Source organism: Pseudomonas sp. NPDC090592 (assembly GCF_044769185.1).
Lineage (GTDB): Bacteria > Pseudomonadota > Gammaproteobacteria > Pseudomonadales > Pseudomonadaceae > Aquipseudomonas.
The window spans coordinates 240,556-346,982 of the sequence record NZ_JBIVXJ010000001.1 but is presented as its reverse complement, the minus strand read 5'-3'; the positions used below and the strand labels follow the sequence as shown (position 1 = coordinate 346,982).

Sequence of the window (106,427 nt, the reverse complement as noted above, 5' to 3'; positions counted from 1 at the left end):
TAAGAAACCCTAAACTTGGCTCAGCAATCTCAAATGACTATGTGATTTCTCGCATGGCCACTTGTGATGCTGATAGTCTTTTTGACTATCAGTCCGTACTCACAAGCACCCACACGAATTGCTTGATTCAATTTGTTAAAGAGCGTTTGGTTAAGAGCTTTTCGTCTCAACCGAGGCGCGCATTCTACGCTTTCCTCAGAGCCTGTCAAGCGTTTATTTTGAAGTTTTTTGCGAGAAACTCGTTTAGCTTCAAACACTTGGCTCGCTGCGATCTCTCGTAGCGGGAGGCGAATCATACAGCGTTTAGAAGCGCTGTCAACCACCATCTTAACCGCTTGCGATCATTCGATCGTAGCCCTTTCAGCACCTTCCGAATCGGCTAACTCGTTGAATCTCAAGGAGTTTGTCGTTCCGTTGTCGCTGGAAGTGGGGCGCATTATAAGGGGATTCGGAGGGGCGTCAACCTTTAATTTCATTTAGTTGAAATATTCCAGTCGAAAACCGTATCAAGGCCGGCAAGTGCCTGCCACAACACATTCAGCGCCTGTGAGATCGAGCGCCGCCCGCGCGGCGCTTCGCGGGGCAAGCCCGCTCCCACATTTGTTGCAACGTGCCGGAACTGTCAGGCCATAGCCGCCTGCCTTGTTGGACCGACTCGATTTCTCGGCTGGCGCATACGCCGCCTCGCTTGTCTCGAGACATGCGCCAAGGCGGGCAACGCCGCCTCTACAGACATGGCCACGTTGCAGCAAATGTGGGAGCGGGCTTGCCCCGCGAAGCGCCGCGCGGGCGGCGCTCGATCTCACTGGCGCTGCAAAGGTTGTGGCGGACCCCCCTCGAACCCAACACCATCTATAGACACACCCATCGCCAGCCTTCAGACCCACCACAGCAACAACCAAACCCAAAAACAAAGCGGGGAGGCCCACCGGCCTCCCCGCTTCTATATAGCTACACCGTTAGGCGATCACTCGGCCTTCAGGGTCACCCGGCCAAACGACTTCTTACCTGCCTGGCATACATGGGTAGCACCGAGCGCAAACATGAAGTCCTTGTCGACCACCGCACCATCAACCTTCACCGCACCGGCACCCAGCAGGTCCCGCGCCTGCGCCGAGTTCTTCACCAGGCCAGCCCGGTTGAGCACAGCAGCAATCGGCAGGTCTTCCGCCGCACCCACCTCGATCTCCGGCAGGTCTTCCGGCAGTTCGCCTTCCTTCATGCGGTTACCCGCTGCACGGTGAGCGTTGGCCGCAGCCTCTTCACCGTGGAAGCGCGCAACAATCTCCTCCGCCAGCTTGATCTTGATGTCACGAGGGTTGGCACCATTGGCGACATCGGCACGGAACTGCTCGATCTCATCCATCGAACGGAAGCTCAGCAGCTCGAAGTAACGCCACATCAAGGTATCCGGGATCGACACCAGCTTGCTGTACATCACACCGGGCGCTTCCTGGATACCCACATAGTTGCCCAACGACTTGGACATCTTCTTCACGCCATCAAGCCCTTCAAGCAGCGGCATGGTGACGATGTTCTGCGCTTCCTGGCCGTAGGCGCGCTGCAGTTCCCGCCCCATCAGCAGGTTGAACTTCTGGTCGGTGCCACCCAGCTCGACGTCCGCCTTCAGCGCTACCGAGTCATAACCCTGGACCAACGGGTAGAGGAACTCGTGAATGGCGATCGGCTGGTTGGTGGTGTAACGCTTGTCAAAGTCGTCGCGCTCAAGCATGCGAGCCACGGTGTACTGCGACGCCAGACGGATGAAGTCGGCCGGGGTCAGCGTGTCCATCCAGGTGGAGTTGAACGCAACCTCGGTCTTGGCCGGGTCTAGAATTTTGAACACCTGCTGCTTGTAGGTCTCGGCGTTATCCAGCACCTGCTCACGGGTCAGCGGCGGGCGCGTGGCGCTCTTGCCACTCGGGTCACCGATCATGCCGGTAAAGTCACCGATCAGGAAGATGACCTGGTGCCCCAACTCCTGGAACTGGCGCAGCTTGTTGATCAGCACCGTGTGGCCAAGGTGCAGGTCTGGCGCAGTCGGGTCGAAGCCGGCCTTGATGCGCAGAGGCTGGCCGCGCTTGAGCTTCTCCACCAGTTCCGACTCGACCAGTACTTCTTCCGCGCCGCGCTTTATAAGCGCCAGCTGCTCTTCAACCGACTTCATAGACAAACCCGCAAGGCTCAGATTCAGGGGGAGCCAACCATACAAGATCGGCCGTCAAATACAAGTTTCGCAAAGGAATGTGACCCGGACACAGGCTTGCGGCGTCTACGCGCCCTTGCGTGAAAATGGATTTGGTTATATTTTATACAGTTATTTCATCTTCATCATGTCATTCATCTTTTCCATTTCACTTTTTTCAAAGTCACCTTGCCCATGACCAACGAACCGCCTAAAGCGCCCCCGCTTTATCCGAAAAGCCATCTGTTGGCCGCCAGCGGCATCGCCGCCCTGCTCAGCCTTGCTCTGCTGGTATTTCCATCCAGCGAAGTGGAAGCCAAGAAAACCACCCTCAACCTCGAGCTGGAGAGCCCTGCCGAGCAGTTGAAAGACGAATCCCGCGCTGCCCCCCTGGTGCAGGCCGAGGGCGAGCAAGGCTCGCCGTTCGCCCAGATCGAAGAGGCAGCCCCCGAGACCCAGAAAGCCGAACAGCAAGCCCCTGCGGTCGACCCCGTCGCCGAGGCTGCCAAACAGCCTGGCCACCGCGAAGTTACCGTCGCCCGTGGCGATACACTGTCCACGCTGTTCGCCAAGGTTGGCCTGCCGGCCAATGCAGTGCATGACCTGCTGGCGAGTAACAAGCAGGCCAAGCAGTTCAGCCAGCTCAAGCACGGCCAGGTGCTGCAGTTCGAACTCGACAAAGACGGCCAACTGGCCAGCCTGCACAGCAAGGTCAGCAACCTCGAAACCATTCGTCTGACCAAGTCTGCCAAGGGCTACACCTTCAACCGTGAGATCAGCAAGCCGGTGGTACGCGCCGCCTATGCACACGGCGTGATCAAAAGCTCGCTATCTGCCTCGGCCCAGCGCGCCGGCCTGCCCCACAGCTTGACCATGGACATGGCACGTGTGCTGGGCTACGACATCGACTTCGCCCAGGATATTCGCCCAGGCGATGAGTTTGATGTGGTCTACGAGCAGAAGATGATGGACGGCAAGGTGGTCGGCACCGGCAACATCCTGTCTGCCCGCTTCACCAACCGCGGCAAGACCTACACCGCCGTGCGCTACACCAACAAACAGGGCAATACCACCTACTACACCGCCGATGGCAACAGCCTGCGCAAGGCCTTCATCCGCACCCCGGTAGACTTCGCGCGTATCAGTTCGCGTTTCTCCGCAGGCCGCAAGCACCCGATCCTGAACAAGATCCGCGCCCATAAGGGCGTCGACTACGCCGCCCCACGCGGTACGCCAATCAAGGCTGCCGGTGACGGCCGCATCGAGCTGGCCGGGCGCCGTGGCGGCTATGGCAATACCGTGATCATCCAGCATGGCAACCGTTACAAGACGCTGTACGGCCACATGCAGGGCTTTGCCAAGGGCATCAAGACTGGCGGCACCGTGAAGCAGGGCCAGATCATTGGCTACATCGGCACCACGGGCCTGTCCACCGGGCCTCACCTGCATTACGAGTTCCAGGTCAATGGCGTACATGTCGACCCACTGAGCCAGAAGGTTCCAATGGCCGACCCGATCGCCAAGAACGAGCGCCAGCGCTTCCTGCAGCAGAGCCAGCCCTTGATCGCCCGCATGGATCAGGAAAAGGCCACCCTGCTCGCAGCGAACAAGCGCTAAGCCCATGGCGCTTTACCTGGGCGTGATGTCCGGCACCAGCCTCGATGGCCTGGACATTGCCTTGATCGAACAAGGCGAGCAGCTTGAGCTGCTCGCCACCCACTACCTGCCCATGCCCGGTGACCTGCGTCAGGAACTGCTCGCCCTGTGCAGCAGCGGCCCCGACGAGGTGGCGCGTGCGGCGCTGGCGGAAAACCGCTGGGCCAGCCTGGCCGGCGAAGGTATCCGCCAACTGCTGGCCCGTCAGGGCCTGCAGGCCGATGCCATCCGTGCCATCGGTAGCCACGGCCAGACCATCCGCCATGAACCCGCTCGCGGTTTTACCGTGCAGATCGGTAACCCGGCGCTGCTCGCCGAGCTTACCGGCATCAGCGTGGTTGCCGACTTCCGGCGGCGTGATGTGGCCGCCGGTGGCCAAGGCGCGCCGCTGGTGCCGGCTTTCCACGAAACCCTGTTCGGCCACCTCGGCCAGCGCCTGGCAGTCTTGAACGTAGGCGGTTTCAGCAACCTCAGCCTGATCGAGCAGGACGAGCCGGTGCACGGTTTCGACTGCGGCCCCGGTAACGTGTTGCTGGACGCCTGGATCGAGCGCAAGCGCGGCCAGGCCTATGATGCCGACGGCGCCTGGGCCGCGTCTGGCGTGGTGCAGGCCGACTTGCTCAGCGCATTGCTGGCCGACCCGTTCTTCGCCGGCAGCGGCCCCAAGAGCACAGGCCGCGAGGTGTTCAACCTGCCTTGGCTGGATGGCCACCTGGCCCGCCTGCCTGCCTACCGCGACGAGGATGTACAGGCGACACTATTGGAACTGACCGCTCGCAGCATCATCGATTCGCTGGTCAAAGCCCAACAGGGCACGCAAGCACTGCTGGTATGTGGTGGCGGCGCACGCAACGGTGCCCTGATGACCCGTCTCGGCCAGTTGTTGCCCGGAGCCCGCGTCACCGGCACTGGCGCCCATGGCGTTGACCCGGATTGGGTAGAGGCCATGGCGTTCGCCTGGCTGGCCCACTGCTGCCTGGAGGGCATCGCCGCCAACCGGCCCAGTGTCACGGCCGCCAAAGGCCTGCGCGTACTGGGCGCAATCTACCCGGCGTAACCGCTACGCCAGAACGCAAAACGCCGCGCAATTGCGCGGCGTTTTCGTATGGCCAGGCCTCAGATCGAGAACGAAGACCCGCAACCGCAGGTAGTGGCGGCATTCGGGTTCTTGATCACGAAACGCGAGCCTTCCAGGCCTTCCTGGTAGTCCACTTCAGCACCGGCCAGGTACTGGAAGCTCATGGGGTCGACCACCAGCGATACGCCTTCACGCTCGACGATGGTGTCGTCTTCGGCCACATCCTCATCGAAGGTGAAGCCGTACTGGAAGCCCGAGCAACCACCACCGGTCACGAACACCCGCAGTTTCAGACGTTCATTGCCTTCCTCGTTGACCAGGTTTTTCACTTTCTGGGCTGCCCCATGGGTGAATTCCAGGCCGGTAGGGGTGAAGGTTTCGACGCTCATGTTGATTCTCCCGGCGCGGTAGCCGCCTTAAAACTCGATGACGCGCATTATCCGCTTCTCCGAGAAAATTGGTCAACAATACGTAAGCCGCAAGTGACAAGCTACAAGCCTCAAGCTGAACACGACTCGCTCGCTTGCGGCTTGCAGCTTGAAACTTGCGGCGGCTGTCAAGGCAGCAGGCCAGCATGGGACAGCCCCATGCGCTCGTCCAGGCCGAACAGGATGTTCAGGTTCTGTACCGCCTGGCCCGACGCACCCTTGACCAGGTTGTCGATCACCGACAGCACCACCACCAGGTCACCACCCTGCGGGCGATGAACAGCAATGCGGCAGACGTTGGCGCCGCGCACGCTACGGGTTTCGGGGTGGCTGCCCGCTGGCATCACGTCGACGAACGGCTCATCGGCGTAACGCTTCTCGAACAGCGCCTGCAGGTCAACCGAGGTGTCGACGACATTCGCGTACAAGGTGGCATGGATACCGCGGATCATCGGCGTCAGGTGCGGCACGAAGGTCAGGCCGATGTCCTTGCCAGCAGCCAGGCGCAGGCCCTGGCTGATTTCAGGCAGGTGGCGATGGCCCTTGACCGCATAGGCCTTCATGCTTTCACCGGCCTCGCAGAACAGCGAACCCACTGCTGCACCACGGCCAGCGCCGCTGACACCCGACTTGCAGTCGGCAATCAGGCGCGACGGGTCGGCCAGGCCCGCTTCCAGCAGCGGCAAGAAGCCCAACTGGGTTGCGGTCGGGTAGCAACCCGGCACAGCAATCAGGCGGGCCTGGCGGATTTTCTCGCGGTTGACTTCAGGCAGGCCATATACCGCATCCTTGAGCAGTTCTGGCGCACCGTGCGGCTGGCCGTACCACTTGCCCCACTCGGTGGCATCCTGCAAGCGGAAGTCGGCCGACAGGTCGATCACCTTGGTGCCGGCCGCCAGCAGCTCGCCGGCAAGGGCATGGGCAACACCGTGCGGGGTGGCAAAAAACACCACATCACAGGCAGCCAGGGCCTTGCTGTCCGGCACGCTGAACGCCAGCCCGTCATAGTGGCCGCGCAGGTTCGGGTACATGTCCGCCACCGCCACGCCCGCCTCGGAGCGCGAAGTGATGACCGCCACTTCGGCCTGTGGATGCTGTGCCAGCAGACGCAACAGTTCGACGCCGGTGTAACCCGTGCCGCCGACGATACCGACCTTGATCATAACGCTTGCCCCTTATCAACGAGCCGTCTGGAAAGCGCACGATAATAGGGGCGCAAGGCGCCTGTAACAACTCTTCGGGTGACCCTTCGGCCGCTTGGCCACTACTATCTGACGACCGTGAATACCTGAAGGAACTCCCTCAATGCTTTACCTATGGATCAAAGCGCTGCATATCGTCAGCGTGGTCTGCTGGTTCGCCGGCCTTTTCTACCTGCCCCGGCTGTTCGTCTACCACGTCCAGAGCCAGGACAGCATCAGCCAGGACCGCTTCGTGACCATGGAGCGCAAGCTGTACCGCGGCATCATGAACCCGGCGATGATTGCCACCTACGTGTTCGGTGCGTGGATGCTCTACCTCACCCCCGGCTGGCTGAGCCAGGGCTGGCTGCATGCCAAGCTGACACTTGTCATCCTGCTGACCGGCTACCATCACGTGTGCGGCGCCCAGCGCAAACGCTTCGCCAGCGGCACCAACACCCGCAGCCACGTCTACTATCGATGGTTCAACGAAGTGCCCGTGCTGTTCCTGCTGGGTATCGTAATTCTGGTGGTGGTCAAACCGTTCTGACATAGCCACCCGTTCAAGGAGCCTTGCCATGTCGCTACCCGCCTCGCTCGAACAACGCCTGCGTCTGCCCGTGGTTGCCGCACCGATGTTCCTGATTTCCAACCCTCAACTGGTGCTGGCCTGTTGCGCCAGCGGCGTGGTGGGCAGTTTCCCGGCCCTGAACCAGCGCGACAGTGCCGGCTTCAAGGCCTGGCTGGAAGAGATCGAGGCGGGGCTTGCACAACTGCAGGCGCCGGCGCCCTACGCGGTCAACCTGATCGTGCACCCGACCAACCCGCGCCTGCAGGCCGACCTGGCGCTGTGCGTGGAACACCGCGTGCCACTCGTGATCACCAGCCTGGGCGCAGTGAAGGAAGTGGTCGATGCCGTGCACAGTTACGGTGGGCTGGTGTTTCACGATGTCACCACCCGCCGGCATGCCGAGAAGGCCGCCGAAGCGGGTGTCGACGGGCTGATTGCCGTCGCCGCTGGCGCGGGAGGCCATGCCGGTACCTGGAGCCCGTTCGCCCTGGTCGCGGAGATACGCCAGTTCTTCGATAAAACCCTGCTGCTGGCCGGCTGCCTCAACCACGGCCACGAAATCCTGGCCGCGCAAGTGCTAGGTGCGGACCTGGCGTACATGGGCACACGCTTCATTGCCACCGCAGAAAGCCGGGCCCAGGATGCCTACAAGCAGATGCTGCTCGATGCCCATGCTGCCGATATCATCCACACCCCGGCAGTGTCCGGCATCCCCGCCAGCTTCCTGCGCCCGAGCCTGGAACAGGCCGGCTACGACATGAACGCCCTGAGGGGCGGCCACGAACCAGGCAAGCTCAAGCCGATCGACGAAGAAGCCAAAGCCTGGAAGACCGTATGGTCGGCGGGCCAGGGCGTCGGCGAAATCCATGACATGCCCAGCGCCAGTGCATTGATCGAGCGGCTCCAAAAAGAGTACCGAGAAGCCCTGGAGCGCTGCCAGGCCCTGCACGCCCGCACCTTGTAGCAAAAGGCAACACCTTGCCCGGCCAAGCTGTACACTAGGCGCCCTCTTCCGCCCCCAGGAGCCTTGCATGACCCGTTACGCCATGATTACTGGTGCTTCCAGCGGCCTGGGCCTGGCCCTGGCGGAAGCCCTGGCACGGCGCGGGCGCAACCTGATCCTGGTGGCACGCCAGCGTGAAACGCTGGAACCGGTGGCCATCGAACTGACCCAACGCTTTGGTGTAGAGGTGCTGTTCCGCGCCTGCGACCTCAGCCAGCCGTTACGCCTGTCTGGCTTCGTGCTGGAGCTGGAAGAAGGCGAACGGCGGATCGACCTGCTGGTGAACTGTGCCGGCTTGCGTACCTACGGGCCGTTCCTGGCCCATGAGTGGGCCGACGAGCAGGACCTGCTGGAGGTCAACGTTCTGGCCCTGAGCCGCCTGTGCCACGCCATCGGCAACCTGATGGCCGTGCAGGGCGGGGGGCAGATCCTCAACGTCGCAGGCCTGGCCGGGGTCGCACCTGGCCCCTGGATGGCAGCCTATGCTGCCAGCAAGGCGTACGTACTGAGTTTTTCCCAGGCCCTGCGCGAAGAGCTCAAGCGCGCCGGCATCAAGGTTTCGGTGCTGTGCCCCGGCCCGGTCCGCTCATCGCGCCGGCGTATTGCGCGGCTCGATGGCAAGCCCCGCTGCCTCAGCCCCGAGGAAGTGGCACTGTATACCGTGCGCGCCCTGGACAAGAACCGCGCGCTGATCATGCCTGGCCGGCGCAACCGCTGGCTGGCGTTCGCCCCGCGCCTGCTGCCTCGCTGGCTGGTGCGCAAGCTGGCCGGGGCAATCCATCGCCGCTATTGCCCGGCTGGCATGGAATAGCCTCTGGGCGAGCGGCGCCTGGCTGAGTACACTCGGCCCGACCCTCACCATGGAGCAAGTGCTGTGGACGATCTATTCCTCAAAATCATCAACCGGGAAATCCCGGCGGATATCATCTATGAAGACGACCAGATCCTGGCCTTCAAGGACATTGCACCCGCGGCACCGGTACATTTTCTGGTCATCCCGAAAAAGCACATCCGTACGCTCAATGACCTGACCGAAGAAGACAAGGCCCTGGCTGGCCACATCTTGTTCACCGCCCAGCGCCTGGCCGTCGAGCAAGGCTGCGAGGAAGGTTTCCGCGTGGTCATGAACTGCAACCCGAAAGGCGGCCAGACCGTCTACCACATCCATATGCACGTGCTTGGCCAGCGCCAGATGAACTGGCCACCGGGCTGATCCACGGCAAGCGACCCTGCCGCTATTGCGGTAAACTGTCGGGCACATTCTTGCGGAGGTGCCCGATGGCTACCGAACGTCACTACTCGCCGCTCGACCGCTTGTTGCTGCAGGCCGATACCGCCATGCGCACCTTGCTGCCCTTCAGCGGCCAACCCGCCCGGCCATCGCCGGCCATCGTCCAGCCGGACGTCGACCTCGACGAGCAGCAGACCCGCCACATCGCCGGGCTGATGCGCATCAACCACACCGGTGAAGTGTGCGCCCAGGCGCTGTACCAGGGCCAGGCCCTGACCGCCAAGCTGCCCGAAGTGCGCAAGGCCATGGAGCATGCTGCCGAGGAAGAAGTGGACCACCTGGCCTGGTGCGAGCAACGCATCCGCCAGCTGAACAGCCACCCGAGCGTGCTCAACCCCCTGTTCTACGGCATGTCATTCGGCATCGGCGCACTTGCCGGGCTGGTCAGCGACAAGGTCAGCCTGGGCTTCGTCGCCGCCACCGAGCATCAGGTGTGCAAGCACCTTGACGAGCATCTGGAGCAGATCCCGCACGAAGACGAAAAGTCCCGCGCCATTCTCGAGCAGATGCGCATCGACGAAGAGCAGCACGCCGAGTCTGCACTGGAAGCCGGCGGTTATCGCTTCCCGGCCCCGGTCCGCTTTGGCATGAGCTTGCTGGCCAAGGTCATGACCAAGAGCACCTACCGTATCTGAAGGCATCATCATGACGGACCGTTTCGACGCCAAGGACCTGGCGCGCGCCGTGCAAGCCGGTGTTCTCCAGCCGGACCAGGAACAGAGCCTGCTGGTATTCCTGCGCCAGCAACCGGCTACACGTGGCAGCTTCCAGCTGGCCCATGTCGCCTTCTATTTTGGCGCCATGCTGATCATGGCGGCCATGGGCTGGTTACTCACCGAAGCCTGGATGAGCATCGGTGACGGCGCGCTGCTGGTCATCGCCAGCCTCTATATCCTGCTGATCACCTTGTTTGCCCTCAACCTGCAGCGCCGTGCCCAGCCTGTTGCTGCCGGGGTGTTGGCGGCGGTGGCGGTCAGCATTGTGCCGCTGGCGGTGTTCGCCATCGAACGTTTGGCCGGCTGGTGGCCGCTAGACGACGCGCAAGCCAACTATCACCAGTACTACACCTACGTGCAGGGCGGCTGGCTGGCCATTGAAGCCGCCACGGTGCTGGCCGGTTTACTGATGCTGCGGCTGATCCCCTACCCGTTCGTCGTCATGCCGATAGCCGTGGCCCTGTGGTTCATGTCAATGGACCTGAGCGAATGGGTGTTCGGCTCGCCGTTCAGTTGGGAGCAGCGGCGCGAGGTTTCGCTGTGGTTCGGGCTAGGGATGCTGGTGGTGTTCCTGGTGGTGGACGGCCGCACGCGCGAGGACTACGCCCGCTGGGGTTACCTGGCCGGGCTGGCGGCATTCTGGGGCGGGTTGACGTTGGTGGACAGTGGCAGCGAGCTGGGCAAGGCCCTGTACTGCCTGATCAACATTGCGCTGATGGGTATGGCGGTGCTGCTGCGCCGGCCGGTTTTCATGGTGTTTGGTGCGCTGGGGGTGGCAGCTTACCTGGGGTATCTTTCGTACGACGTGTTTGCCGAATCGTTGCTGTTCCCGGTGGTGGTGACCTTGATCGGGCTGGGAGTTATCTGGCTGGGGCTGGTTTACCAGAAGCGGCGGGAGCGGTTGAGCCAGGTGATGCGTAGTTGCTTGCCAGAATGGCTGCGAGCGGCACTGCCGGCGCTTCGCAGCTGATATTGCCGGGGCCGCTTTGCGGCCCATCGCGACGCAAGGCCGGTCCTACAGGACGTACGCGCCCCCTGTAGGAACACCTTGTGTCGCGATGGGCTGCGAAGCAGCCCCAAAAATCGTTGCCTTAACCCAGTTCTACGATTTCATACCCATGGGTAATTTCGACCCCAGCGCGCTCAAGCATGATCGAAGCCGAGCAGTACTTCTCTGCCGACAACTCCACCGCACGCTTGACCTGGGCTTCTTTCAACCCACGCCCCTTCACCACGAAATTCATGTGAATCTTGGTATACACCTTCGGGTCTTCGCTGGCACGTTCGGCTTCCAGAAACGCTTCGCAACTCTCCACTGCCTGGCGCGACTTCTTCAGGATGCTCACCACATCAAAGCTGCTGCAGCCACCCAGGCCCAACAGCAACATTTCCATCGGGCGAACACCCAGGTTGCGGCCGCCGGCCTCGGTCGGGCCGTCCATAACGACGACGTGGCCGCTCCCCGATTCGCCGAGGAACATGGCCTCACCGGCCCACTGGATACGCGCCTTCATCTACCCGCACTCCTGATTTTCGGAAAAGGGTGTCAGCTTAGACCTTGTACGGCTGTGGGAAAAGCGCGAGACGTGTCGGTTTAGTACCTAAACATCCTGTGGTGTCTGATAAGCTGGCGCCAAATGACTGGCGCCTGGCGCCGGCCAGCCTCTATAAAAAGCCTATGCGTCGTATCGAACAGGATTTCGTGATGGTTGCCTCCGCCCTACCTGCCAAGATCAAGAACATCGACAAATTGCTGGTGCATTGCCAGCGCCGCCGCTACACCGCCAAAAGCAACATCATCTGCGCTGGCGACCGGGCCGAAACACTGTCGTTCATCATCAAAGGTTCGGTAACCATCCTCATCGAGGATGACGAGGGCCATGAAATGATCATCGCCTATCTCAACCATGGCGATTTCTTTGGCGAGCTGGGGTTGTTCGAACCGGTTGAAGGCGAACAGCAACGCAGCGCCTGGGTACGAGCCAAGACCGAGTGCGAAGTAGCCGAAATCAGCTACGAGAAATTTCGTGAACTGGCCCGCCAGGACCCGGAAATCCTTTACGCCCTGGGCAGCCAGATGGCCCAGCGCCTGCGCAACACCACCCGCAAGGTCGGAGACCTGGCGTTTTTCGACGTTACCGGGCGGGTTGCCCGTTGCCTGCTGGAACTGTGCAAGCAGCCCGATGCCATGACCCATCCCGACGGCATGCAGATCAAGATCACTCGCCAGGAAATCGGCCGTATCGTCGGATGTTCCCGGGAGATGGTCGGCCGCGTCCTCAAAGACCTTGAAGAACGCAGCCTGGTACAGGTCAAGGGCAAGACCATGGTGGTCTACGGTACCCGCTAGTCCTTGGGCAGGTCCGCCAGCACCTTGGCGTAAGCCTGCGACAGGCGCTCGAACCAGGGCGCCTCGGGCGCCACTTCATGCAAGGCGATGTGCGCGTCGGCGCGGCAGCGTTGCTCAAGCTCGCAGCACTCATTGAAGCGGTTGACAGCCGCCACCATCGACTCACGCTCGTTGTCCAGCAACAACGCGCCGTGTACCAGCACTACCGGGCGCTTGCCGCCCAGCCCCTGGCGCCAGCGCTGGGCTGTGCCTACCAGCTTGCGGCCATTGAGGTTGACGTTGTAGCGGCCATCGCAAAAGGCCCCGTCGATTTCCCCCACCGACGCCACCCCGCCCCACTCGCGCAGCACATCGCACAGGGGCAGGCACAGGCGTTCGTAGGCGTTTTCAATACGGCCGTGATCGCCTTCGCTGCGTGGCGCGGCATAGACCAGTGCAACGTTCACGGTGGCATGCGATTGAGGTACCGGTTCACCGCCGGTTTCGCGCAGCAGCACTGGCCAACCGCTAATGGCCAGCTCCGAGCAGGCGGCTTCGAAGTTGTCCAGGCGGCTCATGCGCCGGGGCATGACCAGGGCATGGTCAGTGGGGCGCCAGAACAGCACGCCACTTTCGCGTTCGCCGCGGCACACGGCGGCGAGCAACTCCTGTTCGGCATGCAGGCCCTGTTCGACGGTCAGGGCCATGGGTTGATCGGTCATTGATCCACCTTTGATGTTATTTTCAAAGGCCTGTTCGCGGGCACGCCCGCTCCCACAGGTGCATCACAGGTCCACAAGGCAGTGACCATCCTGTGGGAGCGGGCGAGCCCGCGAAAGGGCCATGACAGGGATACAAAAAAGCCGGCAAGAACGCGGGCTTCATTTGATCAGTCCAGTTGCTGAACAGTCTTCTTCACCTGCTCGGGGAAGAACAACCGCTGCAACTCCAGCCCCGGCTGCTCGGCACGCATGAACGCCTCACCGACCAGGAACGAATAAACCTCGTTGATCGCCATCAGCTCCACATCGGCCCGGTTGAGAATACCGCTCTCGGTAATCGCCAGGCGATCACGCGGAATCCGTGGCAGCAGGTCGAGGGTGGTTTCCAGGCTGACCTCAAAGGTGTGAAGGTTACGGTTGTTCACCCCCACCAGCGGCGTATCCAGGGTTTTCAACGCGCGCTCCAGCTCATCGCCATCGTGCACTTCCACCAGCACATCCAGGCCGACATCCTTGGCCGTGGCGGCCAGTTCGGCCATCTTCACGTCATCCAGTGCCGACACGATCAACAGCACGCAGTCCGCGCCCAAAGCCCGGGCTTCGACGATCTGGTAGGGGTCGACCATGAAGTCCTTGCGGATCACCGGCAGCGACACCGCCGCGCGGGCCTGTTGCAGGTATTCATCGGCCCCCTGGAAGTAATCGACATCGGTCAGCACCGACAGGCAGGTAGCACCGCCCTTCTCGTAGCTGACAGCGATTTCCGCCGGCACGAAGTGCTCACGGATCACGCCCTTGCTCGGCGAGGCCTTCTTGATTTCGGCAATTACCGCTGGCTGCTTGCGCTTGGCCTGCTCGATCAGCGCGTTGGCGAAGCCACGTGGGGCATCGGCGGCCTTGGCCAGGCTTTCGAGCTCGGCAAGGCTCACGCGCGCGCTGCGCTCGGCCACTTCCTGGAACTTGCGGGCAATGATCCTTTCCAGCACCGTCGGCACACTCATGCTTCGTTCTCCACCTTGAATACTGCAGTAAAGGCACCCAGTTCCTGCAGCTTCTCCCAGGCCAGGCCGGTGTGCAGTACGTCGTGGGCCAATTCCACGCCCTGAGCCAGGGTCATGGCATGATCGGCAGCATAGAGCGCCGCGCCCGCGTTCAGCACGATCATTTCGGCGGCTTTCTGGCCGTTTTCGGTCTTGCGGCGGCCCAGTGCATCACGAATCAGATCCAGCGATGCTTGCGGGTTTTCGACGGCCAGGCCATGCAGGCTCTGGCTCTTCATGCCGAGGTCTTCGGGCTCTACCCAGTACTCGGTGATTTTGTCGTTCTTCAGTTCGGCAACGAAGGTGGGGGCTGCCAGGCTGAACTCATCCAGGCCATCTTTCGAATGCACCACCAGCACATGCTTGCTGCCCAGGCGTTGCAATACCTCGGCCAATGGGCGGCACAGGGCCTGGGCGAACACGCCGACCACCTGGTGCTTCACTCCAGCCGGATTCGTAAGCGGGCCGAGCATGTTGAACAGGGTACGCAAGCCCAGGTCACGACGCGGGCCGGCGGCATGTTTCATGGCGGAATGATGGCTTTGCGCGAACATGAAACCGATGCCCAGGCTATCAATGCAGCGGGCCACCTGAGTTGGCGTCAGGTTCAGGTAGATGCCGGCAGCTTCCAGCAAGTCGGCACTGCCGCTCTTGCCCGACACCGCGCGGTTGCCATGCTTGGCCACGGTGCAACCTGCGGCCGCCAGCACGAACGAAGAGGCAGTGGACACGTTGAAAATATTGGCGCCATCGCCGCCGGTGCCGACGATGTCGACCACACCATCGAGGCTTTCAAGTTCAACCTTGTCCGCCAGCTCACGCATCACGGAAACCGCACCGACAATTTCGTCGATGCTTTCGCTTTTCATGCGCATGCCCATGAGGAAGGCGCCGATCTGCGCCTCGCTGCACTGGCCGGTCATGATCTGGCGCATGACATCGCGCATTTCTTCGGTAGAAAGGTCCAGGTGGCCGACGATACGGCTCAACGCGCTCTTGATATCCATGTTCGATCCTTAGCGGCGGCCGCCGGTCTGCTTGAGGAAATTGGCGAACAGCTCGTGGCCCTGCTCGGTCAGGATCGACTCGGGGTGGAACTGCACCCCTTCGATATTCAGCGTTTTGTGGCGCAGGCCCATGATCTCGTCGACCGAACCGTCAGCATGGGCGGTCCAGGCGGTTACTTCCAGGCACTCGGGCAAGGTTTCGCGCTTGACCACCAGCGAGTGATAGCGGGTAACGGTCAGCGGGTTGTTGAGGCCGGTGAACACGCCCAGGTCGCGGTGGTGTACCGGGCTGGTCTTGCCGTGCATCACTTGGCGGGCACGCACCACGTCACCGCCAAAGGCCTGCCCGATGGACTGATGCCCCAGGCACACACCCAGGATTGGCAGCTTGCCGGCAAAATGCAGGATGGCCTCGATGGACACACCGGCCTCGCTCGGCGTGCACGGGCCCGGGGATACGACGATGCGCTCGGGGTTGAGGGCTTCGATCTGGGCAATGGTCATTTCGTCATTGCGAATGACCTTGACCTCGGCACCCAACTCGCCAAGGTACTGAACGACGTTGTAAGTGAATGAGTCGTAATTGTCGATCATCAGTAACATGGTGTTAAACCTCTTGAATTTACTGACTTCAAAATTCGAACCTTCTTGCAGCCGCCACAGGCACGGCTTCGCCACAAAGGGCTGTAAATGAAGAAGGTAAACGGGGGCGGGCCGGACGGGCCGGCAGGAGAATAAGTCAGGCGCGCCAACGCCAACGGGCGTGAGCCTTGATAACGCGCATCAAGAGTTTGCTGACGATCAACACAGGATAGGTCTCGCTCATACGTCCCGGCACAGTAGCTTACCGGGGCGGCGGGCGCAATATGCCTGTAAACACGGGGAAACGAATGGACTTGGGAGGGATGCACGGCGATTTGCTAAGGTCGATCTGGCAGTCCTTGATAAATACAAAGAAAAGGATGTTCCCTGATGCGAAAAGCACCGTTATTGCGCTTTACCCTCGCTTCATTGGCCCTGGCTTGCAGCCAGGCGTTCGCCGCGCCCTCGCCCTACGCCTCACTGATCGTGTTTGGCGACAGCCTCGCAGATGCAGGGCAGTTTCCCGACCTGACCGGCGGTACCCCAGGTTCACGCTTTACCAACCGCGATGCCAATGGCAATTTTGCACCTGTGTCGCCCATGATCCTGGGGGGAAGGCTGGGTATAAACCCGGATGACTTGAACCCATCCACATCGGTGGGCATTCGACCCGATGGCAACAACTGGGCGGTGGGCGGCTATACCACGCAGCAGATCCTGGATTCGATCACCAGCATCTCCAAGACCGTCGTACCACCCGGTAATCCGGGCGCCGGGCGGATACTGCGCGAAAGGCCGGGGTATCTGGCCAATGGCCAATGGGCCGACCCCAATGCGCTGTACTACCTGACCGGTGGCGGTAACGATTTCCTCCAAGGCCTGGTGAACAGCCCGGCTGACGCCGCAGCCGCCGGCGCCCGCCTGGCTGCCAGCGCCCAGGCCCTGCAACAGGGTGGCGCCCGCTACATCATGGTCTGGTTGCTACCTGACCTCGGCCAGACACCCAACTTCAGCGGCACACCGCAGCAAAACCCGCTGTCGCTGCTCTCCGGAGTGTTCAACCAGTCGCTGATCAACCAGCTCGGGCAGATCGATGCCGAAATCATTCCGCTGAACATCCCCGTACTCCTGAGCGAAGCGCTGGCCAGCCCCAGCCAGTTCGGCCTGGCCAGCGACCAGAACCTGGTCGGCACCTGCTACAGCGGTGACAGCTGTGTGGAAAACCCGGTGTATGGCATCGGCGGCACCACGCCAGACCCGACCAAACTGCTGTTCAACGACTCGGTTCACCCGACCATCGCTGGTCAGCAGTTGATTGCCGACTACGCCTATTCGATTATCTCCGCCCCTTGGGAGCTGACGCTGCTACCGGAAATGGCTCACGCCAGCCTGCGCGCGCACCAGGACGAACTGCGCAATCAGTGGCAAACACCCTGGCAGGCAGTTGGGCAATGGCAGGCCTTCGTCGCCACCGGTGCACAGGACCTGGACTTCGACGGCCAGCACAGCGCAGCCAGCGGCGATGGCCGCGGCTACAACCTGACCGTGGGCGGCAGCTATCGCCTGAACGACGCCTGGCGCCTGGGCCTGGCCGGCGGTGCATACCGGCAGAAGCTGGAAGTGGGCGAACAGGACTCGGACTACAAGCTCAACAGCTATCTGGCCAGTGCCTTTGCCCAATACCGCCAGGACCGCTGGTGGGCCGATGCCGCACTGACCGCCGGGCACCTCGACTTCAGCGACCTCAAGCGCACCTTTGCCCTGGGCGTGAATGATCGCAGCGAAAAGGGTGACACCGATGGCGAAGCCTGGGCGGTATCCGCGCGTCTGGGCTACAACCTGGCGGCCGACAGCAGCAGCTGGCAGTTGGCACCGTTCATCAGTGCCGACTATGCACGGGTGAAGGTGGATGGCTACGACGAGAAGAGCGGGCGTTCCACGGCGCTGGGCTTTGATGACCAGGAGCGCACGTCACGCCGGTTGGGCGTGGGGCTGCTGGGCAGCGTGCAGGTGCTGCCGTCTACCAGGCTGTTTGCCGAAGTGGCGCAGGAGCATGAGTTCGAGGATGACCAGCAGGATGTGACGATGCACCTGACCAGCTTGCCGGCCAATGACTTTACCCTGACCGGTTATACGCCACACAGCGACCTGACCCGGGCGAGCCTGGGGGTGAGTCATGAAGTGGTGGCAGGGGTGCATCTGCGCGGGAACTACAACTGGCGCAAGAGTGATGAGTTGACGCAGCAGGGGGTGAGCCTGGGAGTGAGCGTGGACTTCTAGATTGCCGGGGCCGCTTTGCGGCCCTTCGCGGGCACGCCCGCTCCCACAGATACTGCACTGACCTTGAAGTCTGTGATTTCCCTGTGGGAGCGGGCGCGCCCGCGAAGGGCTGCAAAGCAGCCCCAATCGATTTATCAGGTAGAAGTCTGCTCAGCCAAAGCCACCGCACGGAACATCGCCCGGCGCTTGTTGATGGTTTCTTCCCACTCCAGCGCCGGCACCGAGTCGGCAACGATGCCGCCCCCGGCCTGCACATGCAGCTCACCGTCCTTGATCACTGCGGTACGGATGGCAATCGCAGTGTCCATGTTGCCGTTCCAGGCGAAATACCCCACGGCACCACCGTAAACCCCACGCTTCACCGGCTCCAGCTCGTCGATGATTTCCATCGCACGAATCTTCGGCGCCCCCGACAGGGTACCGGCCGGCAGGATCGCCCGCAGTGCATCCATCGCCGTCAGCCCTTCACGCAGCTGGCCGGTGACGTTGGAGACGATGTGCATCACATTGGAATAACGCTCGATCACCATCTTCTCGGTCAGCCGCACGCTGCCGGTCGACGACACACGGCCCACGTCGTTACGGCCCAGGTCGATCAGCATCAGGTGTTCTGCAATCTCCTTGTCGTCCGACAGCAAGTCATCTTCCAGCGCACGGTCGGCCTCTTCGGTTGCGCCACGCGGGCGGGTACCGGCAATCGGGCGTACGGTAACCAGGTTGTCCTCGACACGCACCAGCACCTCGGGCGAGCTGCCGACCACGTGGAAGTCGCCGAAGTTGAAGAAGTACATGTACGGCGTCGGGTTGAAGCAACGCAGCGCACGGTACAGGTCGATAGGCGCTGCCTTGAAGTCGATCGACATGCGCTGCGACGGCACCACCTGCATGCAGTCGCCGGCCAGGATGTATTCCTTGATGCGGCCGACGGCGTTTTCGTAATCCTCACGGGTGTAGCTGGAGCGGAATTCCGGCTCGGCAGCCTGCGGGCCGCTCAGGTCCAGGCCACGGCGCGGGGTGATTGGCTGACGCAGGGTTTCCAGCAGGCCTTGCAGGCGTGCCTGGCCCTGTTCGAACGCCTGCTGTTCTGCCGGGTCGACCAGCACAATGGCGTGCATCTTGCCCGCCAGGTTGTCGAACACCACTACCGCATCAGACACCATCAGCAGGATATCCGGCACACCCAACGGGTCCGGGTTGGGGCTGGCACCCAGGCGCTTTTCCACATAACGCACGCAGTCGTAGCCGAAGTAGCCGACCAGGCCACCGTTGAAGCGCGGCAGGCCGGGGATGTCGGCAACCTTGTAGCGGTCCTTGAAGGCCTCGACAAATGCCAGCGGGTCTTCGACATCGTGGCTTTCCACCTCGATGCCATCCTGCAGGATGCTGACGTGGTAGCCGTGCACGCGCATCACAGTGCGTGACGGCAGGCCGATCATCGAGTAACGGCCCCACTTCTCCCCGCCCTGTACCGATTCGAGCAGGTACGAGTTGGGCTGATCGGCCAGTTTCAGGTAGATCGACAACGGCGTGTCGAAGTCGGCCAGGGTTTCGCAGGCCAGGGGAATACGGTTATAGCCGGCAGCGGCCAGGCGCAGGAATTCTTCGCGGTTCATGAGTAGCCTCGTGGCAAGCAGCAATAAGTCGGGCAAACGGATGGGCCGGCACGCGCCGGCAGGCAGAAGTCAGGCGCGCCAACGCCAACGGGCCAGGGCCTTGATGACTTTCATCCAGAATTTGCCAGTAACCGCCACGGTGGACTCTCTGTCGTGTAAGGCTTGAACTTCCGCCAACGTTATCCCAGTGGCCGGGTCTTCGCAACCGGGCAGCAGTGCACGCAGGTCATCAATCACAAGGCTCGGGGATTCGTCATGAATCGGCCGGCCATGGTTGTAGCCGTAGGTCAGCCCCACGCACTGAACGCCAGCCGCCCTGGACGCAAGCACATCACTGCGCGAATCCCCCACGAACAGCGACTGTTGTGGGGTAACGCCAGCCATCTGCATGACGAACAGCAAGGCCGCAGGGTCGGGCTTTTTCTCCGGCAGGGTGTCGCCGCCGATGATCCAGCGGAAGTAGTTGCCGAGCTTCATCTGGTCCAGCAACGGGCCGACGAAGCGCTCGGGCTTGTTGGTGATCAGCGCCATTTCCACGCCCTGCTTGCGCAGCCAGCGCAGGGTGTCCTGCACACCGGGGTAGACCACCGTCAGATCATGGCTTTGGGCATAGGCGTCCATGAACAGCGCCAGCGCCTGGTCGGCCAGCGCATCATCCACGCCAGCGTGGTCGATGCCACCCGCCAGCGCCCGGCGCACCAGCACCTGGGCGCCATTGCCGACCCAGTGGCGCACGGCGTCCAGGCCTGCAGGCGGGCGCCCCAGTTCGAGCAGCATGCGGTCCACGGCAGCTGCCAGGTCTGGCACGGAATCGATCAGGGTACCGTCCAGATCGAACATCACCAGCCTGGGCAGCGTCCCCGGGAACAGCTGCTCGAAGCCGCTCATGGGCGGGCCTGGGCCAGTTCGGCGCGCATCTTGGTGATGACTTCCTGGTAGTCCGGGGCGTTGAAGATCGCCGAGCCGGCCACGAAGGTGTCGGCGCCAGCGGCAGCGATTTCGCGGATGTTGTTGACGTTGACGCCGCCGTCGATTTCCAGGCGGATGTCACGGCCACTGGCGTCGATCAACGCACGCGCTTCGCGCAGCTTGTCGAGGGTGCCGGGGATGAACTTCTGGCCGCCGAAGCCCGGGTTGACGCTCATCAGCAGCACCATGTCGATCTTGTCCATCACGTACTTCAGGGCGTCCAGGCTGGTGGCCGGGTTGAACACCAGGCCGGCCTTGCAGCCACCGTCCTTGATCAGCTGCAGCGAGCGGTCGATGTGCTGGGTCGCTTCCGGGTGGAAGGTGATGTAGGTGGCGCCGGCTTCGATGAAGTCACCGATGATGCGGTCGACCGGGCTGACCATCAGGTGCACGTCGATCGGCGCAGTCACGCCGTACTTGCGCAGGGCAGTGCACACCATCGGGCCGATGGTCAGGTTGGGAACGTAGTGGTTGTCCATGACATCGAAGTGGACGATGTCGGCACCCGCAGCCAGTACCTTGTCGACATCTTCACCCAGACGGGCGAAATCGGCAGAGAGAATGGAGGGGGCAATAGCGTAGGGCTGCATGGCGCACCTGTTGGCAGAATCACGGTGGCGCGCATTGTAACCCAGGCAAAGCGATGAGGGCTGATTGGTATCAAAGGGTGTCGATCAACGCCCACAAGCCTTGTGTTGCCTGTAAAGGCCTCATCGCCGGCAAGCCAGCTCCCACAGGGATCTCTACAGGCCTTGGGAGATGCAGAATCCTGTGGAGACCCTTGTGGGAGCTGGCTTGCCGGCGATAGGGCCAGTGCAGGTAACAGGAAATCAGGCCGGCTGCTGGGTCCTCATCTTCTCGCTACGCCCACGCAACCACTCCAGGGTCAGCAGTAATATTACCGAGAAGGCAATCAGCAAGGTCGCTGCCGCTGCAATAGTCGGGCTCAGGTTTTCGCGAATACCACTGAACATCTGCCGCGGCAGCGTCGCCTGCTCGGGGCCGGCCAGGAACAGCGTTACCACCACCTCGTCAAACGACGTGGCAAAGGCAAACAGCGCCCCCGAGATAACCCCAGGCGCAATCAGTGGCAGGGTCACCCGACGGAAGGTCAGCAGTGGCGAAGCGCCCAGGCTGGCCGCCGCACGCACCAGGTTGTAGTTGAAGCCCTGCAAGGTCGCTGACACGGTAATGATGACGAACGGCACACCCAGCACAGCATGCACCAGGATCAACGACGTGAAGCTGTTGCCCATCCCCAACGGGGCAAAGAACAGGTAGCTGGCCACACCGATGATCACCACCGGCACCACCATCGGCGAAATCACCAGCGCCATCACCAGCGACTTGCCGGGGAAATCACCACGGGTCAGGCCGATAGCCGCCAGGGTGCCAAACACCATGGCCAGTACCGTGGCCGCCGGGGCGACGATGATGCTGTTCTTCAGTGCCCGCATCCACTCGGCCGAGCCGAAGAAGTCCTGATACCACTGCAGCGAGAAACCCTGCAGCGGGTACACCAGGAAGCTGCCACTGTTGAACGACAGCGGCACGATCACCAGCACCGGCAAGATCAGGAACAACAGGATCAAGCCGCAAAGAATGCGCAGGCTGTAGAACCAGACCCGCTCCACGGGCGACATATAAGGGCTCAACATGGCAGGGCTCCTCAGCTCAGGCGCAGGCGGCTGGCGCCGACCAGCCAGCTATAGATCAGGTACAACAGCACGGTCGCCAGCAGCAACAGCCCGCCCAGCGCAGTAGCCATGCCCCAGTTGATGCTGGTGTTGGTGTAGAAGGCAACGAAGTAGCTGACCATCTGGTCGTTCGGGCTACCCAGCAACGCCGGGGTGATGTAGTAACCAATGGCCAGGATGAACACCAGCAGGCAGCCGGCACCCACACCCGCGTAAGTCTGCGGGAAGTACACCCGCCAGAAGCTGGCGAACGGGTGGCAGCCCAGCGAGATCGCCGCACGCATGTAGGTGGGCGAGATGCCCTTCATCACGCTGTACAGCGGCAGAATCATGAACGGCAGCAGGATATGCACCATGGAGATGTACACGCCAGTGCGGTTGAACACCAGTTCCAACGGCTGGTCGATGATGCCCATGGCCATCAGCGCGCTATTGATCAGGCCGCCCGACTGCAGCAGCACGATCCACGCCGCCACCCGCACCAGGATCGAAGTCCAGAACGGCAGCAACACCAGGATCATCAGCAGGTTGCTCTGCCGGGTCGGCAGGTTGGCCAGCAAGTAGGCCAACGGGTAGGCCAGCACCAGGCAGATGACGGTGATCACTACACCCATCCACAGGGTACGGGCAAAAATGTCCAGGTAAATGGCCTGGTCCGGGGTGGCCTTGGCCAGTTCGCCAAGGTCGTCGATGCGATGGTCGACAGAGGCCAGCAGGTAGAACGACGTCACCGAACTGGTATTGCGGCGTATCGCCTGCCAGTAGGCCGGATCGCCCCAACGCTCGTCGACGGCCTGCAACGCGTCTTTATAAGAGGCAGGCTCAGCCTTGAATGGCAGTGCCCGGGCTGTCTTGGTCAACAAACTGCGGTAGCCGGCCAATTCCATGTTCAAGCGCTTGGAAAGGTCGCCAAGGGTCTGGTTCTTGCGCGATTCGGCCAGGTCCTGGCTCAGTGCCTTGTACACGTCCTCGCCGGGCAGGCTCTTGCCATCCCACTGGCTGATGACTTCGACCGTGCGCGGCAGGCCGCCGACCACTTCCGGGTTGCCGACGCTCTTGTACAGCAGCGCTGCAATCGGCACCAGGAACACCAACAGAAGAAACAGCGCCAGCGGCGCGATCAACGCCTGCGCCTTCCAGCGGTTGACCCGCTCGGCGTGCTTAAGGCGCTGCTTTAGACTTGGACCTGCGCCTTCATTGAGGGGCACTGCAATGGCCATGGCGAACTCCGCGATACGAACTTGAATTGGGGCCGCTGCGCAGCCCATCGCAGGCAAGCCAGCTCCTACAGGTACTGCATTACCCTCAGGAACGGTGCGGTCCCTGTGGGAGCTGGCTTGCCGGCGATGGGCCGCGAAGCGGCCCCCTGCACCGGTCGTTTACTTCTTCGCCGCCCAGGCGTTGAAGCGTTGCTCCAGCTGCTCGCTGTTGTCAGCCCAGAAGGCCACATCGATCTGCACCTGGTTGGCGATGTTCTCAGGCGTGGTCGGCATGTCCTTCTTCACCTCGTCCGACAGCAGGCTCACAGCCTTGGAGTTGGCCGGGCCATAGGCGATGTTTTCGGAGTAGATCTTCTGCTGCTCGGGCTTGACGCTGTAGGCGATGAACTTCTTCGCCTCATCGGCGTTCTTGGCACCCTTGGGGATCGCCCAGGCATCGAAGTCGTAGATGCCGCCGTTCCACACCACCTTGAGGTTGCTCTCTTTCTGCACAGCGGCAATACGGCCGTTGTACGCAGAACTCATGACCACGTCGCCCGAGGCCAGGAACTGCGGTGGCTGTGCACCCGCTTCCCACCATTGGATGTTGGGCTTGAGCTCATCGAGTTTCTTGAAGGCGCGGTCCTGGCCTTCCTTGGTTGCCAGCACTTTGTAGACGTCCTTGGGCGCAACACCATCGGCCATCAGTGCGAATTCCATGGTGTACTTGGCGCCCTTGCGCAGGCCACGCTTGCCCGGGAACTGCTTGGTGTCCCAGAAATCGGCCCAGCTGGTGGGTGCGGTTTTCAGCTTGTCGGCGTTGTAGGCCATGACCGTGGACCAGACGAAGAAGCCCACGCCGCACGGCTGGATGGCCCCGGGCACATAGTCGGCTTCATCACCGAACAGTGCCGGGTCGAGCTCTTCGAACATGCCCTCGTCGCAACCACGCGCCAGCTCTGGCGACTCCACCTCTACCAGGTTCCACGACACACTCTTGGTGTCGACCATCGCCTTGACCTTGGCCATTTCGCCGTTGTACTCACCGGCGACGATCTTGCCATTACCCGCCTTCTCCCATGGCTCGTAGAACGCTTTTACCTGGGCCGCCTTGTTGGCACCCCCGAACGAGATCACGGTGAGGTCTGCGGCCATGACCTGGCCAGCGGCGAACAGCCCCAAGGCCAGGGCGGTCAGTTTCAACTGCTTGCGCATTCTTATTCTCTCCACAGTACAGGGTTGGTGAAGCAATCCATCAATGGGCTTCGGCAATCGGATCGAGCGCGCGGGCGTGCTCCACCTCCCAGCCCAGCGGTACCACATCGCCCACGGCCAGGGCCGGGTCGAGTTCGGCAATCGGCTGTTTCACAAAGAAGTCGCCCTTGCCGCAAACCTCCAGGCGCACCCGCACGTGGTCGCCCAGGTAAATGAATTCGGCCACCCGGCCAGAAAAGCGGTTCACGCAGCTTTCGCTGTGGCCATTCAGGCGCACGCGCTCCGGGCGGATCGACAGGGTTACCGGCTCGCCGGCCTGGCCCACATTCACCGCCAGCGCCTCCACCCGCTCGCCGCGCGGCAGTTGCACCTGGCAGCGCTTGCCATCACTGGCCAGCAGGGTGCCGTTGATGCGGTTGTTCTCGCCGATGAAGTTGGCGACGAAGGTATTGCAGGGCTCTTCGTACAACGTGCGCGGGTCGGCGATCTGCTGGATTTCACCCTGGTGGAACACCGCCACACGGTCGGACATGGTCAGCGCTTCGCCTTGGTCGTGGGTCACGTACACCACGGTCACGCCCAGGCGCTGGTGGATATGCTTGATCTCCATCTGCATGTGTTCACGCAGCTGTTTGTCCAGCGCGCCCAGCGGTTCGTCCATCAGCACCAGCTGCGGCTCGAACACCAGCGCACGGGCCAACGCTACGCGTTGCTGCTGGCCACCGGACAGCTGGCCGGGGTAGCGTTTGGCGAAGGCATCGAGCTGGACCATGTTCAGCACGCGCTTGACCCGCTCACTGATGTCGGTCTTGCTCAGGTTGCGCACGGTCAGCGGAAAGGCCAGGTTCTCGGCCACGGTCATGTGCGGGAACAGCGCGTAGTTCTGGAACACCATGCCGATGTCGCGCTTGTGCGGCGGCACGTTATTGATCGAGCGCCCGGCCAGCTGGATCTCACCGGCAGTAGGGGTTTCGAAGCCGGCCAGCATCATCAGGCTGGTGGTTTTGCCCGAGCCGGACGGGCCGAGCAGGGTAAGGAATTCGCCTTTGCGGATGTCCAGGTTGAGGTCTTTGACGATCAGCGACTCGCCGTCGTAGCTCTTCTGCACACCACGGAAGCTGACCAGCGTTTCGCTGGTTGCAGCGTTCGACTTCGCCTCGCTCATGCCTGCACCTTTTTGTTGGATGACTGCGTAGGCAAAAGAGTAGAAGAGGCGCAAGCGGCCGGAAATCGGGGGTGCTGAGAGAATGCCATCATCCGGATGGAAGTTTTGTTGTAGGGATTGCCCTACACGGATGACGGGATTGGAATGCCCTCTCGAGCACGCCACCGAACCTGTGGGAGCGGGCATGCCCGCGAAGAGGCCGGCACAGCGATGGAGATCAGCAGGTCAGGCCCTTTCGCGGGCACGCCCGCTCCCACAAGAATTTCGCCAGGCTCACCAACTATGTATGTCGCAATCAGACCAGCTTGTGCTCCATGGCGTACTTCACCAGTTCCGCCAGCGAGTTCACCTTCAGCTTCTGCATCAGGCGCGCCTTGTGGGTGCTGATGGTCTTGCTCGACAGCGCCAGCTGCTGGGCGATGTCGTTGACGTTGGCGCCCTGAGCCAGGCGCTCGAACACCGAGAACTCGCGCTCCGACAGCAACGTGTGCAACGGCCGCGATTCAGTCAGGCCTACTTCGAACACCATGCGGTCGGCCAAGGAGGGGTCGATGTAACGCCCACCACCCGCCACCCGTCGAATCGCAGTCAACAACAACGCAGGGTCACTGTCCTTGGTGGCATAGCCTGCCGCGCCAGCCTTCAGTGCCCGCGCCGCCATCTGCGCCTCATCGTGCATCGACAACATCAGGATTGCCGGCGCATCGTGCAACGCACGAATCCGCGGGATCGCCTCCAGGCCATTCACACCCGGCATCGAGATATCCAGCAATACCACTTCGCACGGCGTATGACGCAGGGTTTCAAGCAACTGTTCGCCGTTACCGGCCTCCCCCACCACCTGCATGTCCTTGGCCAGGCCAATCAGCTGCTTGATGCCTTCACGGACAATGGTGTGGTCTTCGGCCACCAGCACTCGAATCACGATCGCTCTCCTACTCCAACGGTATGGCCACACTCAGGCTGGTGCCCTCGCCTGGCTCACTCTCCAGCGCCATGCTGCCCCCCAGCATCAACACCCGCTCACGCACGCCCACCAGGCCAAACGAGGCGGGCCGGGGCTGCTCGCGACAAAAGCCTTGGCCATCATCACTGACGGTCATGCGCAATTGCCCATCCTCATGCACCAGCTCGATCTCCACGCTGTGTGCCTGGGCATGGCGCATCACGTTGGTCAGCGCCTCCTGCAGCACACGAAACAGCCCAGTGGCCTTGGCATCGCTCAATGCTGGCAGATTATCCGGCACCTGCACCAGACAGGGGATCTGCGTGCGCGCCTCGAAGCGACGTGCCTGCCACTCGATTGCCGAGGCGATCCCCGCATCAAGGATCGGCGGGCGCAAGGCCGTCGCCACGTCGCGCACCAACTGGAACAGCTGGGCAATCAAGCGTTTCATGCTGGCCAGTCGCTCGTTCAGGCCAGGGTCCAGCTCGGCAAAGGCAAGCTCGCACATCGATACTTCCAATTTGAGCACCGTCAGCATCTGCCCCAGTTCATCATGCACCTCCCGGGCGATGCGGGCCTTTTCCTCCTCCCGAACACTTTCCAGGTGGGCAGACAACTCGCGCAGCTGCTCCTGAGACTTGCCCAACGCCATTTCCGCCCGCTTGCCCTGGGTGATGTCCCACACCACACCGTCCCACACCACCTGGCCGTTGGCCAGGCGTCGGGTACTGGCCTTGATGTCGGCCCAGCGCTGTTCACCCTGGCGGGTGAGGATGCGCCCCTGCCACGACCAGTCCTGGTCACTGGCCAGGGCAAGGTCCTGCACCCGGTGATAATCCGCACGATCATCCGGGTGCACCAGGTTGCGCAGGCCCATCTGCGGGTGCTGGATTTCGACAGGCGAATAGCCCACCAGCGCCTCGCTGCCTTCACTGATATAGGGGAATTCCAGGTCACCTTCGGCCGGGTCGCGCTCCAGGCGAAACACCAGCCCTGGCACGTTGCCGGCAATGCCCTTGAGCCGTGCCTCGCTTTCACGCAGTGCAGCCAGGGCACGGTGGCGCTCAGTGACGTCGGCGAGGTACACCACCAGGTATTCGGAGTCACGAAAACGCAGAAAGCTCAGTGACAGCTCGACCGGCAGCAAGCTGTGGTCGGCCCGTCGGCACTGGGTCTCGAACTGGCCTACACCACCTGCCCCCGTACGCGCGCCCTTCCACAGTTCCAGCCAGCGGTCCATGTTCAGGTTGGGTTCGAAGTCGCTCAGCGGCCGCTCCAGCAGCGCGCCCTCGGCGTACCCCAACATGCGCTCGGCGGCATGGTTGGCGTAGCGCACGTGGCTGTCCCAGTTGACCCAGAGGATGCCCACCGTGCTCTGGTCGATGGCGAACTGGCTCAGGCGCAATGCCTCTTCACGAACTTGTCGTTCCATCAGGGTTTCCCGCGTGGCCAGCAGGCTGCGCTCCAACTGGCGCTGCTGCCGGCGCTGCCAAACCAGGGTGGCTAGAGCGCACAGCAGCAACATGCCAAACAGCAAGGCCAGGTTCTGCCAGAAGCCGGGCGACTCACTCAGGCGCGGGTATTTGGGCTGCAACCAGCGCTGGTGCAGTTGCTCCAGCTGCTTGGCCGGCAGCGCCTGCAAGCCCCGCTCAAGTACATCGGCAAGCACCGGCCAATCACGCCGCGAGCCGATACGCAGCAGCTGAGGCAGGCCGATATCACCCACCACCGCCAGCTCGCCAAACTCGCTCTCACGTGACAGGCGGCTGAGCTGGGCTTCATCCAGCACCGCGAAACTGGCCTGGCCACCCACCACCAGTTGCAGCGCTTCGCGCTCGTTGGGTACCCCCTGCAGGTTCAGGTTGCCGTAGTTGCCACGCAGGTAATCCGCCAGCTGGCTGGGCATGCGCACCGCCACGCGCTGCTCGGCCTCGAGTTTCTCCAGCTCCACCGCCATGGCACCGGTTCGCGGCCCCACCACCAGCTGTGGCACGCGCATGTACGGGTCGCTGAACAACCACAGGCGCAGGCTGGCTGGCGTCTGTGTAAGGCCTGGGGCAAAGTCGACTTCCCCGGCTTGCAAGGCATGCTCAAGGCTGGCCTGGTCGGCAAAATTACGCCAGGTAAGGTCAAGCCGCAGCGCCTGCGCCAGGCTGTCCACCAGTTCCACATTGGCCCCGTACAGCTGCTGCAGACGCCGGTCGAACTGGGCGTAAGGAGCTTGCAGCACCAGGCCGACACGCAAGCTGCGGTGCGTGTCCAGCCACTGCTGCTGCGCAGGCTCCAGCACCACGGCGGGCACTGCCTCGGGCCTGGCCAATGCAATCAAGGGCAGCCACAAGCAGCCGATAACCAACAGGCGACGCACTCGCTTCATCTAAACGCTCGCTTGGCAAAGGCGGCCATGCAGCATGGCCGTCACGGGCAAATACTATTAGGCTGCCGGTATCATTCTGGCCCCGGGTTGACTCATGTCCACACTTTATCGCACGACGCTGGCAATGTGCTGCCTGGCCTCGTTCCTTCCGTTCGGCGCCTTGGCCGCCGATGCCGAAAAGCCATCCACTACCACCGAGACGCCGGCCACCGAGGTGCCGCGCCCGCCCCTGCTGGAACGCAGCCAGGAGGATGCCCAGGCGCTGGAGCGCCTGGTGCCCAAGGCCGAACAGCAGACATTGCAGGCCGGTGCCGACAGTTTCCTGGCCTTGTGGAAGCCGGCCAATGACAGTGACCCGCAAGGGGCGGTGATCATCGTCCCGGGTGCGGGCGAAACGGCCGACTGGCCAAATGCCGTAGGCCCCTTGAGGCAGAAATTCCCGGATGTCGGCTGGCACAGCCTGAGCCTGAGCTTGCCAGACCTGCTGGCCGACAGCCCGCAGGCGCGGGTCGAGGCCAAGCCCACGGCCGAGCCGGCGAAGGACCAAGGCGAAAGTGCCCCGGCCAAGGACGCCCCGGCCGACGCCAACGCGAATGTTGCCCAGGCCACGGCGGCGGATGCCGACACGGCGGAAAGTACCGACGCCGAACAGGCCAGCGAGCAAACCGACCCTGCAGATGCCGAACGCATCTTTGCCCGGCTGGATGCCGCCGTGGCATTCGCCCAGCAACACAATGCCCGCAGCATCGTGCTGATCGGGCATGGCAGCGGCGCCTACTGGGCAGCCCGCTACCTGAGCGAAAAGCAGCCGCCGCAGGTGCAAAAACTGGTGATGGTTGCCGCGCAGACACCGGCACGGGTGGAACATGACCTGGAAAGCCTGGCACCCACCTTGAAGGTGCCCACTGCCGATATCTACTACGTCACCCGCAGCAGCGACCGCAACGCGGCCGAGCAGCGCCTGCAGGCCAGCAAGCGGCAGAAAGACAGCCAGTATCGGCAGTTGTCGTTGATTGCCATGCCGGGGAACAAGGCGGCCGAGCAGGAGCAGTTGTTCCGCCGGGTGCGGGGGTGGATGAGCCCACAAGGCTGATCCGAGATCGGCGGGGCTGCCAGGCAGCCCATCGCCGGCAAGCCAGCTCCCACAGGTACTGCGCTGGCTTTGGGTTAACGCGGTACCTGTAGGAGCGGCCTTGTGTCGCGATGGGGCGCAACGCGCCCCCGCTTTTACAGGCCGCGGCGCTTGCGGATGATGGCATAGGCCTGGTGCAACTCACGGGTACGCTCGGTGGCTTCACGCACCTGTGCCTCACTGGCACCGGTGCCCGCCAGCTTGTCCGGGTGGTGCCGGCTGACCAGCCGCCGGTAGGCCTGTTTGACCTTGCCGGCATCGGTGTCCGCCTCTACCGCCAGCAGGCGCAGCGCTGCTGCATAGGTCATGGCCACCCCTTCCGTGCCGGCTGCCTTGCGCGGCTCGTACTCCAGCGACATGGCCTGCACCTGGCGCCGGCTCAGGCCTAGCTTTTGCCCCCAGTCCAACAGCAGCTCGCGCTCCTTGTTACCCATCTTGCCGTCGGCCCACACCATGCGCCAGCAGGCACGCAAGGTGCCTTCCGCCGCATGCGGTTGTTGGCGGATGCGGCGCAAGTGACCACCCAGCTTGTCCTTGCCTGCCTTGCCGCGGTTGAATGCGGCTATCGCACGCAACCGGGCCGCTTCGGCCAGGTCCAGGCGCACCATTTCCTGGCGCGCCCGCTGGATATGCTGCTCACCCACCCGGCCATCGCACTTGGCCAGGCGCCCGAGCATCACGAACAGCAACTCGTCATCGCGCATGGACGGTCGCCCGCCCAGGCGCTCGCGCATATCGTCCCAGCCTTCCAGGCGCAGGCGGCGGTCCAGGGCCTGCCCGAGCAACACGCCAAGCAAGGCGCCCGGGATACTGGCGACGGCAAAGCCGGCTCCGGCGCCAATCAATGTGCCTGGCCACCACATGTCAGGCGCTCTCGCCAATCAAGCGCTCGGCCTCGGCCAGGCGCTCAAGCGTGCCCACGTCCACCCAGTGCCCACGGTAGTGCTCACCGCTGACCTGCCCTGCCGCGATGGCCTGGCGCAGCAGCGGTGCCAGCTTGAAGGCGCCTGGCTGGCAGCCGTCAAACAGTGCCGGGTGCAGCACCGAAAGGCCGCTGAAGGTCAGCGTACCAGGCGCGTCATCGCCGTCGACGACCTGCGCGCCTGCCAGGCGGAAGTCACCGCGGTCGTGATGGCCAGGGTTATCGACCAGCACCAGATGGGCCATCCGATCCAGCGGGGCCTGCAAGCGTGCGAAGTCGTAGTCAGTCCAGACATCGCCGTTCACCAGCAGGAATGGCGCGTCACCGAGCAATGGCAAGGCCTTGAAGATGCCGCCGCCCGTTTCCAGCGGCTCGCCTTCAGGCGAATAGCGGATGCTCAGGCCAAAACGGCTGCCGTCACCCAGGTGGTCTTCAATCATCTGGCCGAGCCAGGCGTGATTGATCACCACTTCACTAATGCCCGCTGCCGCCAGGGCGCGCAGGTGGTACTCGATCAGTGGCTGGCCAGCCACAGGGACCAACGGCTTGGGGGTATGCAGGGTCAACGGGCGCATGCGCTCGCCCTTGCCCGCGGCCAAAATCATTGCCTTCATGCACGCGCTCCGGCCTGCAACTGCGCAATCAGCTCACCCAACTCCGCCAATTCGGGCCGGCGGCTGATCACTTCTTCTATATAGGCGAAGAAACGCGGCACGTCGCCCAGGTAACGGGGTTTGCCGTCGCGGTGGCAGATGCGGGCGAAAATGCCGATCACTTTCAGGTGACGCTGCACGCCCATCAGGTCGCTGGCACGCTGGAACGCCTCGAAATCGGCCTGCACTGGAATACCGGCAGCCTGCGCCTTCTGCCAATAGTCGCGCAGCCAGCCTTCAACCCGTGGCTGCGGCCAGCTGAGGAAGGCGTCCTTGAACAGGCAGGTGATGTCGTAGGTGACCGGGCCGTACACCGCGTCCTGGAAGTCCAGCACGCCGGGGTTAGGCGTGCTCTGCATCAGGTTGCGCGGCATGTAGTCACGGTGCACCAGCACCTTGGGCTGGGCCAGGGCGCTGTCGATCAGCAGCTGGCTGACACGCTGCCAGGTAGCCTTCTGGGCATCGTTGAAGACCAGGCCCAGTTCACGCCCCACATACCACTCAGGGAACAGTTCCACTTCACGGCGCAGCAGCGCATCGTCGTAGCTGGGCAGCGGCGCCTCCATCGGCAGGCGCTGGAAGGCCAGCAACGCCTCGATGGCGTCGGCGAACAGGCCATCAGCGTTGTCAGCATCAATGACATCAAGGTATGTCTGGTGACCCAGGTCGCCCAGCAGCAGGAAGCCGCGCTCCAGGTCCTGGGCGTGGATCACGGGCACATGTACGCCGGCGCTTGCCAGCAGGTGGTCAATGGCGACGAACGGTCGGCAGTTTTCCTGCGGGGGTGGCGCATCCATGATCACGAAACTGTGGCCAGCCCCCTGCCAGCGGAAGTAGCGGCGGAAGCTCGCGTCGCTGCTGGCAGCCGTCAAGCTGCCTGCTGGCACTTCGCCCCAGGCGTTGTTGCGGAAAAGATCATTGAGCTGCTCATCGAGCCAGACCGTCAGTTGTTGCAGGCGTACATCATGTTCAGGCATTACAAGGGTCTCCGACGGCCCTAGCCGTCAAGCGGGTCATGCTTTATTATCCAGCATCTTTTTCAGACCATCGAGAGGCGTGCGGCCCCACACGCGGGCAGATGGCACGCAGGAAGCCCGGACTAATAAGATGGCATTGAAATCCCCCGCGTTTCGTAGAAAGTTTCCGTTGCTGGTAACCGGCGGTCTGCTGGCCCTGCAACCTCTGGCCACCTCATACGTAGTGGCAGCCGAACAATTCGACTGCCAAGTGTCCGCCTCCGGTGGTTGGGACTGCAAGCCCAAGGCACCAGTCAACAACCTGCCGCCGCGCCCGGTGCACGAAGGTGCGGCCGTCAGCTCCGGCACAGAAGCCGCGAGCGAAGGCGAAACCGCGGACCGGCCGATGCTGGTCACCGAGGCCAAGGGCCGTGCCCTGAAGTCGCGCAGTGAAGACTACAGCCACCTGGACTGGGTTCCGCGTGAAAAGCTCACCGCCGCACAGCTGGCCGAAACCGGCCCGTACTGCGGTGGTGCTTACGTTGAGCCAACCCGCCCGGGCATGGCCGACACCACGCCGAAGGACGAGTCGCCGACCTACATCAACGCCAAGGTGTCCAAGTACCAGCAGGAGCAGCAGATCGCTACCCTCGCCGGTGACGTGGTGATGCGCCAGGGCAGCATGCAGGCCGAAGCCGACGAGGCCAACCTCTACCAGACCGAAAACCGTGGCGAGCTCAAGGGCAACGTCAAGATCCGTGACAACGGCTCGCTGGTGGTCGGTGACGAGGCACAGATTCAGCTCGACACGGGCGAAGCCCAGGTCGACAACGCCGAATACGTGATGCACAAGTCGCACATCCGCGGCAGTGCCCTGTACGCCAAGCGTGGCGAAAACGCCATCATCCGTCTGAAAGACGGTACGTACACCACCTGCGAACCGGGCAGCAACGCCTGGCAGTTGAAGGGCAACAACATCACCCTGAACCCGGCCACCGGTTTCGGTACCGCGACCAACGTTACGCTGCGGGTCAAGGATTTCCCGGTGTTCTACACACCGTACATCTACTTCCCGATCGACGACCGTCGCCAGTCCGGTTTCCTGCCACCATCGTTCAGCACCAGCAGCGACACCGGCTTCATGCTGGTCACTCCGTACTACTTCAACCTGGCGCCCAACTACGACGCCACGTTGTACCCGCGTTACATGACCAAACGCGGCCTGTTGATGGAAGGCGAGTTCCGCTACCTGACCCCTTCCAGCGAAGGCCAGTTCGGTGGCGCGTACCTGAACGACAAGAACGACGACCGCAAAGACCAGACTGACTATAAAGAACAGCGCTGGATGGTCAACTGGCAGCACAAGGGCGGGCTGGACGAGCGCCTGATGACCGAGGTGGACTACACCGACATCAGCGATCCGTTCTACTTCCAGGACCTGGAATCCGACCAGATCGGCGTGGAAAGCCGCGACCTGCTGAACCAGCAGGGTGCCCTGACCTACCGTGGCGACAGCTACACCGCGCGCCTGAATGTGCATGCCTACGAGATGGCGACCATCTCGCAGATCACGCCGTATGATCGCCTGCCACAAATCACCCTGAACGGCGTGCTGTCTTACAACCCGGGTGGTCTGGTCATGGGTTACGAGAGTGAAGCGGTACGCTTCGATCGTGACCTGAAGGACGACTTCGTGCGGGACAAGGACGGCAATCCTGACTTCTCAGCGGGCGCAGCTGGCCGCCGTCTGGACCAGAACGTCAGCGGCATTGCCCGTGCCAACGGCAACCGCTTCAATGTCGCACCGTCGATCAGCCTGCCGATGGAAGCCAGTTATGGCTACCTGACCCCTAAGCTGAAGTATGCGTATACCCACTACGACCTCGACCTGGACAGCCAGGGCAAGGCGCAGGCAATCACGCAATCTGCCAATCCGGCGTATGGTAGCTACAACAGCTCGCTGAACCGCGACATCCCGATCTTCAGCGTGGACAGTGGCCTTTACTTCGACCGCAACACGTCGATGTTCGGCACCAACTACAAGCAGACCCTCGAGCCGCGCCTGTTCTATCTCAACGTCCCGTACAAGGACCAGAGAGACATCCCGCTGTTCGACTCGGGTGAAACCCTGTTCAGCTACGACTCGCTGTTCCGCGACAACCGCTTCAGTGGCACAGACCGTATCGGCGACGAGAATAAGCTGTCGCTGGGCGTGACTACCCGCTGGATCGAAGAAAACGGCTTCGAGCGCCAGAACTTCAGCATTGGCCAGGCGTACTACTTCAAAGATCGCAAGGTCCAGTTGCCAGGTATCGACTACCGCACACGTGCAGACTCGCAGTCCGATGTGTCGCCGTACGCCTTGCTGTACAACTACTACTTCAACCGCGACTGGCGCTTCAACTCGGACTTCAACTGGGACCCGGACAGCCGCAGCACCCGCTCGGGCAGCGCGATGTTCCATTACCAGCCTGAAGACAATCCGAACAAGATCGTCAACCTCGGTTACCGCTACCGTAACGACACCATTTCCTACGACTCCACTACAGGTCAGTGGCGGGTGGGCGGTGGCGACTACGGCACCCCGGGCAGCGCGAACTACATCAAGGACTACTACAAGATCCAGCAGCACGATTTCTCGGTCATCTGGCCGATCGTTCCGCAGTGGAACGTCATCGCCCGCTGGCAGCATGACTACAACCGCAACCGCACCCTGGAAGCCATGGGTGGTTTCGAGTACGACAACTGCTGCTGGAAGCTGCGCCTGATCAACCGCTACTGGATCGATTACGACGACTTCAGCCAGGCCCTCCCGGCGAACGAAAAAGGCGACCACGGTGTCTTCCTTCAGATCGTCCTGAAAGGCCTCGGTGGCGTAGTTGGCAACAAGGTCGAATCTTTCCTCGACCAAGGCATTCAAGGTTACCGTGAACGTGAAGACCAAGCTTATTGATCGACTGCGCCCGGCGTTGCTGGGCGTTGCAATGCTGAGTGGCGCGGTGCATGCCGCGGTACAACCTCTTGATCGCGTGGTGGCCATCGTCGATAACGACGTGGTCATGCAAAGCCAGCTGGACCAGCGTGTCCACGAGGTGCAGCAAACCATCGCCAAGCGCGGCGGCGGCGTACCGCCGACCGGCGCGCTTGAACAGCAGGTACTGGAACGCCTGATCGTCGAGAACCTGCAACTGCAGATCGGCGAGCGCTCCGGCATCCGCATCACCGACGAAGAGCTGAACCAGGCCATTGGCACCATTGCCCAGCGCAATGGCATGTCGCTGGACCAGTTCCGCGCCGCGCTGGCCCATGACGGCCTGTCGTTCGACGACGCCCGCGAGCAGGTCAAGCGCGAGATGATCATCAGCCGCGTGCGCCAGCGCCGCGTGGCCGAGCGCATCCAGGTGTCGGAGCAGGAAGTGAAGAACTTCCTCAACTCCGACATGGGCAAGATGCAGATGTCGGAAGAGTACCGTCTGGCCAACATCCTGATTCCTACCCCGGAAGGCGCCAATTCGGAAGCCATCCAGGCGGCAGCCCGCCAGGTGGGCGATGTGTACCAGCAGCTCAAGCAAGGTGCGGACTTCGGCCAGTTGGCCATTGCCCGCTCCGCCAGCGAAAACGCCCTGGAAGGCGGCGAAATGGGCTGGCGTAAAGCTGGCCAGCTGCCACCTGACTTTGCCAAGATGCTCAGCAGCATGCCGGTGGGTGAAATTACCCAGCCGATCCGCATCCCCAACGGCTTCATCATCCTCAAGCTTGAGGAGAAGCGCGGTGGCAGCGAAAACGTGCTGCGCGACGAAGTGCATGTACGCCACATCCTGATCAAGCCAAGCGAAATCCGCAGCGACGCGGCCACCGAGCAATTGGCCGAGCGCCTGTACGATCGCATCAAGAACGGCGAAGACTTTGGCGAGTTGGCGAAAAGCTTCTCGGAAGACCCAGGTTCGGCGCTTAACGGCGGCGACCTCAACTGGGTAGACCCGAACAGCCTGGTACCGGAGTTCCGTGAACAGATGGCCGACGCCCAGCAAGGCGTAGTGACCAAACCGTTCAAGACCCAGTACGGGTGGCACGTTCTGGAAGTGCTGGGCCGCCGCGCCACCGACAGCACCGAGCAGGCTCGCGAACAGCAGGCACTGAGCGTACTGCGTAACCGCAAGTACGACGAAGAGCTGCAAACCTGGCTGCGCCAGATCCGCGACGAAGCCTACGTTGAAATCAAGCTGCCTGGCGCCGACCAGGCCGCCCAGTGAAGCCCCTGCGCTTCGCCGTCACTCCCGGCGAGCCGGCCGGCATAGGCCCCGACCTATGCCTGCTGCTCGCCACAGACGCCCAGCCCCACCCCCTGATCGCCATCACCAGCCGTGACCTGCTCGCCGAGCGGGCCGCGCAGCTGGGGCTGGCTGTCAGCCTGCTGCCGGTAGCGCCGGGCCAATGGCCCGAGCAGCCGGCACCAGCGGGCAGCCTGTACGTTTGGGATACCCCCCTGGCAGCCCCGGTTAAGCCGGGCCAGCTGGACAAAGCTAACGCCGCGTTCGTGCTCCAAACCCTGACCCGCGCCGGTCAAGGCTGCCTGGACGGGCATTTCGCCGGGATGATCACTGCCCCTGTACACAAGGGCGTGATCAACGAAAGCGGTATCGCCTTCTCCGGGCATACCGAGTTCCTTGCCGAGCTGACCCACACCGCTCAAGTGGTGATGATGCTGGCCACCCACGGCCTGCGCGTGGCCCTGGTGACCACGCACCTGCCGCTGCGTGATATTGCCGACGCCATCACTGCCGAACGCCTGGAGCGTGTAACCCGTATCCTGCATGCCGACATGCGCGACAAGTTCGGCATTGCCAACCCGCGCATCCTGGTGTGCGGCCTCAACCCGCATGCGGGTGAGGGCGGCCACCTTGGCCGCGAGGAAATCGACATCATCGAGCCGACCCTGGCCCGCCTGCGCACCGAAGGCATGGACCTGCGCGGGCCGCTGCCGGCCGATACCCTGTTTACCCCCAAATATCTGGAGCACTGCGACGCGGTGCTGGCGATGTACCACGACCAAGGCCTGCCCGTACTCAAGTACAAAGGCTTCGGTGCTGCGGTCAACGTGACCCTGGGCCTGCCGATCATCCGCACGTCGGTTGACCACGGCACCGCCCTGGACCTGGCCGGCACCGGCAAGGTCGACACCGGCAGCCTGCGCGTCGCGCTGGAAACCGCCTACCAGATGGCCGAGAACCGACCATGAACGAGCAATACCAACACCGGGCGCGCAAGCGCTTCGGCCAGAACTTCCTGCACGACGCCGGCATCATCGACCGCATCCTGCGCGCCATCCACGCCAAGGCCGGCGAACACCTGCTGGAAATCGGCCCGGGCCAGGGCGCCCTGACCGAAGGCCTGCTGGGCAGCGGTGCACAACTGGACGTGGTGGAGCTGGACAAGGACCTGGTGCCGATCCTGCAACACAAGTTCGCTGGCCGCAGCAACTTCCGCCTGCACCAGGGCGACGCCCTGAAGTTCGACTTCAACCAGCTGGGCGTACCGCCGCGCAGCCTCAAGGTAGTGGGCAACCTGCCCTACAACATTTCCACCCCGCTGATTTTCCACCTGCTCAGCCATGCCGGGCTGATCCGCGACATGCACTTCATGCTGCAGAAGGAAGTGGTCGAGCGCATGGCTGCCGGCCCGGGTGGCGGTGACTGGGGGCGTTTGTCGATCATGGTGCAGTACCACTGCCGGGTCGAGCACCTGTTCAACGTAGGCCCTGGCGCCTTCAACCCACCACCGAAGGTAGATTCGGCCATCGTCCGCCTGGTGCCGCACGAAGTGCTGCCGCACCCGGCCAAAGACGCCAAGTTGCTGGAGCAGGTGGTGCGCGAGGCGTTCAACCAGCGCCGCAAGACCCTGCGCAACACCATGAAAGGCCTGCTCGACAGCGCGGCCATCGAGGCTGCCGGCGTGGATGGCAGCCTGCGCCCCGAACAGCTGGACCTGGCGGCCTTTGTGCGCCTGGCTGACCAGTTGGCTGATCAGCAGCAAGCCTGATTCAGCCTGTACCGGCCCCTTCGCGGGCTTGCCCGCTCCCACAGTTACACCACTACCTTCAAATGTGGTGAGATCCTGTGGGAGCGGGTTCACCCGCGAAGAGGCCGGTACAGACAACACAAACCCTCAAGCCCCTACACCGCTGGCCCTCCCCCCTCCCAATGGCCTAGACTGCATTATTGCGTCAGCTCGCCCAAGGCCCTTGCATGTCCGACCCCCGCTATCAAATCGACGTCAGCGTCGTGACCCGCTACCTGAAAGAACAATCCGACCCCGAAAACGATCGTTTCGCGTTCGCCTACACCATTACCGTGCAGAACAATGGTTCGATCACGGCCAAGTTGCTGTCGCGCCACTGGCTGATCACCAACGGTAACGGCGAAGTCGAGGAAGTTCGCGGCGCTGGCGTAGTCGGCCAGCAACCCAACATCGACCCGGGGCAGAGCCACACCTACAGCAGTGGCGCAGTCATCAGCACCCGCGTGGGTACCATGCAGGGCAGCTACCAGATGTTTGCCGAAGACGGTAAGCGCTTCGACGCTGAGATCGCCCCGTTCCGCCTGGCGGTACCCGGGGCCTTGCACTAATGGCCACTTATGCCGTGGGCGACCTGCAGGGCTGCCTGCAACCGCTAAAGTGTTTGCTCGAACGCGTCAGCTTCAACCCGGCAGTCGACCGCCTATGGCTGGTCGGCGACCTGGTCAACCGCGGCCCGGAATCACTGGAAACCCTGCGCTTCCTGTATTCGATCCGCCAGTCACTGGTCTGCGTGCTGGGCAACCATGACCTGCACCTGCTGGCCACCTGGCACAACGTCGAGCGGCTGAAAAAAAGCGACACCCTGCGCGAAATCATCGAAGCACCCGACGCCGACCAGCTGTTCGACTGGCTGCGCCAGCAAAAACTGCTGCATTACGACGAGGCACGCGGCATTGCCATGGCGCACGCCGGCATCCCGCCACAGTGGACGCTCGGCCAGGCCCTTGGCCTTGCCGCCGAGGTGGAAGAAGTACTGCGCGACGATGGCCGCCTGAAGCTGTACCTCGACGGCATGTACGGCAACGAGCCGAACAAGTGGAGCAAGAACCTCACCGGCGTCGAGCGCCTGCGGGTCATTACCAACTACTTCACACGCATGCGCTTCTGCACCGCCGAGGGCAAGCTCGACCTCAAGAGCAAAGAAGGGCTGGGCACCGGGCCCAAGGGCTACAAACCCTGGTTTGCCCACAAGGACCGCCGCTCGCGGCATGTGAAGATCATCTTCGGCCACTGGGCGGCCCTTGAAGGCCGTGTCGACGAGCCCGACGTCATCGCCCTGGACACCGGTTGCGTGTGGGGCGGCGCCATGACCTTGTACAACGTCGACAGCGGCGAGTACCACCGCTGCGACTGCGCCGACGACGGCACCGTCCGGCAACCGGCACAACCCACTACACTGAACGATCAACCCTGAAGAGAGCCGTACCCATGAGCGAATTCAAGCGCATCCCTCCCGAACAGGCCCTGGCCCTGCGCGCGCAAGGTGCGGTAGTCGTCGACATTCGCGACCCGCAGGCCTTCGCTGCCGGCCATATCACTGGCGCCCAGCATCTGGATAACCATTCGGTGGCCGAGTTCATCCGCAATGCAGACCTCGACGCCCCCACCTTGGTTGTCTGCTACCACGGCAACTCCAGCCAGAGCGCTGCCGCCTACCTGGTAGGCCAGGGCTTCTCCGACGTCTACAGCGTCGACGGCGGCTTTGAACTGTGGCGTACTACCTACCCGGCCGAGACAGCCCAAGGCGCTGCCGAATAAATATTTTCATTTTTACTGCAGCCCGCGCCCTGTGCGGGCTTGCGGCTTATCTGACGAACGGTCGTTCGTAACTTCTGCCCACCTCGCCCCTTGACCTTGCAGATAACCAACTACGCTTAAGCTCAGGCCATCCAAAAAAGGGGAGAGCCGGTACACCGGCGTGCGGGTCATCGGTAGCGTTACAGGGTGTTCTGGGGGGTATACAGCAATCGGCGAGCCCGGTTGCATGCCAGCATCAGCTGACTGATCCGGCGTCGTCTCCACGTATCGAGCGAGGTGACGTCATGAGTATTTTTAGCCACTTCCAACAACGTTTCGAGTCTACGCGCCAGGAAGAACTCTCGCTGCAGGAGTATCTTGACCTATGCAAGCAAGATAAGAGCGCCTACGCATCTGCGGCCGAACGGCTGTTGCTGGCAATCGGTGAGCCAGAGCTGATCGACACCTCTACCAATTCCAGGCTGTCGCGCATCTTTTCCAACAAGGTTATCCGCCGCTATCCGGCCTTTGCCGACTTCCATGGCATGGAAGAGTGCATCGACCAGATCGTCTCTTACTTCCGCCACGCCGCCCAAGGCCTGGAAGAGAAGAAACAGATCCTCTATTTGCTGGGCCCGGTAGGTGGCGGTAAATCGTCGCTGGCCGAAAAGCTCAAGCAACTGATGGAAAAGGTACCGTTCTACGCCATCAAGGGTTCACCGGTATTCGAATCGCCTTTGGGCTTGTTCAACGCCACCGAAGATGGGGCCATTCTCGAGGAAGAGTATGGGATCTCACGGCGTTACCTGAACACCATCATGTCGCCATGGGCCACCAAGCGCCTGCAAGAGTTTGGTGGTGATATCTCCAAGTTCACGGTGGTGAAGCTCTACCCCTCGATTCTCAACCAGATCGCCATCGCCAAGACCGAACCCGGTGACGAGAACAACCAGGACATCTCTGCCCTGGTCGGTAAAGTCGATATCCGCAAACTCGAAGAATTCCCTCAGAACGACGCCGACGCCTACAGCTACTCGGGCGCACTGTGCCGGGCCAACCAGGGCCTGATGGAATTCGTCGAAATGTTCAAGGCGCCGATCAAGGTCCTGCACCCCTTGCTCACCGCCACCCAGGAAGGTAACTACAACAGTACCGAAGGCCTTGGGGCCATCCCTTACACTGGTATCCTGCTGGCCCACTCCAACGAATCGGAGTGGCACACCTTCCGCAACAACAAGAACAACGAAGCGTTCATCGACCGGATCTACATCGTCAAGGTGCCGTACTGCCTGCGCGTCAGTGACGAAATCAAGATCTACGACAAACTGCTGGTCAACAGTTCGCTGTCCAAGGCCCATTGCGCGCCGGACACGCTCAAGATGCTGGCCCAGTTCACCGTGCTTTCGCGCCTCAAGGAGCCTGAAAACTCCAACATCTATTCGAAGATGCGCGTCTACGACGGGGAAAACCTCAAGGATACCGATCCAAAGGCCAAGTCGATCCAGGAGTACCGCGACTCGGCCGGCGTCGACGAGGGCATGAACGGCCTGTCGACCCGCTTCGCCTTCAAGATCCTGTCCAAGGTATTCAACTTCGACCCACACGAGATTGCCGCCAACCCGGTGCACCTGCTGTATGTGCTGGAACAGCAGATTGAACAGGAACAGTTCCCGGCCGAAGTGCGCGAACGCTACCTGCGCTACCTGAAGGAATACCTGGCACCGCGCTACATCGAGTTCATCGGCAAGGAAATCCAGACAGCCTACCTGGAGTCCTACAGCGAATACGGCCAGAACATCTTCGACCGCTATGTGTTGTACGCCGACTTCTGGATCCAGGACCAGGAGTACCGCGACCCGGAAACCGGCGAAATCCTCAACCGCATCGCCCTCAACGAAGAACTGGAAAAAATCGAGAAACCGGCCGGCATCAGCAACCCGAAAGACTTCCGCAACGAGATCGTCAACTTCGTGTTGCGCGCACGCGCCAACAACAACGGCAAGAACCCAAGCTGGCTGAGCTATGAAAAGTTGCGGGTGGTGATCGAGAAGAAAATGTTCTCCAACACCGAAGACCTGCTGCCCGTCATCAGCTTCAACGCCAAGGCCAGCAAAGAGGACCAGAAGAAACACAACGACTTCGTCACCCGGATGGTGGAACGTGGCTACACCGACAAACAGGTGCGCCTGCTGTCGGAATGGTACCTGCGGGTCAGGAAATCGCAATAAAGCGACAGGCTGCCTAGTGACAAGCTACAAGCTGCAAGCCACACGCTGTCTGGCGCCAGCGCAAGCCAGGCGCCAACATCTGCGGCAGTGATAGCTGCTTTTACTTGCAGCTTGAAGCTTGCCGCTTGGAGCTTATGGCTTGTGGCTTGCAGCTGTTCCCAGCTACCGGAGGGACCATGAGCTACGTTATCGACCGACGCCTGAACGGCAAGAACAAGAGCACGGTCAACCGCCAGCGCTTCTTGCGGCGGTACCGCGAACACATCAAGAAGGCCGTCGAAGAGGCGGTGAGCCGCCGTTCCATCATGGACATGGAACATGGCGAGCAGATCAGCATTCCCGGTCGCGACATCGACGAACCCGTGCTGCACCATGGTCGCGGGGGCAAGCAGACCATCGTGCACCCTGGCAACAAGGAATTCACTGCCGGTGAACACATCCCAAGGCCGCAAGGCGGTGGTGGTGGCGGCGGCGGCCGCGGCAAGGCGGGCAATTCCGGCGAAGGCATGGACGAATTCGTCTTCCAGATCACCCAGGAAGAGTTTCTCGAGTTCATGTTCGAAGACCTCGAGCTACCCAACCTGGTCAAGCGTCACCTGACGGGCGCCGACACCTTCAAGACCGTACGTGCCGGCATCGCCAACGAAGGCAACCCGTCGCGCATCAATATCGTGCGCACCCTGCGCTCGGCACATGCACGGCGCATTGCCCTGACCGGCAGCAGCCGCGCACTGTTGCGTGAGGCACAAAAGGAACTCGACCGCCTGCGGGTCGAGGAACCGGACAATTTCACTGATATCCAGGAAGTCGAACAGGAAATCGACCGTTTGAAGGCACGCATCAATCGCCTGCCCTTCCTCGACACCTTCGACCTCAAGTACAACCTGCTGGTCAAGCAGCCCAACCCCAGCTCCAAGGCGGTCATGTTCTGCCTGATGGACGTGTCCGGCTCGATGACCCAGGCCACCAAGGACATCGCCAAGCGCTTCTTCATCCTGCTGTACCTGTTCCTCAAGCGTAACTACGACCGCATCGAAGTGGTGTTCATCCGCCACCACACCAGCGCCCGCGAAGTCGACGAAGAAGAGTTCTTCTACTCGCGCGAGACCGGCGGCACCATCGTCTCCAGTGCGCTCAAGCTGATGCAGGAGATCATGGCCGAACGTTACCCGGCCAGCGACTGGAACATCTATGCCGCGCAAGCGTCTGACGGCGATAACTGGAACGACGACTCGCCGATCTGCCGCGAGATCCTCTCCAAACAGATCATGCCGCATGTGCAGTACTACACTTACGTAGAGATCACCCCTCGTGAACACCAGGCGCTGTGGTATGAATACGAACGCATCGGTGAAGCCTACCCCGACACGTTCGCCCAGCAGCAGTTGGTATCGGCCGGCGACATCTACCCGGTCTTCCGTGAACTCTTCCAGCGCAGGTTAGCCACATGACCGCCAGAGCACAGAGACGCCAACCCATTTCCACCGGGTCCGAGTGGACGTTCGAGCTGATCCAGACCTACGATCGGGAAATCAGCCGCCTGGCCGAGCGTTACGCCCTGGACACCTACCCCAACCAGATCGAGGTGATCACTGCCGAGCAGATGATGGACGCCTATGCCTCGGTCGGCATGCCACTGGGCTACCACCACTGGTCCTATGGCAAGCAGTTCCTCAGCACGGAAAAGTCGTACAGCCGCGGCCAGATGGGCCTGGCCTACGAGATCGTGATCAACTCCGACCCCTGCATCGCCTACCTGATGGAAGAAAACACCATGTGCATGCAGGCACTGGTGATTGCCCACGCCTGCTACGGCCATAACAGCTTCTTCAAAGGCAACTATCTGTTCCGCACCTGGACCGACGCCAGTTCGATCATCGATTACCTGGTGTTCGCCAAGCAATACATCGCCCAGTGCGAAGAGCGCCATGGCATTGATGCAGTGGAAGACCTGATCGACTCCTGCCATGCCCTGATGAACTACGGTGTAGACCGCTACAAGCGGCCCTACCCCATTTCCGCCGAGGAGGAGCGGCGCCGGCAACAGGAGCGCGAGGAGCACCTGCAGCGGCAGATCAACGACCTTTGGCGCACCATTCCGAAAAGCGCCGAAAAGGGTAACGAGCGTGATGATGGGCGCTTCCCCGCCGAACCGCAGGAAAACATCCTGTATTTCATCGAAAAAAATGCACCGCTACTCGAGCCCTGGCAGCGCGAGGTGGTGCGTATCGTGCGCAAGATCGCCCAGTACTTCTACCCGCAGCGCCAGACCCAGGTGATGAACGAAGGCTGGGCAACCTTCTGGCACTACACGCTGATGAACGACCTGTACGACGAGGGGCTGATCACCGAAGGCTTCATGATGGAGTTCTTGCAGTCGCACACCAGCGTTGTGTTCCAGCCCGGTTTCGACAGCCCGTACTACAGCGGCATCAACCCGTACGCACTGGGCTTTGCCATGTACAGCGACATCCGCCGCATGTGCGAAAACCCGACAGAGGAGGATCGCTACTGGTTCCCCGAAATTGCCGGCAGCGACTGGCTTTCTACCATCAAGTTCGCCATGAGCAGCTTCAAGGACGAGAGCTTCATCCTGCAGTATTTGTCGCCCAAGGTGATGCGCGATCTCAAGCTGTTCAGCATCCTCGATGACGACCAGCGCGACGACCTGCTGGTGCCCGCCATTCACGACGAAGCAGGCTACCGGGTGATTCGTGAGCAATTGGCAGCGCAGTACAACCTGGGCAACCGTGAACCCAACGTGCAGATCTGGAGCGTCGACCGCCGTGGCGACCGCTCGCTGACCCTGCGCCACCAGCAGCACAACCGCAAACCGCTGGGCGAATCGACCGATGAAGTGCTCAAGCACCTGCACCGCCTGTGGGGCTTCGATATCCACCTGGAGACCGTGCAGGGCGATCAGGTGATGAAGACCCACCACATGCCACCGCGCGGCGAGCACGGCGAAAGCGCCGACTACGGTCGCATGGACCTGGCCGTCATCCACCACCTCTAGTGCAACGCAATGACTGCCGGCAGGGTATCCTGTCGGCAGTTATGGAGAGTTGCACATGCACATCTACAAAGTTGGCGGCGCCGTACGCGACCGCCTGCTAGGCCGCCCGGTCAGCGATATCGACTGGCTGGTGGTTGGCGCAACCGTCGACGAAATGCTTGCCAAGGGCTATCGGCCGGTGGGTGCCGATTTCCCGGTATTCCTGCACCCGAAAACCGGCGAGGAATACGCCCTGGCGCGCACCGAGCGCAAGAGCGGACGCGGCTATGGCGGGTTCACCTTCCACGCCAGCCCCGACGTTACCCTGGAAGAAGACCTGATCCGCCGCGACCTGACCATCAATGCGATGGCCGAGGATGAAGCTGGCGCGGTGTACGATCCCTACCACGGCAAAAACGATCTCGATAAACGCCTTTTACGCCACGTTTCCCCGGCGTTCGCCGAAGATCCTCTGCGCGTCCTGCGCGTTGCCCGCTTTGCTGCCCGCTATGCGCCACTGGGTTTCCGGGTTGCCGACGAAACCTTGGAGCTGATGCGCCTGATCAGTGCTTCGGGCGAGTTGCAGGCACTGACCGCTGAACGCAGCTGGAAGGAAATCGAGCGAGCGCTGATGGAGGCGAAACCGCAGGTGTTCTTCCAGGTACTACGTGCTTGTGGGGCCCTGCAACAGCTGCTGCCTGAACTTGATGACGACGCCCAGGCACTGGCAGCACTGGAACAGGCCGCGCTGCACGAACAACCTCTGCACGTGCGCTGGGCCTGCCTGCTGCACGCTCTGCCCTCGGCCTCGATCAAGGCGGTCAATCAGCGCCTCAAGGCGCCACGGGAGTGCCAGGAACTGGCATTGCTGACGGGTGAGTGCCTGGCACAGGCCGACCAGGCGCTGTCGCTACCTGCTACGGCATTGCTGGAGCTGCTGCAAAAGTTTGATGTGTACCGGCGGCCGCAGCGCTTCGAGGATTTCCTCAGTGCTTGCGAAATGACTGCGCTGGGCGTGGGCAAAGCGGGTTATCCACAGGCCGATTATCTGCGTGGCGCAGCGGCGGCGGCGCGGGCAGTGGATGTGAAGCCGCTGGTGCAGGCCGGGCATACCGGCCAGGCTTTGGGCGAAGCGCTCAAAGGTGAGCGGCTGAAAGCGCTTGAGGCTTACCAACCCGGTTAGAGCTACCGGCCCTTTCGCGGCTAAAGCCGCTTGTATGGTGATACTTGAAGGGGTGGTGGGACGAAAAAGCCGATTCTGACTGTTCACAGCAGTACAGACCGTGGGAGACATCGCCCCACCCCTTCCACCAAAGCGCCGATAAAGAATGCATCGTTTGCAAGCGACGATAGAAGCAAGCCAGCGCCTCTTGGTGAAACCCCTTCAAGCTGAAAAACCATAACGTGAGGAGTCACCTATGGCAATGCAGGTGGGCAAGTTGATTGTGGGTGCGGATGTCGCAAAAGCTGAGCTGGTTATCCATCACGATGAGCGCGATGAGATCGTCAGGCTGAAAAACTCCAAGCTCGAAATTAAGAAATGGCTGAAGCAGCAGCCACTCAATACAGCTATCGCTGTTGAGGCGACCAATGTCTATCACCTGGACTTAGTTGAGCTGGCTCATCGTCAGGGCTTCGAGGTTTATATCATCGATGGCTTTCAACTGAGCAACTACCGGAAAAGTGTTGGCGGACGGGTGAAAACCGATCCGTCCGACGCTCGGTTGCTGTCCCGCTTTCTGAAAAACGAAGGTGAGGATCTTCGTCCCTGGAGCCCGCCGCCCGCCGTCTACGGCAAGCTTCAGAGCCTCCTGCGACGCAGAGCTGCCTTGGTGAGTGCCCGCACTGCAATGACCCAGAGCTGGGCTAATGAAGGCCTCCTGAAAACCGCGTTCAATACTTTTGTGAAATCAATAGATCGACTGGATCAGTTGATTCAGAAGAAGATTAAAGACGTGCTGCGAGAGGCTGGCTTGCACGAGCAAGTCGCTCGCTGCCAGGCAGTAGAGGGCATTGGTTTTCTCACCGCCACAGCGCTGGTAATGGCTTTTACGAGGGGTGAGTTCAAGAGCAGTGATTCGTACATCGCCTTCTTGGGGATGGATCTACGTGTCAGCGATTCCGGGCAGAAGAACGGACGGCGCTGCCTTACAAAACGAGGCTGCTCAGAGATCCGTCGTTTGTTACACAACGCAGCGATGGCAGCCAGCAAGTCGCCCGCGTGGAACGGGGACTATAAACGGCACCTGAACAACGGAAAAGCAACGACCCAGGCGTTGGTAATCCTCGCCAGGAAGCTAGCAAGGGTGGCATTCGCCCTGATGAAGAATCAGGACGAATACACTACCAAAGGCGTCAAACCGGCTTGCTGAAAACCATAGAATCTCCCACAGGTACTGTGTTAACTCGAAGCCAGCGCAGTCCCTGTGGGAGCGGGCATGCCCGCGAAACAGGCGACGCAGTGGATGGCACCGGCTTTGCCGGTGTTCGCGGGCTTGCCCGCTCCCACAGGTGTAGCGTTGCCTTCAAGTTGGCGCGGTCCTGTGGGAGCGGCTTTAGCCGCGAAAGGGCCAGTACAGGCTTATGCTGGGGTCAGCTGCAACCCACGCCACTCAAAGGCGACCGGGGCCAGTACCTGATCGATCTGCGCCTCCTGCCATAACTGCGCCATGCGCTTGCCCACCCCCGGGTGCACCAGCTCAGGCGCCAGCAGCGACAGCGGCCACAGCACAAACGCGTTCTTCAGGATCTCGGCCCGGGGCAGTACCAAGCCATCGAAGGTGCCAAGCAAATCGTCATACATCAACACGTCGATATCCAGCGGCAGCCCTTTGCGATCCGGCGCATAGCGACCATTGTCGGCCTCGATGAACTTCAGCCGGCGGTCCAGCTCGATCAGCGGCAGCTCGGTTTGCCCGGTCACCACGAAGTTGATGAACGGTCCACTCTTGATCCCCACCGCCTGGCTTTCGAACGCCGGCGAGCAGCGCATGTCGGTGAGGATGCCGGCCAGCGCATCCAACCCGGCGCACAAGTGCGCCTCGCGGTCGATGTTGCTGCCAAGGCCCAGGTAAACCGTGCTCAGAGACATCCGCGCTCAATCTCCACGCCAACACCACCACGAGCCGCCGGCACCGCCCCCGGCTTGGTAAGTTTCAACCGCACCCAAGGGATCTGGAACTCATCCATCAAGGTGGCCACCAGGCGCTCGGCAAAGGTTTCCACCAACTCGAAACGCGCCTGCTCGGCAAACGCCTGCACACGCGCCGACACGCTGGCATAGTCCAGCGCCAGGCTCAGGTCGTCACCCGCTGCCGCCGGGCGGTTGTCCCAGGCAAAGCTCAGGTCCAGGCGCAAGCACTGGCGAATATCCCGCTCCCAGTCATAGGCACCGATCACGGTATCGACTTCCAGGCCTTCGATGAACACTCTGTCCAAGCACTTCTCTCCACAGCACGACAAGGGCGACTGGCGCCGTTAGAATCAGGGCGTCCTCGCCCGGAATAGTTAGCATGTTTTGGTTACTGGCGTTGCTCGCCTACCTGCTCGGCTCGCTGTCCTTTGCCATCGTCCTCAGCCGCCTTTCGGGCAGCCCAGACCCGCGCTCCAGCGGCTCAGGCAATGCCGGCGCCACCAACATGCTACGCCTGGCGGGCCGCAAACTGGCGATCCTGACCCTGCTTGGCGACCTGTGCAAGGGCCTTTTGCCGGTATTGCTCGCACGCTTTGCCGGGCTGGACCTGCAGGCGCAAGCCTGGGTAGGCGTCTGCGCGGTGCTGGGCCACCTGTTCCCGCTGTACTTCTGTTTCCGGGGCGGCAAGGGCGTGGCCACCGCAGCCGGCATGCTCATGGGCCTGTACTTCCCGGCCGCACTGCTGGCCATCGGCGCCTGGCTGCTGACCTTCTACCTCACCCGTACCAGCTCGCTGGCGGCACTGATAGCCACGCCACTCACCTTGCCACTGCTGGCCTGGCGCGAGCCCGAAGCCCTGCTGCCGATCAGCGTGCTGACTGTAATGATCGTGTGGCGCCACCGCAGCAACCTGCGCGACCTGTTTGCCGGGCGCGAGCGACACTTCTGAACCTTACAGCGCAGGCAACTGCTCCATCGGCCAGCGTGCCTGCACGCTGATCGCCAGGTCCTGCTGCTGCCCGGCCAACAGGCGCTGGCAACCGGCATAGGCAATCATCGCACCGTTGTCGGTGCAGAACTGCGGACGAGCGTAGTACACATTGCCCTTCATGCTGCCGAGCATGTCCTCAAGGGATGCGCGCAAGGCCTTGTTGGCACTCACACCACCCGCGATCACCAGGCGCTTGAGGCCGGTCTGCTTGAGGGCACGCTTGCACTTGATGGTCAACGTCTCCACCACCGCCTGCTGGAATGCCAGCGACACGTCGCAACGCGTTTGCTCGCCGTCGTCACCCGCCTGCTTGCATTGCTGCCAGGTGTTCAGGGCGAAGGTCTTGAGGCCACTGAAGCTGAACTCCAGGCCCGGACGATCGGTCATCGGCCGTGGGAACACGAAGCGCCCAGGCACGCCCTGCTCGGCCAGGCGCGCGATTTCCGGGCCACCTGGATAGTTGAGGCCGATCAGCTTGGCGGTCTTGTCGAAGGCTTCGCCGGCAGCATCATCCAGGCTCTCGCCCAGCAGCTCGTACTGGCCGATGCCATCGACGCGAACCAGCTGGGTATGCCCGCCTGAAACCAACAAAGCGACGAACGGAAACTGCGGTGGGTTTTCTTCCAGCATGGGGGCCAGCAAGTGGCCTTCCATGTGGTGCACGCCAATCGCCGGGATGTCCCAGGCAAAGGCCAGCGCCTGGGCGCAGGAGGCGCCCACCAGCAATGCGCCGACCAGCCCGGGGCCCGCGGTATAGGCAATGGCGTCGATCTCGGTGGCGACGCAGCCAGCCTCGTCCAGCACCTGGCGGATAAGCGGCAGCATGCGCTTTACGTGGTCACGCGAGGCAAGCTCGGGCACCACGCCGCCAAACACACGGTGCAGGTCGATCTGGCTGAACAGCGCGTCGGCCAACAAGCCGCGCTCACTGTCGTATAATGCGACGCCAGTTTCGTCGCAGGATGTTTCCAATCCCAGTACTAGCATGGGTTCGTCCCTTGTGGGGGCTGAATTCGAAGCCGCGCATGATAGTCCCCGTGTCGGATGCCGACCAGCGGTTTTCGATCAGAGGCTTTGCATTCCTGCTTGCTAAGGGTTAACATCCGCAACCCTTGAAAACCGACGTTCTCCAGCACACCTTTGTTTTGCCAGGAGCACGTCTACCCCGGTAATGAATTAAGGTAGCCCTGGATGCCAGCCGTCAAAGTTAAAGAGAACGAACCCTTCGACGTAGCTCTGCGTCGTTTCAAGCGCTCCTGCGAAAAAGCCGGTGTACTGGCTGAAGTTCGTAGCCGCGAGTTTTACGAGAAGCCGACCGCAGAGCGTAAGCGCAAGGCAGCTGCTGCTGTTAAGCGTCACGCCAAGAAAGTTCAGCGCGAACAGCGCCGCGCCGTTCGTCTGTACTAATACAGGCGTTCAACGCAAAGCTTCTGCCCTGCCCGGCTAACCGCCGGGCGATGGCAGTGGTCGATTCAAGCTTGAGCAGCTAGCTCAAGGCCCTGCAACGCGCTTTATGCGAATTGCTCATGGGCAACCTGCCTGAAACGTCAGAGCTGGTCCTTCTTGCTGTATGACCAGACGTGCACGTCCGACTGACGGGCCCCCAGGGGCTGGCGACGAGCACACATTCCCTCGCACATCCCCAAACGACCGGCGCGTGAGCGATTAGACTTGCCAGTTGCCAGATGACGAGACTGCCATGGCCGGGCTGATTCCCCAGAGCTTCATTGACGACCTTATCAACCGCCTCGACATCGTCGACGTGGTGAGTTCGCGCGTCCAGCTGAAAAAAACCGGCAAGAACTACTCCGCCTGCTGCCCGTTCCACAAGGAAAAGACCCCTTCCTTCACGGTCAGCCCCGACAAGCAGTTCTACTACTGCTTCGGCTGCGGTGCCGGCGGCAACGCCCTGGGCTTCGTCATGGACCACGACAACCTGGACTTCCCCCAGGCCGTCGAGGAACTGGCCCGCGCCGCTGGCATGGAAGTACCCCGCGAGCAAGGCCGTCGTGACAACAAGCCACGCCAGCCTACAGATTCGCCGCTGTACCCGCTGCTGGATGCCGCCTCGGAGTTCTACCGCCAGGCCTTGCGCAGCCACCCGACCCGCAAGGCGGCGGTGGACTACCTCAAGGGCCGCGGCCTGTCCGGGGAAATTGCCCGCGACTTCGGCCTGGGCTTTGCCCCGCCGGGCTGGGACAACCTGCTCAAGCACCTGGGTGCAGACACCTTGCAGCAGAAAGTGATGATCGATGCCGGCCTGCTGATCGAGAATGCCGAAAGCGGCAAGCGCTACGACCGCTTCCGCGACCGGGTGATGTTCCCGATCCGTGACAGCCGCGGGCGTATCATTGCCTTCGGCGGCCGGGTGCTCGGCGACGACAAGCCCAAGTACCTGAACTCGCCGGAAACCCCGGTGTTTCACAAGGGCCAGGAACTGTACGGGCTGTACGAGGCGCGCAAGCACAACCGCAACCTCGACGAGATCATCGTCGTCGAGGGCTACATGGACGTCATCGCCCTGGCCCAGCAAGGCCTGCGCAATGCCGTGGCCACCCTGGGCACCGCCACCAGCGAAGAGCACCTCAAACGGCTGTTCCGCGTGGTACCCAGCGTACTGTTCTGCTTCGACGGCGACCAAGCCGGGCGCAAGGCCGCCTGGCGCGCACTGGAGTCGACCCTGTCGAACCTGCAGGACGGCCGCCGCGCGCGGTTCCTGTTCCTGCCCGAGGGCGAAGACCCGGATAGCCTGGTGCGCGCCGAAGGTACCGATGCCTTCATGGCCCGTATCAACCAGCACGCCCAGCCACTGGCCGACTACTTCTTCGAGCAACTGAGTGTCGAAGCCGACCCACGCTCGCTGGAAGGCAAGGCGCACATGGCGACCCTGGCAGCACCGCTGATCGAAAAGATCCCCGGCGCCAACCTGCGTCAATTGATGCGCAACCGCCTGAAAGAAATCACCGGCCTCGACCCACAGCAGGTGGAGCAACTGGCGCAGCAGGCACCAGCACCCAGCAGCGTGCCGGACTACGACCCTGGCTACGACTACGACGCCATGGCCAGCTATACCCCCGACTACGGCGACATGCCGCAGCACGACTACGCGCCCGCTCACCAGGAGCAGGCATGGCAGCCGAACAAGGGCGGCGGCAAGAAGCAATGGAGCGACAAGCCCTGGGACAAGAACCGCAAGGGCGGCAAGGGCGGCAAGCCCTGGCAGCAACGCGACGAAGCACCACCCCGCGTGCCCGCCCCGGTCGAGCCGCCCACCCTCGCCGCCCTGCGCACCCTGCTGCACCACCCACTGCTGGCCGGCAAGGTAGAAGATGCCAGCCACTTTGCCGATGAAGAACACCTGTACAGCCAGCTGCTGGTGGCACTGATCGAAGCCGCGCAGAAAAATCCTGGGCTAAGCTCAATGCAGTTGATCGCACGTTGGCACGGTACCGAACAGGGCCGCCTGCTGCGGGCCCTGGCAGAAAAGGAATGGCTGATCGTGGCCGACAACCTTGAACAACAGTTTTTCGACACTATAACTAGCTTGTCCGCCCGCCAACGCGAGCGCAGCCTGGAACAACTGCTCAGGAAATCACGTCAAAGCGAATTGACCAGCGAGGAAAAAATTCAGCTCCTCGCCCTGCTGAGCCGGAATGTTCCCGCACAAACGCCGACCTCATCTGGCGCGTGAGGCCCATGCTCGGGTATAATCCTCGGCTTGTTTTTTGCCCGCCAAGACCTTCAGTGGATAGGGTGTTATGTCCGGAAAAGCGCAACAGCAGTCTCGTATCAAAGAGTTGATCACCCGCGGTCGTGAGCAGGGCTACCTGACTTACGCGGAGGTCAACGACCACCTGCCTGAGGATATTTCAGATCCGGAACAGGTGGAAGACATCATCCGCATGATCAACGACATGGGGATCAACGTATTCGAGAGTGCTCCGGATGCGGATGCCCTTCTGTTGGCGGAAGCCGACACCGACGAAGCCGCGGCCGAAGAAGCCGCTGCTGCGTTGGCGGCAGTTGAAACCGATATCGGCCGCACGACCGACCCGGTGCGCATGTACATGCGCGAAATGGGTACCGTCGAGCTGCTGACCCGCGAAGGCGAGATCGAAATCGCCAAGCGTATCGAGGAAGGCATCCGTGAAGTCATGGGCGCCATCGCCCACTTCCCGGGCACCGTCGATTACATTCTCGGCGAATATGACCGCGTCACCACCGAAGGTGGCCGCCTGTCCGACGTGCTCAGCGGCTACATCGACCCTGACGACAACATCGCCGCACCGACCGAAGAAGTGCCGATCCCTGGCACCAAGGCCGCTGCTGCGAAGGAAGAGTCCGACGACGAAGATGAAGAGTCCGAAGGCAGTGACGACGAGGAAGAGGCCGAAAGCGGCCCGGACCCGGTAGTCGCAGCCCAGCGCTTCGGTGCGGTATCCGACCAGCTTCAGGCAACCTCCAAGGTGCTGAAGAAAAACGGTCGTGCCCACAAGGAAAGCATCGAGGCCCTGCAGGCCCTGGCCGACCTGTTCATGCCGATCAAACTGGTACCCAAGCAGTTCGAGGTACTGGTCGAGCGTGTACGTGACGCCCTGAACCGTCTGCGTCAGCAGGAACGCGCCATCATGCAGCTGTGCGTGCGTGATGCCCGCATGCCGCGTGCCGACTTCCTGCGCATGTTCCCAAGCAACGAAACCGACCAGACCTGGAGCGGTGACCTGGCCAAGCGCAACACCAAATGGGCAGCTGCCCTGGGTGAAAAGGACGCTGCCATCGTCGCTTGCCAGCAGAAGCTGATCGACCTTGAGACCGAAACCGGCCTGACCGTTGCCGAGATCAAGGACATCAACCGTCGCATGTCGATCGGTGAAGCCAAGGCCCGCCGCGCCAAGAAAGAAATGGTCGAGGCGAACCTGCGTCTGGTGATCTCCATCGCCAAGAAGTACACCAACCGTGGCCTGCAATTCCTCGACCTGATCCAGGAAGGCAACATCGGCTTGATGAAAGCGGTGGACAAGTTCGAATACCGTCGCGGCTACAAGTTCTCGACCTACGCCACCTGGTGGATTCGTCAGGCGATCACTCGCTCGATCGCCGACCAGGCGCGCACCATCCGTATTCCGGTGCACATGATCGAGACGATCAACAAGCTCAACCGTATTTCCCGCCAGATGCTGCAGGAAATGGGTCGCGAACCGACCCCGGAAGAGCTGGGCGAACGCATGGAAATGCCTGAGGACAAGATCCGCAAGGTACTGAAGATCGCCAAAGAGCCGATCTCCATGGAAACCCCGATCGGTGACGACGAAGATTCGCACCTGGGCGACTTCATCGAGGACTCGACCATGCAGTCCCCGATTGACGTAGCCACGGTCGAAAGCCTCAAGGAAGCCACCCGCGACGTGCTCTCGGGCCTGACCGCACGCGAAGCCAAAGTGCTGCGCATGCGTTTCGGTATCGACATGAACACCGACCACACCCTTGAAGAAGTAGGCAAGCAGTTTGACGTAACCCGTGAGCGGATCCGTCAGATCGAAGCGAAGGCGTTGCGCAAACTGCGCCACCCTACCCGCAGCGAGCACTTGCGCTCCTTCCTCGACGAGTGATGACAAAACCCCGGCCCAGGCCGGGGTTTTTCTTTTCTGGTTTCTGCCCAGCATATGCACGGCCCCTGTGGGAGCGGCCTTGTGTCGCGAAAGGGCCGCAAAGCGGCCCCGGTGATCCTGCGTCATGCTCAACCCTGGGGGCTGCTTCGCAGCCCTTTCGCGACACAAGGCCGCTCCCACAGTAACTGAACCGCCCCAAGGTTTGCGCAAGGCCCTGTTGTATCTGACAAAAGACCCCACCTTCCACCGCACATCTGCAGCAATGCCCGTCTACACTCGAGTTCAGACCACCTGAATGCGAGGCTGCCATGTCCTTGAAGCCGGCCATTCTGTTGCTGCTTCTGATTCTGTGGAACACAACGGCCGGCGCCCTGACCCTGACAGACGAGGAGAAAGCCTGGCTGGCTGCCCACCCGCAGCTGAGCCTGGGCATAGACGCCTCTTGGCCACCGTTCGAGTTTCGCGACCAGGAGGGCCGGTACCAGGGATTGGCCGCCGACTACATCGCCATGATCCAGCAACGCCTGGGTGTGACGCTCAAACCGGTCGAACCCAGCAGCTGGACCGAAGTACTGGCGCAGGCGCGGGAAAACCGCATCGACCTGCTGCCCGGCATCATGTCCACGCCCGAGCGCCAAGGCTACTTGGCGTTTACCCGCCCCTACCTCGACTTCCCCATTGTCATTCTTGCCCACAAAGGTGGTGCGCAGCCGCGCAACCTGGACGATCTCTACGGCCTGAAGATCGCCGTGGTCGAGAACTATGCCCCGCATGAACTGCTACGCACCCACCACCCCGACCTCAACCTGGTGGCGCTGCCCAACGTCAGCTCTGCCCTGCAAGCCTTGGCCACCGACCAGGTGGATGCAGTGGTCGGCGACCTTGCATCGAGCATCTGGAGCCTGCGCCAGCTCAAGCTTGATGGCCTGTACGTCAGTGGTGAAACGCCCTACCGCTACCAGTTGGCCATGGCCACACCACGCGACAAGAACATTCTGGTCGGCATACTCGACAAAGTGATTGCCGACATGAGCAGCAGCGAGGTCAACCAGATCCAGCAGCGCTGGGTAGGCAATGTGGTCGACCAGCGGATGTTCTGGTCGGACCTGCTGCTTTATGGCCTGCCAACGGTGCTGCTGCTGATGGGCGTGCTGGCTGTGGTCATCCGCATCAACCGCCGGCTCAGCTCGGAAATCTCCCGGCGCATTGCCCTGGAGCAAGAGCTGCGCAGCAGCGAGTACCACTACCGCGGCCTGGTCGAGAGCCTGTCAGCCATTGCCTGGGAAGCCGATGCCAACGACTTTACCTACAGCTACGTCTCGCCGCATGCCGAAGACCTGCTCGGCTACCCACTGGGCGATTGGCTCAAACCGGGCTTCTGGCGCAGCATCCTGCACCCGGAGGACGCCCTCTGGGCCCAGGCCTACTGCGACAGTGAAACCGCAGCCGGCCGTGACCACAGCCTGGATTACCGGGTAATCCGCGCCGACGGCCAGCCGCTGTGGGTACGCAATATCGTCAGCATGATCGAACACGGCCACCAGCCGGTGATGCGCGGGCTGATGATCGATATCAGCGAAACCAAGCGCACCGAAGATGCCCTGCGCCTTTCCGAGCAAAAGTTCGCTTCGGTGTTCCAGCAATGCCCCGACATTTTGCTGATCGCCCGCCACGGCGACGGCTGCCTGCTGGAGGTCAACGAAGCCTTCGAGGAGCAGATCGGCCTAGCCCCAGGCCAGGTGATCGGGCGCACGGCCACCGAACTCAACCTGTGGGGGGTAGAGGGCACTGGCCCCCTGCTGCTTGAGCGACTGCACCAGGGCGGCATCCGCAACCTGGAAATGAGCTTTCGCCGCAGCAATGGCCAACTGTTCACCGGTCTCACCTCAGCCGAAACCTTCGAGCTCGACGGCACGCCCGCGCTGGTGGTGGCCGTACGCGACATCAGCCAGCTCAAGGAAACCCAGGAGCAATTGCAAACCTCCGAAGAGAAGTTCGCCAAGGCCTTCCACGCCTCCCCCGACGGCCTGCTGCTGTCGCGTCAAAGCGACGGCTTGCTGCTTGAGGTCAACGAAGGCTTCTGCCGCCTCACCGGCTATGACCTCAACCCGACCATCGACCAGACCTCGCTGGACCTGGGAATATGGGTCGACCTCAACGAGCGCAAGCGCCTGGTCGACCAGCTCAACCGCGACGGTTTCGTGCGTGACTTCACCTGCCATATCCGCCGCAGCGACGGGCAGATCCGCCTGTGCGAGCTATCTGCCAGGCCGCTGCCGATTGCCGGCGTCGACTGTATGCTTACCATCGCCCGCGACATCACCGAACGCTACCTGATGCAGGAAAAACTGCAGCTGGCTGCCACCGTCTTCGAGAACACTGCCGAAGGCGTGCTGATCACCGACATCGACCAGCGCATCAGCGCCGTGAACCGCGCCTTCAGCGAAATCACCGGCTACAGCGAACTTGAAGCCCTGGGCCAAACCCCGCGCCTGCTCGCCTCCGGCCAGCATGACAGCGCCTTCTATGCCGCCATGTGGCACCAGCTTACCGCCGAAGGCCACTGGCAAGGCGAGATCTACAACAAGCGCAAGAATGGCGAACTGTACCCCGGCTGGCTGACCATCAGTGCCGTGCGCAACAGCGAGCGTGAAATCACCCATTTCGTCGCGGTATTTGCCGACATTTCCAGCCTCAAGCACGCCCAGGCCAAGCTCGATTACCAGGCCCACCACGACCCGCTGACCGGCCTGCCCAACCGGGCCCTGTTCGAGAACCGCTTGCAGGCTGTACTGACCTGCGCACAAGTGTCCAACCGCCAGGGTGCGGTGCTGTTCCTCGACCTCGACCGTTTCAAGCACATCAACGACAGCCTCGGCCACCCGGTTGGTGACCTGCTGCTCAAGGGTATCGCCCAGCGCCTCAAGGAGCAGGTGCGTGACGTCGACACCGTGGCCCGCCTGGGTGGCGACGAGTTCATCATCCTGCTGCCCGGCCTGCACAAGCCCAGCGACGCCAGTACCATCGCCAACAAGCTGCTGGCCTGCTTCGTCGCGCCGTTCCAGGCCGGTGAGCATGAGTTCTTCACCAGCGCCAGCATCGGAATCAGCCTTTATCCACAGGACGGCACCGACGTTGCCACGCTGATCCGCAACGCCGACGCGGCCATGTATCGCTCCAAGGCCAAAGGCCGCAACCGCGTGGAGGCCTATACCCGCGACCTCACCGCCCAGGCCAGCGAGCGCATTGCCCTGGAGCACGAATTGCGCCGCGCCGTCGAACGCAACGAAATGAGCCTGTGCTTCCAGCCCAAGCTCAGCCTCAAGACGCAGAGCCTGGTAGGCGCCGAAGCGCTGATCCGCTGGAGCCACCCCACGCTGGGTGAAGTGCCACCGGAGCATTTCATCCACCTGGCGGAAGAGAACGGCACCATACTCCAGCTCGGCGACTGGGTACTGGAACAGGCCTGCCGGCAGATGCAGGCCTGGAAGCAGCACTACGAACCCTTCGGCCCATTGTCGATCAACCTGGCCGGCGCCCAGCTACGCCAGCCGCACCTGGCCCGACGCATCGAACAGCTGCTCAAGCATTACCAGCTCAAGGCAGGTGACCTGCAGCTGGAGATCACCGAAAACTTCATCATGAGCCAGGCTGAAGAAGCCTTGGCCGTGCTGTACCAGCTGAAGAAACTGGGCGTGCAACTGGCCATCGACGACTTCGGCACCGGCTATTCGTCCCTGAGCTATCTCAAGCGCCTGCCGCTGGACATCCTCAAGATCGACAAGTCGTTCATCCGCGGCCTGCCCGACGACCCACACGACGCCGCCATCGCCCGCGCAATCATCGCCCTGGGCCGCAGCATGCAGCTGACCATCATTGCAGAAGGCGTGGAAAACCAGGCACAGCAGCGTTTTCTGGCAGCGGAAGGGTGTGAGCAGATCCAGGGCTATATCGTCAGCCTGCCGCTGCCGCCAGAGGAATTTGCGGCAGCGTTTCTTCGCATAGCACTATCGGATCTTTCAGATGGCACTGGTGCGAAACCCTCGTTATAATCCGGCCACTTACTGAGGGCCTATAGCTCAGTCGGTTAGAGCAGAGGACTCATAATCCTTTGGTCCACGGTTCGAGTCCGTGTGGGCCCACCAGATACGACAAAGCCGCGCTATTGCGCGGCTTTTTCATGCCTGGCCCATGCCCAGCGACTACTCCAGCCGCGGCCGCATCTCGACCTGCCGCGGATTGTAGAAGGTCATCCCAGCCGGAATATCCCGCGTAACCAGCGACATAGCGCCAATCACCACATCGTCGCCAATGTCGATACGGTCGGCAACGATGCAACTGTTGGCGCCCATGCTCACGTTGTCGCCGAGACGTAGCGTGTATTCTTCCAGACCGAGGGTCTTGATGCCGATCGAGCAATTCTGGCGGATGAAAAAATTGCGCCCGATGCTCACGTGCCGGGTAATCACTACCCCCGGTAGATGCGCGATGCGCAGGCCGGGGGCGATCTGGGCGCCGATGTCGATGTCCACGGCGTACCTGAGGTTGAGCCGCTGCTGCATGCGCCGGGCGTGGCGCCGGGCCAGGCCGCCGCGGGCGTCGAGGTACTGGGCCAGGCGGTAGGTGAAAAGGAAACGTAGTTTGTTGTCCTTGCGTGCGCGGCGCAGCACGTTGAACAGCAGGCTGATGCGGCGTCCGGGCCTTTTCTTGTTGGAGACTTCCAGTCGCCAGCATTCGAGGAGGTGGTCGAGGTTCACACTGGGGTTCTCGTTGGACTAGCGTTTCATCATGCCGCATTACCACCTGAGACGCAGCCATCGGGGCATACGCGATCCCTTTGTGGGAGCGGGCGTGCCCGCGAAACAGGCAACGCGGTGGATGGCACGGGCTTCGCCCGTGTTCGCGGGCACGCCCGCTCCCACAGTGTGACGTGGTCTTGCCCTGCTTGCCGCTGGCTGGCTAGGCTAGCGGGCCAACCGTAGAGACTCGCCATGTCGGATTCCCGCTCCATCACGCTGGATGAAATCGATCGCCAGCTGATCGCCCTGCTGCAGATCAACGCGCGCGAAAGCGTCGCCACCCTCGCCCGCCAGTTGGGCATCGCCCGCACCACGGTGAACTCGCGCCTGGAGCGGCTGGAGAAGAACAAGGTCATCTCAGGCTACGGCGTGCGCCTGGGCCAGAGTGTGATCGGCGGCGGGCTGCAGGCGTATGTGGGGATCAAGGTGCAGCCGCGCTCCGGCAAGGAGGTGGTGCGGCGTTTGAGTGCCATGGGGCAAGTGCAGCAGTTGTGCGCGGTGAGCGGCGAGTTCGACTATGTGGCCTGGCTGCGCACGGATTCACCCGAACAGCTGGACCAGCTGCTCGACCAGATCGGCAGTGTCGACGGGGTGGAGAAGACCACCACGTCGATAATTCTCAGCAGCAAGGTGGACCGCGGGCAGCCGCTCTGAGCTGGCGGTCAGGCCTCCTGGCCGTCGAGCAGGCCCTCCAGGATTGCCGTTGATGCTAAGCCCACCGCGACCGTTGTGGGAGCGGGCGTGCCCGCGAACACGGGCGCAGCCCGTGCCATACACCGTGTCAACTTCTTCGCGGGCTTGCCCGCTCCCACAAAGTCCGGTGCTGCTCTGGAGGTAATGTTCCTCCTGTTCGTCATAAGATTATCTATTAACTAGATTTCGACGAAACAAACTACATTCAGACACCACTCTGCATCTTATTAACGAACACCCCACTCCCTAAAATGACCCCCAGGCATCTCCTATACTCAGGCTCCGCTCCCCGCGCAGCCCCTCTGGCAAGGTCACTTCATGAACAAGAAAAACCGCCACCCCGCCGACGGCAAGCAGCCGATTACTATCTTCGGCCCGGACTTCCCCTTCGCCTTCGACGACTGGCTGGAACACCCCGCAGGCCTTGGTAGCATCCCAGCTGAGCGCCACGGTGAGGAAGTGGCCATCGTCGGTGCCGGTATCGCCGGCCTGGTCGCGGCCTACGAGTTGATGAAGCTGGGCCTCAAACCAGTGGTATACGAGGCCTCCAAACTGGGTGGCCGGCTGCGTTCGCAAGCCTTCAACGGCACCGACGGGATCATCGCCGAACTCGGTGGCATGCGCTTCCCGGTGTCGTCCACCGCCTTCTACCACTACGTGGACAAGCTCGGCCTGGAGACCAAACCCTTCCCCAACCCGCTGACCCCGGCTTCGGGCAGCACCGTGATCGACCTGGAAGGCCAGACCTACTACGCCGAAAAAGCCACCGACCTGCCCCAGCTGTTCCACGAAGTGGCCGACGCCTGGGCAGATGCGCTGGAAAGCGGCGCCCAGTTTGCAGACATCCAGCAAGCCATCCGCGACCGCGACGTGCCGCGCCTGAAGGAGCTGTGGAACAAGCTGGTGCCGCTGTGGGACGACCGCACTTTCTACGACTTTGTCGCCACCTCGCGCTCGTTCGCCAAGCTCAGTTTCCAGCACCGCGAAGTGTTCGGCCAGGTCGGCTTCGGCACCGGCGGCTGGGACTCGGACTTCCCCAACTCGATGCTGGAAATCTTCCGCGTGGTGATGACCAACTGCGACGACCACCAGCATCTGGTCGTCGGCGGTGTGGAGCAGGTGCCACAAGGGATCTGGCGCCATGTGCCGGAGCGCTGCGCCCACTGGCCGCAGGGCACCAGCCTGAGCGGCCTGCATGGCGGTGCACCGCGTACCGGGGTTAAACGGATCGCCCGCGCCGCCGATGGCCGCCTGGCGGTTACCGACAACTGGGGCGACACCCGCCACTACGCAGCCGTGCTCGCCACCTGCCAGACCTGGCTGCTAACCACCCAGATCGACTGCGAGGAATCGCTGTTCTCGCAAAAGATGTGGATGGCCCTGGACCGCACCCGCTACATGCAGTCGTCGAAAACCTTCGTCATGGTCGACCGGCCATTCTGGAAGGACAAGGACCCGCAAACCGGTCGCGACCTGATGAGCATGACCCTCACCGACCGCCTCACTCGCGGCACCTACCTGTTCGACAACGGCGACGACAAACCGGGGGTGATCTGCCTGTCCTACGCCTGGATGAGCGACGCGCTGAAGATGCTGCCGCACCCGGTGGAAAAGCGCGTGCAGCTGGCCCTGGATGCGCTGAAGAAGATCTACCCGAAGACCGACATCGCCGGGCATATCATCGGCGACCCGATCACCATTTCCTGGGAGGCCGACCCGCACTTCCTTGGTGCCTTCAAGGGCGCGCTGCCGGGCCACTACCGCTATAACCAGCGCATGTACGCGCACTTCATGCAGCAGGACATGCCCGCCGAACAGCGCGGCATGTTCATTGCCGGTGACGATGTGTCGTGGACCCCGGCCTGGGTGGAAGGCGCGGTGCAGACCTCGCTGAATGCGGTGTGGGGTATCATGAACCACTTTGGTGGCCGCACCCACGCGGACAACCCAGGCCCTGGCGACGTGTTCGACGAGATCGGCCCTATCGCCCTGGCGGACTGACACAAGGAGGCAGCATGCGCATTGCTCTGTTCCAGGGCATACCCAAGCCACTGGACGTACCCGGCAACCTGCAACGGCTGCGCCAGCAGGCGCAGCTGGCGGCTGAACGCGGTGCGCAGTTGCTGGTGTGCCCGGAAATGTTCCTGAGCGGCTACAACATCGGCCTGGCCCAGGCCGGGCGCCTGGCGGAGGCCACTGATGGCCCGGCAGCCATGGAGGTGATGGAGATCGCCCAGGCACACCGCATCGCCATCGTTTATGGCTACCCGGAGCGTGGTGATGACGGGGCGATCTATAACAGTGTGCAGTTGATCGATGCGCACGGCCGCAGCCTGAGCAACTACCGCAAGACCCACCTGTTCGGCGAGCTGGACCGCGCTATGTTCAGTGCAGGTCCCGACCACTTCCCGGTGGTGGAGCTGGATGGCTGGAAGGTCGGCCTGCTGATCTGCTACGACATCGAGTTCCCGGAGAACGCCCGGCGCCTGGCACTGGACGGGGCCGAGCTGATCCTGGTGCCGACGGCGAACATGACGCCTTACGACTTCGTCTGCCAGGTGACCGTGAGGGCACGGGCGCAAGAGAACCAGTGCTACCTGGTGTATGCCAACTATTGCGGCGCGGAAGACGAGATCCAGTATTGCGGGCAGAGCAGCATCATTGGCCCGGATGGCAGCCTGCTGGCCATGGCTGGGCGGGATGAATGCCAGTTGCTGGCGGAGCTTGAGCATGAGCGGGTGGTGCAGGGGCGCCTGGCCTTCCCTTATCTGGACGATTTGCGCCAGGAGCTGCATGTGCGTAAAGGCTGAAGGCCCTTTCGCGGGCATGCCCGCTCCCACAGGATTCGCGTCAATCTGAGGATCACGCCGTACCTGTGGGAGCGGGCAAGCCCGCGAAGAGGCCGGGCCTGCCAACAAATGGGTTAGCATGGAAACCAGCCACTGGAGCCCCCATGCCTGACGCCACCCGCCACCTCACCCTCGCCAACGGCTTGCAGCTTACCCTGCGCCACGCCCCGCGCCTGAAGCGTTCGGCAGCCGCCCTGCGGGTGCACGCCGGCAGCCACGACGCGCCCGGCAAATGGCCCGGCCTGGCTCACTTCCTTGAACACCTGTTCTTCCTCGGCACCCCACGCTTCCCCCTGCACGACGGCCTGATGCGTTACGTACAGGCGCTCGGCGGCCAGGTCAACGCCAGCACCCGGGAACGCGTCACCGATTTTTTCTTCGAAGTGCCCCCCCATGCTTTGGCCGGGGGGCTTGAGCGCCTGTGCCAGATGCTGGCCGAACCAGACCTGGGCATCGAGCGCCAACGCCGCGAGCGTGAAGTGATTCACGCAGAGTTCATTGCCTGGTCGCGCAACCCGCAGGCCCAGCAACAGTTCGCCCTGCTGCAAACAGCGGCACCGGGCCATCCGCTGAGCGCCTTTCACGCCGGTAACCGGCACACCCTGGCTTTGCAGGATCCAGCCTTCCAGGACGCCCTTTGCGGCTTTCATCAACGCTTCTACCAGGGCGGCCAGATCGTCTTGAGCCTGTGCGGCCCACAGCCGCTCGAAGCGCTGGAACAACTTGGCCGGCAGCATGCCGAGCTGTTCGCAACGGGCCGACGCATGCCCCAAACCCCGCCACCGCCACTGTCGACGAGGACTACACCGCTGGTTTTCGCTCACGAGAACCTGCCGGCTGGCGCCGAGCCCGCCCTTGAGCTGCTGGTTGCCAGCCTCGGCGACAGCCGCCCGGGAAGCTGGCTGGATGCCCTTCGTCAGCGTGGCTGGCTACACAATTTCAAGGCCGAGAAGCTGTACGCCTTCGCCGGACAGCTACTTTGGCACATCGACCTGCAACTCAGCGCAAGCGCCAGACCGGGCGATGCCCATGACCTGTTGCAAGGTTGGTTCAGCTTCATCCGTCAGGCCGACCTTGAACAGCTGAACAGCGAGTTCGGCCTGCTGCAGCACAGCCATGAATCAAGTGCCAGCGCGCTTGAGCTGGCCCGTCGCGACAGCACAGGCCAGCCGTTCGCCAAGCTGGATACGCAAGCCATGCAAGCCCTGCGCAGCCTGCTGGAAGGCCTGCCGAGCCAGGCACACGGGCAATGGCAACTGCCCCCGGTCGACCCTTTACTGATCACAGCTTTGCCCACTGGTGCAGCGAAACCTCTGCCGCAGGCCCTGAAGCGCTGCGACCAGCTGCCTGGCACTCGCCAGTACGCCGCGCTTTATCTGCGCTGGCATGTGCGGTCAGCCCTGCGCCAACGCATGCAGGGCGTAATTGAACAAGCGCTCGCCCCGCTGCAAGCGCGCTGCGAACGTGCGGCGGTGCAGTTGCAGTTCAGTGCCGCGGGTGAGCACTGGCAGTTGCGCTGCGCCGGGCTACCGGCGGCGGTGCTGCGCACTGTAGAGCAGGCCCTGGCCTTGATGCTCAAGCCAGCAGCCAGTTGTTGGCAGCCGCGCACGGCAACGCTACCGGCGCTGATCCCGATCAGGGGCTTGATCAAGCACTTGCCCGACGCGGTACTGAATACCCAGCCCACGGCGGTAACGGCCTGCACACTGGCACAGCCGCAACTCGATGACCTGTGGCAACACGCAAGCTGGCATGGCATGGCAGCAGGCTTCGATGATGCCGCGCTAGAGGGCTTGGGTAGCGCATTACAGCATTGTCCCGGACGAGGCTCGCGACCTGCCGCCTTGCCCACATGGGCCAACCATCGCTGGGAGCACGTCGACGTAGCGGGCAGCGAACATGCCCTGTTGTTGTTCTGCCCATTGCCAGCGGCCAACGAAGCCAGCGGCCGCCTGCTCGCGCAGCTGCTGCAAGGGCCGGTTTACCAGCGCCTGCGGGTAGAACTGCAACTTGGCTATGCAGTATTCAGCGCCTTTCGTCAGGTCGAGGGCGTCAATGGCTTGCTGTTCGGCGTGCAGTCACCCCATACCAGCCCGGCACAGATTCTCGACCACTTGCTCAGCCTGCTGCGCCAGGGTGTCACCCTTGACCCCGCCGCCCAACGGGCCCTGGCCGGGCAATTCGACGAACCCGCAATGGCCAACGCCGATGTCGCCGAGTGGGCATGGCAGACACACCTGGCTACACAACCCGGCCAGCTGGATGTACTGCGCAAGGCTATCCTGAACACGCGGCAGACGGATCTGGACCAGCTGCTGGGTAGCCTGCTTGATGCAGGTTCATCCTGGCTATGTCTGGCCAACGCTGCCGCGCCAGACCCTGATTGGCGATAAGCCAAACCCGTGATTGTTACGCAAAGTGCAAAGGCACTTTCCGAATAATTAACCTTTCGGTACAAAATTTTCTTGTAAGATAGCGCAATCCCAGTTCCGGGAACCTCCTGTTCATGGTGGTACCCAAGTAGTAGCTGAGTAACCCCAAAACCCATCCCGAAGGAGTAATCCCATGTGGACCAAACCTGCTTACACTGACCTGCGTATCGGCTTCGAAGTCACCATGTACTTCGCTAGCCGCTAAGCCGGCTTGCGGTTCCACGCCTCGGCCCGCCGGGGCGTTTTCGTTTTTTAGCGACGGATTTTCGCACAGCAAAGAGAGTGGCCATGCACATCCAGATTCTCGGCTCCGCCGCCGGTGGCGGGTTCCCGCAGTGGAATTGCAACTGCGTCAACTGCAAGGGCTACCGTGACGGCACCCTGCGGGCCACGGCGCGCACCCAGTCGTCCATCGCCCTGTCCGACGACGGCGTACACTGGGTGCTGTGCAATGCCTCGCCCGATATCCGCGCCCAACTGCAGGCCTTTGCGCCCATGCAACCGGCACGTGCCCTGCGCGACACCGGCATCAACGCCATCGTGCTGCTGGACAGCCAGATCGACCACACCACCGGCCTGCTCAGCCTGCGTGAAGGCTGCCCGCACCAGGTGTGGTGCACCGACATGGTCCACCAGGACCTCACCACCGGCTTTCCGCTGTTCAACATGCTCAGCCACTGGAACGGTGGCCTGCAGTGGAACCGTATCGAGCTGGAAGGCAGCTTCGTGATCGAGGCCTGCCCCAACCTCAAGTTCAGCCCATTCCCGCTGCGCAGCGCCGCACCGCCTTATTCGCCACACCGCTTCGACCCGCACCCCGGTGACAACCTGGGCCTGCTGGTAGAAGACACCCGCACTGGCGGCAAGCTGTTCTACGCCCCGGGCCTGGGCCAGGTAGACGAAAAGCTGCTGGCGATGATGCACGGCGCCGACTGCCTGCTGGTCGACGGCACCCTGTGGGAAGACGACGAAATGCAGCGCCGTGGCGTGGGCACCCGCACCGGCCGCGAAATGGGCCACCTGGCGCAGAACGGCCCCGGCGGCATGCTGGAAGTGCTCGATGGCTTCCCGCGCCAGCGCAAGGTGCTTATCCACATCAACAACACCAACCCGATCCTCGACGAAGACTCGCCCGAGCGCGCCGAAGTGCTGCACCGGGGTGTGGAAGTGGCCTTTGATGGCATGAGTATCGAGTTGTAAAAAGTCAGCGAGGCCACACGAGCCCCTGTGGGAGCGGGCATGCCCGCGAAGAACCCAACACAGTGTATGGCACCGGCTGCGCCGGTGTTCGCGGGCATGCCCGCTCCCACAGGGGAGTCGTGTGCCAGGCCAGAGAATCGTTTACAGGAGCCAGCCGAATGAGCGACGCACTGCCAATGTCCCCTGCCGAATTCGAGCAGGCCCTGCGCGCCAAGGGCGCCTATTACCACATCCATCACCCGTACCATGTGGCGATGTACCAAGGGCGCGCTACCCGCGAACAGATCCAGGGCTGGGTGGCCAACCGCTTCTACTACCAGGTCAACATCCCGATGAAGGATGCCGCGATCCTGGCCAATTGCCCGGACCGCGAAGTGCGCCGCGAGTGGATCCAGCGCCTGCTCGACCACGATGGCGCCCCCGGTGAAGACGGCGGCATCGAAGCCTGGCTGCGCCTGGGCCAGGCTGTCGGCCTCGACCCGGACCAGCTGCGCTCGCAAGAACTGGTACTGCCCGGCGTACGCTTTGCCGTGGACGCCTACGTCAACTTCGCCCGCCGCGCCAGCTGGCAAGAGGCCGCCAGCAGCTCGCTGACCGAGCTGTTTGCCCCGCAAATCCACCAGTCGCGCCTGGACAGCTGGCCACAGCATTACCCGTGGATCGACCCGGCCGGCTACGAGTACTTCCGCACCCGCCTGGGCCAGGCCCGGCGTGACGTGGAGCACGGTCTGGCGATTACCCTGCAGCACTACACCACCCGCGCGGGCCAGGAGCGTATGCTGGAGATCCTGCAGTTCAAGCTGGATATCCTCTGGAGCATGCTCGACGCCATGAGCATGGCCTACGAGCTGAACCGCCCGCCTTATCACTCCGTCACCCAGGACCGGGTGTGGCACAAGGGGATCACCCTATGAGTTTCGACCGCAACCAGGTGCCGAACTGGCGCCCCGGCTACCGCTTCCAGTACGAGCCGGCGCAAAAGGGCCATGTGCTGCTGTACCCTGAGGGCATGATCAAGCTCAACGAAAGTGCCAGCCTGATCGGTGGCCTGATCGACGGCCAGCGTGACGTGGCCGCCATCATCAGCGAACTCGAACAGCAATTCCCCGATGCCCCGGAAGTGGCCGACGACATCGAGCAGTTCATGGAGGTGGCCCGTGCCGAACACTGGATCGTCCTCGCCTGAGGTGCCGCCCACGCCCGCGGTCGGCCTGCCGCTGTGGCTGCTGGCCGAGCTGACCTATCGCTGCCCATTGCAGTGCCCGTACTGTTCCAACCCGCTGGACTTTGCCGCCCAGGGCCAGGAGCTGACCACTGAACAGTGGTTCAAGGTGATGGCCGAGGCGCGGGAAATGGGCGCCGCGCAAATCGGCTTTTCCGGTGGTGAACCGCTGGTGCGCCAGGACCTTGCCGAGCTGATCGGCGAAGCCCGGCGCCTGGGTTACTACACCAACCTGATCACCTCAGGGATAGGCCTGACCGAGGCGCGCATCGCCGCCTTCAAGAAGGCCGGCCTGGACCATATCCAGATCAGCTTCCAGGCCAGCGACGAGCAAGTGAACAACCTGCTGGCCGGCTCGAAGAAGGCCTTTGCGCAAAAACTGGAAATGGCCCGTGCGGTAAAAGCCCACGGTTACCCAATGGTGCTCAACTTCGTCACCCACCGGCACAACATCGACAAGATCGACCGCATCATCGAGCTGTGCATTGCCCTGGACGCCGACTTCGTCGAGCTTGCCACCTGCCAGTTCTACGGCTGGGCGCACCTCAACCGCCTGGGCCTGCTGCCAACCCGTGCGCAACTGGAGCGGGCCGAGCGCATCACCAACGAGTACCGGAGCAAGCTCAAGGCCGAAGGCAACCCGTGCAAGCTGATCTTCGTCACCCCGGACTACTACGAAGAGCGCCCCAAGGCCTGCATGAATGGCTGGGGCAACCTGTTCCTCACCATCACCCCGGACGGCACCGCGCTGCCCTGCCATGGCGCCCGGCAGCTGCCGGTGCAGTTCCCCAATGTACGTGATCATGACCTGCACCATATCTGGTACGAGTCGTTCGGCTTCAACCGCTTTCGTGGCTACGAGTGGATGCGCGAACCGTGCCGCTCCTGTGATGAAAAAGAAAAGGACTTCGGCGGCTGTCGCTGCCAGGCCTTCATGCTCACCGGCGATGCCAGCAACGCCGACCCTGTGTGCGCCAAGTCGGCCGACCACGGCATCATCCTCAAGGCCCGCGAGGAGGCGGAAACCGCCCAGCTCGCCATTGAACAGATGACCTTCCGCAATGATAGAAACTCACGTGTCATCGCCCGCGGCTGAGTTCAGCGCGGCGCAGGCGGTTGCCGCCGGTACCGACTTTGCCGAACTCAAGGTCAGTGCCGACGGGGTGTTCTGGGTCGAATTTCGCCCGGCCGACGGTGCTTGCCGTATCTGGCACTGGCTGTACTGCCAGGCCCGCTGCCTGACCCCGGATGGTTTCAGCGTGCGCAGCCGGGTCTACGAATATGGTGGTGGCAGCTTCTGCCTGGGTGGCGACGGGCTGGTGTTCGTCAACGAAAAGGACCAGCAGGTCTACACTCAGTCGCTGGAAGATTTGCAACCGCGCGCGCTGACCCAGGATGCCAGTTGCCGCTACGGCGATGTGCAGTGGCACGCAGGCCTGGTGCTGGCCGTGGAGGAGCGCCATGCCGGGCAGGTGGAGCATCGCCTGGTCGCTCTGGGTAACAGCAGCCACGAGGTGCTCGCCGAGGGCGCCGATTTCTACGCCTCACCTACCGTGAGTGCCGATGGCATGCGCCTGGCGTGGATTGAATGGGACCGCCCGGCCCAGCCCTGGACTGTCACCCGGTTGATGTGCCGTGCTCGCGCCAGCAATGGCCACTGGGGGCCAGCGCAGTGTGTGGCCAACGACGTCGAGTCCCTGCAACAGCCACGTTTCGATGCCGAAGGCCGACTCTACTGCCTGTCCGACCGCAATGGCTTCTGGCAGCCTTGGGGTGAGGTCGATGGCCACTGGCAGGCGTTGCCTGCAGGGCCTGCGGACCACGCGGCTGCGCCCTGGCAGTTGGGCAGCTGTACCTGGCTGGCGCTGAACCCGCAAAGCTACCTGGCCAGCTGGTTCAAGGATGGCTTCGGGCAACTGGGGCTGCGTCACGACGATGGCCGCATGGAACGCTTCGCCAGTGCCTATACCCGCTTTCGCAGCCTGGCCATGGATGCGCAGCACCTCTATGCCATTGCCGCCTCGCCCATCAGCCCGCCGGCAGTGATTGCCATCGACCGCATCAACCACGAGGTCCGCGTGCTGGCCGGTGGTGCCGAAATGCTGCCGGCAGAGCAGATCAGCCTGCCACAGTCGATCAACTATGGCCGCGACGGCGAACTGGCCCATGGTTTCTTCTATCCGCCAGCGCAATCGCAAGGCGCCGCACCGCTGGTGGTGTTCATCCACGGCGGGCCGACGTCGGCCTGTTATCCCGTGCTCGACCCGCGCATCCAGTACTGGACGCAACGTGGCTTTGCCGTGGCCGACCTGAATTACCGGGGCAGCACCAGCTACGGCCGGGAGTACCGCCAGGCACTGCACCTGCGCTGGGGCGAAAGCGATGTGGCCGATGCCTGCGCGGCGGTTGAGTACCTGGCGGCTCAAGGCTTGGTCGACAGGCGTAAGGCCTTCATCCGTGGGGGCAGTGCCGGTGGCTACACCACACTGTGTGCCTTGGCGTTTCATGACGTGTTCCGCGCCGGCGCCAGCCTGTACGGGGTCAGCGATCCGATTGCGCTTGGCCGTGCCACGCACAAGTTCGAGGGCGATTATCTGGACTGGTTGATCGGCGATCCGCAACAGGATGCGCAGCGCTATCGCCAGCGCACGCCGCTGCTGCATGCGGGGCAGATCAAGGTGCCGGTGATTTTCTTCCAGGGTGAGCTGGATGCAGTGGTGGTGCCGGAGCAGACGCGTTCAATGCTGGCGGCGTTGCAGGCTAACGGGATTGAGGCTGAGGGGCACTTCTATGCGGGCGAGCGGCATGGTTTCCGTAAGGCGGAAAACCTGGCGCATGCGCTGGAAGAGGAGTGGAAGTTCTATTGCCGGGTACTAGAAGGCTGACCCTGGGGTCTGCTTCGCAGCCCAATCGCAGGCAAGCCAGCTCCCACAGGTACTGCACAGGCATTGATTGCTACGCAACACTGTGGGAGCCCGGCTTGCCGGCGATGAGGCCCTGACAGGCTAACGCTTGGCGATGATGTACACCGCGTGCACGATCCCCGGAATATACCCCAGCAAGGTCAGCAGAATATTCAGCCAGAACGCCCCGCCAAACCCCACCTGCAAGAACACGCCGAGCGGCGGCAGAATGATGGCAATGATGATGCGGATAAAGTCCATGCGAGTCTCTCCTGAAGGGGTTACATCACAGACTAGCCGCCCGCCGCAGAGGTTCCACAGGCAAAAAAAAACGCCCCGGGCCGAATGAAACAGGCCAGGGGCGATGCGCAGGAACGCCAGACGGTTCGTAGAATTCTTTAACGTGCCACTAAGCCGGAACTTCGCGGCGGGCCTGCTGCTGGGCATGCAGGCGGGCAAAGGCGCGCGCCAGGCGCAGCAGCATTTCGTCGATGTTGCCTTTGCTCACGGTCAGCGCCGGTGAAAAACGCACCACATCCGCTTGCGGGGCATTCAGCAGCAAGCCTTCGTGCAGGGCCGCGGCCACCAGCTCACAGGCCAGGTTTTCTTTCAGTTGCAGTGCCCACAGCAGGCCTTGACCGCGCACTTCACCCTGGCCATAGCGCCCGGCCAGGCGGCTCAGGCCTTCGCGCAAGTGGCGGCCGTTGTCCTGCACCTGCGCGAAGAAGCCAGGCTCCAGCACCGTGTCCAGCACAGCCAGGCCCGCAGCGCACATCAGCGCGTTACCATGGTGGCTGCCTTCCAGTTCGCCGGGCTCGGCGCAGCATGCTGTGCCCCGGGCCAGCAAGGCGGCCAGTGGCACTCCACCGCCCAAGCCCTTGCCCAGGGTGATGATGTCGGCGCGCACACCGTACGTTTCTTCGGCCAGCAACGCACCGCAACGGCCAATTCCGGTCTGCACCTCATCGAGGATCAGCAGGATGCCCAGTTCGCGACACAGTGTTTCCACGCCCTTGAGGTATTCCTGCGTGGCGGGGATCACACCCGCCTCGCCCTGGATTGGCTCAAGCATGATCGCCACGGTGCGCGAATCCACTGCGGCATGCAGGGCAGCCAGGTCATTGAACGGCACCTTGCTGAAGCCCGGCAGGCCAGGTTCGCAGCGGTTGCACGGCAGCGGGTCGGACGCCGACAGCGCGCCCAGGCTGCGGCCATGGCAAGCCTGGCTGGCGGTGATGATGTGATAGGCGCCGTTGCGGTGCAGCTGGCCCCACTTGCGTGCCAGCTTGATCGCACCTTCGCAGGCCTCGGCACCGCTGTTGAGCAGGTAAGCCTGGTCGCTGCCCGTGCTCTGGCACAGGCGGTTGACCAGCCCCAGCAGGCCACGGCTGTGAAAGCCCGCGCCCGGGTTGATCAGCGCCTGGGCCTGGTTGCCCAACGCCTTCACCAGCGCACTGGGGCTGTGGCCCAGGCTGTTGACCGCACCGCCCTGGGTGAAGTCCAGGTAGGCGTGCCCTTCGCTGTCCCACAACCACGAGCCCTGGCCACGCACGAATACCTGCTCTGCGCGCTCGGCGCTTGGCATCAGGCGCTCACGCGATAGCTCGGCTGGCGGCACCATCACGGGCGCGCGCTTGGGCTCGGCGGCCGCAGCAGGGGCCGAGCGGCGCAGGTTGAACAGGTTCATCAGGGCTCCAGCCTTGCACGGTAAGGGGCAGGCGCGGGGCGGTCTTGGTGCCGCCGCTCGATATTTTGCCTTGCCTATCAAAAGTGTTTTTCATCCGGGGTAACAATCAACCGATTGATCGCTGTAACCCGTTGGAATACGGCGATAGACTAGGCCTCACAGGGGGTTTCGACCATTTCGTTTTTCCAGCATTTTCGATAAGTGTTACTTATGGATTTCCGCCAACTGCGTTATTTCGTCGCGGTGTATGAAGAAGGCCATGTCGGCCGTGCCGCCGAGCGCCTGTCGTTGTCCCAGCCGGCACTCTCCCAGCAGATCCGCCAACTGGAACACAGCCTCGACCTGAGCTTGTTCGAACGCAGCAACAAGCGCCTGCTGCCGACCCTGGCAGCGCACACCCTGTACAACCACGCCTTGCCGTTGCTCGACGGGTTGCAGCGGGCCCACGAGGCCATGCGCAACTTCAAGGGCCAGTCGCTGCGCACCTTGGCCATTGGTGTATTGCAGACCGTGCGGCCAAGCCTGGTGCCGCAGTTGCTCGAACGGCTACGCAAGGCACAGCCACACCTGGTGGTGCAGATCTATGAATTGTCGGGGCTGGAAATCGAACGGCGCCTGCTCAATGGCAGCCTGGACATCGGCATCAGTTACCTGCCGCCACGCCAGCCTGGGCTACATGGCCTGTTGCTGTATGAAGATGAGCTGCAGTTGGTCATCCCGGATACCCATCCCCTGAAGGACTTCAAGAAGGTTTCCATTCGCCAGGCCGCCGAGTTGCCCATGCTGATGCTGGGCGAGGAGTTCCAGATCCGCCAGATCTGGCAGGCGCAGCTGGCCAGCCAGGGGCGACGGCCACACGTGCAGGCGGAGATGAACAACATGGCAGGGATTCTCGACAGCCTGGCGCACACGGCACTGGCGACCATTCTGCCCGGCCGGGCCAAGGAGGCGGCCGAGGACGGCCAGGGGCTGCTGTGGAAGCCGTTGAGCGAACCGCGGGTACCGCTGAAGGTTGGCCTGGTGTTCCGCGATGCCCAGCGCCAGCAGGCCTCGGTGGAGCTGCTGCGCACGCTGCTGGAAGAAGAGACGGACGCCCGGCTGCTGGGTGCATCGCCACTGGATGTGCTGGGCTGAAAAAACGCACACAAAGAAAACCCCGCCGAAGCGGGGTTTCCCAGACTGTTTCCCTGTGACATCCGTATCGCCCCGCCATCCTGGCAGGTGGTCCTTCGTCGCTGTCCCTAGTCTGTCCTTTGCGCTTCCTGCGCAACGTCCATGTGGTAAAGATTAACCGTGGATCCAATCTGAGAACAGTGGTGAAAAGTCACCACGTCGTGTAGGAAAAAGCTTACAAGGGCGAAGCATTCGCAGATACACCCTACATGGGGCCGCTCTGCGGCCCATCGCGACGCAAGGCCGCTCCCACAAGGTCCTGCATACGCCGATCAATGTGGGAGCGGCCTTGCGTCGCGATGGGCTGCAAAGCAGCCCCAAAAATCGTCAGAACTGCTCGGCATCCAGCAGGTAGAGCGATTCACTCCCCGCCTTCACCGAAGCCACCAGCGAATTCACCCGTGGCAGCAACCGCGCAAAGTAGAACCGTGCCGTGCCCAGCTTGCCGGAATAGAACGCCGTATCCCCATCACCCGCCTGCGCCGCCCGGGCCATCAGTGCCCACATGTAGCCATAGGCAACATAGCCAAATGCATGCAGGTACTCGACGGACGCCGCGCCAATTTCGTTCGGGTTGCCCTTGGCCTGTTCCAGCACCCACTCGGTCAGCCCGTCGAGCTGGTCGAGTGCAGCGCCCAGTGGCTTGGCAAACTCATTCAGCTCGCTACCTGCGCTGGCAATGAACTGGCGAATCTCGTCAGAGAACAGCTTGTAGTAAGCCCCACCGCTGGCCACCACCTTGCGACCCATCAGGTCGAGGGCCTGAATGCCATTGGTGCCTTCGTAGATCTGGGTAATGCGCACATCACGCACCAGTTGCTCCTGCCCCCACTCACGGATGTAACCATGCCCGCCGAATACCTGCTGGCCGTGCACCGTGCACTCCAGGCCCAGGTCGGTAAGGAAGGCCTTGGCCACCGGGGTCAACAGCGCCACCAGTTCTTCGCTGCGCTTGCGTACGGCAGGGTCTTCGCTGTATTTGGCACTGTCCAGTTGCATGGCAACGTAAGTGGAGAAAGCCCGACCACCCTCGATCAGCGCCTTCATGGTCAACAGCATGCGGCGCACGTCCGGGTGAACGATGATCGGATCAGCGCCCTTGTCCTTGGCTTGCGGGCCAGTCGGGGCACGGCTTTGTAGTCGGTCGCGTGCGTACTCCACTGCGTTCTGGTAGGAACGCTCGGCCGAGGCCAGGCCCTGAATGCCCACGCCCAGGCGCTCGTAGTTCATCATGGTGAACATGGCGGCCAGGCCCTTGTTCGGCTCACCGACGATGTAGCCCACTGCCTGGTCGAAGTTCATCACGCAGGTGGCCGAGGCCTGGATGCCCATCTTGTGCTCGATCGAACCGCAAGTGGCCGGGTTGCGTGCACCGAGGCTGCCATCTTCGTTGACCAAAAACTTGGGCACCAGGAACAGCGAAATGCCTTTCGGCCCCGCTGGCGCATCAGGCAGCTTGGCCAGCACCAGGTGGATAATGTTCTCGGTCAGGTCGTGCTCACCACCGGTGATGAAGATCTTGGTGCCGCTGACCTTGTAGCTGCCATCTGCCTGGGGCTCGGCCTTGGTGCGGATGATGCCCAGGTCGGTACCGGCATGTGGCTCGGTCAGGCACATGGAGCCGGCCCACACGCCGGCGTACATGTTCGGCAGGTACTTCTCCTTCAGCGCTTCGCTGGCGTGGGCATTGATCGACAGGCAGGCGCCCGCGGTCAGCATCGGGTACAGGCCAAACGCCAGGCTGGAGGCGTTGACCATTTCCTCGACCTGGGCCGAGATGGCCTTGGGCATGCCCATGCCGCCAAACAGCGGGTCGCCGCCCACGCCCACCCAGCCGCCTTCGGCGTAGGTGTTGTAAGCCTCGATGAAACCGGCTGGGGTGCGTACCGCACCGTTTTGCCAGTGGCAACCTTCTTCATCTGCGGCGCGGCTGAGCGGCGCGATGGACTTGGCGGTGACCTTGCCGGCTTCTTCCAGCACGGCCATAGCAGTGTCGGCATCGACAACCTCGGCCAGCCCGGGCAACTGCGCCCACTGCTCGGCCACGTTGAAGACTTCATTCAGTACGAAGCGCATGTCGCGCAGCGGCGCTTTATAGTCAGCCATGACAACCTCTCGCTAGTCGGGTCGGGGCGGTCTCGGGGAACCGCGACACTGGGGTTGCTTGCAGTGTAACCGAACAACTTTTACGAGACATAGGGTCATCAATCGACCGCATGGTCGCCGCCGGTCACACTGTACGCACTGCTCCTCGTTGCGATTGTTGCCCATGCACCATGACACAATTGCGCCCTGCACCTTTGGCGCTGTACAGCGCCTGGTCGGCGGATTTGAGCACCGCTTCGGGGTTGCGGTGATCAGCCTGGCGCTCGGCCACGCCGATACTGATAGTGACCGATACCGTGCCGCCAGCGCTGCCCGCCCGCCGCTGACGGCCGGCCGTATCGTCCTGCGGGCGGTTGCTCTGGTCGCGCAGGTGCATCACATAGTTGGCGATCACCTCGCGCACCGCTTCCACGTGGGGCACGCATTCCTCGGCGGTCTTGCCAGCGAACACCAGGGCAAACTCCTCGCCGCCATAACGGTAGGCCCGGCCGCCTCCGGTCACCTTGGACAAACGGCTGGCCACCAGGCGCAACACCTGGTCACCGACATCATGGCCATGGGTATCGTTGAATTTCTTGAAGTGGTCAACATCGGTCATGGCGATCACATAGTTACGCCCCAGGCGCTGCATGCGCTCGTTCAGCGCACGGCGCCCCGGCAGGCCGGTCAGTTCGTCGCGGAAGGCCATCTGGTAGGCCTCGTGCGCTACCGCTGCGGCGATCATCAGCATCACCTGGCTGCACATGATGTTCAGGGTGAACGGCAGGATGAACGTTTGCGGCAGCATCCAGAAGATGCCCAGCAGCCCCGTTATCAGCGCCGCGTGCAGAGGCCGCGGTGCGCGCAAGTATTGCACCACCAGCAAGATGAACACGCCGAGGAACAAGGGGTAGACCAGCTGGATCAGGCTCATCCACTGGCCATGCAGGGCGGGCCAGCGGATTTCCGCCAGCCAGGTCAGCAGGGCTTCGGGGAAGCTTTGTTCGAGGGCCACTGCCACGCTGCCCACGGCGAACAGCACGGCGCCACGGGCGACCAGGTCCTGCAGCAGGTGAGTACGTTCCTGCCAGGCGCCATACAGCCCGAACACCGCGGGGAGCAGCAGGCATACCAGGTGGAAGATCACCGCGGCGTCCTCGCGCACGCGGCCGTGGTCACGGTAGAAGTCGGTCTGGGTATCGAGCAGGAAGTAGGCGATGTACACGGTGAGCATCATGAACAGCTCACGCTGGCGGCGGTAAACCGCGCAGTAGGCGCCGCCCAGCAACAGAACCAAGGTGGGCAGGACGTTGAACAGCGATGTGAAAAAGACACTGAGGTCTCTCACGTAGGCCGCAGCGAGCCCTGCCAGCAACAAAACGAGCGATGGCAGAAAGTGGCTTGCGCGAACAGCATTAAAACGAAACAAGGGTAATCTCCAACCCGGCAGATCAATAGTGGCATTGTGCCCTTACTTCATCGGCAGTGCACATGAACAGTTGAATCCAAGAAGTAAAGAGCAGCCATCCTCCTGTCTGCACGCGATCCCTGTGGGAGCGGCCTTGCGTCGCGATTGGGGCGCGAAGCGGCCCCGCCTTCTGCGCCACAGTCGAAATTGTCGGGGCTGCTGCGCAGCCCGATCGCGACACAAGGCCGCTCCCACAAGGGATAGTGTTCAGCCTCGTCAGAATGCAAAAACCCGCCTGCCGGTGAGGGCAGGCGGGTTTTCGGTACAACCGATGAATCAGTACGACAGGCCGAAGTTTTCTTCGTCCATTGCCATCAGGTTGTTGGCACCCGACAGCATGGTCGCCACATGAGTACGGGTACGCGGCAGGATACGCTGGAAGTAGAAGCGCGCAGTCTGCAGCTTGGCGGTGTAGAACGCCTCTTCACTGGTACCGGCTGCCAGCTTCTCGGCCGCCAGGCGGGCGATGTCGGCCCAGAAGTAGGCCAGGCAGGCATAACCGGAGTACATCAGGTAATCGACCGAGGCCGCGCCCACTTCTTCGCGGTCCTTCATGGCGGCCATGCCCACTTTCATGGTCAGCTCGCCCCACTCCTTGTTGATTGCCGCCAGCGGTTCGACGAATTCCTTGACCGCTTCGTTACCTTCCTGCGCCTGGCAGAACTTGTGCACGATCTTGGTAAAGCCCTTCAGTGCTTCGCCCTGGGTCATCAGCACTTTACGGCCCAGCAGGTCCAGCGCCTGGATGCCGGTAGTGCCTTCGTACAGCATGGAGATACGGCTGTCGCGCACGTTCTGCTCCATGCCCCACTCGGCGATGAAGCCGTGGCCGCCGTAGATCTGCACGCCATGGTTGGCCGCTTCGAAACCGACTTCGGTCATGAACGCCTTGGCGATCGGGGTCAGGAACGCCAGCAGGGCATCGGCCTTCTTGCGCTCTTCTTCGTCCTGGCTGTACTTGACGATGTCCACCTGCTTGGCGGTGAAGTACACCATTGCCCGGTTGCCTTCGGCGAAGGCCTTCATGGTCAGCAGCATGCGGCGCACGTCCGGGTGGACGATGATCGGGTCGGCAGCCTTGTCCGGTGCTTTCGGGCCAGTCAGCGAGCGCATCTGCAGGCGCTCACGGGCGTACTTCAGGCCACCCTGGAACGCCACCTCGGCGTGGGCCAGGCCTTGCAGCGCGGTACCCAGGCGAGCAGTGTTCATGAAGGTGAACATGCAGTTCAGGCCTTTGTTGGCCGGGCCGATCAGGTAACCGGTGGCCGCATCGAAGTTCATCACGCAGGTAGCGTTGCCGTGGATGCCCATCTTGTGCTCGATAGAGCCGCAGCTCACACCGTTGCGCTCACCCACGCCGCCTTCGGCATTGGGCAGGAACTTCGGCACGATGAACAGCGAGATACCTTTGGTACCGGCTGGCGCATCCGGCAGGCGGGCCAGGACGATATGGACGATATTGCCGGCCATGTCGTGCTCACCGGCCGAAATGAAGATCTTGGTGCCCGACACTTTGTAGCTGCCGTCGGCCTGTGGCTCGGCCTTGGTGCGCAGCATGCCCAGGTCGGTACCGCAGTGTGGCTCGGTCAGGCACATGGTGCCGGTCCACTCGCCGGACACCAGCTTGGTCAGGTAGGTATGCTGCTGCTCTTCGGTGCCGTGCGCAGAAATGGTGTTCATCGCGCCATGCGACAGGCCTGGGTACATGCCCCACGACCAGTTGGAACCGCCGACCATTTCACTCAGGGCCAAGCCCAGCGACTCTGGCAGGCCTTGGCCACCGTGCTCGATGTCATGGGCCAGGCTCGGCCAGCCGCCTTCGACGAACTGCTCGTAGGCCTCTTTGAAGCCAGTCGGGGTTTTCACGCCCGATTCGCTCCAGGTGCAGCCTTCCTGGTCACCCACACGGTTCAGCGGCGACAGCACCTGCTCACAGAACTTCGCACCTTCTTCGAGGATCGCGTCGACCATGTCGGGCGTGGCGTCCTGGCAGCCCGGCAGGCTCTGATAGTGCGCCTCATAGCCGAGCAGCTCGTCGCGAACGAAGCGGATATCACGCAAGGGGGCTTTGTAATCAGGCATTGCGATGAACCTCTGGGTCAGTTCTGTGGGGGTGACCAGCTCTTGGCGGCCGTCTTATCAAACAGTTGTTTGAAACTTACGTTTAGCTCCGCATTCTGTCAAGGAGGGACTATGGCGCCATTTACGCCACGAAAAATGTCGTTTACGCCAAGCCCGAAAAATACCATTCCCCCGGTGGGAGCGGGCATGCCCGCGAAGAGGCCAGACCAGGCAATAGAGGTGCCTGAACTGACGCATTCGCGGGCATGCCCGCTCCCACAGGGGGTATGTGTGTGTAATTCGGGTGGGCGCCCGGTCAGGCGTAGGTGTCGATGATCCGACCGAGCATTTCGTCGGAAGCCTTGACGACTTTTGCGCCAAGCTCGACTTCGGTCTTGCCCACCGCCTGTTGCACCACGCTGGTGGCCAGGTCCATCTGCTGGCTGCGGTCGACCGCGCGCAGGCGTTCAGCCTGAAAATCGCTGGACTGGCTGGTGGCGGTACGTTCGGCGGCGGTGTTGGCGATCTGGCTTGCAGCCTGATCGACGCGGTTCTGGCCGGTGTGTATTGCGCTCAGGCCCGCGTAATAGGCGGAGCTACCGGTGATTTCCATGTCAGGACTCCATTGACGCTGGATAACGAACAGGCTCAATTAAAGCAGGCCTGCGGTGAAAAGGCCCGTTTAAATCCCTAATGGCTTGGTGCCAGCTGATAGGCCTTGGGTATTCCTGCACCGGCCCTATCGCCGGCAAGCCAGCTCCCACAAGTCCTCCACAACCCTTGAGGTTTGTGCAGTACCTGTGGGAGCTGGCTTGCCGGCGATAGGGCCGGGCCTGAAAACCACTAATCCAACAGATCCAGCTGAAGGTGCTCAGCCACCATGTCGGCACTGGCCTGCTTGAGCTTGGGCACCCGCCCCAGGCAAGGCGCCGGCAAGCGCTCGGCAAGGCTGGCAAGGTTCTCTTCCAACCGTGAAGTACGCGGCTCGATGATGTTCGCCACCCACCCGGCCAGTTGCAGCCCGTCACGCTCGATCGCCTCGGCGCTGAGCAAGGCATGGCTGATACAACCCAACCTCACCCCTACTACCAGGATAACCGGCAGCTGCAAGGCAACAGCCAGGTCAGACAAGTTCTCCAGCCCCGACAACGGCACGCGCCAGCCACCGGCCCCCTCTACCAAGGTGAAGTCGGCATTTTGTTGCAGCACATTGCGCATCGCCGCCAGCAACTCCGGCACGCCCAGCGTCACCCCCGCCTCGCGCGCCGCCACGTGCGGAGCAATCGCAGGCTCGAAAGCAAACGGGTTGACCTGCTCGTACGGCAGCTTGATCGTGCTTTCATCAATCAGCGCCTGGGCATCACTGTTGCGCAAGCCTTTGGCCGTCATCGTGCAACCCGAGGCCACCGGCTTGGCACCCAATGTGCTCATGCCCTGCAAACGCGCCGCATGCAAAAGCCCGGCGGCGATGGTGGTCTTGCCGACATCGGTATCGGTACCGGCAATGAAATAGGCCTGGCTCATCTCGCTCCCCTTACCCCAGTGGCTTGCGCAACACACCATAGACCACCTGATAGGTGGCTGGCAGCCCCTCGGGCTGGCGAAATGCTTCATAGGCCTGCAACAGGCCCTGCATCCGCGCCCGGCCAGTCAGGCCGGAAGGGCGGCCCGGGTTCAGGTTGTGCGCACCCAACGCCTTCAGTTCATGGGTCAGGCTGCGCACATCCGGGTAGTGCAGCACATGCGGGCAGCGCTGCAAGCCAAGTTGTTCAAGGCCGCTATCGGCACACAGGCGCTGGTAATCCTCAAACCGGCGGAAGCGGTTCACATGCACCAGGCCATCCACCGCCTGCCAGCTGGCGCGCAGTTCATCGAGGGTGCCCACACACAGGCTACTGAAGGCCAGCACACCACCTGGGCGCAGCACGCGCAGGGCTTCTGCCAACACACTGGCGAACTGGTCGCACCATTGCACGGCCAGGCTGGTGAACACCAGATCGACGCTTGCATCACGTAGCGGCAAGCGTTCGGCGTCGCCAGCCACGTGATACTGAGCCCCGTTCTGCTCATGGCGGGCGTGGCGCAGCATGCCTTCGGCGATATCCACTGCCACGCCGCTGGCGTACGCAAAACGCCCGGCCAGAATACGGCTGAAATGGCCGGTCCCGCTGCCCAGGTCCAGCCAACGCGAAGGCTGCAAGCCTGCCGGCAGCTGCTCCAGCAGGTGCAAACCTACTGCGCGCTGCAACGCTGCCACGCTGTCGTAGCTGGCCGCAGCGCGAGAGAACGAGGCCGCCACCTGGCGTTTGTCGGGCAGCGCGCCAGGGGTCGGACGGGATAGGTCAGTCATCGCCACTCTCATGCAGGAAACTCTTGATGCCCGCCGCCAGCTCCTGCGGGTACTCCAGCAGGAACGCGTGGGAACTGTCTTCAACCAGGCCCACTTCCACATCGGGCAGCAGCTCGCTCAACGCTTTTGCCGCCTCTGCCGGCACCAGTGCATCGCTGCCGGCGAACAGGTGCAACTGCGGGCCGCCATAGGCCTGCAACGCCTCACGGGTATCCAGCTTGGCCAGCACTTCAAGGCCGGTGGCCAAGTACAGCGGGTCGGTATCCGGCACGCCGACGCCCAGCTGACGTAGCAGCGTGCGTGGCTGCTGCGCGCCATCACTGCACAAGGTACGGAAGCGCTTGAGGGTGACCTGGGTATGGCTGCGACAGCCATCGAGGAAGGTGCCGAAAGTGTCTTCGGCCATGCCGTGGAGCCAGCCCGGGCGGGCCACGAAGCTGGGGTTGCTGGCCAGGGTCAGCAGGCCGCAGCAGTGGTCACCACGCTTGTGCGCCAAGGCGCTGGCCAGCATGCCGCCCAGCGACCAGCCACCCAGCCACACATCGCTCGGCAGCTTGCGATCAAGGTGGTCCACCCATGCCTGAACATCGCTGTCGGCCAGCTCGGGCAGGGGCATCAGCTCTACCTGCAAACGTGAATCCTGGGCACGCAGGCTGGCCGCCAGCGGCTCCAGTGAAGCAGTGCCCAGGCCCCAGCCGGGCAGCAGTACAAGGCGATTACGCATCGGCGTTCTCCAACTGTGGATAACACTCGGCCAATGCATTCAACAATAGCTGCACCTGCGCTTCGCTGTGCGCGGCACTCAGGGTCACCCGCAGGCGGGCGCTGCCAGCCGGTACGGTGGGTGGGCGGATGGCCGTCACCAGCAAGCCGCGTTCGCGCAACATGCGCGACAGGCGCAGGGCCTGTGCGCTGTCGCCGATCACGATGGGCTGGATAGGTGTCGGGCTGTCCATCAGTTGCAGGCCGATCTGTCGTGCGCCTTCGCGGAACTGGCGGATCAACGCTGCCAGGTGCTCACGGCGCCAGGTTTCGCGGCGCAGCAACTCCAGGCTCTTGAGCGTGGCGCAGGCCAGCGCCGGTGGCTGGCTGGTGGTGTAGATGTAGGGGCGGGCAAACTGCACCAGCGCCTCGATCAGCTCTTCGCTGCCGGCAACAAAGGCGCCCGCCGTACCGCAGGCCTTGCCCAATGTGCCGATCAGCACCGGTACTTCATCCACGCCAAGCCCGAAGTGCTCGACGATACCACCACCCTGTGCGCCCAACGTCCCCAGGCCATGGGCGTCGTCGACCATCAGCCAGGCACCGCGCGCCCGGGCCACATCGGCCAGCGCCGGCAGGTCGGCCAGGTCGCCGTCCATGCTGAAGACGCCATCGGTCACCACCAGGGTATTGCCGACGGCCTTGTCCAGGCGGCTGGCCAGGCTGGCCGGGTCATTGTGCAGGTAACGGTTGAAACGGGCGCCACTGAGCAGCCCGCCATCCAGCAGCGAGGCGTGGTTCAGGCGGTCTTGCAGCACCGTGTCGCCCTGCCCCACCAGCGCGGTGATGGCGCCGAGGTTGGCCATGTAGCCGGTGGAGAACAACAGCGCACGCGGGCGCCCGGTGAGTTCGGCCAGCGCCTCTTCAACCTGGTGGTGCGGCGTGCTGTGGCCGATCACCAGGTGCGAGGCGCCACCACCGACACCCCAGCGCTCGGCGCCGGCCTGCCAGGCGGCGATTACTTCAGGGTGATTGGCCAGGCCCAGGTAGTCATTGCTGCAAAAGGCCAGCAAACGCTGGCCGTCGACCACCACTTCCGGCCCTTGCGGGCTTTCCAGTAGCGGCCGCTGCCGATACAAGTCTGCGGCGCGCCGTTCGGCCAGGCGCGCCGCCAGGTCAAAGGCCATCTCAGGCCGACGCGGCGTTGTAGAACATCTCGCTGCTACGCTGCTCGACCAGCGCCTGCTCGATGGCGGCCTGGTGCACTTCGTCGGCGTGCTCTTCACGTGCCTCGGGCTTGATGCCCAGGCGGGCGAACAGCTGCATGTCCTTGTCGGCCTGCGGGTTGGCGGTGGTCAGCAGTTTTTCGCCGTAGAAGATCGAGTTGGCGCCCGCCATGAAGGCCAGGGCCTGCATCTGCTCGTTCATTTGCTCGCGGCCGGCGGACAGGCGCACGTGCGACTTGGGCATCAGCAGGCGGGCAACGGCCAGCATGCGGATGAAATCGAACGGGTCGACATCCTCTTCCTCGGCCAGCGGCGTGCCGGCCACCTTGACCAGCATGTTGATCGGCACCGACTCCGGGTGCTCGGGCAGGTTGGCCAGCTGGATCAGCAGGCCGGCGCGGTCGTCCAGCGACTCACCCATGCCCAGGATGCCACCGGAGCAGATCTTCATCCCGGCATCGCGCACGTAGGCCAGGGTTTGCAGGCGCTCGCTGTAGGTACGGGTGGTGATGATGCTGCCGTAGAACTCCGGCGAGGTGTCGAGGTTGTGGTTGTAGTAGTCCAGGCCAGCCTGGGCCAGGGCAGCGGTTTGCTCCTGGTCGAGTTTGCCGAGGGTCATGCAGGTTTCCAGGCCCATGGCCTTCACACCTTTGACCATTTCCAGCACGTAGGGCATGTCTTTGGCCGACGGGTGCTTCCAGGCTGCGCCCATGCAGAAGCGGGTGGAGCCGATGGCTTTGGCGCGGGCAGCCTCTTCCAGCACCTTCTGCACTTCCATCAGCTTCTGTTTTTCCAGCCCGGTGTTGTAGTGGCCGGACTGTGGACAATATTTGCAGTCTTCCGGGCAGGCGCCGGTCTTGATCGACAACAGGGTCGAAACCTGCACGCGGTTAGGGTCGAAATGCGCGCGGTGCACAGTCTGCGCCTGGAATAGCAAGTCATTGAACGGTTGCTGGAACAGCGCCTTGACCTCGGCCAGGGACCAGTCGTGACGTGTTGTTGCAGTTGTGCTGGCGCTCATCGGCGTTTCCTTGTTTAGGCTGAAGCAGGCGCCGGGGCAGGAAAGCCCGCCAGCGCATCACGGATAGCTCGCATAGTCATGGAAGGCCTATGAACTGTCAACCGCATTGGAAAAGACTGGTTTACAAGTGCTCACTTATTAATCAATCGTGTTTATTGTGCGATGAACCCGCCGAACAGGCCTACCCACTGTGCATCGCCTGCGAGCAGGAACTGCCCTGGTTGGGCGATCATTGCCTGCGCTGCGCCCTGCCACTGCCCATGGCTGGCCTGACCTGCGCCCAGTGCTGCCGCCGTGCGCCGGCCTTCGAGCAGGTGATTGCGCTGTGGCAATTCGGCTTTCCGGTCGACACCCTGGTCAGCCGCTTCAAGCACAATCGGCAATGGCCCCTGGGGCGGTTGATGGCTGAACTGCTGGGGCATGGGCTACTGCATCGCTTTGCCGAAGGGCTGCCCCGCCCTGACCTCCTGTTGCCAGTACCCTTGGCCAAACGTCGACTGCGTGAACGAGGGTTCAACCAGGCCGCGATGCTCGGGCGATGGTTATCGTCGCAACTGGGGCTACGCTGCGACGAGCGGTTACTGGTACGCACGCGCGATACACCTGCGCAACAAAAGCTGGATGCCAAGGCAAGGCGACGTAACTTGCAACAGGCGTTTACAGCCACAGGCGATCTGGCGGACCAGCATGTCGCTGTCGTCGATGATGTGTTGACCACCGGCACCACCGCTCAGGCGATTGCACAGGTACTGCGAAAGGCCGGGGCACGGCGGGTGGATGTCTACTGCCTGGCACGCACGCCCAAGCCTGGCTATGTATGACTCGAAATCGGCACTCCATCTGTAGGAGCGGCCTTGTGTCGCGATCGGGCTGCGCAACAGCCCCAGCGATCTCTGCCCGGGCAGAAACCGTGGGGCCGCTACGCGCCCCTTTCGCGACACAAGGCCGCTCCTACACACTATCCATCTTCAGGCCTTACAACGACCGGATGCCCATGTCCCTACCCACCCTCCTCACCCAGCACATCGCCCGCCGCCCTCAGCGCATTGCGCTGTTGCAGCACATCGCCGAACAAGGCTCGATCACTCGCGCCGCGAAGGCGGCGGGCATCAGCTACAAGGCCGCCTGGGATGCCATCGACGAGCTCAACAACCTGGCCAACCAGCCCTTGGTCGAGCGCAGCACGGGTGGCCGTGGTGGTGGCGGTGCGCGTCTGTCACCGGAAGGTGAGCGGGTGCTGCGCCTTTATCAAAGGCTGCAGGCGTTGCAGGCGCAGATACTCGAAGCTGCCGAAGAGTCCAGCGACCTCGATCTGCTCGGGCGGCTGATGCTGCGCACCAGTGCGCGTAACCAGTTGCAGGGCCAGGTCAGCGGTTTGCGTCGTGAGGGCCGGTATGACCGGGTCAGTCTGGCGTTGGGCGGCGGGTTGGAGATCGATGCGCTGATCACGCATGACAGTACCGCGCGGCTGGAATTGACGCTGGGCACGATGGTGGTGGCGCTGCTCAAGGCTGGCTGGGTGCGGTTGCTGGCGGTGGGGGATGAGGCTGAAGTGGGCAGCAATTGCCTGCAGGCGACGGTGGAGGAAGTGCTGACAGATGTTGATGGGCCCAGTGAGGTCCGACTGGCGTTGGGAAATGGGCAGACACTGTGTGCGATTGCCGAGGCGGATTGGTTGGTCGGGCAGCAGGTGGTGGATGGCAGCGCGGTACGGGTGCAGTTTCATCCGTCTTATGTGTTGATCGGGGTACCTGCATAACCTGGCCGCGCTGTGCGCGGTTCGCGGGCTTGCCCGCTCCCACAGGGACCGCGCCGCCCGCAGCATGTGCACCGTACCTGTGGGAGCGGGCATGCCCGCGAAGAGGCCGCCACAGGTGGAACGCGGTAACATGGCCCCACGCCGCTTACCCCCGGAGCCCCCATGTCCCACCCCTTCGACACCCTCACCCCCGACCTGGTCCTGGACGCCGTGGAGAGCATTGGCTTCCTGAGCGACGCCCGGGTGCTGGCACTGAACAGCTATGAAAACCGTGTCTATCAGGTAGGCATCGAAGACGCACAGCCGCTGATCGCCAAGTTCTACCGCCCAGGCCGCTGGAGCGATGCGGCGATCCTCGAAGAACACAGCTTCACCGCCGAACTGGCCGACTGCGAAGTGCCGGTGGTGGCGCCCATGCAGCACGACGGCCGTACCTTGTTCGAACACCAGGGCTTTCGCTTTACCCTGTTCCCCCGCCGTGGCGGCCACGCGCCGGAGCCGGGCAACCTCGACCAGTTGTATCGCCTCGGCCAGTTGCTCGGCCGCCTGCATGCCGTGGGCGCCAGCAAACCGTTCGCACACCGCGAAGCGCTGGCTGTGGACAACTTCGGCCATGCCTCGCTGAAAACCCTGCTGGAAGGCGGTTTTGTCCCGCGCGAGCTGTTGCCTGCGTTCGAATCCGTAGCCCGCGACCTGCTCAAGCGGGTCGAGGACATCTACGCCCGCACCCCGCACAACCTCATCCGCCTGCACGGCGACCTACACCCCGGCAACCTGATGCACCGCGACGAGGTCTACCACGTGGTCGACCTCGACGACTGCCGCATGGGGCCGGCGGTGCAAGACCTGTGGATGATGCTGGCCGGCAACCGCGAAGAGCGCCTGGGGCAACTGGCCGAGCTGATCGACGGCTACAACGAATTCCACGACTTCGACCCGCGCGAGCTGGCCCTGATCGAACCCCTGCGCGCCCTGCGCCAACTGCACTACAGCGCCTGGCTGGCACGGCGCTGGGACGATCCGGCGTTCCCGCCCAGCTTCCCCTGGTTTGGCCAGCCACGTTATTGGGGCGACCAGATCCTCGCCCTGCGTGAACAGATGGCAGCGCTGGATGAAGCACCGCTGAAATTGTTCTAGAAGCACGCCCGCCTCTGTCTACAATAGGCGTCGCTTTATTTAGCTACCTAAGCAAGGATTCTGCATGCACGCCGCAAACCCGCGTCGCGGGTACATACTGGGCCTTAGTGCCTACATCATCTGGGGCCTGTTCCCCCTGTACTTCAAGGCGATCCAGAACGTCCCGGCAGTGGAGATCATTGTCCACCGGGTACTGTGGTCAGCACTGTTCGGCTCATTGCTGCTGCTGGTGTGGAAACACCCTGGCTGGTGGCGCGAACTGCGTGACAACCCTCGCCGCCTGGCCATCCTGGCGCTGAGCGGGGCACTGATCGCGGGCAACTGGCTGACTTATGTGTGGTCGGTGAACAACGGCCGCATGCTTGAGGCCAGCCTGGGCTACTACATCAATCCGCTGATCAATGTGCTCCTGGGCATGCTGATTCTTGGCGAGCGCTTGCGTCGTCTGCAATGGCTGGCGGTGGGCATGGCGGCCGTGGGTGTGGCACAGCAAGTATGGCAAGTGGGCAGCCTGCCCTGGGTGTCGCTGGTACTGGCGCTGAGCTTCGGCTTCTATGGGCTGATTCGCAAGCAGGCACCGGTGGCAGCATTGCCGGGCCTGGTGGTGGAAACCTGGATGCTGGTGCCGCTGGCCGCTGGCTGGCTGCTGCTGCACCCGGCGGCGATGAGTGCCCAGGGTGCGTTCTACACCAGCAGCGAGGCGCTGTGGCTGATGGCCGCTGGGCCGGTGACGCTAATACCGTTGGTGTGCTTCAACGCGGCGGCGCGCCACCTGCCCTATACCACGCTGGGTTTCTTGCAGTACCTGGCGCCGACCCTGGTGTTGTTGCAGGCGGTACTGCTGTTTGATGAGCATCTGTCGTCGAGCACCTTGGTGGCGTTCATGTTCATTTGGGCGGGTTTGGCGATTTACAGCGTCGATGCGTGGCTGAGTTTGCGCAAGCGCAGCTGATCAATAAATGATCAAAACTCTGCAGGCCATGTGGTTCGTGGCTTGCAGAGACATCTCCAAAGGTTATCCACAACCTCGTCCCCGTGCTTTGTGCACAAGGTGCTGATTTTTGAGCGTTTTTTGATCAAAGCCGTGGAAGGCGCGCGCGGCCTGGGCTGGAGAGGTGAACCCCCAGGTTATCCACAGGGCCTTCCCCGTGATATCGGGATAACCGCAGGGGGCTGCTTTGCAGCCCGGCAATCTCGGATCAATCCTCCGGCCGAAGCTTCAACTCCACCATCAAGTCGTCCGCCAGGCTCTCCAGCTTCTGCTGCAAATCCTCCAGCGACAGGGTCAACGGCAATGCCAGCAAGGCATCGGCATGGAACAGTGGCTCGCTGCTCATGGGTGCCGGCCGCACCTCAGTGGTAAACCGCTCAAGGTTCACCCCCAGATCCGCCAGCAGGCGGGTGATATCACGCACGATCCCCGGCCGGTCATTCCCCACCAACTCCATCGCAATCGGCTTCCAGGTACACGAAGGCTCGATGCCGCTTTCGGCAATCAGTACCCGAATGTCATACCTGGCCAGCGCCTGCAACGACGCCACCAGCTCAGCGTAATTCTCGGCCGGCACGGCCACCCGCAGGATGCCGGCGAACTGCCCGGCCATACGCGACATGCGGCTCTCCAGCCAGTTGCCACTGTGGTCGGCGATACATTGGGCAATGCGTTCAACCTGCCCGGCCTTGTCGGGAGCGATTACAGTCAGTACAAGATGATCCACAAGCCCTTCCTCGTGTCGGACCGCGCCGTGCGGCTGAAAATCAGGGGATCGACTCAGTATAGGCAAGGCGCGGCAACCTGCCGCAGGGCAATCAGCATAGCCAATCGTGTACTGTTTCAAGATTTATCTGGAACAATCCACCTGTTTTTTGCGAACATACCAACTCCCAGCGTGACCATACGCGACCAAACGGTCGCATAACGGCGCTTTTAGTCTGATTTTGCCCCGCCTACTGCTTCATGTAGTATCCCGTGGCGCGGACTACAAAACGTCGTTTGGATGTCTGCCAAGGCGCCTGTGAAAATACGCACACTGCCCGCCAGCCTGTCTGGCAGGCTGCACCCAGCCGCGTTCGGGCTCACCCCCGGGGGCAAGTACTGGTACGTGTTTAGAGAAGCGCTACAGGCTTAATACAGAAGAGCGAAATAGCTGAGCAGAGTGAGGCAAGCAATGACTGGATACGTTCAAGTCGGTGGCCTTCAGGTCGCCAAGGTCCTGTACGACTTCGTGAACAACGAAGCCATCCCCGGGACCGGCATCGTCGCCGAGCAGTTCTGGGCGGGTGCAGAGAAGATCATCAATGACCTCGCTCCAAAGAACAAAGCCCTGCTCGCCAAGCGCGACGAGCTGCAAGCCAAGATCGACGCCTGGCACCAGGCACGCAAAGGCCAGGCACACGATGCCGTAGCCTACAAAGCATTCCTCCAGGAAATCGGCTACCTGCTGCCACAAGCCGACGATTTCCAGGCCACCACCCAGAACGTGGACGAAGAAATCGCCCACATGGCCGGCCCGCAGCTGGTTGTTCCAGTGATGAACGCCCGCTTCGCCCTGAACGCCGCTAACGCCCGCTGGGGTTCGCTGTACGATGCCCTGTACGGCACCGATGCCATCAGTGATGAAGGCGGCGCCGAAAAAGGCCAGGGTTACAACAAAGTACGTGGCGACAAAGTCATCGCCTTCGCCCGCGCCTTCCTCGACGAAGCTGCGCCACTGGCCGCCGGCTCGCACGTCGATTCCACCGGCTACCGCATCGAAGGCGGCAAGTTGATTGTTGCCCTCAAAGGCGGCAGCAACAGCGGCCTGCGCAACGATGCCCAACTGGTCGGCTTCCACGGCGATGCCGCTGCACCGACTGCCGTGCTGCTGAAACACAACGGCCTGCACTTCGAAATCCAGGTCGATGCCAGCACCCCGGTTGGCAGCACCGACGCCGCCAGTGTGAAAGACATCCTGATGGAATCGGCACTGACCACCATCATGGACTGCGAAGACTCGGTTGCCGCCGTCGACGCCGACGACAAGGTAATCGTCTACCGCAACTGGCTGGGCCTGATGAAAGGCGACCTGGCCGAAACCGTGAGCAAGGGTGGCAAAACCTTCACCCGCACCATGAACCCGGACCGCGAGTACGCCGCGCCAAACGGTGGCAGCGTGACCCTGCATGGCCGTTCGCTGCTGTTCGTGCGTAACGTTGGCCACCTGATGACCAACCCGGCGATCCTCGATGCCCAGGGCAACGAAATCCCCGAAGGCATCCAGGACGGCCTGTTCACCAACCTGGTCGCCCTGCACAACCTCAACGGCAACACCAGCCGCAAGAACACCCGCAGCGGCAGCGTGTACATCGTCAAGCCGAAGATGCACGGCCCGGAAGAAGTGGCATTCGCCGCCGAAATCTTCAGCCAGGTCGAAGACCTGCTGGGCATGAAGCGCAATACCGTCAAGGTCGGCATCATGGACGAGGAGCGCCGTACCACGGTCAACCTCAAGTCCTGCATCAAGGCAGCCGCCGAGCGTGTGGTGTTCATCAACACCGGCTTCCTCGACCGCACGGGCGATGAAATCCACACCTCGATGGAAGCCGGCGCCGTCGTGCGCAAAGGCGCCATGAAAAACGAGAAGTGGATCGGCGCCTACGAGAACAACAACGTCGACGTCGGCTTGGCCACCGGCCTGCAAGGCCGTGCGCAAATCGGCAAAGGCATGTGGGCCATGCCCGACCTGATGGCCGCCATGCTCGAGCAGAAAATCGCCCACCCGCTGGCCGGCGCCAACACCGCCTGGGTGCCGTCGCCAACCGCCGCCACCCTGCACGCCCTGCACTACCACAAGGTCGACGTACAGGCGCGCCAGCGTGAGCTGGCCTCGCGTACCCCTGCGTCGGTGGACGACATCCTGGCCATCCCGCTGGCTGCCGACACCAACTGGTCGGCTGAAGAGATCCGCAACGAACTGGATAACAACGCCCAGGGCATTCTTGGCTACGTGGTTCGCTGGATCGACCAGGGCGTGGGTTGCTCGAAGGTGCCGGACATCAACAACGTCGGCCTGATGGAAGACCGCGCCACCCTGCGTATTTCGGCCCAGCTGCTGGCCAACTGGCTGCGCCATGGCGTGGTCAGCCAGGAGCAGGTGCTGGAAAGCCTCAAGCGCATGGCGGTGGTGGTTGACCAGCAGAACGCCAGCGACGCCCTGTACCGCCCGATGGCGCCGAACTTCGACGACAACGTCGCGTTCCAGGCGGCTATCGAGCTGGTGGTGGAAGGTGGCAAGCAGCCGAACGGTTACACCGAGCCGGTGCTGCACCGCCGTCGCCGCGAGTTCAAGGCGCGTAACGGGCTGTAAGTTACACCTGCGAACGGGGGCCGCTTTGCGGCCCTATCGCGACACAAGGCCGCTCCCACAGGTTCCGCGCAAGACTCATGTACAGCGCGCCACTTGTGGGAGCGGCCTTGTGTCGCGATTGGGCTGCAGAGCAGCCCCTCTCAGCCTCACTCGATCTTCAATTCTTTCTTCACCAGCTCCAGCAACTTGCCCAGGTCTACCGGCTTGAGCAGGAAATCCACCACCCCCAGGTGCATCACGTCCACCGCCTCTTTCACATCGGTGTCGCCCGACACCACGATGATCGACAACGCCGCCCGCTCCGACTCACGAATGGTCCGTATCAAGTCCAGGCCATCCTCCGGCTGCATGCGCAAATCCGTAATCATCAAACTGATTCGCTGCTGATAATGCAGGTACAACCTGGCCTCCTCGGCCCCGTCCGCACCCACAGCATCAATGCCCCGGCTTTTCAGGTAAAGGATCAGCGCCTCGCGGTTGACCGCGTTGTCGTCCACCACCAGCACCAACGGCTTGGGCGCCACAGGCGCGCTCACCACGGCCAATGCTTCCCGTTCGGCGTCGCTGAGGATGTCGGTTTGCTCGGGCATGGCCATCTCGTCAAAAAAATTCCGCTTCAGCATTAGGACCACATTACTTGCGTTACCCGGTGCGCCTTTCGTCGGGTCTTTGACAGGGGCGCTCATAGACTTACGTCCAATGGGCACCACCCCGCCGCAAGCCGACCATGGAGGCAGAGAACAACAGGGCCGGCACCTATATATAGATATATATAGTTCGGCATAGCGATACGGTCAGTTTCATGAGCAAAAAGGACGCCTACAACCAGGCGGGCAGAACCGCAGTGCTGCAGAACATCCAGGGCACCTTGCAGTTCCTGCAGCGCTTTCCGCCGTTCAACCAGATGGAACACAGCCATCTGGCCTACCTGGTCGAACAGTGCCAGCTGCGCTTTCATGCCAGCGGCGAAAGCATCGTCAAGCCTGCCGACGGGCCGGTCGAGCACTTCTACATCGTCAAGCAGGGCCGGGTAGTTGGCGAACGCCAGCACCTGGTCAAGCCTGGCGTGGAGACCACCTTCGAGATCACCAGCGGCGAGTGTTTCCCGCTGGCGGCACTGCTGGGTGAGCGGGCGACCCGCACCGAGCACCTGGCCGCAGAAGACACCTTCTGCCTGCAACTGAACAAGGCTGCGTTCATCCGCGTGTTCTCGATGTCTGAAGTGTTTCGGGATTTTGCCTTGCGCGGGGTCAGCAGCCTGCTCGACCAGGTCAACCAGCAAGTACGCCAGCGCGCCGTAGAAACCCTCGGCACCCAGTATTCGCTCAACACCCCCCTGGGCGAACTCGCCATGCGCCACCCTGTGGTGTGCGATGCAGATACCCCCCTGCGCGAAGCCGTGCGGCTGATGCACGAACAACAGGTCGGCAGCATCGTGGTGGTCGACCCGCAGCGCTACCCCATCGGTATCTTCACCCTGCGCGACCTGCGCCAAGTGGTGGCCGCGACCGACGCCGACCTGGGCTCGCCGATCGAGCGGCACATGACGGCCAAGCCCTTCTACCTCAGCCCCCAGGCCAGCGCTTTCGACGCAGCCATGGCCATGACCGAGCGGCATATCGCCCACGTGTGCCTGGTGCAGAACCGCCGCCTGTGCGGGGTGGTTTCGGAGCGTGACCTGTTCTCGCTGCAGCGGGTCGACCTGGTGCACCTGGCGCGTACCATCCGTCACGCGCCGCGCCTGGAAACCCTGGTATCGCTGCGTGGAGAAATCAGCCAACTGGTCGAACGCATGCTCGCCCACGGTGCATCATCCACGCAGATCACCCAGATCATCACCTTGCTCAACGACCACACGGTGTGCCGGGTAATCGAACTGGCGCTGGCCGAGCGCGGCGACCCGGGCGTGCCTTTCAGCTGGTTATGCTTTGGCAGCGAAGGGCGCCGCGAGCAGACCCTGCACACCGACCAGGACAACGGCATCCTCTTCGAAGCTGCCGACAGCAACGAAGCTGACACCCTCCGCGCCCGCCTGCTACCGCTGGCGCAGTACATCAATCAGTGCCTGGCCCAGTGCGGGTTCACCCTGTGCAAAGGCAACGTCATGGCCGGCAACCCGCAGCTGTGCCTGTCGCGCAGTGAGTGGGCGCGACGCTTTGCCGGTTTTGTCCGCGAAGCCAGCCCGGAGAACCTGCTGGGGTCGAGCATCTACTTCGACCTGCGCGTGGTATGGGGCGACGAGCAAGGTTGCGAGCAACTGCGCCAGGGTTTGCTGGAGGAGGTGGCAGACAACCGCATATTCCAGCGCATGCTGGCCGACAATGCCCTGCGCCAGCGCCCACCCGTGGGCCGCCTGCGCGAGTTCGTGCTGACCCGACAAGGCAACGACAAGGCCGCCACCCTAGACCTCAAGGTCCAGGGCCTTACACCCTTCGTCGACGGTGCCCGGCTGCTGGCCCTGGCTAATGGCATCGGCGCCTGCAATACCCTGGAGCGGCTGCGCCTGCTGGTGGCCAAGGGCGTGATCGAACCGCTGGATGGCGCGGCCTATGAAGAGGCCTACCACTTCATCCAGCAAACGCGCATGCAACAGCATCAGCGCCAGACCCGCGACAACCTGCCGTATTCCAACCGGCTCGACCCGGACAGCCTCAACCACCTGGACCGGCGCATCCTGCGCGAGTCCCTACGCCAGGCCCAGCGTCTGCAAAGCAGCCTGGCCCTGCGGTACCAGCTATGAGCCTGTTTGCCTGGCTGCGCCCCAACGCGCCCGAACTGGACCACACCACACGCCAGCGCCTGGCCCGGTTGCCCAGGCCCGCAGCACTGGGTGTGTGCAGCTTGCGTGAGCAGCGCTGGGTGGTGCTGGACCTGGAAACCAGCGGGCTCAACCCCAACCGTGACCAGGTGCTGTCAATCGGGGCTGTAGCCATCGAAGATGGCGCCATCGACTTTGCCCAGCAGTTCGAGCGCACCCTGTACCGGCCCTTGCAGAAGACCAACGCCAGCGTGCTGATTCACGGCCTGGGGCCTGGGGCCCTCGCGGCTGGCTGCGATCCGGCCGGGGCGCTGCTGGATTTGCTCGATTTCATCGGTGATTGCCCGGTACTGGCGTTTCACGCGCCGTTCGACCAACGCATGCTGGCCCGCGCATTGAAAGAGAGCCTTGGCCATCGCTTGCAGTCTGTTTTCCTCGACGTTGCCGAGTTGGCGCCGATGCTCAACCCCGATACCGTACTGCGCGAAGCCGGGCTGGATGACTGGATGGCGCGCTTTGGCTTGCAGGTGGAAGAGCGCCACCATGCCAGCGCCGACGCCCAGGTGACCGCCGAATTGGCGTTGATCCTGCTCAGCCAGGCCCGGCGCCAGCAACTGGACAGCCCGCTGCAGCTAGAGCAGCGGTTGCGCGGGTGGCGGCGGCGCAAGGTGCAGAGTCATGGCCTTTAGCTTTGCATTGGCCTTGCTGGCGTCTTCGCGGGCACGCCCGCTCCCACAGGTACTGCGCTGGCTTTAAGTTAACGCGGTACCTGTGGGAGCTGGCTGGCCGGCGATGGGGCCATCAGCCTTTTCCATGATGGCAATCCGATAAGCGTCCATTGCACCCACCCCCTCCCCTCTGCAACAATCGCGAATAATTATCGTTAGTTAATGCATACGTTCCGGGGGGACGCTGCTTGTCTTCAGCACAGAGCCCACACGCCGATCTGGTCGGTACGCTGTACCGCGACCACCGCGGCTGGCTGCTTGCCTGGCTGCAACGCAGCATGGCCTGCCGCCAGCGTGCCGAAGACCTGAGCCAGGACACCTTTGTGCGCCTGCTCGGCCGTGAGCAAATGGACACCCCCCGCGAACCCCGCGCCTTTCTCGCTGCCGTGGCCAAGGGCCTGATGTTCGACCACTTCCGCCGCGCCGCACTGGAGCAGGCCTACCTGGCCGAGCTGGCATTGATCCCGGAAGCCGAACAGCCCTCGCCGGAAGTGCAGTACCTGATTCTCGAAGACCTCAAAGCCATCGACCGCCTGCTCGGCAAGCTGTCGAGCAAAGCCCGCGCGGCGTTCCTGCACAACCGCCTGGACGGCATGGGCCACGCTGAAATCGCCGAGCGCCTGGGCGTTTCGGTATCGCGGGTGCGCCAGTACCTCGCCCAGGGCATGCGCCAGTGCTATGTGGCGCTGTACGGGGAGCCGACGTGAGCAATGCACCGGTTTCGTCGCAGGTGCTGGAAGCCGCCATCGCCTGGAAACTCAGCCTCGACCACGCCAGCGGCACGCCCGACGAACGCGGTGAATTCATGCGCTGGCATGCCGCCAGCGAAGAGCACGCACGCGCCTGGCGCCAGCTCGGCGCCATGGACCAGCGCGTCAGCGCGGCTGCCGGCCCGGCACGCCAGGCCCTGCTGCAATCACGCGTCAGCCTGCGTCAACGCGTCGGCAAGGTCGGCGGGGGCCTGGCCGGCATGTTCCTGCTCGGTTCGCTGCTGGCCTGGGTCGGCGCCCCGTCGCTGGCACCCGGCTACTGGCTGGCCGACCAGCGCACCGCTACCGGCGAACTGCGCACCCTGCGCCTGGAAGACGGCACCCTGCTGAGCCTGAATACCCACACCGCCGTGGATATCGACTACGAGGGCGAGCAGCGGATCATTGTGCTGCACCAGGGCGAAATCTCGGTCGAAACCGGCCACCAGGACCCGCGTCCGCTGCTGGTGCGCACCGGCGATGGCCGCCTGCGTCCTTTAGGTACGCGCTTTTTGGTACGACGTGAAGAGCACGGCACGCGCCTGGAGGTGTTGCAGGCCCAGGTCGCCGCCATGCCAATCAACAGCGGCGACGAACAAGTGCTGCGCGAGGGCCAGCAGGTGCTGATGAACGCCAACGGTCTTGGCCAGGTTGAAGCCGTACCGGCCGGCGCCGATGCCTGGACCCGCGGCATGCTGGTGGTGGACAACGTGCGCCTGGGCGACCTGCTGGCCAAATTGGGCCAGTACCGCAGCGGTTACCTCGGGGTCGATGCCAAAGTCGCCGACCTGCGCGTGACCGGCAGCTTCCCGCTGACCGACACCGACCTGGCACTGGCATCGCTGGTGCCGGCATTGCCGGTGAAGATCGAGCGGCATACCCAGTGGTGGGTAAAAGTCACTCCCAAGTAAAACTGCATCGGCTTCTTCGCGGGTAAACCCGCTCCCACAAGGACTGCGTAGTCCTTGGAACCTGTGTGATACCTGTGGGAGCGGGTTCACCCGCGAAGAGGCCGGTACAGGCAAAAACCTATTTCAAATAATTCTCAATATTTTTCATATTTGCCCTGTCACTTCTGAAATCTCGTTCGGCAAGGAAGCAATAAACACTTAATTATCGAGGAGCCGCTGCATGTCCCGTGCTGTTGATCGTATCCTGCGCCCCAGCCTGATGGCCCTGGCCATCGGCCTGACCGCCCCATTGGCCAGCCCTGCCCTGTACGCCGCCGAGCAATCCGCACCACGCGCCTACGACCTGCCGAGCGCTCCTCTGGCTACCACGCTCAACCAGATCGCCAGCCAGGCCGGCATCGCCCTGGCCATCGACCCGGCACTGGTCAGCGGCCGCACCTCGGCCCCGGTCAGCGGCCAGTACAACGGCCTCGGCGCCCTGCAAGCGGCCCTGCGCGGCACCGGTCTGCAGTTGCAACAGAGCAGTGCAGGTAGCTACAGCCTGGTAGCTACGCCAGAAGGGACATTGGCGCTGCCAGAAACAGCGATCAACGCTACATCCAATTATGAAACCGCCTGGGGCGCGGTCGATGGTTACACCGCAACCCGCACGGCAGCAGGCACCAAGACCGACACCGCCATCGCCGAGTTACCCCGCTCGGTTAGCGTCATCACCCGACAGCAGATGGAAGATCGTCCAGTGCTCAGCCTGAATGATGCTCTGCGCTACACGGCAGGTGTGCAGAGCAGCGGCTACGGCTCCGACTCGCGAAGCGACTGGTTGCTGGTACGTGGTTTTGTGCCCACCCAGTTCCTCGATGGCTTGCCATTGCCCAAGGGGAACTATGCCACCCCAAAGATCGAACCGTGGAACCTGGAGCGCATCGCGGTGCTGCGCGGCCCAGCTTCGTCGGTGTATGGTCAGACCCCGCCAGGTGGGTTGCTGGACATGACCAGCCGTAGGCCGCAATTGGAAAGCAGCCATGAAATCGAAGCCCAGGTTGGCAGTAACAATCACAAGCAGATCAACTTCGACAGCACCGGCAAGCTCGACGATGCAGGTCAGTTTCTGTATCGCGTGAGCGGTACCGTGCGTGACAGCGGCTCACCCATCGACCATATCCCAGACAAGCGCTATAACGTAGCGCCCAGTCTGACTTGGAACATCAACGACGACACCAAGCTGACCTTCATCTCCCAGTACACCCGCGACGACACGGGTATAACTGGCCAGTTCCTGCCCCTGCAGGGCACAAAGCTGGACAGCCCGGCTGGCAAGATTTCACACCACAAAAACCTGGGTGATCCGGATTGGGAGTCTTACGACCGCACCTACTATCACCTGGGCTATGCGTTTGAAACCCGTCTGAACGACACTTGGCAGTTCCGCCAAAACCTGCGCTATGCGCGCAACGAACTGGACTTCAAGGGCATAACCGCCGGTGGCTCGATCTGGCCAGCCGGTCCGGACGAAGCTGTCAGCGCCGATGGCACCGTGCAGCGCACTGCCGGTATCGTCGAGGAAGATATCTCTCAATTCGCAGTGGATAACAACTTCCAGGCAGACTTCCAGACTGGCCGGCTCGCCCACACGCTTCTGCTGGGACTTGACCACCAGCGCTCGGACAGCAACGCTCGCTGGCGCTGGGGCTCGGCCGGAGTGCCATCGAGCAACATCCATAACCCGATCTACGGCCAGGATTTTTCGAACGTCCAGTACTTCGACATGTACAACTACGATCAGAAAACCCAGCAGACTGGCCTGTACGTCCAGGATCAGATGGCGTTGGACAAGTGGCGCCTGACGCTCGGCGGTCGTGAGGACTGGGTGCACACCGGCACCACCTTCCACAATCTGGGCGACGCTACCAATACCCAGCGCGACAAGAAGTTCAGTGGTAACGCAGCGCTCAGCTACGTGTTTGATAATGGTCTGACGCCTTACATCTCCTATGCCGAGTCGTTTCAGGCTGCAACCGGCTCGTCCGTTAACAGCACTGATGCATTCAAACCAACCGAAGGCAAGCAGTACGAGCTAGGTATCAAGTATCAGCCGCCAGGTAGCAAAAGCCTGTTCACTGCCGCTGTGTTCGACCTGACACAAGAGAATATGTCGGTCACCGAAGGTGGTGTGACCCGACAGGTCGGCGAAGTGCGTGTGAAAGGCCTGGAGCTGGAGGCCACCTCGGATGTGACCGAGAACCTCAAACTGGTGGGCTCCTATACCTACAACGACAGCGAAATCACTAAAGGTACCAGTGAAGAGAAAGGCAAGCGCATGGCGCAGGTACCGCGAAACCAAGCCACTGCCTGGGCTGACTACACATGGCACAGTGGTCCGCTGGATGGATTTGGTGTCGGCGTTGGCGTGCGCTACGTAGGCGATACCTACGGGAACACCACCAACACAAGCTGGGGTTATGTAGGTTCCTACACTGTCTACGACGCCTCGGTACATTACGACCTGGGCCGCCTCAACAACACCCTCAAGGGTATAACCGTAGCGGTGGATGCCAAGAACCTGTTCAACAAGGATTACCTGTCGACCTGTGACGGGTACTACTGCTACTACGGCGACGAGCGCAGCGTAGTGGCCAGCGCCAACTATAAGTTCTGAGTGAGCTGGGGGCTGCTGTGCAGCCCTTTCGCGACACAAGGCCGCTCCTACAGGAGTACGCGCTCCCCTGTAGGAGCGGCCTTGTGTCGCGAAAGGGCCGCAAAGCGGCCCCCGACTTTCATCAGGCAAACAACGGTACCGTGATGAAAAGCACAACCATCCGCCGCTGGTCGGTGGTCCACACCTGGAGCAGCCTGGTCTGCACCCTGTTCCTGCTGTTGCTGGCAGTCACCGGCCTGCCGCTGATCTTCCACCATGAAATTGAACACCTGCTCGGCGACGCCCCCGAACTGCGCGCAATGCCGGCAGATACCCCGCACCTCGACCTGCAGCAGCTGGTGCTCAAAGCCGAGCAGCACCGTCCCGGCGAGGTCATGCAGTACTTTGGCTACGACGAAGACGAACCCAACGGTGTAGTAGCCATTACCGCCGCCACGGCCGGTACCGACCCCAATCTCTCGCACACCTTCATGCTCGACGCCCGCACCGGCGAAGCCGTGGCCATGCCGGCGGCCAATGACGGCTTCATGATGATCATGCTGCGCCTGCACGTGGACATGTTCGCCGGCCTGCCCGGCAAACTGTTGCTGGCCTTCATGGGCGTGCTGTTCATCGTCGCGATCATCTCCGGCACCGTGCTCTATGCGCCATTCATGCGCCGGCTGGACTTCGGCACAGTACGCCACGACAAATCCCGCCGCCTGCGCTGGCTCGACCTGCACAACCTGATCGGCGTGGTCACCCTGGCCTGGGCACTGACCGTAGGCGTAACCGGCGTGATCAGCGCCCTGTCCGACCTGGTCATCGCCGCCTGGCGTAATGACAGCCTGGCCACCATGGTTGCACCTTACCGCAACGCCCCACCGCTCACCGAGCGCGCACCCGCTAGCCGCCTGCTGGAAATTGCCGAACAGGCCGCCCCCGGCATGCGCCCGGACTTCATTGCCTTCCCCGGCACGCGCTTTTCCAGCGAGCACCACTACGCCGTGTTCATGAACGGCTCCACCCACCTTACGTCGCACCTGTTCACCCCGGTGCTGATCGATGCACGCACCCTCGAAGTGACCGCCGTGGGCGAGCGCCCCTGGTACATGGACGCCATGGGCCTGTCGCAGCCGCTGCACTTTGGCGACTACGGCGGGCGGCCGATGCAGATCCTTTGGGCGGTACTCGACGTGCTGACCATCATCGTGCTCGGCAGCGGCGTGTACCTGTGGCTTGGCAAACACCGCCGCCGGGAGGCCAAGGCATGAGCCACCGCTCGCAATCCACAGCCAAAATCCTTGCCTGGCCGGCAGCCATCGCCGTGCTCGGCGCGCTGGGGCTGTTTGCGGCGCTGCTCGGCGATGGCGCCTGGGACGCGCTGGCCTGGCTGGGCCTGGGTATACCATCGTGGCTGGGCCTGCGCGGCCTGTGGCGGTGAGGTAGCCCGCTACCACCCTGCCACTGCACGCCGATTCACCATGCCCGCTCCCTGAAGCCAGGAGCTGAGCATGCTACCCCTGCAACGTATCGACTTTCTCCAACAGCAACTGCTGGACCTGCTCGGGGCCATGCCGGCTCCCGGCCTGCCACTGCCGTCACGGCAACAGTTGCAGGGTGATCTTGCCGCGTTCTGGTCCGCAGCTGACAACCAGGGCCGCTCACGGCAGGTTCGCCTGGCCGACCTGCGCCGGGCGATGATGCACGCTGAGGTTTCCCTTCGCCAGGGTGACCAGACCTTGAGCCCCGACCTGGCCAGCGTCATGAGCACGTTTCTTGACCTGCCCTGCGCCTGGCAACGTCGGCCCCAGCCATTGGCAAAGCGCGCCCAGGCATACCGACCGATGCTGTTGCGAAGCCGCCCGGCCTGGCGGGCTGCGCTACCAGGGATGTTCGTGATCGTGACCGGCATGGAGGAAGGGCAAAATCTTACCCATGACCAGAAAACCGGCGCGGTATTACTGTGCGGGCTATGCCAAGGTATCGAGGTTTACCCTTCACTGGGTGAACTGCACCAGGATTTGTGCGAGCGCCTGGACGACTCTCTGCAGGGCGCGCCGCTGCTGCAATTGCTGGTAGATGAACGACACCGGGAAAACGCCCGGCAAGCCGACCGCCTGCGCTACGAGTGGTATGCCGATGACCCTTTGCAAGCGCAAGTCGACATTTTGCTCACGGCGCAGCGTCAGCGCCTGAACCTCGCCTGGTCGACATTACAGCCCAATGCGCCTGATGCAGCAGCAACACTGGCCAAGGCCATGGCGCTCGCCGATGAGTCAGGCAGCAAAGCGCTGCTCAACACCCGCTATGGGCTGCTGCTCGAAAAAAACCTGCCCTCCTGGCTACGCTCGGCAAGCCCCTCGGCGCTCGCGCACATCATGCAAAGCATGCAGGAGCTCATCGCGGTCGGGCAGAGCGTCGCTGCACCGGGGATTCTCACGCTGCGCCAGTTTCAACAAGCCAACACGTTGCGTCACTGGACCAGAGAGCGCCTGCAAGCGCAACTTCGCAATGATCTGGGGTTGACCTTGGCGCCCGAGAATGTGCTGGTCAACGTTACTCACACCCATCAGAGCGGACCATGGATCTACCCTCTGCACCCCTCGAGCTATGTCACCTGGAGAGGGTTCGAACAGGTCAAGGACAATATGGTTGAAGCCGTTCGCGTGAGCTATCCGCTCGATGAGCTTGCCATGCGTAACCTGGCCTGGTTCGACTATGACTACTGGCTGACCGCAAGGGTGATCACCAAAGATGGCACACCCCTGCCGAGCGGGCTGAGCAGCACCTATGTCAAAGCACTGGTCAGGAACCTGAACGTTGGCGACAGCTACGCCAGCTACCTGCGTACCCAGCTGATTGAATCGCCCGCGGGCAAGTGGCGCCTGCACGCTCATGCCAAGGTCAACCGGGCACGCATGCGCGCCGAGGCGGCCAAGGCGCGCTATGCCGGCCATCTCTCGCAAGCGTGGTCGGAGCGCGATTACCGCTGGGTGCAGCAAGTATTGTCACAGCCGCACAATGCCCTGCGCCCACGCGTGGACGGGCATGCCGTGGTCGTGCGCCAGTTGCTGATCGACCGGCACACCTTGCAAGGCGTGCTGCTGCTTGCCAGTACCTCCCCCAGCGTCACTTCGTTCGTGCTCTACACACCAGACGCTCCCGACCGGCGCGCCTGGCGCTCGTACTCCAGCCCACTCGCATTGCTCAGGCAACTGCGCCAAAAGCCGGCCCTGCGTACCTATATCATCCAGCGTCTGCCGCTATTGCCAGCTGCCAATGTCGAACGTCTGCTGCTCAAAGGGCAACTGGGGAAGGTGCTGGAAACACCCGATGTCGATGACGACCTGTTCTTCACCTGTTACCTGGCCGAAGTCCGCAGCATGCTGGCTGCGGTCAGTGCCAGCAGCCAAACCACTGCGCAAGCCGACGCCAGGCAAGGGCTGACGTTCGCCATGACCTTGCTGGACCTGATCAGCATCTTTCTGCCAGTCAAGGTGATGATCCCCTTGGCATTGGGGCGTATGGCAATAGAGGTCTGGAGAGGCGTCGAGGCCTATCGCGCCGAAGACCTCAATGGGGTCCTGACCCATGCCTACAATGCGCTCAGCTATGTCAACGATGCGGGCACAAGCCTTGCCAGCACTGGCATGTTGCGCCGCATCATGCGCGGCATGCCCAAGCAGCCCCCGTTGCCGTTACCCCTGCGTTTCAGCGTCACCCCCTCCACCAGCAACCTGCGCTATAGAATCGACGGGGTGTATGGCGAGGAGGTGTACGAAAAGGTATCAAGCTTCGAGGGCTTGTCGGAGTACTTCATCCAAGATGCCCACCAGCGATATTTCAAGGTGGCGTTCGATGGTAGCCGCTGGCGGGCAGTCGACCCGGACCAGCCGGACGCGTACCTGACCCAGCCGGTCAAGCGCCTCGCCAATGGCAACTGGGTTATCGACTCGCCATTACTGTGGCATGACGGCCTGCCGGACCTGCAGCACCTGTTTGAAGAGTGCCGGCTGCAGGTACCGCTGACAGGTACCTTGGTCAGCCAGGCCGAGGGCCTGTATCAAGCTCCCGAACAACTTTACCTGCAGACCCGAGGCGGTCAGCTACCGCTGCGCCGGCACCTGTTGCCCGACCACTTTCACCTGCCGATTCCCGGGGCTGATGGGGCCGGCGTGGTGCCCTGGGCCGTAATGCGCTGGCAAGATGGCCAATGGCGCATACGCTTGCGTCAGGCAGGGCGCAGCAGCGAGTGGCTGGCCCTGCCCGAGGCTTACTCGGTCAACTTTGGCAGCAACCGGTCCAGCCGTTGATGCAAGGCACTGGTACTCGGCCAGTTGCGCAACAGCCGTGCGCGGTCACGGGCATAAGCCGGGGCAAAGCTGAGCTGAGTGGCGTGCTGGCACATGGCATCGAGGTCGATCAGCGACCACTGGCCGTTGTCCCAGAACAGGTTGTGGCCCTTGAAATCGCCATGGCTGATGCGCTCGCGAATCAGCTGCTGCATCACATGCACCAGCGCATCCACCTGCTCCTCCGGCGCCTCGCCGTTCTCCACGTAGGGCGCGAAGCAGGCCGTCAGGTCCGGGCCTTCGACATATTCGGTGACCAGGTAGGCACGGCTGCGCAGGCCCATCACCCGCTGCTCAAGCACCGCCAACGGCTTGGGCGTGGCAATGTCGAGAAATTCCAGGCGGTGGCCTTCGATCCACGAATGCCAGGCACGGCTCGGGCGCCAGAAGCGCTTGAACCAGTGCGCGGTGTTCTTGATGTTGTAGCGCTTGAGTACCAGCTTGCGACCGTTCACCTCGATGCGCGCCACACTGGCAGCGCCACCGGTCTTGTACAGGTGGCCCTTGTCGATCAGCGCATCAGCCTGCGCCAGCACGGGCACCATCGCGTCGACTTCACTGCGGCGGATCGCCTGCAAGCCCGACAGGTTGCGCTGCACGCTGAACAGGCTGCATTCGCGACCGGCCTTTTCGAGGTAGTCCTTCTGGCGCCAGCTGCGCACCTTGTCCACTTGCTTCTGCAAGGCTTCCAGCGGCAGCGCGTGCTCGGCGTTGGCCAACAGGTAATGCACCAGCAGCTCTTCAATGAACGGTTCCAGGCGCTTGGGCAACTGGGCGAAGAACACCCCGAGGTTTTCCAGCACGCGTGGGCGCGACAGCTGCTGGCCGGGCGTTTCGGCCTTGATGCCGGCGCCATCGATCAGGTACAGCTTGCCGCCGTGGCGCAGCAGGTTGTCCAGGTGCAGGTCTTCCTGCCACAGGCCTTGGGCATGCATGTGCGCGACAGCCGTCAGCGCTTCACCCAGCACCAGGTGTTGTTCGTCAGCCAGCACCGGCAGGTTTTCCACCGCCGCCCAGGCATCGGCCAGGCTTTCGGCACCGTCCAGGAATTCGAACAGCAGCCAGCCACCCTCGCCTTCCTTGAGGCCATCGGCCAACAGCCTGGGCGTGGTCAGGCCTTGCTCGGCCAGCAGCTTCACACCTTGCAGCTCACGCTGGAAATGCCGGGCAGCACCAGCGCCCACCAGCAGCTTGGCCAGCACCGGGGTACCCCGCCAGACACCAGCGCCGACATAGCGCTGGCCCGGCAGCACGCGCAGCAAGCTGAGCAGTTGCAGCTCGGCACTGCCAGCGGCATCGGCCAGGGTGATACTCAGGGGCAACGACGGGCTGCGCCCGGCATCCTTCAATTCAGACAAACGCATCAGCGGGTCTCTTTTTCACGACGGCGTTGCGTCAGGCGTTGCAGCCAGGTGCCGACCAGCGAGCTGTCGGCCGGCTGCGCCAGGTAGGTCGCCAGCAGGGTGCGCACATCGGCCTCGCTCCAGGCCCGGG

At 62.6% G+C, this 106,427-nt stretch carries 91 protein-coding genes and 1 tRNA gene (1 of these 92 running past the window's edge); 53 read left to right on the top strand and 39 right to left on the bottom strand.

Annotated elements, in window-relative coordinates:
• Positions 1-967: 967 nt before the first annotated feature.
• On the bottom strand, positions 968-2,167 hold the full coding sequence (gene tyrS / locus ACIQUI_RS01520; RefSeq protein ID WP_403194404.1) for a tyrosine--tRNA ligase: 1,200 nt from the start codon (positions 2,165-2,167) through the stop codon (positions 968-970).
• A 213-nt stretch (positions 2,168-2,380) separates the two neighbouring features.
• On the opposite strand from tyrS, the gene ACIQUI_RS01515 reads away from it, so the two are divergent.
• Complete coding sequence (locus ACIQUI_RS01515; RefSeq protein ID WP_403194401.1) at positions 2,381-3,802, top strand: peptidoglycan DD-metalloendopeptidase family protein; 1,422 nt, start codon at positions 2,381-2,383, stop codon at positions 3,800-3,802.
• A 4-nt stretch (positions 3,803-3,806) separates the two neighbouring features.
• On the top strand, positions 3,807-4,898 hold the full coding sequence (locus ACIQUI_RS01510) for an anhydro-N-acetylmuramic acid kinase (RefSeq protein ID WP_403194399.1): 1,092 nt from the start codon (positions 3,807-3,809) through the stop codon (positions 4,896-4,898).
• Between the two features lie 59 nt (positions 4,899-4,957).
• Here ACIQUI_RS01510 and erpA read toward each other — a convergent pair whose 3' ends face one another.
• Together erpA and argC are read right to left on the bottom strand one after the other, a co-directional pair.
• Positions 4,958-5,308, bottom strand: coding sequence for an iron-sulfur cluster insertion protein ErpA (gene erpA, locus ACIQUI_RS01505; protein WP_003255511.1), 351 nt, complete (start codon positions 5,306-5,308; stop codon positions 4,958-4,960).
• Positions 5,309-5,475: 167 nt separating this feature from the next.
• Positions 5,476-6,510, bottom strand: a complete 1,035-nt coding sequence (argC, locus tag ACIQUI_RS01500) for an N-acetyl-gamma-glutamyl-phosphate reductase (RefSeq protein ID WP_019472953.1) — start codon at positions 6,508-6,510, stop codon at positions 5,476-5,478.
• A 142-nt stretch (positions 6,511-6,652) separates the two neighbouring features.
• Between argC and hemJ the strand changes: the two genes are divergently transcribed.
• From hemJ to ACIQUI_RS01470, 6 genes are all read left to right on the top strand, one after another.
• A complete protein-coding gene (hemJ, locus tag ACIQUI_RS01495) occupies positions 6,653-7,078 on the top strand; it encodes a protoporphyrinogen oxidase HemJ (protein WP_403194397.1) in 426 nt (141 codons plus the stop codon).
• Positions 7,079-7,106: 28 nt separating this feature from the next.
• Positions 7,107-8,063 carry an NAD(P)H-dependent flavin oxidoreductase gene (locus ACIQUI_RS01490; RefSeq protein ID WP_403194395.1) on the top strand — a complete coding sequence of 319 codons (957 nt, stop codon included), beginning with the start codon at positions 7,107-7,109 and terminating at the stop codon, positions 8,061-8,063.
• A 67-nt stretch (positions 8,064-8,130) separates the two neighbouring features.
• The gene (locus ACIQUI_RS01485) at positions 8,131-8,913 is read left to right on the top strand and encodes an SDR family NAD(P)-dependent oxidoreductase (protein ID WP_403194393.1); all 783 of its coding nucleotides are present in this window, start codon (positions 8,131-8,133) and stop codon (positions 8,911-8,913) included.
• A 63-nt stretch (positions 8,914-8,976) separates the two neighbouring features.
• Positions 8,977-9,315 (top strand): histidine triad nucleotide-binding protein, encoded by a 339-nt coding sequence (locus ACIQUI_RS01480; protein ID WP_003255518.1) that lies wholly within the window; start codon positions 8,977-8,979, stop codon positions 9,313-9,315.
• Between the two features lie 65 nt (positions 9,316-9,380).
• Positions 9,381-10,028, top strand: a complete 648-nt coding sequence (coq7, locus tag ACIQUI_RS01475) for a 2-polyprenyl-3-methyl-6-methoxy-1,4-benzoquinone monooxygenase (protein WP_016484635.1) — start codon at positions 9,381-9,383, stop codon at positions 10,026-10,028.
• 10 nt (positions 10,029-10,038) lie between these two features.
• The gene (locus tag ACIQUI_RS01470) at positions 10,039-11,079 is read left to right on the top strand and encodes a DUF2157 domain-containing protein (RefSeq protein WP_403194390.1); all 1,041 of its coding nucleotides are present in this window, start codon (positions 10,039-10,041) and stop codon (positions 11,077-11,079) included.
• A gap of 121 nt (positions 11,080-11,200) precedes the next feature.
• On the opposite strand, the gene ACIQUI_RS01465 is transcribed toward ACIQUI_RS01470, so the two are convergent.
• Complete coding sequence (locus tag ACIQUI_RS01465) at positions 11,201-11,623, bottom strand: OsmC family protein (protein WP_403194388.1); 423 nt, start codon at positions 11,621-11,623, stop codon at positions 11,201-11,203.
• 191 nt (positions 11,624-11,814) lie between these two features.
• Between ACIQUI_RS01465 and crp the strand changes: the two genes are divergently transcribed.
• Positions 11,815-12,459, top strand: a complete 645-nt coding sequence (gene crp, locus ACIQUI_RS01460) for a cAMP-activated global transcriptional regulator CRP (RefSeq protein ID WP_403194386.1) — start codon at positions 11,815-11,817, stop codon at positions 12,457-12,459.
• On the opposite strand, the gene ACIQUI_RS01455 is transcribed toward crp, so the two are convergent.
• The 4 genes from ACIQUI_RS01455 to ACIQUI_RS01440 all read right to left on the bottom strand — a co-directional run bounded on the left by ACIQUI_RS01455 (position 12,456) and on the right by ACIQUI_RS01440 (position 15,810).
• On the bottom strand, positions 12,456-13,160 hold the full coding sequence (locus ACIQUI_RS01455) for a biotin/lipoate A/B protein ligase family protein (protein ID WP_403194384.1): 705 nt from the start codon (positions 13,158-13,160) through the stop codon (positions 12,456-12,458). The genes crp and ACIQUI_RS01455 overlap by 4 nt on opposite strands.
• A 167-nt stretch (positions 13,161-13,327) precedes the next feature.
• Positions 13,328-14,161, bottom strand: coding sequence for an indole-3-glycerol phosphate synthase TrpC (gene trpC, locus ACIQUI_RS01450; RefSeq protein ID WP_391137792.1), 834 nt, complete (start codon positions 14,159-14,161; stop codon positions 13,328-13,330).
• Positions 14,158-15,207: an anthranilate phosphoribosyltransferase gene (gene trpD / locus ACIQUI_RS01445; RefSeq protein ID WP_403194382.1), complete on the bottom strand. Its 1,050-nt coding sequence runs from the start codon at positions 15,205-15,207 to the stop codon at positions 14,158-14,160. The genes trpC and trpD overlap by 4 nt, the downstream gene beginning before the upstream one ends.
• Positions 15,208-15,216: 9 nt before the next feature.
• Positions 15,217-15,810 (bottom strand): aminodeoxychorismate/anthranilate synthase component II, encoded by a 594-nt coding sequence (locus ACIQUI_RS01440; protein WP_391137798.1) that lies wholly within the window; start codon positions 15,808-15,810, stop codon positions 15,217-15,219.
• Between the two features lie 369 nt (positions 15,811-16,179).
• Here ACIQUI_RS01440 and estP point away from each other — a divergent pair, with 369 nt between their 5' ends.
• Positions 16,180-18,069, top strand: coding sequence for an esterase EstP (estP, locus tag ACIQUI_RS01435; protein ID WP_403194380.1), 1,890 nt, complete (start codon positions 16,180-16,182; stop codon positions 18,067-18,069).
• A gap of 134 nt (positions 18,070-18,203) precedes the next feature.
• Here estP and trpE read toward each other — a convergent pair whose 3' ends face one another.
• The 9 genes from trpE to ACIQUI_RS01390 all read right to left on the bottom strand — a co-directional run bounded on the left by trpE (position 18,204) and on the right by ACIQUI_RS01390 (position 29,250).
• Complete coding sequence (gene trpE, locus ACIQUI_RS01430; protein WP_403194378.1) at positions 18,204-19,682, bottom strand: anthranilate synthase component I; 1,479 nt, start codon at positions 19,680-19,682, stop codon at positions 18,204-18,206.
• Positions 19,683-19,751: 69 nt separating this feature from the next.
• Positions 19,752-20,570: a phosphoglycolate phosphatase gene (locus ACIQUI_RS01425; RefSeq protein ID WP_403194377.1), complete on the bottom strand. Its 819-nt coding sequence runs from the start codon at positions 20,568-20,570 to the stop codon at positions 19,752-19,754.
• Positions 20,567-21,241 (bottom strand): ribulose-phosphate 3-epimerase, encoded by a 675-nt coding sequence (rpe, locus tag ACIQUI_RS01420; protein WP_403194375.1) that lies wholly within the window; start codon positions 21,239-21,241, stop codon positions 20,567-20,569. The genes ACIQUI_RS01425 and rpe overlap by 4 nt, the downstream gene beginning before the upstream one ends.
• Positions 21,242-21,481: 240 nt before the next feature.
• On the bottom strand, positions 21,482-22,309 hold the full coding sequence (locus ACIQUI_RS01415; RefSeq protein ID WP_391135818.1) for an ABC transporter permease subunit: 828 nt from the start codon (positions 22,307-22,309) through the stop codon (positions 21,482-21,484).
• Positions 22,310-22,320: 11 nt separating this feature from the next.
• The gene (locus ACIQUI_RS01410; RefSeq protein WP_403194372.1) at positions 22,321-23,568 is read right to left on the bottom strand and encodes an ABC transporter permease; all 1,248 of its coding nucleotides are present in this window, start codon (positions 23,566-23,568) and stop codon (positions 22,321-22,323) included.
• Between the two features lie 159 nt (positions 23,569-23,727).
• On the bottom strand, positions 23,728-24,762 hold the full coding sequence (locus tag ACIQUI_RS01405; RefSeq protein WP_119368634.1) for an ABC transporter substrate-binding protein: 1,035 nt from the start codon (positions 24,760-24,762) through the stop codon (positions 23,728-23,730).
• A 40-nt stretch (positions 24,763-24,802) separates the two neighbouring features.
• Positions 24,803-25,927 (bottom strand): ABC transporter ATP-binding protein, encoded by a 1,125-nt coding sequence (locus tag ACIQUI_RS01400; RefSeq protein ID WP_012270208.1) that lies wholly within the window; start codon positions 25,925-25,927, stop codon positions 24,803-24,805.
• A gap of 295 nt (positions 25,928-26,222) precedes the next feature.
• Positions 26,223-26,855 (bottom strand): response regulator transcription factor, encoded by a 633-nt coding sequence (locus ACIQUI_RS01395; RefSeq protein WP_177313735.1) that lies wholly within the window; start codon positions 26,853-26,855, stop codon positions 26,223-26,225.
• Between the two features lie 7 nt (positions 26,856-26,862).
• The gene (locus tag ACIQUI_RS01390; RefSeq protein WP_403194370.1) at positions 26,863-29,250 is read right to left on the bottom strand and encodes a PAS domain S-box protein; all 2,388 of its coding nucleotides are present in this window, start codon (positions 29,248-29,250) and stop codon (positions 26,863-26,865) included.
• Between the two features lie 94 nt (positions 29,251-29,344).
• Between ACIQUI_RS01390 and ACIQUI_RS01385 the strand changes: the two genes are divergently transcribed.
• Complete coding sequence (locus tag ACIQUI_RS01385; RefSeq protein WP_403194369.1) at positions 29,345-30,343, top strand: alpha/beta hydrolase family protein; 999 nt, start codon at positions 29,345-29,347, stop codon at positions 30,341-30,343.
• Between the two features lie 134 nt (positions 30,344-30,477).
• Here ACIQUI_RS01385 and ACIQUI_RS01380 read toward each other — a convergent pair whose 3' ends face one another.
• The 3 genes from ACIQUI_RS01380 to ACIQUI_RS01370 are packed head-to-tail and all read right to left on the bottom strand — an operon-like array spanning position 30,478 to position 32,934.
• Complete coding sequence (locus ACIQUI_RS01380) at positions 30,478-31,245, bottom strand: TerB family tellurite resistance protein (RefSeq protein ID WP_403194367.1); 768 nt, start codon at positions 31,243-31,245, stop codon at positions 30,478-30,480.
• A gap of 1 nt (position 31,246) precedes the next feature.
• Positions 31,247-31,918 (bottom strand): N-acetylmuramate alpha-1-phosphate uridylyltransferase MurU, encoded by a 672-nt coding sequence (gene murU / locus ACIQUI_RS01375; protein WP_403194365.1) that lies wholly within the window; start codon positions 31,916-31,918, stop codon positions 31,247-31,249.
• Positions 31,915-32,934 carry an aminoglycoside phosphotransferase family protein gene (locus tag ACIQUI_RS01370; protein WP_403194363.1) on the bottom strand — a complete coding sequence of 340 codons (1,020 nt, stop codon included), beginning with the start codon at positions 32,932-32,934 and terminating at the stop codon, positions 31,915-31,917. The genes murU and ACIQUI_RS01370 overlap by 4 nt, the downstream gene beginning before the upstream one ends.
• Positions 32,935-33,064: 130 nt before the next feature.
• On the opposite strand from ACIQUI_RS01370, the gene ACIQUI_RS01365 reads away from it, so the two are divergent.
• The 12 genes from ACIQUI_RS01365 (at position 33,065) to ACIQUI_RS01310 (ending at position 48,323) form a co-directional block, all read left to right on the top strand.
• The gene (locus ACIQUI_RS01365; protein WP_403194361.1) at positions 33,065-35,866 is read left to right on the top strand and encodes an LPS-assembly protein LptD; all 2,802 of its coding nucleotides are present in this window, start codon (positions 33,065-33,067) and stop codon (positions 35,864-35,866) included.
• Positions 35,847-37,166: a peptidylprolyl isomerase SurA gene (gene surA / locus ACIQUI_RS01360; RefSeq protein WP_403194359.1), complete on the top strand. Its 1,320-nt coding sequence runs from the start codon at positions 35,847-35,849 to the stop codon at positions 37,164-37,166. Before ACIQUI_RS01365 ends, surA begins: the two co-directional genes overlap by 20 nt.
• Entirely contained in the window at positions 37,163-38,152 is a 990-nt protein-coding gene (gene pdxA, locus ACIQUI_RS01355; RefSeq protein WP_403194358.1) for a 4-hydroxythreonine-4-phosphate dehydrogenase PdxA, read from the top strand. The genes surA and pdxA overlap by 4 nt, the downstream gene beginning before the upstream one ends.
• Positions 38,149-38,952 carry a 16S rRNA (adenine(1518)-N(6)/adenine(1519)-N(6))-dimethyltransferase RsmA gene (rsmA, locus tag ACIQUI_RS01350; protein ID WP_391135852.1) on the top strand — a complete coding sequence of 268 codons (804 nt, stop codon included), beginning with the start codon at positions 38,149-38,151 and terminating at the stop codon, positions 38,950-38,952. The genes pdxA and rsmA overlap by 4 nt, the downstream gene beginning before the upstream one ends.
• 206 nt (positions 38,953-39,158) lie before the next feature.
• Positions 39,159-39,539, top strand: coding sequence for a Co2+/Mg2+ efflux protein ApaG (apaG, locus tag ACIQUI_RS01345; RefSeq protein ID WP_391135855.1), 381 nt, complete (start codon positions 39,159-39,161; stop codon positions 39,537-39,539).
• A complete protein-coding gene (locus ACIQUI_RS01340) occupies positions 39,539-40,405 on the top strand; it encodes a symmetrical bis(5'-nucleosyl)-tetraphosphatase (protein WP_403194355.1) in 867 nt (288 codons plus the stop codon). Before apaG ends, ACIQUI_RS01340 begins: the two co-directional genes overlap by 1 nt.
• 14 nt (positions 40,406-40,419) lie before the next feature.
• Positions 40,420-40,749, top strand: a complete 330-nt coding sequence (gene glpE / locus ACIQUI_RS01335; protein WP_403194353.1) for a thiosulfate sulfurtransferase GlpE — start codon at positions 40,420-40,422, stop codon at positions 40,747-40,749.
• 284 nt (positions 40,750-41,033) lie between these two features.
• Positions 41,034-42,956, top strand: a complete 1,923-nt coding sequence (locus ACIQUI_RS01330) for a PrkA family serine protein kinase (RefSeq protein WP_201202343.1) — start codon at positions 41,034-41,036, stop codon at positions 42,954-42,956.
• Positions 42,957-43,132: 176 nt separating this feature from the next.
• Positions 43,133-44,407, top strand: coding sequence for a YeaH/YhbH family protein (locus tag ACIQUI_RS01325; protein ID WP_403194351.1), 1,275 nt, complete (start codon positions 43,133-43,135; stop codon positions 44,405-44,407).
• Entirely contained in the window at positions 44,404-45,972 is a 1,569-nt protein-coding gene (locus tag ACIQUI_RS01320) for a SpoVR family protein (RefSeq protein WP_403194350.1), read from the top strand. The genes ACIQUI_RS01325 and ACIQUI_RS01320 overlap by 4 nt, the downstream gene beginning before the upstream one ends.
• A 55-nt stretch (positions 45,973-46,027) precedes the next feature.
• Positions 46,028-47,134 (top strand): multifunctional CCA addition/repair protein, encoded by a 1,107-nt coding sequence (locus tag ACIQUI_RS01315; protein ID WP_403194349.1) that lies wholly within the window; start codon positions 46,028-46,030, stop codon positions 47,132-47,134.
• A 235-nt stretch (positions 47,135-47,369) separates the two neighbouring features.
• Complete coding sequence (locus ACIQUI_RS01310) at positions 47,370-48,323, top strand: transposase (protein ID WP_391131927.1); 954 nt, start codon at positions 47,370-47,372, stop codon at positions 48,321-48,323.
• A 209-nt stretch (positions 48,324-48,532) separates the two neighbouring features.
• Here the strand turns inward: ACIQUI_RS01310 and folK are convergent, their stop codons facing one another.
• The gene (folK, locus tag ACIQUI_RS01305) at positions 48,533-49,042 is read right to left on the bottom strand and encodes a 2-amino-4-hydroxy-6-hydroxymethyldihydropteridine diphosphokinase (RefSeq protein ID WP_403194347.1); all 510 of its coding nucleotides are present in this window, start codon (positions 49,040-49,042) and stop codon (positions 48,533-48,535) included.
• Positions 49,033-49,389, bottom strand: coding sequence for a dihydroneopterin aldolase (gene folB, locus ACIQUI_RS01300; protein WP_391135877.1), 357 nt, complete (start codon positions 49,387-49,389; stop codon positions 49,033-49,035). Before folB ends, folK begins: the two co-directional genes overlap by 10 nt.
• A 74-nt stretch (positions 49,390-49,463) precedes the next feature.
• Here folB and plsY point away from each other — a divergent pair, with 74 nt between their 5' ends.
• Positions 49,464-50,033 (top strand): glycerol-3-phosphate 1-O-acyltransferase PlsY, encoded by a 570-nt coding sequence (gene plsY, locus ACIQUI_RS01295; protein ID WP_403194345.1) that lies wholly within the window; start codon positions 49,464-49,466, stop codon positions 50,031-50,033.
• A 3-nt stretch (positions 50,034-50,036) separates the two neighbouring features.
• Here plsY and tsaD read toward each other — a convergent pair whose 3' ends face one another.
• Complete coding sequence (tsaD, locus tag ACIQUI_RS01290) at positions 50,037-51,062, bottom strand: tRNA (adenosine(37)-N6)-threonylcarbamoyltransferase complex transferase subunit TsaD (RefSeq protein WP_391135883.1); 1,026 nt, start codon at positions 51,060-51,062, stop codon at positions 50,037-50,039.
• A gap of 204 nt (positions 51,063-51,266) precedes the next feature.
• On the opposite strand from tsaD, the gene rpsU reads away from it, so the two are divergent.
• The 5 genes from rpsU (at position 51,267) to ACIQUI_RS01265 (ending at position 59,829) form a co-directional block, all read left to right on the top strand.
• Positions 51,267-51,482, top strand: a complete 216-nt coding sequence (gene rpsU, locus ACIQUI_RS01285) for a 30S ribosomal protein S21 (RefSeq protein ID WP_003255575.1) — start codon at positions 51,267-51,269, stop codon at positions 51,480-51,482.
• 292 nt (positions 51,483-51,774) lie between these two features.
• Positions 51,775-53,766, top strand: coding sequence for a DNA primase (gene dnaG / locus ACIQUI_RS01280; protein ID WP_403194342.1), 1,992 nt, complete (start codon positions 51,775-51,777; stop codon positions 53,764-53,766).
• A 67-nt stretch (positions 53,767-53,833) separates the two neighbouring features.
• Positions 53,834-55,684: an RNA polymerase sigma factor RpoD gene (gene rpoD, locus ACIQUI_RS01275; RefSeq protein WP_403194341.1), complete on the top strand. Its 1,851-nt coding sequence runs from the start codon at positions 53,834-53,836 to the stop codon at positions 55,682-55,684.
• A 308-nt stretch (positions 55,685-55,992) separates the two neighbouring features.
• Positions 55,993-59,736 (top strand): EAL domain-containing protein, encoded by a 3,744-nt coding sequence (locus ACIQUI_RS01270; protein ID WP_403194339.1) that lies wholly within the window; start codon positions 55,993-55,995, stop codon positions 59,734-59,736.
• 16 nt (positions 59,737-59,752) lie between these two features.
• Positions 59,753-59,829: transfer RNA gene (locus ACIQUI_RS01265), tRNA-Ile, on the top strand.
• A 57-nt stretch (positions 59,830-59,886) separates the two neighbouring features.
• On the opposite strand, the gene ACIQUI_RS01260 is transcribed toward ACIQUI_RS01265, so the two are convergent.
• Entirely contained in the window at positions 59,887-60,441 is a 555-nt protein-coding gene (locus ACIQUI_RS01260) for a serine acetyltransferase (RefSeq protein WP_403194337.1), read from the bottom strand.
• A gap of 234 nt (positions 60,442-60,675) precedes the next feature.
• Here ACIQUI_RS01260 and ACIQUI_RS01255 point away from each other — a divergent pair, with 234 nt between their 5' ends.
• The 10 genes from ACIQUI_RS01255 to ACIQUI_RS01210 all read left to right on the top strand — a co-directional run bounded on the left by ACIQUI_RS01255 (position 60,676) and on the right by ACIQUI_RS01210 (position 71,764).
• On the top strand, positions 60,676-61,137 hold the full coding sequence (locus ACIQUI_RS01255; RefSeq protein WP_012270181.1) for an Lrp/AsnC family transcriptional regulator: 462 nt from the start codon (positions 60,676-60,678) through the stop codon (positions 61,135-61,137).
• A gap of 357 nt (positions 61,138-61,494) precedes the next feature.
• Positions 61,495-63,177 carry a flavin monoamine oxidase family protein gene (locus tag ACIQUI_RS01250; RefSeq protein WP_403194334.1) on the top strand — a complete coding sequence of 561 codons (1,683 nt, stop codon included), beginning with the start codon at positions 61,495-61,497 and terminating at the stop codon, positions 63,175-63,177.
• A gap of 14 nt (positions 63,178-63,191) precedes the next feature.
• Entirely contained in the window at positions 63,192-63,986 is a 795-nt protein-coding gene (locus tag ACIQUI_RS01245) for a carbon-nitrogen hydrolase family protein (protein ID WP_403194333.1), read from the top strand.
• Between the two features lie 143 nt (positions 63,987-64,129).
• A complete protein-coding gene (gene pqqF / locus ACIQUI_RS01240) occupies positions 64,130-66,418 on the top strand; it encodes a pyrroloquinoline quinone biosynthesis protein PqqF (protein ID WP_403194331.1) in 2,289 nt (762 codons plus the stop codon).
• Positions 66,419-66,590: 172 nt separating this feature from the next.
• Positions 66,591-66,662, top strand: a complete 72-nt coding sequence (gene pqqA, locus ACIQUI_RS01235) for a pyrroloquinoline quinone precursor peptide PqqA (RefSeq protein ID WP_008365141.1) — start codon at positions 66,591-66,593, stop codon at positions 66,660-66,662.
• 83 nt (positions 66,663-66,745) lie between these two features.
• Positions 66,746-67,657: a pyrroloquinoline quinone biosynthesis protein PqqB gene (gene pqqB / locus ACIQUI_RS01230; protein WP_403194329.1), complete on the top strand. Its 912-nt coding sequence runs from the start codon at positions 66,746-66,748 to the stop codon at positions 67,655-67,657.
• Positions 67,658-67,815: 158 nt separating this feature from the next.
• A complete protein-coding gene (gene pqqC, locus ACIQUI_RS01225) occupies positions 67,816-68,571 on the top strand; it encodes a pyrroloquinoline-quinone synthase PqqC (protein ID WP_012270176.1) in 756 nt (251 codons plus the stop codon).
• Positions 68,568-68,843 (top strand): pyrroloquinoline quinone biosynthesis peptide chaperone PqqD, encoded by a 276-nt coding sequence (gene pqqD, locus ACIQUI_RS01220; RefSeq protein ID WP_403194327.1) that lies wholly within the window; start codon positions 68,568-68,570, stop codon positions 68,841-68,843. The genes pqqC and pqqD overlap by 4 nt, the downstream gene beginning before the upstream one ends.
• Positions 68,815-69,975, top strand: a complete 1,161-nt coding sequence (gene pqqE, locus ACIQUI_RS01215) for a pyrroloquinoline quinone biosynthesis protein PqqE (protein ID WP_403194325.1) — start codon at positions 68,815-68,817, stop codon at positions 69,973-69,975. The genes pqqD and pqqE overlap by 29 nt, the downstream gene beginning before the upstream one ends.
• Positions 69,941-71,764: a prolyl oligopeptidase family serine peptidase gene (locus ACIQUI_RS01210; protein ID WP_403194324.1), complete on the top strand. Its 1,824-nt coding sequence runs from the start codon at positions 69,941-69,943 to the stop codon at positions 71,762-71,764. The genes pqqE and ACIQUI_RS01210 overlap by 35 nt, the downstream gene beginning before the upstream one ends.
• Before the next feature lie 120 nt (positions 71,765-71,884).
• Here the strand turns inward: ACIQUI_RS01210 and ACIQUI_RS01205 are convergent, their stop codons facing one another.
• Positions 71,885-72,043, bottom strand: a complete 159-nt coding sequence (locus tag ACIQUI_RS01205) for a YqaE/Pmp3 family membrane protein (RefSeq protein ID WP_009681539.1) — start codon at positions 72,041-72,043, stop codon at positions 71,885-71,887.
• Positions 72,044-72,191: 148 nt separating this feature from the next.
• Entirely contained in the window at positions 72,192-73,469 is a 1,278-nt protein-coding gene (locus ACIQUI_RS01200; protein ID WP_403194322.1) for an aspartate aminotransferase family protein, read from the bottom strand.
• Between the two features lie 210 nt (positions 73,470-73,679).
• Between ACIQUI_RS01200 and ACIQUI_RS01195 the strand changes: the two genes are divergently transcribed.
• A complete protein-coding gene (locus ACIQUI_RS01195) occupies positions 73,680-74,603 on the top strand; it encodes a LysR family transcriptional regulator (protein WP_403194320.1) in 924 nt (307 codons plus the stop codon).
• A gap of 366 nt (positions 74,604-74,969) precedes the next feature.
• Here the strand turns inward: ACIQUI_RS01195 and ACIQUI_RS01190 are convergent, their stop codons facing one another.
• The 9 genes from ACIQUI_RS01190 to bioB form a co-directional block, all read right to left on the bottom strand.
• The gene (locus ACIQUI_RS01190; RefSeq protein ID WP_403194319.1) at positions 74,970-76,748 is read right to left on the bottom strand and encodes an acyl-CoA dehydrogenase C-terminal domain-containing protein; all 1,779 of its coding nucleotides are present in this window, start codon (positions 76,746-76,748) and stop codon (positions 74,970-74,972) included.
• Between the two features lie 124 nt (positions 76,749-76,872).
• Complete coding sequence (locus tag ACIQUI_RS01185) at positions 76,873-78,156, bottom strand: diguanylate cyclase (protein WP_403194317.1); 1,284 nt, start codon at positions 78,154-78,156, stop codon at positions 76,873-76,875.
• Positions 78,157-78,471: 315 nt separating this feature from the next.
• On the bottom strand, positions 78,472-80,277 hold the full coding sequence (locus ACIQUI_RS01180) for a phenylacyl-CoA dehydrogenase (RefSeq protein WP_391136637.1): 1,806 nt from the start codon (positions 80,275-80,277) through the stop codon (positions 78,472-78,474).
• 295 nt (positions 80,278-80,572) lie between these two features.
• Positions 80,573-80,869 carry a pyrroloquinoline quinone biosynthesis protein PqqE gene (locus ACIQUI_RS01175; protein WP_391136634.1) on the bottom strand — a complete coding sequence of 99 codons (297 nt, stop codon included), beginning with the start codon at positions 80,867-80,869 and terminating at the stop codon, positions 80,573-80,575.
• A gap of 230 nt (positions 80,870-81,099) precedes the next feature.
• Positions 81,100-81,780, bottom strand: coding sequence for a dethiobiotin synthase (gene bioD, locus ACIQUI_RS01170; protein ID WP_403194315.1), 681 nt, complete (start codon positions 81,778-81,780; stop codon positions 81,100-81,102).
• A gap of 10 nt (positions 81,781-81,790) precedes the next feature.
• Positions 81,791-82,606, bottom strand: coding sequence for a malonyl-ACP O-methyltransferase BioC (bioC, locus tag ACIQUI_RS01165; RefSeq protein ID WP_403194313.1), 816 nt, complete (start codon positions 82,604-82,606; stop codon positions 81,791-81,793).
• Positions 82,599-83,330, bottom strand: coding sequence for an alpha/beta fold hydrolase (locus ACIQUI_RS01160; protein WP_403194311.1), 732 nt, complete (start codon positions 83,328-83,330; stop codon positions 82,599-82,601). The genes bioC and ACIQUI_RS01160 overlap by 8 nt, the downstream gene beginning before the upstream one ends.
• On the bottom strand, positions 83,323-84,495 hold the full coding sequence (bioF, locus tag ACIQUI_RS01155; protein ID WP_403194310.1) for an 8-amino-7-oxononanoate synthase: 1,173 nt from the start codon (positions 84,493-84,495) through the stop codon (positions 83,323-83,325). The genes ACIQUI_RS01160 and bioF overlap by 8 nt, the downstream gene beginning before the upstream one ends.
• Before the next feature lies 1 nt (position 84,496).
• Positions 84,497-85,555, bottom strand: coding sequence for a biotin synthase BioB (bioB, locus tag ACIQUI_RS01150; RefSeq protein WP_016497669.1), 1,059 nt, complete (start codon positions 85,553-85,555; stop codon positions 84,497-84,499).
• A gap of 89 nt (positions 85,556-85,644) precedes the next feature.
• Here bioB and ACIQUI_RS01145 point away from each other — a divergent pair, with 89 nt between their 5' ends.
• The 4 genes from ACIQUI_RS01145 to rarD all read left to right on the top strand — a co-directional run bounded on the left by ACIQUI_RS01145 (position 85,645) and on the right by rarD (position 89,403).
• The gene (locus ACIQUI_RS01145; RefSeq protein WP_403194308.1) at positions 85,645-86,376 is read left to right on the top strand and encodes a ComF family protein; all 732 of its coding nucleotides are present in this window, start codon (positions 85,645-85,647) and stop codon (positions 86,374-86,376) included.
• A 173-nt stretch (positions 86,377-86,549) separates the two neighbouring features.
• A complete protein-coding gene (locus ACIQUI_RS01140) occupies positions 86,550-87,314 on the top strand; it encodes a TOBE domain-containing protein (RefSeq protein WP_403194306.1) in 765 nt (254 codons plus the stop codon).
• A 162-nt stretch (positions 87,315-87,476) separates the two neighbouring features.
• Complete coding sequence (locus ACIQUI_RS01135) at positions 87,477-88,451, top strand: serine/threonine protein kinase (protein ID WP_403194304.1); 975 nt, start codon at positions 87,477-87,479, stop codon at positions 88,449-88,451.
• A 64-nt stretch (positions 88,452-88,515) separates the two neighbouring features.
• On the top strand, positions 88,516-89,403 hold the full coding sequence (rarD, locus tag ACIQUI_RS01130) for an EamA family transporter RarD (RefSeq protein WP_403194302.1): 888 nt from the start codon (positions 88,516-88,518) through the stop codon (positions 89,401-89,403).
• Positions 89,404-89,650: 247 nt separating this feature from the next.
• Here rarD and ACIQUI_RS01125 read toward each other — a convergent pair whose 3' ends face one another.
• Positions 89,651-90,169, bottom strand: a complete 519-nt coding sequence (locus ACIQUI_RS01125; RefSeq protein WP_403194300.1) for a glycine cleavage system protein R — start codon at positions 90,167-90,169, stop codon at positions 89,651-89,653.
• 450 nt (positions 90,170-90,619) lie between these two features.
• Between ACIQUI_RS01125 and ACIQUI_RS01120 the strand changes: the two genes are divergently transcribed.
• Positions 90,620-92,797 carry a malate synthase G gene (locus tag ACIQUI_RS01120; RefSeq protein WP_403194298.1) on the top strand — a complete coding sequence of 726 codons (2,178 nt, stop codon included), beginning with the start codon at positions 90,620-90,622 and terminating at the stop codon, positions 92,795-92,797.
• Between the two features lie 146 nt (positions 92,798-92,943).
• Here the strand turns inward: ACIQUI_RS01120 and ACIQUI_RS01115 are convergent, their stop codons facing one another.
• On the bottom strand, positions 92,944-93,483 hold the full coding sequence (locus tag ACIQUI_RS01115) for a response regulator (RefSeq protein WP_403194297.1): 540 nt from the start codon (positions 93,481-93,483) through the stop codon (positions 92,944-92,946).
• A 116-nt stretch (positions 93,484-93,599) separates the two neighbouring features.
• Here ACIQUI_RS01115 and ACIQUI_RS01110 point away from each other — a divergent pair, with 116 nt between their 5' ends.
• From ACIQUI_RS01110 to ACIQUI_RS01075, 8 genes are all read left to right on the top strand, one after another.
• A complete protein-coding gene (locus ACIQUI_RS01110) occupies positions 93,600-95,537 on the top strand; it encodes a DUF294 nucleotidyltransferase-like domain-containing protein (protein ID WP_403194295.1) in 1,938 nt (645 codons plus the stop codon).
• Positions 95,534-96,244 (top strand): PolC-type DNA polymerase III, encoded by a 711-nt coding sequence (locus ACIQUI_RS01105; protein ID WP_403194293.1) that lies wholly within the window; start codon positions 95,534-95,536, stop codon positions 96,242-96,244. Before ACIQUI_RS01110 ends, ACIQUI_RS01105 begins: the two co-directional genes overlap by 4 nt.
• Before the next feature lie 227 nt (positions 96,245-96,471).
• Entirely contained in the window at positions 96,472-96,990 is a 519-nt protein-coding gene (locus ACIQUI_RS01100) for an RNA polymerase sigma factor (protein WP_403194292.1), read from the top strand.
• The gene (locus ACIQUI_RS01095) at positions 96,987-97,943 is read left to right on the top strand and encodes a FecR domain-containing protein (RefSeq protein ID WP_403194290.1); all 957 of its coding nucleotides are present in this window, start codon (positions 96,987-96,989) and stop codon (positions 97,941-97,943) included. The genes ACIQUI_RS01100 and ACIQUI_RS01095 overlap by 4 nt, the downstream gene beginning before the upstream one ends.
• 220 nt (positions 97,944-98,163) lie before the next feature.
• Positions 98,164-100,599 carry a TonB-dependent siderophore receptor gene (locus ACIQUI_RS01090; protein WP_403194288.1) on the top strand — a complete coding sequence of 812 codons (2,436 nt, stop codon included), beginning with the start codon at positions 98,164-98,166 and terminating at the stop codon, positions 100,597-100,599.
• A 143-nt stretch (positions 100,600-100,742) separates the two neighbouring features.
• Positions 100,743-101,852 (top strand): PepSY-associated TM helix domain-containing protein, encoded by a 1,110-nt coding sequence (locus tag ACIQUI_RS01085; protein ID WP_403194287.1) that lies wholly within the window; start codon positions 100,743-100,745, stop codon positions 101,850-101,852.
• The gene (locus ACIQUI_RS01080) at positions 101,849-102,022 is read left to right on the top strand and encodes a hypothetical protein (RefSeq protein WP_403194286.1); all 174 of its coding nucleotides are present in this window, start codon (positions 101,849-101,851) and stop codon (positions 102,020-102,022) included. The genes ACIQUI_RS01085 and ACIQUI_RS01080 overlap by 4 nt, the downstream gene beginning before the upstream one ends.
• Before the next feature lie 70 nt (positions 102,023-102,092).
• Positions 102,093-104,894 (top strand): dermonecrotic toxin domain-containing protein, encoded by a 2,802-nt coding sequence (locus ACIQUI_RS01075; protein WP_403194284.1) that lies wholly within the window; start codon positions 102,093-102,095, stop codon positions 104,892-104,894.
• Here the strand turns inward: ACIQUI_RS01075 and ACIQUI_RS01070 are convergent.
• Together ACIQUI_RS01070 and ACIQUI_RS01065 are read right to left on the bottom strand one after the other, a co-directional pair.
• Positions 104,855-106,297: a lipopolysaccharide kinase InaA family protein gene (locus tag ACIQUI_RS01070; RefSeq protein ID WP_403194282.1), complete on the bottom strand. Its 1,443-nt coding sequence runs from the start codon at positions 106,295-106,297 to the stop codon at positions 104,855-104,857. The two genes, ACIQUI_RS01075 and ACIQUI_RS01070, sit on opposite strands and share 40 nt — an antisense overlap.
• Positions 106,297-106,427, bottom strand: the 3' portion of a protein-coding gene (locus ACIQUI_RS01065; RefSeq protein ID WP_403194281.1) for a lipopolysaccharide kinase InaA family protein. It continues 622 nt past the right edge of the window; the window shows 131 of its 753 coding nt (coding positions 623-753); its start codon lies off the right edge, out of view; the stop codon is at positions 106,297-106,299. The genes ACIQUI_RS01070 and ACIQUI_RS01065 overlap by 1 nt, the downstream gene beginning before the upstream one ends.

What these genes read in the sequence shown, in the direction of transcription:
- tyrS (WP_403194404.1), bottom strand. Translation starts at nt 2,167, where the DNA reads ATGAAGTCGGTTGAAGAGCAGCTGGCGCTTATAAAGCGCGGCGCGGAA.
- ACIQUI_RS01515 (WP_403194401.1), top strand. Translation starts at nt 2,381, where the DNA reads ATGACCAACGAACCGCCTAAAGCGCCCCCGCTTTATCCGAAAAGCCAT.
- ACIQUI_RS01510 (WP_403194399.1), top strand. Translation starts at nt 3,807, where the DNA reads ATGGCGCTTTACCTGGGCGTGATGTCCGGCACCAGCCTCGATGGCCTG.
- erpA (WP_003255511.1), bottom strand. Translation starts at nt 5,308, where the DNA reads ATGAGCGTCGAAACCTTCACCCCTACCGGCCTGGAATTCACCCATGGG.
- argC (WP_019472953.1), bottom strand. Translation starts at nt 6,510, where the DNA reads ATGATCAAGGTCGGTATCGTCGGCGGCACGGGTTACACCGGCGTCGAA.
- hemJ (WP_403194397.1), top strand. Translation starts at nt 6,653, where the DNA reads ATGCTTTACCTATGGATCAAAGCGCTGCATATCGTCAGCGTGGTCTGC.
- ACIQUI_RS01490 (WP_403194395.1), top strand. Translation starts at nt 7,107, where the DNA reads ATGTCGCTACCCGCCTCGCTCGAACAACGCCTGCGTCTGCCCGTGGTT.
- ACIQUI_RS01485 (WP_403194393.1), top strand. Translation starts at nt 8,131, where the DNA reads ATGACCCGTTACGCCATGATTACTGGTGCTTCCAGCGGCCTGGGCCTG.
- coq7 (WP_016484635.1), top strand. Translation starts at nt 9,381, where the DNA reads ATGGCTACCGAACGTCACTACTCGCCGCTCGACCGCTTGTTGCTGCAG.
- ACIQUI_RS01470 (WP_403194390.1), top strand. Translation starts at nt 10,039, where the DNA reads ATGACGGACCGTTTCGACGCCAAGGACCTGGCGCGCGCCGTGCAAGCC.
- ACIQUI_RS01465 (WP_403194388.1), bottom strand. Translation starts at nt 11,623, where the DNA reads ATGAAGGCGCGTATCCAGTGGGCCGGTGAGGCCATGTTCCTCGGCGAA.
- crp (WP_403194386.1), top strand. Translation starts at nt 11,815, where the DNA reads ATGGTTGCCTCCGCCCTACCTGCCAAGATCAAGAACATCGACAAATTG.
- ACIQUI_RS01455 (WP_403194384.1), bottom strand. Translation starts at nt 13,160, where the DNA reads ATGACCGATCAACCCATGGCCCTGACCGTCGAACAGGGCCTGCATGCC.
- trpC (WP_391137792.1), bottom strand. Translation starts at nt 14,161, where the DNA reads ATGAGTGTGCCGACGGTGCTGGAAAGGATCATTGCCCGCAAGTTCCAG.
- trpD (WP_403194382.1), bottom strand. Translation starts at nt 15,207, where the DNA reads ATGGATATCAAGAGCGCGTTGAGCCGTATCGTCGGCCACCTGGACCTT.
- ACIQUI_RS01440 (WP_391137798.1), bottom strand. Translation starts at nt 15,810, where the DNA reads ATGTTACTGATGATCGACAATTACGACTCATTCACTTACAACGTCGTT.
- estP (WP_403194380.1), top strand. Translation starts at nt 16,180, where the DNA reads ATGCGAAAAGCACCGTTATTGCGCTTTACCCTCGCTTCATTGGCCCTG.
- trpE (WP_403194378.1), bottom strand. Translation starts at nt 19,682, where the DNA reads ATGAACCGCGAAGAATTCCTGCGCCTGGCCGCTGCCGGCTATAACCGT.
- ACIQUI_RS01425 (WP_403194377.1), bottom strand. Translation starts at nt 20,570, where the DNA reads ATGAGCGGCTTCGAGCAGCTGTTCCCGGGGACGCTGCCCAGGCTGGTG.
- rpe (WP_403194375.1), bottom strand. Translation starts at nt 21,241, where the DNA reads ATGCAGCCCTACGCTATTGCCCCCTCCATTCTCTCTGCCGATTTCGCC.
- ACIQUI_RS01415 (WP_391135818.1), bottom strand. Translation starts at nt 22,309, where the DNA reads ATGTTGAGCCCTTATATGTCGCCCGTGGAGCGGGTCTGGTTCTACAGC.
- ACIQUI_RS01410 (WP_403194372.1), bottom strand. Translation starts at nt 23,568, where the DNA reads ATGGCCATTGCAGTGCCCCTCAATGAAGGCGCAGGTCCAAGTCTAAAG.
- ACIQUI_RS01405 (WP_119368634.1), bottom strand. Translation starts at nt 24,762, where the DNA reads ATGCGCAAGCAGTTGAAACTGACCGCCCTGGCCTTGGGGCTGTTCGCC.
- ACIQUI_RS01400 (WP_012270208.1), bottom strand. Translation starts at nt 25,927, where the DNA reads ATGAGCGAGGCGAAGTCGAACGCTGCAACCAGCGAAACGCTGGTCAGC.
- ACIQUI_RS01390 (WP_403194370.1), bottom strand. Translation starts at nt 29,250, where the DNA reads ATGAAGCGAGTGCGTCGCCTGTTGGTTATCGGCTGCTTGTGGCTGCCC.
- ACIQUI_RS01385 (WP_403194369.1), top strand. Translation starts at nt 29,345, where the DNA reads ATGTCCACACTTTATCGCACGACGCTGGCAATGTGCTGCCTGGCCTCG.
- ACIQUI_RS01380 (WP_403194367.1), bottom strand. Translation starts at nt 31,245, where the DNA reads ATGTGGTGGCCAGGCACATTGATTGGCGCCGGAGCCGGCTTTGCCGTC.
- murU (WP_403194365.1), bottom strand. Translation starts at nt 31,918, where the DNA reads ATGAAGGCAATGATTTTGGCCGCGGGCAAGGGCGAGCGCATGCGCCCG.
- ACIQUI_RS01370 (WP_403194363.1), bottom strand. Translation starts at nt 32,934, where the DNA reads ATGCCTGAACATGATGTACGCCTGCAACAACTGACGGTCTGGCTCGAT.
- ACIQUI_RS01365 (WP_403194361.1), top strand. Translation starts at nt 33,065, where the DNA reads ATGGCATTGAAATCCCCCGCGTTTCGTAGAAAGTTTCCGTTGCTGGTA.
- rsmA (WP_391135852.1), top strand. Translation starts at nt 38,149, where the DNA reads ATGAACGAGCAATACCAACACCGGGCGCGCAAGCGCTTCGGCCAGAAC.
- apaG (WP_391135855.1), top strand. Translation starts at nt 39,159, where the DNA reads ATGTCCGACCCCCGCTATCAAATCGACGTCAGCGTCGTGACCCGCTAC.
- ACIQUI_RS01340 (WP_403194355.1), top strand. Translation starts at nt 39,539, where the DNA reads ATGGCCACTTATGCCGTGGGCGACCTGCAGGGCTGCCTGCAACCGCTA.
- glpE (WP_403194353.1), top strand. Translation starts at nt 40,420, where the DNA reads ATGAGCGAATTCAAGCGCATCCCTCCCGAACAGGCCCTGGCCCTGCGC.
- ACIQUI_RS01330 (WP_201202343.1), top strand. Translation starts at nt 41,034, where the DNA reads ATGAGTATTTTTAGCCACTTCCAACAACGTTTCGAGTCTACGCGCCAG.
- ACIQUI_RS01325 (WP_403194351.1), top strand. Translation starts at nt 43,133, where the DNA reads ATGAGCTACGTTATCGACCGACGCCTGAACGGCAAGAACAAGAGCACG.
- ACIQUI_RS01320 (WP_403194350.1), top strand. Translation starts at nt 44,404, where the DNA reads ATGACCGCCAGAGCACAGAGACGCCAACCCATTTCCACCGGGTCCGAG.
- ACIQUI_RS01315 (WP_403194349.1), top strand. Translation starts at nt 46,028, where the DNA reads ATGCACATCTACAAAGTTGGCGGCGCCGTACGCGACCGCCTGCTAGGC.
- ACIQUI_RS01310 (WP_391131927.1), top strand. Translation starts at nt 47,370, where the DNA reads ATGGCAATGCAGGTGGGCAAGTTGATTGTGGGTGCGGATGTCGCAAAA.
- folK (WP_403194347.1), bottom strand. Translation starts at nt 49,042, where the DNA reads ATGTCTCTGAGCACGGTTTACCTGGGCCTTGGCAGCAACATCGACCGC.
- plsY (WP_403194345.1), top strand. Translation starts at nt 49,464, where the DNA reads ATGTTTTGGTTACTGGCGTTGCTCGCCTACCTGCTCGGCTCGCTGTCC.
- tsaD (WP_391135883.1), bottom strand. Translation starts at nt 51,062, where the DNA reads ATGCTAGTACTGGGATTGGAAACATCCTGCGACGAAACTGGCGTCGCA.
- rpsU (WP_003255575.1), top strand. Translation starts at nt 51,267, where the DNA reads ATGCCAGCCGTCAAAGTTAAAGAGAACGAACCCTTCGACGTAGCTCTG.
- dnaG (WP_403194342.1), top strand. Translation starts at nt 51,775, where the DNA reads ATGGCCGGGCTGATTCCCCAGAGCTTCATTGACGACCTTATCAACCGC.
- rpoD (WP_403194341.1), top strand. Translation starts at nt 53,834, where the DNA reads ATGTCCGGAAAAGCGCAACAGCAGTCTCGTATCAAAGAGTTGATCACC.
- ACIQUI_RS01270 (WP_403194339.1), top strand. Translation starts at nt 55,993, where the DNA reads ATGTCCTTGAAGCCGGCCATTCTGTTGCTGCTTCTGATTCTGTGGAAC.
- ACIQUI_RS01255 (WP_012270181.1), top strand. Translation starts at nt 60,676, where the DNA reads ATGTCGGATTCCCGCTCCATCACGCTGGATGAAATCGATCGCCAGCTG.
- ACIQUI_RS01250 (WP_403194334.1), top strand. Translation starts at nt 61,495, where the DNA reads ATGAACAAGAAAAACCGCCACCCCGCCGACGGCAAGCAGCCGATTACT.
- ACIQUI_RS01245 (WP_403194333.1), top strand. Translation starts at nt 63,192, where the DNA reads ATGCGCATTGCTCTGTTCCAGGGCATACCCAAGCCACTGGACGTACCC.
- pqqF (WP_403194331.1), top strand. Translation starts at nt 64,130, where the DNA reads ATGCCTGACGCCACCCGCCACCTCACCCTCGCCAACGGCTTGCAGCTT.
- pqqB (WP_403194329.1), top strand. Translation starts at nt 66,746, where the DNA reads ATGCACATCCAGATTCTCGGCTCCGCCGCCGGTGGCGGGTTCCCGCAG.
- pqqC (WP_012270176.1), top strand. Translation starts at nt 67,816, where the DNA reads ATGAGCGACGCACTGCCAATGTCCCCTGCCGAATTCGAGCAGGCCCTG.
- pqqD (WP_403194327.1), top strand. Translation starts at nt 68,568, where the DNA reads ATGAGTTTCGACCGCAACCAGGTGCCGAACTGGCGCCCCGGCTACCGC.
- ACIQUI_RS01210 (WP_403194324.1), top strand. Translation starts at nt 69,941, where the DNA reads ATGATAGAAACTCACGTGTCATCGCCCGCGGCTGAGTTCAGCGCGGCG.
- ACIQUI_RS01205 (WP_009681539.1), bottom strand. Translation starts at nt 72,043, where the DNA reads ATGGACTTTATCCGCATCATCATTGCCATCATTCTGCCGCCGCTCGGC.
- ACIQUI_RS01200 (WP_403194322.1), bottom strand. Translation starts at nt 73,469, where the DNA reads ATGAACCTGTTCAACCTGCGCCGCTCGGCCCCTGCTGCGGCCGCCGAG.
- ACIQUI_RS01195 (WP_403194320.1), top strand. Translation starts at nt 73,680, where the DNA reads ATGGATTTCCGCCAACTGCGTTATTTCGTCGCGGTGTATGAAGAAGGC.
- ACIQUI_RS01190 (WP_403194319.1), bottom strand. Translation starts at nt 76,748, where the DNA reads ATGGCTGACTATAAAGCGCCGCTGCGCGACATGCGCTTCGTACTGAAT.
- ACIQUI_RS01180 (WP_391136637.1), bottom strand. Translation starts at nt 80,277, where the DNA reads ATGCCTGATTACAAAGCCCCCTTGCGTGATATCCGCTTCGTTCGCGAC.
- ACIQUI_RS01175 (WP_391136634.1), bottom strand. Translation starts at nt 80,869, where the DNA reads ATGGAAATCACCGGTAGCTCCGCCTATTACGCGGGCCTGAGCGCAATA.
- bioD (WP_403194315.1), bottom strand. Translation starts at nt 81,780, where the DNA reads ATGAGCCAGGCCTATTTCATTGCCGGTACCGATACCGATGTCGGCAAG.
- bioC (WP_403194313.1), bottom strand. Translation starts at nt 82,606, where the DNA reads ATGACTGACCTATCCCGTCCGACCCCTGGCGCGCTGCCCGACAAACGC.
- ACIQUI_RS01160 (WP_403194311.1), bottom strand. Translation starts at nt 83,330, where the DNA reads ATGCGTAATCGCCTTGTACTGCTGCCCGGCTGGGGCCTGGGCACTGCT.
- bioF (WP_403194310.1), bottom strand. Translation starts at nt 84,495, where the DNA reads ATGGCCTTTGACCTGGCGGCGCGCCTGGCCGAACGGCGCGCCGCAGAC.
- bioB (WP_016497669.1), bottom strand. Translation starts at nt 85,555, where the DNA reads ATGAGCGCCAGCACAACTGCAACAACACGTCACGACTGGTCCCTGGCC.
- ACIQUI_RS01145 (WP_403194308.1), top strand. Translation starts at nt 85,645, where the DNA reads ATGAACTGTCAACCGCATTGGAAAAGACTGGTTTACAAGTGCTCACTT.
- ACIQUI_RS01140 (WP_403194306.1), top strand. Translation starts at nt 86,550, where the DNA reads ATGTCCCTACCCACCCTCCTCACCCAGCACATCGCCCGCCGCCCTCAG.
- ACIQUI_RS01135 (WP_403194304.1), top strand. Translation starts at nt 87,477, where the DNA reads ATGTCCCACCCCTTCGACACCCTCACCCCCGACCTGGTCCTGGACGCC.
- rarD (WP_403194302.1), top strand. Translation starts at nt 88,516, where the DNA reads ATGCACGCCGCAAACCCGCGTCGCGGGTACATACTGGGCCTTAGTGCC.
- ACIQUI_RS01120 (WP_403194298.1), top strand. Translation starts at nt 90,620, where the DNA reads ATGACTGGATACGTTCAAGTCGGTGGCCTTCAGGTCGCCAAGGTCCTG.
- ACIQUI_RS01115 (WP_403194297.1), bottom strand. Translation starts at nt 93,483, where the DNA reads ATGAGCGCCCCTGTCAAAGACCCGACGAAAGGCGCACCGGGTAACGCA.
- ACIQUI_RS01110 (WP_403194295.1), top strand. Translation starts at nt 93,600, where the DNA reads ATGAGCAAAAAGGACGCCTACAACCAGGCGGGCAGAACCGCAGTGCTG.
- ACIQUI_RS01105 (WP_403194293.1), top strand. Translation starts at nt 95,534, where the DNA reads ATGAGCCTGTTTGCCTGGCTGCGCCCCAACGCGCCCGAACTGGACCAC.
- ACIQUI_RS01090 (WP_403194288.1), top strand. Translation starts at nt 98,164, where the DNA reads ATGTCCCGTGCTGTTGATCGTATCCTGCGCCCCAGCCTGATGGCCCTG.
- ACIQUI_RS01085 (WP_403194287.1), top strand. Translation starts at nt 100,743, where the DNA reads ATGAAAAGCACAACCATCCGCCGCTGGTCGGTGGTCCACACCTGGAGC.
- ACIQUI_RS01080 (WP_403194286.1), top strand. Translation starts at nt 101,849, where the DNA reads ATGAGCCACCGCTCGCAATCCACAGCCAAAATCCTTGCCTGGCCGGCA.
- ACIQUI_RS01075 (WP_403194284.1), top strand. Translation starts at nt 102,093, where the DNA reads ATGCTACCCCTGCAACGTATCGACTTTCTCCAACAGCAACTGCTGGAC.
- ACIQUI_RS01070 (WP_403194282.1), bottom strand. Translation starts at nt 106,297, where the DNA reads ATGCGTTTGTCTGAATTGAAGGATGCCGGGCGCAGCCCGTCGTTGCCC.